Annotated in this window: 104 protein-coding genes, 35 pseudogenes and 2 riboswitches (1 of these 141 cut by a window edge); of the genes and pseudogenes, 104 read left to right on the top strand and 35 right to left on the bottom strand. The window is 49.3% G+C overall.

Going from position 1 to position 115343, the window contains the following annotated elements; genetic code table 11:
* The 21 genes and pseudogenes from ACYF68_RS11180 to ACYF68_RS11080 form a co-directional block, all read left to right on the top strand.
* Nucleotides 1–232, top strand: the 3' portion of a protein-coding gene (locus ACYF68_RS11180) for a LacI family DNA-binding transcriptional regulator (RefSeq protein ID WP_461046899.1). It extends 44 nt beyond the left edge of the window; 232 of the gene's 276 nt are visible here — the last part of the coding sequence; the start codon falls outside the window, past its left edge; its stop codon occupies nt 230–232.
* A complete protein-coding gene (locus ACYF68_RS11175) occupies nt 196–660 on the top strand; it encodes a type 1 periplasmic-binding domain-containing protein (RefSeq protein WP_461047604.1) in 465 nt (154 codons plus the stop codon). The genes ACYF68_RS11180 and ACYF68_RS11175 overlap by 37 nt, the downstream gene beginning before the upstream one ends.
* Complete coding sequence (locus ACYF68_RS11170; protein ID WP_461046897.1) at nt 657–902, top strand: substrate-binding domain-containing protein; 246 nt, start codon at nt 657–659, stop codon at nt 900–902. The genes ACYF68_RS11175 and ACYF68_RS11170 overlap by 4 nt, the downstream gene beginning before the upstream one ends.
* 13 nt (nt 903–915) lie before the next feature.
* Nucleotides 916–1796: pseudogene (rbsK, locus tag ACYF68_RS11165) on the top strand (ribokinase).
* On the top strand, nt 1789–2169 hold the full coding sequence (gene rbsD, locus ACYF68_RS11160; RefSeq protein WP_461046895.1) for a D-ribose pyranase: 381 nt from the start codon (nt 1789–1791) through the stop codon (nt 2167–2169). Before rbsK ends, rbsD begins: the two are co-directional and overlap by 8 nt.
* A gap of 8 nt (nt 2170–2177) precedes the next feature.
* Nucleotides 2178–3664 (top strand): annotated as a pseudogene (locus tag ACYF68_RS11155) (sugar ABC transporter ATP-binding protein).
* Nucleotides 3657–4598 (top strand): ABC transporter permease, encoded by a 942-nt coding sequence (locus tag ACYF68_RS11150; RefSeq protein ID WP_461046893.1) that lies wholly within the window; start codon nt 3657–3659, stop codon nt 4596–4598. Before ACYF68_RS11155 ends, ACYF68_RS11150 begins: the two are co-directional and overlap by 8 nt.
* A 12-nt stretch (nt 4599–4610) precedes the next feature.
* Nucleotides 4611–5513 (top strand): D-ribose ABC transporter substrate-binding protein, encoded by a 903-nt coding sequence (locus tag ACYF68_RS11145; protein ID WP_461046892.1) that lies wholly within the window; start codon nt 4611–4613, stop codon nt 5511–5513.
* A gap of 450 nt (nt 5514–5963) precedes the next feature.
* Nucleotides 5964–7118, top strand: coding sequence for a DegT/DnrJ/EryC1/StrS family aminotransferase (locus tag ACYF68_RS11140; RefSeq protein ID WP_461046890.1), 1155 nt, complete (start codon nt 5964–5966; stop codon nt 7116–7118).
* A 54-nt stretch (nt 7119–7172) separates the two neighbouring features.
* Nucleotides 7173–7844: a YveK family protein gene (locus ACYF68_RS11135; RefSeq protein WP_461046888.1), complete on the top strand. Its 672-nt coding sequence runs from the start codon at nt 7173–7175 to the stop codon at nt 7842–7844.
* 11 nt (nt 7845–7855) lie between these two features.
* A pseudogene (locus ACYF68_RS11130) lies at nt 7856–8565 on the top strand (CpsD/CapB family tyrosine-protein kinase).
* Between the two features lie 191 nt (nt 8566–8756).
* Nucleotides 8757–10602: pseudogene (locus tag ACYF68_RS11125) on the top strand (polysaccharide biosynthesis protein).
* Nucleotides 10592–11815, top strand: coding sequence for a lipopolysaccharide biosynthesis protein (locus ACYF68_RS11120; RefSeq protein WP_461046886.1), 1224 nt, complete (start codon nt 10592–10594; stop codon nt 11813–11815). Before ACYF68_RS11125 ends, ACYF68_RS11120 begins: the two are co-directional and overlap by 11 nt.
* On the top strand, nt 11806–12639 hold the full coding sequence (locus ACYF68_RS11115; protein WP_461046884.1) for a hypothetical protein: 834 nt from the start codon (nt 11806–11808) through the stop codon (nt 12637–12639). The genes ACYF68_RS11120 and ACYF68_RS11115 overlap by 10 nt, the downstream gene beginning before the upstream one ends.
* A 69-nt stretch (nt 12640–12708) precedes the next feature.
* Nucleotides 12709–13113, top strand: coding sequence for a hypothetical protein (locus tag ACYF68_RS11110; RefSeq protein WP_461046882.1), 405 nt, complete (start codon nt 12709–12711; stop codon nt 13111–13113).
* An 18-nt stretch (nt 13114–13131) separates the two neighbouring features.
* Nucleotides 13132–14313: a glycosyltransferase family 4 protein gene (locus tag ACYF68_RS11105; RefSeq protein ID WP_461046880.1), complete on the top strand. Its 1182-nt coding sequence runs from the start codon at nt 13132–13134 to the stop codon at nt 14311–14313.
* Between the two features lie 45 nt (nt 14314–14358).
* Nucleotides 14359–15714 (top strand): phenylacetate--CoA ligase family protein, encoded by a 1356-nt coding sequence (locus ACYF68_RS11100; RefSeq protein ID WP_461046878.1) that lies wholly within the window; start codon nt 14359–14361, stop codon nt 15712–15714.
* 44 nt (nt 15715–15758) lie between these two features.
* Nucleotides 15759–16350 (top strand): annotated as a pseudogene (locus ACYF68_RS11095) (sugar transferase).
* 197 nt (nt 16351–16547) lie between these two features.
* On the top strand, nt 16548–16826 hold the full coding sequence (locus ACYF68_RS11090; RefSeq protein WP_461046876.1) for a hypothetical protein: 279 nt from the start codon (nt 16548–16550) through the stop codon (nt 16824–16826).
* Entirely contained in the window at nt 16775–17557 is a 783-nt protein-coding gene (locus tag ACYF68_RS11085; RefSeq protein WP_461046875.1) for a GNAT family N-acetyltransferase, read from the top strand. Before ACYF68_RS11090 ends, ACYF68_RS11085 begins: the two co-directional genes overlap by 52 nt.
* Nucleotides 17558–17609: 52 nt before the next feature.
* Nucleotides 17610–18179: a YdcF family protein gene (locus ACYF68_RS11080; RefSeq protein ID WP_461046873.1), complete on the top strand. Its 570-nt coding sequence runs from the start codon at nt 17610–17612 to the stop codon at nt 18177–18179.
* A gap of 130 nt (nt 18180–18309) precedes the next feature.
* Here the strand turns inward: ACYF68_RS11080 and nhaC (ACYF68_RS11075) are convergent.
* A pseudogene (gene nhaC / locus ACYF68_RS11075) lies at nt 18310–19670 on the bottom strand (Na+/H+ antiporter NhaC).
* 71 nt (nt 19671–19741) lie between these two features.
* Nucleotides 19742–20887: a beta-aspartyl-peptidase gene (gene iadA / locus ACYF68_RS11070; protein WP_461046872.1), complete on the bottom strand. Its 1146-nt coding sequence runs from the start codon at nt 20885–20887 to the stop codon at nt 19742–19744.
* 218 nt (nt 20888–21105) lie between these two features.
* Here iadA and ACYF68_RS11065 point away from each other — a divergent pair, with 218 nt between their 5' ends.
* From ACYF68_RS11065 to ACYF68_RS11025, 9 genes and pseudogenes are all read left to right on the top strand, one after another.
* The gene (locus ACYF68_RS11065; RefSeq protein ID WP_461046870.1) at nt 21106–21534 is read left to right on the top strand and encodes a hypothetical protein; all 429 of its coding nucleotides are present in this window, start codon (nt 21106–21108) and stop codon (nt 21532–21534) included.
* Nucleotides 21535–21644: 110 nt separating this feature from the next.
* On the top strand, nt 21645–22196 hold the full coding sequence (locus ACYF68_RS11060; RefSeq protein ID WP_461046868.1) for a sigma 54-interacting transcriptional regulator: 552 nt from the start codon (nt 21645–21647) through the stop codon (nt 22194–22196).
* A gap of 35 nt (nt 22197–22231) precedes the next feature.
* Entirely contained in the window at nt 22232–22723 is a 492-nt protein-coding gene (locus ACYF68_RS11055) for an AAA-type ATPase lid domain-containing protein (RefSeq protein WP_461046866.1), read from the top strand.
* Between the two features lie 198 nt (nt 22724–22921).
* Nucleotides 22922–24855: pseudogene (locus ACYF68_RS11050) on the top strand (aconitate hydratase).
* A gap of 422 nt (nt 24856–25277) precedes the next feature.
* Nucleotides 25278–25387, top strand: a riboswitch (TPP riboswitch).
* 51 nt (nt 25388–25438) lie between these two features.
* On the top strand, nt 25439–26032 hold the full coding sequence (locus tag ACYF68_RS11045) for a thiamine phosphate synthase (RefSeq protein WP_461047602.1): 594 nt from the start codon (nt 25439–25441) through the stop codon (nt 26030–26032).
* Nucleotides 26025–27161 (top strand): annotated as a pseudogene (locus tag ACYF68_RS11040) (NAD(P)/FAD-dependent oxidoreductase). The gene ACYF68_RS11045 and the pseudogene ACYF68_RS11040 overlap by 8 nt, the downstream one beginning before the upstream one ends.
* Nucleotides 27124–27324: a sulfur carrier protein ThiS gene (gene thiS, locus ACYF68_RS11035; RefSeq protein ID WP_461046865.1), complete on the top strand. Its 201-nt coding sequence runs from the start codon at nt 27124–27126 to the stop codon at nt 27322–27324. Before ACYF68_RS11040 ends, thiS begins: the two are co-directional and overlap by 38 nt.
* Nucleotide 27325: 1 nt before the next feature.
* Nucleotides 27326–28091 (top strand): annotated as a pseudogene (locus tag ACYF68_RS11030) (thiazole synthase).
* A pseudogene (locus ACYF68_RS11025) lies at nt 28091–29088 on the top strand (ThiF family adenylyltransferase). Before ACYF68_RS11030 ends, ACYF68_RS11025 begins: the two co-directional pseudogenes overlap by 1 nt.
* A 148-nt stretch (nt 29089–29236) precedes the next feature.
* Here the strand turns inward: ACYF68_RS11025 and ACYF68_RS11020 are convergent.
* Nucleotides 29237–30553 carry a S8 family peptidase gene (locus tag ACYF68_RS11020; RefSeq protein ID WP_461046863.1) on the bottom strand — a complete coding sequence of 439 codons (1317 nt, stop codon included), beginning with the start codon at nt 30551–30553 and terminating at the stop codon, nt 29237–29239.
* A 209-nt stretch (nt 30554–30762) separates the two neighbouring features.
* Between ACYF68_RS11020 and ACYF68_RS11015 the strand changes: the two genes are divergently transcribed.
* Entirely contained in the window at nt 30763–31188 is a 426-nt protein-coding gene (locus tag ACYF68_RS11015; protein ID WP_461046861.1) for a CBS domain-containing protein, read from the top strand.
* Nucleotides 31189–31238: 50 nt separating this feature from the next.
* Here ACYF68_RS11015 and ACYF68_RS11010 read toward each other — a convergent pair whose 3' ends face one another.
* Nucleotides 31239–31691, bottom strand: a complete 453-nt coding sequence (locus tag ACYF68_RS11010) for a hypothetical protein (RefSeq protein ID WP_461046860.1) — start codon at nt 31689–31691, stop codon at nt 31239–31241.
* Between the two features lie 168 nt (nt 31692–31859).
* Here ACYF68_RS11010 and ACYF68_RS11005 point away from each other — a divergent pair, with 168 nt between their 5' ends.
* From ACYF68_RS11005 to ACYF68_RS10985, 5 genes are all read left to right on the top strand, one after another.
* On the top strand, nt 31860–32405 hold the full coding sequence (locus ACYF68_RS11005; protein WP_461046858.1) for a nucleoside hydrolase: 546 nt from the start codon (nt 31860–31862) through the stop codon (nt 32403–32405).
* On the top strand, nt 32312–32749 hold the full coding sequence (locus tag ACYF68_RS11000) for a nucleoside hydrolase (RefSeq protein ID WP_461047600.1): 438 nt from the start codon (nt 32312–32314) through the stop codon (nt 32747–32749). The genes ACYF68_RS11005 and ACYF68_RS11000 overlap by 94 nt, the downstream gene beginning before the upstream one ends.
* Nucleotides 32750–32788: 39 nt before the next feature.
* Nucleotides 32789–33052, top strand: a complete 264-nt coding sequence (locus tag ACYF68_RS10995; protein WP_380572083.1) for a hypothetical protein — start codon at nt 32789–32791, stop codon at nt 33050–33052.
* Nucleotides 33053–33241: 189 nt separating this feature from the next.
* Nucleotides 33242–33436 carry a hypothetical protein gene (locus ACYF68_RS10990; protein ID WP_461046856.1) on the top strand — a complete coding sequence of 65 codons (195 nt, stop codon included), beginning with the start codon at nt 33242–33244 and terminating at the stop codon, nt 33434–33436.
* Nucleotides 33437–33438: 2 nt separating this feature from the next.
* Nucleotides 33439–33729, top strand: a complete 291-nt coding sequence (locus ACYF68_RS10985; protein WP_461046854.1) for a hypothetical protein — start codon at nt 33439–33441, stop codon at nt 33727–33729.
* Nucleotides 33730–33757: 28 nt separating this feature from the next.
* Here the strand turns inward: ACYF68_RS10985 and ACYF68_RS10980 are convergent, their stop codons facing one another.
* Both ACYF68_RS10980 and ACYF68_RS10975 read right to left on the bottom strand, forming a co-directional pair.
* Nucleotides 33758–34066 carry a monooxygenase gene (locus tag ACYF68_RS10980; RefSeq protein ID WP_461046852.1) on the bottom strand — a complete coding sequence of 103 codons (309 nt, stop codon included), beginning with the start codon at nt 34064–34066 and terminating at the stop codon, nt 33758–33760.
* Nucleotides 34067–34128: 62 nt separating this feature from the next.
* Nucleotides 34129–34380, bottom strand: a complete 252-nt coding sequence (locus ACYF68_RS10975) for a hypothetical protein (protein WP_461046850.1) — start codon at nt 34378–34380, stop codon at nt 34129–34131.
* A gap of 242 nt (nt 34381–34622) precedes the next feature.
* Here ACYF68_RS10975 and ACYF68_RS10970 point away from each other — a divergent pair, with 242 nt between their 5' ends.
* From ACYF68_RS10970 to ACYF68_RS10940, 7 genes are all read left to right on the top strand, one after another.
* The gene (locus tag ACYF68_RS10970) at nt 34623–35033 is read left to right on the top strand and encodes an RDD family protein (RefSeq protein WP_461046848.1); all 411 of its coding nucleotides are present in this window, start codon (nt 34623–34625) and stop codon (nt 35031–35033) included.
* A 123-nt stretch (nt 35034–35156) separates the two neighbouring features.
* Nucleotides 35157–36035, top strand: coding sequence for a LysR family transcriptional regulator (locus ACYF68_RS10965; RefSeq protein WP_461046846.1), 879 nt, complete (start codon nt 35157–35159; stop codon nt 36033–36035).
* Nucleotides 36036–36154: 119 nt separating this feature from the next.
* A complete protein-coding gene (locus ACYF68_RS10960) occupies nt 36155–36688 on the top strand; it encodes an acyl-CoA thioesterase (protein WP_380572071.1) in 534 nt (177 codons plus the stop codon).
* Nucleotides 36688–37050 (top strand): hypothetical protein, encoded by a 363-nt coding sequence (locus ACYF68_RS10955; RefSeq protein WP_380572069.1) that lies wholly within the window; start codon nt 36688–36690, stop codon nt 37048–37050. The genes ACYF68_RS10960 and ACYF68_RS10955 overlap by 1 nt, the downstream gene beginning before the upstream one ends.
* Before the next feature lie 189 nt (nt 37051–37239).
* On the top strand, nt 37240–37752 hold the full coding sequence (locus ACYF68_RS10950; RefSeq protein ID WP_461046844.1) for a hypothetical protein: 513 nt from the start codon (nt 37240–37242) through the stop codon (nt 37750–37752).
* Between the two features lie 86 nt (nt 37753–37838).
* Nucleotides 37839–38078: a hypothetical protein gene (locus ACYF68_RS10945; RefSeq protein WP_461046842.1), complete on the top strand. Its 240-nt coding sequence runs from the start codon at nt 37839–37841 to the stop codon at nt 38076–38078.
* The gene (locus ACYF68_RS10940) at nt 38011–38355 is read left to right on the top strand and encodes a hypothetical protein (RefSeq protein WP_461046840.1); all 345 of its coding nucleotides are present in this window, start codon (nt 38011–38013) and stop codon (nt 38353–38355) included. The genes ACYF68_RS10945 and ACYF68_RS10940 overlap by 68 nt, the downstream gene beginning before the upstream one ends.
* A gap of 35 nt (nt 38356–38390) precedes the next feature.
* Here ACYF68_RS10940 and ACYF68_RS10935 read toward each other — a convergent pair whose 3' ends face one another.
* The gene (locus tag ACYF68_RS10935) at nt 38391–39260 is read right to left on the bottom strand and encodes a YsnF/AvaK domain-containing protein (RefSeq protein WP_461046838.1); all 870 of its coding nucleotides are present in this window, start codon (nt 39258–39260) and stop codon (nt 38391–38393) included.
* 164 nt (nt 39261–39424) lie between these two features.
* Between ACYF68_RS10935 and ACYF68_RS10930 the strand changes: the two genes are divergently transcribed.
* The 7 genes and pseudogenes from ACYF68_RS10930 to ACYF68_RS10900 all read left to right on the top strand — a co-directional run bounded on the left by ACYF68_RS10930 (nt 39425) and on the right by ACYF68_RS10900 (nt 46717).
* Complete coding sequence (locus ACYF68_RS10930) at nt 39425–40480, top strand: alpha-glucosyltransferase N-terminal domain-containing protein (RefSeq protein ID WP_461046836.1); 1056 nt, start codon at nt 39425–39427, stop codon at nt 40478–40480.
* Nucleotides 40477–41016 carry a glycosyltransferase gene (locus tag ACYF68_RS10925; protein WP_461046834.1) on the top strand — a complete coding sequence of 180 codons (540 nt, stop codon included), beginning with the start codon at nt 40477–40479 and terminating at the stop codon, nt 41014–41016. The genes ACYF68_RS10930 and ACYF68_RS10925 overlap by 4 nt, the downstream gene beginning before the upstream one ends.
* A gap of 27 nt (nt 41017–41043) precedes the next feature.
* Nucleotides 41044–43160, top strand: a pseudogene (locus tag ACYF68_RS10920) (bifunctional glycosyltransferase/CDP-glycerol:glycerophosphate glycerophosphotransferase).
* Nucleotides 43161–43415: 255 nt separating this feature from the next.
* Nucleotides 43416–44906: pseudogene (locus ACYF68_RS10915) on the top strand (glycosyltransferase); the annotation flags it as partial.
* 30 nt (nt 44907–44936) lie between these two features.
* Nucleotides 44937–45356: a DUF5776 domain-containing protein gene (locus tag ACYF68_RS10910; protein WP_461047598.1), complete on the top strand. Its 420-nt coding sequence runs from the start codon at nt 44937–44939 to the stop codon at nt 45354–45356.
* Between the two features lie 297 nt (nt 45357–45653).
* On the top strand, nt 45654–45905 hold the full coding sequence (locus tag ACYF68_RS10905) for a GlsB/YeaQ/YmgE family stress response membrane protein (RefSeq protein ID WP_461046832.1): 252 nt from the start codon (nt 45654–45656) through the stop codon (nt 45903–45905).
* A 129-nt stretch (nt 45906–46034) separates the two neighbouring features.
* Nucleotides 46035–46717 (top strand): annotated as a pseudogene (locus ACYF68_RS10900) (copper homeostasis protein CutC).
* A gap of 60 nt (nt 46718–46777) precedes the next feature.
* Here the strand turns inward: ACYF68_RS10900 and ACYF68_RS10895 are convergent.
* From ACYF68_RS10895 to ACYF68_RS10870, 6 genes are all read right to left on the bottom strand, one after another.
* Nucleotides 46778–47260 carry an FAD-dependent oxidoreductase gene (locus tag ACYF68_RS10895; protein ID WP_461046831.1) on the bottom strand — a complete coding sequence of 161 codons (483 nt, stop codon included), beginning with the start codon at nt 47258–47260 and terminating at the stop codon, nt 46778–46780.
* Nucleotides 47261–47361: 101 nt separating this feature from the next.
* On the bottom strand, nt 47362–47505 hold the full coding sequence (locus tag ACYF68_RS10890; protein WP_461046830.1) for a hypothetical protein: 144 nt from the start codon (nt 47503–47505) through the stop codon (nt 47362–47364).
* 71 nt (nt 47506–47576) lie between these two features.
* Nucleotides 47577–47942 (bottom strand): FAD-dependent oxidoreductase, encoded by a 366-nt coding sequence (locus ACYF68_RS10885; protein WP_461046829.1) that lies wholly within the window; start codon nt 47940–47942, stop codon nt 47577–47579.
* Nucleotides 47935–48186, bottom strand: coding sequence for a (2Fe-2S)-binding protein (locus ACYF68_RS10880; protein WP_461046827.1), 252 nt, complete (start codon nt 48184–48186; stop codon nt 47935–47937). Before ACYF68_RS10880 ends, ACYF68_RS10885 begins: the two co-directional genes overlap by 8 nt.
* Nucleotides 48187–48262: 76 nt before the next feature.
* Nucleotides 48263–48529: a (2Fe-2S)-binding protein gene (locus ACYF68_RS10875; RefSeq protein WP_380572050.1), complete on the bottom strand. Its 267-nt coding sequence runs from the start codon at nt 48527–48529 to the stop codon at nt 48263–48265.
* Nucleotides 48530–48622: 93 nt separating this feature from the next.
* Entirely contained in the window at nt 48623–49987 is a 1365-nt protein-coding gene (locus ACYF68_RS10870; RefSeq protein WP_461046825.1) for a sigma-54 interaction domain-containing protein, read from the bottom strand.
* Between the two features lie 134 nt (nt 49988–50121).
* Here ACYF68_RS10870 and ACYF68_RS10865 point away from each other — a divergent pair.
* From ACYF68_RS10865 to ACYF68_RS10835, 7 genes and pseudogenes are all read left to right on the top strand, one after another.
* Nucleotides 50122–51167, top strand: a pseudogene (locus ACYF68_RS10865) (NAD(P)/FAD-dependent oxidoreductase); the annotation flags it as partial.
* Nucleotides 51159–51299 (top strand): hypothetical protein, encoded by a 141-nt coding sequence (locus ACYF68_RS10860; RefSeq protein ID WP_461047654.1) that lies wholly within the window; start codon nt 51159–51161, stop codon nt 51297–51299. The pseudogene ACYF68_RS10865 and the gene ACYF68_RS10860, both read left to right, overlap by 9 nt.
* Nucleotides 51296–52296 (top strand): annotated as a pseudogene (locus tag ACYF68_RS10855) (proline racemase family protein). Before ACYF68_RS10860 ends, ACYF68_RS10855 begins: the two are co-directional and overlap by 4 nt.
* Before the next feature lie 13 nt (nt 52297–52309).
* Nucleotides 52310–52876: a hypothetical protein gene (locus ACYF68_RS10850; protein WP_461046823.1), complete on the top strand. Its 567-nt coding sequence runs from the start codon at nt 52310–52312 to the stop codon at nt 52874–52876.
* Entirely contained in the window at nt 52852–53034 is a 183-nt protein-coding gene (locus ACYF68_RS10845; RefSeq protein ID WP_461046821.1) for a hypothetical protein, read from the top strand. Before ACYF68_RS10850 ends, ACYF68_RS10845 begins: the two co-directional genes overlap by 25 nt.
* A gap of 17 nt (nt 53035–53051) precedes the next feature.
* Nucleotides 53052–54487: pseudogene (gene nhaC / locus ACYF68_RS10840) on the top strand (Na+/H+ antiporter NhaC).
* On the top strand, nt 54465–55352 hold the full coding sequence (locus ACYF68_RS10835; protein WP_461046819.1) for a dihydrodipicolinate synthase family protein: 888 nt from the start codon (nt 54465–54467) through the stop codon (nt 55350–55352). Before nhaC (ACYF68_RS10840) ends, ACYF68_RS10835 begins: the two are co-directional and overlap by 23 nt.
* Nucleotides 55353–55364: 12 nt before the next feature.
* On the opposite strand, the gene ACYF68_RS10830 is transcribed toward ACYF68_RS10835, so the two are convergent.
* Nucleotides 55365–56570 carry an RNA polymerase factor sigma-54 gene (locus ACYF68_RS10830; protein WP_461046817.1) on the bottom strand — a complete coding sequence of 402 codons (1206 nt, stop codon included), beginning with the start codon at nt 56568–56570 and terminating at the stop codon, nt 55365–55367.
* A gap of 113 nt (nt 56571–56683) precedes the next feature.
* Between ACYF68_RS10830 and ACYF68_RS10825 the strand changes: the two genes are divergently transcribed.
* A complete protein-coding gene (locus tag ACYF68_RS10825) occupies nt 56684–58162 on the top strand; it encodes an aldehyde dehydrogenase family protein (protein ID WP_461046815.1) in 1479 nt (492 codons plus the stop codon).
* A 33-nt stretch (nt 58163–58195) separates the two neighbouring features.
* On the opposite strand, the gene ACYF68_RS10820 is transcribed toward ACYF68_RS10825, so the two are convergent.
* Entirely contained in the window at nt 58196–58384 is a 189-nt protein-coding gene (locus tag ACYF68_RS10820; protein ID WP_380572032.1) for a hypothetical protein, read from the bottom strand.
* 174 nt (nt 58385–58558) lie between these two features.
* On the opposite strand from ACYF68_RS10820, the gene ACYF68_RS10815 reads away from it, so the two are divergent.
* Nucleotides 58559–58762 (top strand): hypothetical protein, encoded by a 204-nt coding sequence (locus tag ACYF68_RS10815; RefSeq protein WP_344703890.1) that lies wholly within the window; start codon nt 58559–58561, stop codon nt 58760–58762.
* 43 nt (nt 58763–58805) lie between these two features.
* Here ACYF68_RS10815 and ACYF68_RS10810 read toward each other — a convergent pair whose 3' ends face one another.
* Entirely contained in the window at nt 58806–59879 is a 1074-nt protein-coding gene (locus ACYF68_RS10810) for a YkvI family membrane protein (RefSeq protein ID WP_380571984.1), read from the bottom strand.
* 369 nt (nt 59880–60248) lie between these two features.
* Here ACYF68_RS10810 and ACYF68_RS10805 point away from each other — a divergent pair.
* Nucleotides 60249–60395 (top strand): annotated as a pseudogene (locus ACYF68_RS10805) (iron-sulfur cluster repair di-iron protein ScdA); the annotation flags it as partial.
* A gap of 62 nt (nt 60396–60457) precedes the next feature.
* Here the strand turns inward: ACYF68_RS10805 and ACYF68_RS10800 are convergent.
* A pseudogene (locus tag ACYF68_RS10800) lies at nt 60458–61958 on the bottom strand (glycosyltransferase).
* Between the two features lie 86 nt (nt 61959–62044).
* A pseudogene (locus ACYF68_RS10795) lies at nt 62045–62961 on the bottom strand (DUF7916 family protein).
* Between the two features lie 315 nt (nt 62962–63276).
* Between ACYF68_RS10795 and ACYF68_RS10790 the strand changes: the two are divergent.
* Complete coding sequence (locus ACYF68_RS10790; protein WP_461046812.1) at nt 63277–63579, top strand: VOC family protein; 303 nt, start codon at nt 63277–63279, stop codon at nt 63577–63579.
* A gap of 37 nt (nt 63580–63616) precedes the next feature.
* Here the strand turns inward: ACYF68_RS10790 and ACYF68_RS10785 are convergent, their stop codons facing one another.
* Together ACYF68_RS10785 and ACYF68_RS10780 are read right to left on the bottom strand one after the other, a co-directional pair.
* The gene (locus tag ACYF68_RS10785; RefSeq protein WP_380709662.1) at nt 63617–63817 is read right to left on the bottom strand and encodes a YkoF family thiamine/hydroxymethylpyrimidine-binding protein; all 201 of its coding nucleotides are present in this window, start codon (nt 63815–63817) and stop codon (nt 63617–63619) included.
* The gene (locus ACYF68_RS10780) at nt 63769–64194 is read right to left on the bottom strand and encodes a YkoF family thiamine/hydroxymethylpyrimidine-binding protein (protein ID WP_461046811.1); all 426 of its coding nucleotides are present in this window, start codon (nt 64192–64194) and stop codon (nt 63769–63771) included. The genes ACYF68_RS10785 and ACYF68_RS10780 overlap by 49 nt, the downstream gene beginning before the upstream one ends.
* Before the next feature lie 62 nt (nt 64195–64256).
* A riboswitch (TPP riboswitch) is annotated at nt 64257–64355 on the bottom strand.
* Nucleotides 64356–64558: 203 nt separating this feature from the next.
* Here ACYF68_RS10780 and ACYF68_RS10775 point away from each other — a divergent pair.
* From ACYF68_RS10775 to ACYF68_RS10760, 4 genes and pseudogenes are all read left to right on the top strand, one after another.
* A pseudogene (locus ACYF68_RS10775) lies at nt 64559–65203 on the top strand (SDR family NAD(P)-dependent oxidoreductase); the annotation flags it as partial.
* A 169-nt stretch (nt 65204–65372) separates the two neighbouring features.
* Nucleotides 65373–66916 (top strand): annotated as a pseudogene (locus ACYF68_RS10770) (BCCT family transporter).
* Nucleotides 66917–67743, top strand: a pseudogene (locus ACYF68_RS10765) (CocE/NonD family hydrolase). It abuts the pseudogene before it with no gap.
* A gap of 29 nt (nt 67744–67772) precedes the next feature.
* Nucleotides 67773–68915 carry a CocE/NonD family hydrolase C-terminal non-catalytic domain-containing protein gene (locus tag ACYF68_RS10760; RefSeq protein WP_461046809.1) on the top strand — a complete coding sequence of 381 codons (1143 nt, stop codon included), beginning with the start codon at nt 67773–67775 and terminating at the stop codon, nt 68913–68915.
* An 81-nt stretch (nt 68916–68996) separates the two neighbouring features.
* Here the strand turns inward: ACYF68_RS10760 and ACYF68_RS10755 are convergent.
* Nucleotides 68997–70407: pseudogene (locus ACYF68_RS10755) on the bottom strand (IS3 family transposase).
* Between the two features lie 184 nt (nt 70408–70591).
* Here ACYF68_RS10755 and ACYF68_RS10750 point away from each other — a divergent pair.
* A complete protein-coding gene (locus ACYF68_RS10750; RefSeq protein WP_461046807.1) occupies nt 70592–71941 on the top strand; it encodes a protein adenylyltransferase SelO in 1350 nt (449 codons plus the stop codon).
* 141 nt (nt 71942–72082) lie between these two features.
* Here the strand turns inward: ACYF68_RS10750 and ACYF68_RS10745 are convergent, their stop codons facing one another.
* The 3 genes from ACYF68_RS10745 to ACYF68_RS10735 all read right to left on the bottom strand — a co-directional run bounded on the left by ACYF68_RS10745 (nt 72083) and on the right by ACYF68_RS10735 (nt 73498).
* Nucleotides 72083–72661, bottom strand: coding sequence for a pyridoxamine 5'-phosphate oxidase family protein (locus tag ACYF68_RS10745; protein WP_380571949.1), 579 nt, complete (start codon nt 72659–72661; stop codon nt 72083–72085).
* 61 nt (nt 72662–72722) lie between these two features.
* The gene (locus tag ACYF68_RS10740) at nt 72723–73196 is read right to left on the bottom strand and encodes a glutathione peroxidase (protein ID WP_380571947.1); all 474 of its coding nucleotides are present in this window, start codon (nt 73194–73196) and stop codon (nt 72723–72725) included.
* Between the two features lie 86 nt (nt 73197–73282).
* Entirely contained in the window at nt 73283–73498 is a 216-nt protein-coding gene (locus tag ACYF68_RS10735; protein ID WP_461046805.1) for a hypothetical protein, read from the bottom strand.
* A gap of 256 nt (nt 73499–73754) precedes the next feature.
* Here ACYF68_RS10735 and ACYF68_RS10730 point away from each other — a divergent pair, with 256 nt between their 5' ends.
* The 5 genes from ACYF68_RS10730 to ACYF68_RS10710 all read left to right on the top strand — a co-directional run bounded on the left by ACYF68_RS10730 (nt 73755) and on the right by ACYF68_RS10710 (nt 78474).
* Entirely contained in the window at nt 73755–75533 is a 1779-nt protein-coding gene (locus ACYF68_RS10730) for an SLC13 family permease (RefSeq protein ID WP_461046803.1), read from the top strand.
* Between the two features lie 26 nt (nt 75534–75559).
* Nucleotides 75560–76021, top strand: coding sequence for an MsnO8 family LLM class oxidoreductase (locus ACYF68_RS10725; RefSeq protein WP_461046801.1), 462 nt, complete (start codon nt 75560–75562; stop codon nt 76019–76021).
* Nucleotides 75979–76533, top strand: coding sequence for an LLM class oxidoreductase (locus ACYF68_RS10720; protein WP_461046799.1), 555 nt, complete (start codon nt 75979–75981; stop codon nt 76531–76533). Before ACYF68_RS10725 ends, ACYF68_RS10720 begins: the two co-directional genes overlap by 43 nt.
* Before the next feature lie 101 nt (nt 76534–76634).
* Nucleotides 76635–77972, top strand: a complete 1338-nt coding sequence (locus tag ACYF68_RS10715) for a sodium/glutamate symporter (RefSeq protein ID WP_380571939.1) — start codon at nt 76635–76637, stop codon at nt 77970–77972.
* A gap of 130 nt (nt 77973–78102) precedes the next feature.
* Entirely contained in the window at nt 78103–78474 is a 372-nt protein-coding gene (locus ACYF68_RS10710) for a PH domain-containing protein (RefSeq protein WP_461046797.1), read from the top strand.
* A 27-nt stretch (nt 78475–78501) separates the two neighbouring features.
* On the opposite strand, the pseudogene ACYF68_RS10705 reads toward ACYF68_RS10710, so the two are convergent.
* A pseudogene (locus tag ACYF68_RS10705) lies at nt 78502–79801 on the bottom strand (acetamidase/formamidase family protein).
* Between the two features lie 179 nt (nt 79802–79980).
* On the opposite strand from ACYF68_RS10705, the gene ACYF68_RS10700 reads away from it, so the two are divergent.
* On the top strand, nt 79981–81282 hold the full coding sequence (locus ACYF68_RS10700; RefSeq protein ID WP_461046795.1) for a M20 metallopeptidase family protein: 1302 nt from the start codon (nt 79981–79983) through the stop codon (nt 81280–81282).
* A 13-nt stretch (nt 81283–81295) separates the two neighbouring features.
* Entirely contained in the window at nt 81296–82909 is a 1614-nt protein-coding gene (locus tag ACYF68_RS10695) for an SLC13 family permease (protein WP_461046793.1), read from the top strand.
* A 67-nt stretch (nt 82910–82976) separates the two neighbouring features.
* On the opposite strand, the gene ACYF68_RS10690 is transcribed toward ACYF68_RS10695, so the two are convergent.
* From ACYF68_RS10690 to ACYF68_RS10680, 3 genes are all read right to left on the bottom strand, one after another.
* A complete protein-coding gene (locus tag ACYF68_RS10690; RefSeq protein ID WP_461046791.1) occupies nt 82977–83141 on the bottom strand; it encodes a hypothetical protein in 165 nt (54 codons plus the stop codon).
* A gap of 128 nt (nt 83142–83269) precedes the next feature.
* Nucleotides 83270–83806, bottom strand: coding sequence for an outer membrane protein assembly factor BamB family protein (locus ACYF68_RS10685; RefSeq protein WP_461046789.1), 537 nt, complete (start codon nt 83804–83806; stop codon nt 83270–83272).
* Nucleotides 83806–84282, bottom strand: coding sequence for an outer membrane protein assembly factor BamB family protein (locus ACYF68_RS10680; protein ID WP_461046787.1), 477 nt, complete (start codon nt 84280–84282; stop codon nt 83806–83808). Before ACYF68_RS10680 ends, ACYF68_RS10685 begins: the two co-directional genes overlap by 1 nt.
* Nucleotides 84283–84391: 109 nt before the next feature.
* Between ACYF68_RS10680 and ACYF68_RS10675 the strand changes: the two are divergent.
* Both ACYF68_RS10675 and ACYF68_RS10670 read left to right on the top strand, forming a co-directional pair.
* A pseudogene (locus ACYF68_RS10675) lies at nt 84392–85813 on the top strand (APC family permease).
* Between the two features lie 137 nt (nt 85814–85950).
* Entirely contained in the window at nt 85951–86658 is a 708-nt protein-coding gene (locus ACYF68_RS10670) for a hypothetical protein (protein WP_461046785.1), read from the top strand.
* 52 nt (nt 86659–86710) lie between these two features.
* On the opposite strand, the gene ACYF68_RS10665 is transcribed toward ACYF68_RS10670, so the two are convergent.
* Both ACYF68_RS10665 and ACYF68_RS10660 read right to left on the bottom strand, forming a co-directional pair.
* Entirely contained in the window at nt 86711–86953 is a 243-nt protein-coding gene (locus ACYF68_RS10665; protein ID WP_461046783.1) for a hypothetical protein, read from the bottom strand.
* Nucleotides 86954–87097: 144 nt separating this feature from the next.
* Entirely contained in the window at nt 87098–87280 is a 183-nt protein-coding gene (locus ACYF68_RS10660) for a CsbD family protein (protein WP_461046782.1), read from the bottom strand.
* 147 nt (nt 87281–87427) lie between these two features.
* Between ACYF68_RS10660 and ACYF68_RS10655 the strand changes: the two genes are divergently transcribed.
* Nucleotides 87428–87868, top strand: a complete 441-nt coding sequence (locus tag ACYF68_RS10655; protein WP_461046780.1) for a hypothetical protein — start codon at nt 87428–87430, stop codon at nt 87866–87868.
* A 30-nt stretch (nt 87869–87898) separates the two neighbouring features.
* On the opposite strand, the gene ACYF68_RS10650 is transcribed toward ACYF68_RS10655, so the two are convergent.
* Nucleotides 87899–88138 carry a hypothetical protein gene (locus ACYF68_RS10650; RefSeq protein WP_461046778.1) on the bottom strand — a complete coding sequence of 80 codons (240 nt, stop codon included), beginning with the start codon at nt 88136–88138 and terminating at the stop codon, nt 87899–87901.
* Between the two features lie 154 nt (nt 88139–88292).
* Here ACYF68_RS10650 and ACYF68_RS10645 point away from each other — a divergent pair, with 154 nt between their 5' ends.
* Nucleotides 88293–88808 (top strand): type 1 glutamine amidotransferase domain-containing protein, encoded by a 516-nt coding sequence (locus tag ACYF68_RS10645; RefSeq protein ID WP_461046776.1) that lies wholly within the window; start codon nt 88293–88295, stop codon nt 88806–88808.
* 104 nt (nt 88809–88912) lie between these two features.
* Here ACYF68_RS10645 and ACYF68_RS10640 read toward each other — a convergent pair whose 3' ends face one another.
* The gene (locus ACYF68_RS10640; RefSeq protein WP_461046773.1) at nt 88913–89668 is read right to left on the bottom strand and encodes an immunoglobulin-like domain-containing protein; all 756 of its coding nucleotides are present in this window, start codon (nt 89666–89668) and stop codon (nt 88913–88915) included.
* Nucleotides 89669–89673: 5 nt separating this feature from the next.
* Entirely contained in the window at nt 89674–90084 is a 411-nt protein-coding gene (locus ACYF68_RS10635) for an RrF2 family transcriptional regulator (RefSeq protein WP_461046771.1), read from the bottom strand.
* 183 nt (nt 90085–90267) lie between these two features.
* Between ACYF68_RS10635 and ACYF68_RS10630 the strand changes: the two genes are divergently transcribed.
* The 6 genes and pseudogenes from ACYF68_RS10630 to ACYF68_RS10605 all read left to right on the top strand — a co-directional run bounded on the left by ACYF68_RS10630 (nt 90268) and on the right by ACYF68_RS10605 (nt 95109).
* The gene (locus ACYF68_RS10630) at nt 90268–91404 is read left to right on the top strand and encodes a globin domain-containing protein (RefSeq protein ID WP_461046769.1); all 1137 of its coding nucleotides are present in this window, start codon (nt 90268–90270) and stop codon (nt 91402–91404) included.
* Between the two features lie 146 nt (nt 91405–91550).
* Complete coding sequence (locus ACYF68_RS10625; RefSeq protein ID WP_461046767.1) at nt 91551–92222, top strand: response regulator transcription factor; 672 nt, start codon at nt 91551–91553, stop codon at nt 92220–92222.
* Entirely contained in the window at nt 92219–92638 is a 420-nt protein-coding gene (locus ACYF68_RS10620) for a hypothetical protein (protein WP_461046765.1), read from the top strand. The genes ACYF68_RS10625 and ACYF68_RS10620 overlap by 4 nt, the downstream gene beginning before the upstream one ends.
* A complete protein-coding gene (locus ACYF68_RS10615) occupies nt 92563–93642 on the top strand; it encodes a sensor histidine kinase (protein ID WP_461046763.1) in 1080 nt (359 codons plus the stop codon). Before ACYF68_RS10620 ends, ACYF68_RS10615 begins: the two co-directional genes overlap by 76 nt.
* Nucleotides 93643–93656: 14 nt before the next feature.
* A complete protein-coding gene (locus tag ACYF68_RS10610) occupies nt 93657–94055 on the top strand; it encodes a hypothetical protein (RefSeq protein WP_461046761.1) in 399 nt (132 codons plus the stop codon).
* 98 nt (nt 94056–94153) lie between these two features.
* A pseudogene (locus ACYF68_RS10605) lies at nt 94154–95109 on the top strand (calcium/sodium antiporter).
* Nucleotides 95110–95177: 68 nt separating this feature from the next.
* Here ACYF68_RS10605 and ACYF68_RS10600 read toward each other — a convergent pair.
* Entirely contained in the window at nt 95178–96029 is an 852-nt protein-coding gene (locus tag ACYF68_RS10600; RefSeq protein WP_461046759.1) for a bifunctional 5,10-methylenetetrahydrofolate dehydrogenase/5,10-methenyltetrahydrofolate cyclohydrolase, read from the bottom strand.
* A 274-nt stretch (nt 96030–96303) separates the two neighbouring features.
* Between ACYF68_RS10600 and purE the strand changes: the two are divergent.
* The 12 genes and pseudogenes from purE to ACYF68_RS10540 all read left to right on the top strand — a co-directional run bounded on the left by purE (nt 96304) and on the right by ACYF68_RS10540 (nt 107432).
* Nucleotides 96304–96784 (top strand): annotated as a pseudogene (purE, locus tag ACYF68_RS10595) (5-(carboxyamino)imidazole ribonucleotide mutase).
* Nucleotides 96771–97894, top strand: a pseudogene (purK, locus tag ACYF68_RS10590) (5-(carboxyamino)imidazole ribonucleotide synthase). The pseudogenes purE and purK overlap by 14 nt, the downstream one beginning before the upstream one ends.
* Nucleotides 97891–98592 (top strand): phosphoribosylaminoimidazolesuccinocarboxamide synthase, encoded by a 702-nt coding sequence (gene purC, locus ACYF68_RS10585; protein ID WP_461046757.1) that lies wholly within the window; start codon nt 97891–97893, stop codon nt 98590–98592. The pseudogene purK and the gene purC overlap by 4 nt, the downstream one beginning before the upstream one ends.
* On the top strand, nt 98592–98849 hold the full coding sequence (gene purS, locus ACYF68_RS10580) for a phosphoribosylformylglycinamidine synthase subunit PurS (RefSeq protein ID WP_461046755.1): 258 nt from the start codon (nt 98592–98594) through the stop codon (nt 98847–98849). The genes purC and purS overlap by 1 nt, the downstream gene beginning before the upstream one ends.
* On the top strand, nt 98849–99526 hold the full coding sequence (gene purQ / locus ACYF68_RS10575) for a phosphoribosylformylglycinamidine synthase subunit PurQ (protein WP_461047596.1): 678 nt from the start codon (nt 98849–98851) through the stop codon (nt 99524–99526). Before purS ends, purQ begins: the two co-directional genes overlap by 1 nt.
* A pseudogene (gene purL, locus ACYF68_RS10570) lies at nt 99510–101685 on the top strand (phosphoribosylformylglycinamidine synthase subunit PurL). Before purQ ends, purL begins: the two are co-directional and overlap by 17 nt.
* A pseudogene (purF, locus tag ACYF68_RS10565) lies at nt 101664–103080 on the top strand (amidophosphoribosyltransferase). Before purL ends, purF begins: the two co-directional pseudogenes overlap by 22 nt.
* A gap of 2 nt (nt 103081–103082) precedes the next feature.
* Nucleotides 103083–104036 (top strand): annotated as a pseudogene (purM, locus tag ACYF68_RS10560) (phosphoribosylformylglycinamidine cyclo-ligase); the annotation flags it as partial.
* Nucleotides 104037–104090: 54 nt separating this feature from the next.
* A pseudogene (locus ACYF68_RS10555) lies at nt 104091–104465 on the top strand (formyltransferase family protein); the annotation flags it as partial.
* 192 nt (nt 104466–104657) lie between these two features.
* Nucleotides 104658–106136 (top strand): bifunctional phosphoribosylaminoimidazolecarboxamide formyltransferase/IMP cyclohydrolase, encoded by a 1479-nt coding sequence (gene purH / locus ACYF68_RS10550; RefSeq protein WP_461047594.1) that lies wholly within the window; start codon nt 104658–104660, stop codon nt 106134–106136.
* A 50-nt stretch (nt 106137–106186) separates the two neighbouring features.
* Nucleotides 106187–106994 (top strand): annotated as a pseudogene (locus ACYF68_RS10545) (phosphoribosylamine--glycine ligase); the annotation flags it as partial.
* Between the two features lie 78 nt (nt 106995–107072).
* Entirely contained in the window at nt 107073–107432 is a 360-nt protein-coding gene (locus ACYF68_RS10540) for a phosphoribosylglycinamide synthetase C domain-containing protein (protein WP_461047592.1), read from the top strand.
* 64 nt (nt 107433–107496) lie between these two features.
* Here ACYF68_RS10540 and ACYF68_RS10535 read toward each other — a convergent pair whose 3' ends face one another.
* Nucleotides 107497–107682 (bottom strand): hypothetical protein, encoded by a 186-nt coding sequence (locus tag ACYF68_RS10535; protein ID WP_461046753.1) that lies wholly within the window; start codon nt 107680–107682, stop codon nt 107497–107499.
* Nucleotides 107683–107885: 203 nt separating this feature from the next.
* Here ACYF68_RS10535 and auxA point away from each other — a divergent pair, with 203 nt between their 5' ends.
* From auxA to ACYF68_RS10490, 9 genes and pseudogenes are all read left to right on the top strand, one after another.
* The gene (auxA, locus tag ACYF68_RS10530; RefSeq protein ID WP_461046751.1) at nt 107886–109100 is read left to right on the top strand and encodes a lipoteichoic acid stability factor AuxA; all 1215 of its coding nucleotides are present in this window, start codon (nt 107886–107888) and stop codon (nt 109098–109100) included.
* A gap of 1 nt (nt 109101) precedes the next feature.
* Complete coding sequence (locus tag ACYF68_RS10525) at nt 109102–109437, top strand: hypothetical protein (protein WP_461047652.1); 336 nt, start codon at nt 109102–109104, stop codon at nt 109435–109437.
* Nucleotides 109332–109900, top strand: a pseudogene (locus ACYF68_RS10520) (arginase family protein). Before ACYF68_RS10525 ends, ACYF68_RS10520 begins: the two are co-directional and overlap by 106 nt.
* A gap of 1 nt (nt 109901) precedes the next feature.
* The gene (locus ACYF68_RS10515) at nt 109902–110003 is read left to right on the top strand and encodes a hypothetical protein (RefSeq protein WP_461047590.1); all 102 of its coding nucleotides are present in this window, start codon (nt 109902–109904) and stop codon (nt 110001–110003) included.
* Nucleotides 110000–111175: a class I SAM-dependent rRNA methyltransferase gene (locus ACYF68_RS10510; protein WP_461046749.1), complete on the top strand. Its 1176-nt coding sequence runs from the start codon at nt 110000–110002 to the stop codon at nt 111173–111175. The genes ACYF68_RS10515 and ACYF68_RS10510 overlap by 4 nt, the downstream gene beginning before the upstream one ends.
* Before the next feature lie 71 nt (nt 111176–111246).
* Nucleotides 111247–111627, top strand: a complete 381-nt coding sequence (locus ACYF68_RS10505) for a hypothetical protein (protein WP_461046747.1) — start codon at nt 111247–111249, stop codon at nt 111625–111627.
* Nucleotides 111628–111907: 280 nt separating this feature from the next.
* Nucleotides 111908–112174: a phosphocarrier protein HPr gene (locus ACYF68_RS10500; RefSeq protein WP_344701147.1), complete on the top strand. Its 267-nt coding sequence runs from the start codon at nt 111908–111910 to the stop codon at nt 112172–112174.
* A pseudogene (ptsP, locus tag ACYF68_RS10495) lies at nt 112174–113902 on the top strand (phosphoenolpyruvate--protein phosphotransferase). The gene ACYF68_RS10500 and the pseudogene ptsP overlap by 1 nt, the downstream one beginning before the upstream one ends.
* 76 nt (nt 113903–113978) lie before the next feature.
* Nucleotides 113979–115274, top strand: coding sequence for an MFS transporter (locus ACYF68_RS10490; protein ID WP_461046745.1), 1296 nt, complete (start codon nt 113979–113981; stop codon nt 115272–115274).
* Nucleotides 115275–115343: the final 69 nt, after the last annotated feature.

Raw genomic sequence — 115343 nt, 5'->3', positions numbered from 1 at the left:
GGCGACGATATCACGTGCGTTGAACGGATCGGGATATGCGAGTCCGGATGTGCGGCAGCGGGTGTTTGAGGCGGCAAAGCGGTTGAATTATAAACCGAACGAGGTGGCGCGAGCATTAAACACGAGCCGCTCGAATGTTGTTGGTGTGCTGGTGCCTGATATTACGAACCCTTACTTCCCGAAAGTGATTCGGGGATTGAAGATGAGGCGATTAAAAATGATCATCGTGTAATCATCGGTAATACGGATCATGATGTGGATAAGGAATCGAAGTACTTGGAGATTTTCCGCCAGAACAACTGTGCCGGCATCATTTCTGCCACGTGGTCGGTTGGACGTAAAACATATTCGGATAGTCGGCCTCTCATCCTGTTGGACCGGGTGGCTGAAGAGCTCCCCTCCATTGAAGCGGACAACTTGAAAGGCGGTCGGCTTCAAGCCATGCATCTAATCGAGCAGGGCGCGGATAAAGTGCTCATCATAAAAGGACATGAGGAGTACAGTTCCTTTAATGACCGTTCTGTTGGAGCGGTTGAAATGCTGGAAACGCATGGAATTGAGTATGAGGCAGTGGGTTACATGCATTTGGGAAGGTTGCTTGATGGCGGCGATTCAGATGTTTTCACCAAATTCAACGGGATCATCTGCCCAATGATGTGACTGCATACAAGGTACTGAATAAATTGCAGTCGCTTGATATAATGGTTCCTGATTCAGTAAAAGTCATCGGGTATGACAACTTGGATTTTTCGGAATACGTATATCCAAGCCTGACGACGATTAGGCAGCCCATCTACGAACTCGGTAGAAATGCCTTCAGGATGCTTATGGACATTAATAAAGGTAAACCAGTCCCAAGCCAGGTGCTGGATGTAGAACTAATCAAAAGGCAAAGTACATAAAGGAGTGGAAAGAATGGATATCGTAGTAGTTGGCAGTCTATCGACGGATTTCATTGTCCAGGCTGAGCGGATGCCCTATAAAGGGGAGACGATTTTAGGCACGGACTTCAGTACCGCATTCGGCGGTAAGGGTGCGAATCAAGCAGTTGCCGCAGCGCGGCTTGAAGCTGAAACGGCATTTGTCGGCGCCATCGGTGATGATGGTTTCGGGAGAAATTGAAGGCGAATCTGGAGCAGAATTCTATTTTTTGTGGAAATGTGGAAACGTTTACAGAAAAGTCCAGTGGTACGGCACACATCAACATCTATGACAACGACAACTCAATCATCGTAGTACCGGGTACGAACGGGCTGTTGACACCAGAAGTGCTGGTGCAGTCGCATCCTCTTCTGGAACAGGCTGAATACGTCATGCTGCAGAATGAAATTCCTGTCGAGACAATTAAGCATGTCATCGACTTCTGCCATGAGAAGGGTATCAAGGTCATCTACAACCCGGCGCCTTTCATCCCAATTGAGATTGGGTACCTTGAGAAATGTACACTCATCACACCAAACGAACTGGAATGCAATGCCCTTTTCGGAGATGATATCTCCAGTGCGGTCATGAAGCACCCGAATCAGCTGATCGTCACAAGGGGCGCGCAAGGGTGTCTGTACCATGACGGTGAAAGAGAAGTGCATGTATCTTCATTTAAGACGACACCTGTGGATACGACCGGTGCAGGTGATACATTCAATGGCGCGTTGGCTGCATTTCTGGTCAAGGGCCTGAATCTTAGCGCAGCCATACGCAGTGCGAACATGGCGGCATCATTATCGATTCGTGCAATGGGTGCCCAAGGCGGCATCCCGACTTTGAAAGAATGGCAGGAGGCGATGGATCATGTATAAGTCGGTCGTCTTAAACAGCGAAATTTCGAAAGTGCTCAGTACACTGGGGCATGGGGATTACATCGTCATCGCGGACTGTGGACTGCCGATCCCTGACGGAGTAAAGCGAATCGATATCGCCCTTAAAGCCGGCACACCATCGTTCGAAGAGACATATAAGCTGTTGACCGACAGCATGTATGTGGAGCGTCAAGTGTTTGCAAATGAGGTGACGGATGCGGGAGTAAAGCAAGTGCTAGATAGCGGCATTCCATCAGAACAGGTTTCGCATGAAGCGTTGAAACAATTGTGCACAGGCGCCAAAGCAGTGATCAGGACAGGGGAAACGACGCCGTTCGCCAATGTCATACTCTACAGCAATGTTTTCTTCTAGGAGGTTTGATGATGATAGAGATGAAAAATATACACAAGGCCTTTGGTGCCAACAAGGTACTCCTCGGGGTGGACTTTGAGCTGAAGGACGCGACCGTCCATGCACTTATGGGGGAGAATGGCGCCGGTAAATCGACGTTGATGAAGATCCTATCAGGAGTGCACACTTACGACCAGGGTAGAATCATCCGTGACGGTACGGAAGTAAGATACAACAGCCTGAAGGACGCGGAGAAGGCGGGCATCGTCTTCATCCACCAGGAACTGAACATCTGGCCTGAACTGACGGTGTTGGAAAATCTGTTCATTGGCAATGAACATACGAAGTTCGGCTTGCTTGATAATAAGCTGATGCGGCGCAAGGCGGAGGCGGTCTTCGGACGCCTGAAATTCAACATCAACCTTAACAGACGGGCGGGCGATTGCTCCGTCGGTCAGCAGCAGATGATCGAAATCGCCAAAGCGTTGATGATGGACACGAAGGTGCTGATCATGGATGAGCCGACAGCGGCTTTGACGGACAGGGAAATTGAAGTGCTTTTTGACATCATCGATGACCTTAGGGAAAGTGGCGTGTCCATCGTCTACATATCCCACCGGATGGAGGAGATAGCGAAGATCTCTGATGAAATCACTGTGCTGCGCGATGGTCAGAGCGTTCTGTACAGCCGGACGGAAGAAACGAACTACAACCAGATCGTCCGAGCGATGGTCGGCAGGGATCTGGATGACCAGTTTCCGGACCGATCGCATGATATTTCTGATGAAGTGGTGCTCGACGTCAAACATCTTGAAAACAAGATGCATCGTGTCCAGGATGTCAGCTTCCAGCTGCATAAAGGCGAAATACTCGGGTTTGCAGGTCTGATGGGCGCCGGACGGACTGAAGTCATGCGGACGCTGTTCGGCGTGGACCCGGGGACCAAGGAAGTTGAAGTTGAAGGCAGGCGGGTGAAGATCGATAGGCCAACTGATGCCATCGGACATGGCTTCGGATTCATTACGGAAAACCGTAAAAGCGAAGGGTTGATATTGGACTTCAGCCTGGTCGACAATATGACGATGCCATCGATGCAGAGCTTTTCAAAGGGCGGCTTCATGAAGCGTAAGGACGAGGATAATTTTTCGGACTTGATGATCAAACGGATGAACATCAAATCGGAGAAGAAATCGATTGTCGGCGACCTCTCGGGCGGGAACCAGCAGAAGGTCGTCATCGGCAAGTGGATCGGCAGCCAGCCGAAAATACTGATACTCGATGAGCCGACGCGGGGCATCGATGTGGGGCGAAACGCGAAATTTATCACCTGATCAACGAGCTGACGGAGCGCGGCATGTCGATCATCCTCATTTCATCAGAGATGCCTGAAGTCATCGGCCTATCCGACAGGGTGGCCGTGATGCAGGAAGGACGGCTCCGCGGCATTTTGGATAAAAGTAGAATCAATCAGGAAAATATCATGACACTGGCTACAGGGGGACAATTGGATGAATAGCAAACTCACATTGAACACTATGATAGATCGGTTCCTGCCGATAGTGGGGTTGACGCTGCTTGTCGTCGTCATCACCATCATGAACCAGCAGTTCCTATCTCCGGACAACTTGTTGAACTTGCTGCGCCAAGTATCGATTAATGGTTTGATTGCCTTCGGCATGACGTTCGTCATCCTGACAGGTGGCATCGACTTGAGTGTCGGTTCAATACTGGCATTCTCAAGTGCGATGACGGCGTTGATCATCACGTCAGGCGTCGATCCGATGTTTGCGATGCTGCTCGGCTGCGTCGTTGGTCTGATTGCGGGTGCAGTCAACGGCCTTCTTGTCACAGCAGGGGGCATGGCGCCGTTCATCGCCACACTGGCGACGATGACGATATACCGTGGCGCGACGCTTGTAGTGACGGATGGCAATCCGATTACTGGACTCGGCGACAGCCTGATGTTCCAGCTGTTCGGCAAAGGCTACTTCTTCGGCATTCCGGTGCCGGCAGTGACGATGCTTATCACATTCGTCATACTTTACATCATCTTGAATCGCACAGTATTCGGCAGGGAGACATATGCCATCGGCGGCAATGAAACTGCTGCTGCACTCTCCGGTATCAAAGTGAACCGCAGGAAAATCATGATCTACGCATTATCCGGATTGATGTCAGCACTTGCAGGCATCATCCTCGCTTCTAGACTTGATTCAGCCCAACCGACTGCCGGTGAGACATATGAACTCGATGCCATCGCTGCAGTCGTACTCGGTGGGACATCACTGATGGGTGGTAAGGGGCGCATCGTCGGTACACTGATTGGGGTACTGATCATCGGGGTGCTCAATAACGGACTCAATCTGGTTGGCGTTTCGTCGTTCTACCAGCAGATCATCAAAGGTCTGGTCATCGTCATTGCGGTACTGATCGATAGGAAAAATAAATAGGGGTGTTTATAGATGAAAAGAGTACTGTTGTTCCTGAGCCTGTTAATATTCACCGCAGGCTGTTCCATGGAGCCACCGGCGTGGAGTCAGAGCGGCGGTGGTTCAGGAGATGATGGCGTCGTCATTGGTGTCAGCGTCTCAACCTTGAACAATCCGTTCTTTGTGACATTGAAGGACGGCATCGAAGCAGCGGCAGAAGAAAAGGGCTATGAAGTGAAAGTGGTGGACGCACAGGATGATTCCGCCAAGCAGGTCAATGATATTGCCGACTTGATGCAGCAAAGCATCGATTATCTGGTGGTCAACCCGACCGATTCTGCAGCCATCTCCAGTTCGGTGGAGTCAGCCAATGGTTCAGATATTCCTGTGATAACGCTTGACCGTTCGGTGGAAAGCGGCGAAGTAGCAGCTTTCATCGCGTCCGATAATGTGACGGGCGGCGAAATGGGTGCCGAGTTCATCGTCGACCAGCTTGGTGAAGGTGCCAAGGTTGCAGAGCTTGAAGGGGTGCCGGGCGCTAGTGCCACACGTGAACGCGGCGAAGGCTTTACGAACGTTGCAGAAGATTCCCTCGATGTGGTGACGAGCCAGACCGCGAACTTCAACAGATCGGAAGGGTTGAACGTCACACAGAACATCCTCCAGGCGAACCCGGATATAGAAGCGATCTTCTCGCATAACGATGAAATGGCGCTCGGTGCCGTCGAAGCGGCACCGGATGATGTCTTGGTCGTTGGATTTGACGGATCTGAGGATGCGCTGAATTCCGTGAAGAACGGGGGTCTCGATGCGACAGTCGCCCAGCAGCCCGATCTGATGGGGGAGACGGCTGTTGAAACCGTTGAAAAACTGATTGCGGGAGAAGCAGTAGAAGAGGAGATTAAAGTGGAATTGACGCTGGAAAAGCAGGAATAGGTTTGATGAAGGGAGCTGTCAGTGCAGCTCCTGTTTTTTTATGCATTTTTTAAAAGGGAAAGCCAATGATGCAAAGGGATGGAAGGCACAAGAGGCGTGTTTTAAAAATAAAAATTGAAAGTAATATTACATATTTTAAGAATATGTGATATAATTGGGAAAATTAAACAATTTAAATAACAGAATATTAAGAATATTACTGGGTTTATCCTACTGTAATGATCCTCTTGGCGCATGCAGAGACGAAGGAGATGGATTGTAAGAGGTCTTCATATCCTGGATCTTTAGCGCCGGTGAAGTAGTGGTTTAAGGATCATTGCCATAATGCCGGGTTTACATTTTCAATCTAATAGATGACATCTTGGTAAACACCATATAGAAGAATTGTTTCATTACTGTCTGGGTGGACAGAGAGGAAAGGGTTTCAATTAAGGGAGAGGTGGCTAAGCGATGTCTCAACGCAGAATTCTTCTGGCGTCACCGCATATGGGTGGCACGGAACAGCATTACGTTCGCGAAGCATTCAGACTGAACTGGGTTGCACCGGCAGGAGAGAACATCATACTTTTTGAGGAGGCCGTCAGGAATTTTACAGGGGCACGGGCAACGTGTGCCCTGGCGAGTGGCACAGGTGCGGTTCACCTAGCACTGGATGTGCTCGGTGTGGGACAGGGCGATATAGTTCTGTGTTCTTCGCTCACATTTGTGGCAAGCGCAAACCCCATCTTGTATCTGGGGGCGAAACCAGCATTCATCGATTCTGAGATGGACAGCTGGAACATGTGTCCGAAAGCATTGGAGAAGGCGTTAAGGTACTACAAAATGCAGGGTAAGACGCCTAAGGCAGTCGTGGTGGTCAATTTGTATGGTCAATCAGCGCGTATGGACGAAATCTGTGATATTTGTGAACGGTTTAATGTGTCTGTAATCGAAGATGCGGCTGAATCTTTGGGTGCCTTGTACAAGGGGAAGATGAGCGGCACTTTCGGTGTTTTTGGCGTGCTTTCTTTTAACGGGAATAAGATCATTACCACTTCAGGTGGTGGCATGTTGCTGTCAGACAACAAAGCATTGATTGGTGATGCACTTAAGAAGGCCACTCAGAGTAAAGAAAAAGCGGCCCATTACCAGCATGAAACGGTAGGCTACAACTACCGGATGAGCAATGTATGTGCCGGTATTGGTCGCGGTCAGATGGAAGTGTTGGAAAAACGGATTGAGCAAAAAAGGGCAATTTTCGACAAGTATGTGGAAGAGTTGGGTGACATCAATGGCATCGAGTTCATGCCTGAGATGGAAGACGCCTATCATACAAGATGGTTGTCTACACTCGTGATGGATCCGAAAAAAATCGAAGTGACGCCAGGCGAGGTGATCGAATACCTTGAAGATCACAACATTGAAGCACGGGCAGTATGGAAGCCGCTTCATATGCAGCCGCTCTACAAAGATGCGATGTACTTCAGTGCTGAAGGCGACAACGCGAAATATTTGTTTGAAAATGGAATATGTCTACCATCCGACACGAAGATGACAGAGGAGGAGATGGACCGGGTCACGACCCTGTTGAGGGAACATCTCCATGCGTGTAGAATTCGTGCCTGATGCATCATCAATTACGGTTGCTTCATAAATAAATGATTTCCAAGGTGGGATAACATGGAAGAGTCTGTCAATCTTGAAAAGGTGTTAGAAATCATTAAACAGAATCGGACATCGATCATATTGTGGACGCTGTCCCTTGGCATCATTGCGGCTCTTGTCACTTTTTTTCTGATTCCACCACAGTATGAAGCAAAGACGCAAGTGTTGGTCAGCCAGCCGGAAGACACGGTGATCGACAATGAAAACATCCAGACAAGCCTGCAGCTCGTCCACACGTACCGGGATATCATTTTGGACCGCGGTACTTTGGAGGAAGTGATCGGCAACCTGGAACTCGAACAGGAAGTACCGGAACTCGCAGGGCAGATTGATGTAAGCAACCAGGACCAGTCGCAGGTACTGGCAGTGACGGCCACGGATGGGTCGCCTGAAGGTGCGGAAAGGATTGCGAATGAAGTGGCTACGGTCTTCCAGGATCGGGCAGTGGAAGTGATGAACGTGGATAATGTATCAATCCTTTCGCCGGCAGTTATGGAAGCGGATACACCACCCTTCTCTCCGCAGCCTGTCATCAACATCACGATCGGCATCGTAATCGGACTGCTGATCGGGTTGTCGCTTGCCTTTGCCAAATCATTCCTCGATAAATCGGTCAGGGATGAAGAGGACGTTGAACGGGCTTTGAACCTTCCTGTTATAGGGTCCATCGAAAAATTTGAAGATTAGGGGAGGCATGTATGAGTAAAAGGAAACGTCTTAAAGAAAGCCGGGCGCCCCGCAACATCATCATTGCCACTAAACCATACGCCGCGGCCAGCGAACAGTTCCGGACGATACGCACGAACATCATGTATTCGAGCATCGATGTTCCCATCAAATCTGTACTATGCACCTCGGCGACACCAGAATCCGGGAAATCGACGGTTGCGGTGAACATTGCGGTGGCCTATGCCCAGACCGGGATCAAGACTTTGCTGCTGGACGCGGATCTAAGGCGGCCGACCAGCCATTACACATTCGAGGTGACGAATCAGACTGGTTTGTCGACTGCCGTAGTCAACGATGTGCCGCTTGAAGAGGTCGTCAAGCAGACACAGTTCGAGCAGTTGGATTTGATTACGTCGGCCCAATTCCGCCGAATCCGTCCGAACTTCTGGCATCACAGCGCATGAATCATTTCATGAATGAGATTTCCATGCATTACGGGATGATCATCATCGATTCGCCACCGCTTCTCGCTGTGACCGACGGCCAGATGCTAAGCCAGAAGGCAGACGGTGTGCTGCTCGTGACAAATGTCGAAAACAACAACCGCAACGAACTTAAGGAAGCGAAGAACCTTCTGAACAAGGCTGACGCCAATATCATCGGCGTCGTCCTTAACAACCGAGATATAAAATCAACTAAAGATGGCCAATACTATTACTATGGGACATCTGAAGAATGAAATGTGATACTACAGTTTGTACACTGCTGCCCAATCGCTTACGTCGACGTATGATTGGGCTTTTTTTCATATGAGGGTGACAGTATCTGTCTATAGGGGAGTGGCAGATGCCTGTTTAAAGGGAAATTGAACATTGGATAATGGGAATTGCGTCTAAAGGAGTATCTACAATCAGAAAGAAGAGGATATTTATGGGTGCAAGGAAACGCTACTTTTTCTTCCTTTTCATCGATTCGCTGATCGTCACCTTTTCGGTGTTCATCGGCTACTACATCCTCATGCCCTTCTTTTCCGAATATTCATTGATGGTGTTGGGTGTGACCGCAGCCATATTGCTGGTCAGCCATCATCTATTCGCCTACATCTTCAATCTTTACCATAGGGCATGGGCACACGCGAGTGTCAGGGAGTTGATATCAATCACCGAGGCTGTTACAGCGTCTCTCGCGGTAACGAGTCTGATGATCTGGCTGCTGTTCGATATGCGGTTCATGCGGCTCATGCTCATCACTTGGATGATGCATCTCATACTGATCGGGGATCGAGGTTGTTTTCGAGGATTGTCTACCATCAACTCAACGGCCGGAAGTCGCACAGTCCGGAAATGGCCCGTACGCTCATATTCGGAGCCGGGCAGGGCGGTGCAATCCTGATCAGGCAGATGCTAGATACACCAGCCATGGGATTGAATCCGGTCGTCATTGTGGATGATGACCCACTCAAGAAAATATCGAACTTGTTGGCGGCGTGCGCGTGGAAGGAGCTCGGGAAGATATGGAGCGGCTCATCCGGAAATACGATATCCGGAAAGTGGTCATCGCCGTCCCTTCCTTGAAGAAAGAGGAGCTTAAAAAAATTCATGATTTGGCGAAAGTGGACGATATCGACATCCTGACCATGCCAAATATCGAGGATGTGTTATCCGGGCGGCTCGAAGTCAGTGCACTGCGAGAAGTTCAGGTGGAAGATCTGCTCGGCCGGGAACCGGTCGAACTCGATATTGAGGGCATCAGCGAACAGGTCACCGACAGGACGGTGCTGGTTACCGGTGCCGGCGGCAGCATCGGGTCTGAGATCGTCAGGCAGATTTCCCGCTTCCAGCCACGGCAGATACTATTGCTCGGACACGGGGAGAACAGCATCTATACCATACTCGAGGAGATGCTCGAGAACAAGGATGACGATATCGGTTACGTGCCGATCATCGCCGATATCCAGAATAAAAAACGCATCTTTGAAGTCTTCAGCAAATACCAGCCGGACATTGTCTACCATGCCGCCGCACATAAGCATGTCCCCATGATGGAGTACAATGCGCAGGAAGCCGTGCGGAATAATGTGGTCGGGACGAAGAACACCGCTGAGGCGGCCTGCCATTTCAAGACGAAGAAATTCGTCATGATCTCGACGGACAAAGCCGTCAACCCGCCGAATGTCATGGGGGCGACCAAGCGGATGGCGGAGATGATCGTGCAGGCATTGGACAAGGGCTGCGAGGAGACGACACTGGTCGCCGTGCGGTTCGGCAACGTCCTCGGCAGCCGGGGGTCGGTCGTTCCGAAATTCAAGAAGCAGATCCAGGCAGGTGGGCCGGTTACGGTGACGGATCCCCGCATGACGCGCTACTTCATGACCATTCCGGAAGCGTCCCGTCTCGTCATCCAGGCGAGTATGATAGCCGGGGGCGGCGAAGTGTTCGTCCTCGATATGGGGGATCCCGTCAAAATTGTCGATCTTGCCAGGAACATGATCCGGTTGTGCGGGTTTACAGAAGAAGAGATCGGGATCGAATTTGTCGGCATCAGACCTGGCGAAAAGCTGTACGAGGAATTGCTGAAGAAGGAGGAAATCCATCCCGAACAAGTCTATGAGAAGATCTACCGCGGCAGGGTGTCGGAATCGTCATTGCGTGTCATCGAAGAACACATCAAAACCTTCTTAAGCATTGATGAGGATGATGTACGGGACAGCATACTCTCCTTCATCAGACAGGAAAATGCCGCTCCGGAAGAAATAGGGGCGGAACATGCACGCTAGAATATTGAACATCGCGGGAACCCTGCTGCTCGCACTCAACCAATGGATGCAGATTATCCTGATCACCCGGCTGCTCGGCGTCTATGAAGTGGGCGTCTTCTCGTACTACCTCGCGCTCCTCGGGCCGCTGGTATTGTTCAGCCGCTTCATGCTTGCTGTACTGGTGCCGACGCAGCGCAGACTGGCATATGACTATGATGTCTTCCGGCAGTTCCGCAGGTTGACGAACTTGGCATTCCTGGCAACCGCCGTCGTTCTGACCATCCTCATCGATCTGGACACGTATGAGAGTGCCGCACTGTTCATTTTCGTGCTGTTCAAATTCTATGAAAACAAGGAAGAGTTCATCCATACAGAAAACATCGCAGAAGCGCGTATCATATTTTTAGCCTATTCCAAAATCTATAAGAGCATAGTGACCATCGTGCTGTTCGCAATTGCGACTTTCCTGTTCGAATCGTTGCTCGCTTCGATCGCAAGCCTGCTTGTGTCGCAGATGCTGATCTACTACTTCTATGATCGGCGATTTACATTTTCAAGGGGCAGGCATGCGATCACGTGGCAGGAAGTGAGGAACATACTGCTGCTCGGTTTTGGACTGTCGATCGTCGAAGTCCTCAATTCACTCGTTGCGAACATACCGAGATATGTAATCGAACATTACCACAGCGTCGAGACGCTCGGCATATTCGCGACAATCATGTACTTTGCGACGATTACGAATAATGTGGTGGTCGCAATAAAGGAAAGTGTCGTGGCGGACCTGGTCAGGCAGGCCGAACGCGGATTGCGGACGTTCTACCGAGCCTTCTTCAAACTGTGTTTGATGTTTCTGGTGCTGATTGTGATAGGTGAGTTCATCCTCCTGTCATACGGCGAGGAGATACTGGTGTTCGTCTACGGCGATCAGTTCCTCGGCTATCAGCATGAAATGATGCTACTCGGCATACTGCTTATGTTCACGGTCTACTCGAAACTCTTTGAAATGGCGCTCAGCATCTTCAACCTGTACAACATCCAGGTTGTGCTGCAGGGAGCAGCACTGGTCATTACAGTGATATTGTCCATCGCAGTGATCATCCCTTACGGGTTGAGCGGGGCGTTCATCGTCGCCATCGCCACGAACGCTATTTTAATCATCAGCCAGATCGTCGTATTGCTTTGGCACCAGAAAATAAAGTCGGGATATAGGAGGACGGGCGCATGCTGTTGATATGGGGGATCGCATTCATCTATCTGGTATTGGGTCATCTGTTCCAGAACCACTTTGCAGACACCCATATCCTGACCTTCTCTTTCATCATCCTGACGATGCTCATATTTTATTTTGTGCTCTTCATGCAATATACAAAGTTCATCATCCCACTCTTTCTGGGGTTCCTGGTGCGGGTTGGTATGCTGCTGGTCGACTTGGCCGACGGCGGGCCTGAGATTCCGCATAGCGGTGACGATACGGAGAATTTCTATAAGATGGGCGTGCTCATCAGTGAAAAGATGGATCTGCTCGGCGAGTCGGTATATGGCGGGACCTATTCGAAGCTGATCGGCGTCATCCTGAACATATATGGAGATGACCGCCTGTTCCTCCAATACTTGAATGTCCTGTTCGCCATGACGGCGATTCTGGTGGCCATCCAGATCTTCAGGATGCTGGATGTTCCCGCTCGCACCCAATTCATACTGGTTGCGGTAATGGCGTTCTTTCCCCATTCGCTCATCTTTTCGAGCATACTGCTCAGGGAATCCATCATTTCGCTGATGGTGGTCCTCTCGCTCTACTGGTTCGTCAGGTGGTTCATAAAAAGAGCGGACCGGTGCAGTGCTCAGCATCGTTTTTGTCCTGGTTGGAGCGGCATTCCACTCGGCGGTCATCGGCATACTGATCGGCTACCTGTTCGGTTTTGTATTCTATCAGCATTCCGGGCGCGCGTTCAAGTTCACCGTCACTTCTGTGGTCCCATTTACTTTATTTGCGGTGCTGACGGCCTATGTCCTGATTTTCCCGGGCGTCGTGTCGGGACTGCCGATATTCAATAAATTCGAACAGATATTGAACAATGATGATGTCTATGATGCCTTTACATCGACGCGGGGGATACGGCCTATTTGACCGGGCTTGAGATCAACAACATTTTCCAGCTGATCGTTTTTTCCCCGATTAAGATCATCTATTTCATCGCGTCCCCAATGCCTTGGAGCGTACGCAACTTCAGCGATCTGATCAGCTTCTTCCTGGACGCGCTCTTCTACGTCTTTGCGCTGATCGTCTTCATCCGTAATATCGATGTCGTGAAACGGCGGCCGATACTTGCCATCGTGCTGCTTGGCATCGCAGCCGGATGGCTGATATTCGGTCTGGGCATCTCGAACGCCGGGACTGCCTTAAGGCACAGGTTCAAATTATTTTATCTCATCATCATTGCATTCGCGCTGATCGGTTCGAAAAAGAAGCCGGGCCCTCACACCATAGTGGACGATGGTGCCCGCCCGAACCACAGAGACAAAATCTAAGGTCTGGAGATGTGGAATATGCAGAAGAAGATTGTGCAGGGCGTGACGTCGTCAATGAGCGTATTGCTGATAGAAGATCAGGTGCATTTCATCGAGCGGAACGGGTATTCGGTAAAAATCGTCTGCAACAATGATTTCGATAGGTTGTATAGGGATTTGACGATGGATTTCATACCATTTGAACGGGAAATCCATGTGGCCAAAGATATCCGGGCGCTTTATGAACTGACGCGGTATCTGAGGCGGGAGCAGCCAGACATTGTCAATTTCAGCACACCAAAGGCCGGGCTCCTCGGAATGGTTGCAGGGTTCCTCAGCGGCGTCAAGTCTCGCATCTATATGCAGCGGGGGCTCAGGCTGGAGACGGTCACAGGTGTCAAAAAGATAATATTGTATACGACGGAGTGGCTCACTTGTTTTTTCAGTACGCATGTCATCGTCATTTCAGACAGCCTGGAAGAGGAACTGATTGCGCGTAAACTCCTTAAAAAGGGCAAGGTAGTCAGAATCGGCGGGGGTAGCAGCAATGGCACCGACATGGAAACGTTTGATCCCCTGGCGCTTGACAGCGAAAAATATGGCAGGTTGCGGCATGAGGTGGGAATTGAGGAGGGTGATTTCATCATCGGCTACGCCGGCCGGATGACGCGGGATAAGGGAGTGGACGAGCTGGTGCAGGCATTCGAGTCGCTGTCGTCGGGATGCGCAGGCATCAAACTGCTGCTGGTCGGCGATTTTGAGGCGGGGGACCCGATAACAAAAAGCAGCAGAGAGCGGATAGTTGAAGATGAGGATATCATCCATCTGCCCTTCACCGATGATATCGCCTATTACTACCGCATGATGGATATATTCGCCTTTCCGACATTCCGCGAAGGATTCGGCAACGTCAGCGTGGAAGCGCAGGCCATGGGTGTGCCGGTCGTTTCGTTCAACTCGACCGGGGCCCGGGATACGCTCGCGCATGGTGCTACGGGATTGCTTACAGAAGAAAGGACCAGCGCTTCATTGGCCGAAGCGATCCAGTATCTGTTCCGCCATCCTGAAGAGCGCCTGCGGATGAGTGCTGCGTGCCGCGCTTTCGTAGCACAGCGCTTCGACCGGAAAGCCATGCAGTCTGAACTACTCGACTTCTACGATTCACTGGGGGAACAGAGCACCATCAATGCGGAAAAGGAAGCACGCATCCCCGGCTCATGAGGCATAAGGGACATACAATCAATTTGAGGAACGGGGTGGATAAGAATGCTGAAGGCACTGATGCGCATCTCTCCGCGCAGCATCTACTACAAGTCGCCGGTTTTCATGCAGCACGCCATGACCAGCGCATATGGCTATAAGCTGAGGAAACAGCGCTACAACACATCTTATCGTGAGGCGCTGGCGCAATACATGCGTCAGGACGTCAGCCAGGCGGAATTGCTGACGCAGTTCCTGAGGCATCTGAAGGACAATGTGCCGGCGTACCGCGACATCGAGATCGATCCAGATGCCATATATGACAGTTTTGCCGCCTTGCCGTTCACCACGAAGCAGGACATGCGGTATGAGATGACGGAACGGTCTCAGGTCGCGGGCAACAGTGGCTTTTCAGGGACGGGTGGCACTACAGGTGAAAGCCTGATGGTCCATGACTCGGCCCATGACCGCGGCAGAAGGATCGCCTACTTGGATTATATAAAGATACAAAACGGCGTACTGCCGTTCTCCAGACGGGCATCGTTTACGGGACAGGATCTCACACCGGTTGACCATAAGAACATCATCTGGCGCTACAATATGCCGATGAACCAGATGCTCTACGCCGCTTCGCAGCTGTCTCCTGAGACCATCGCAGAAGTCTACAGGAGCCTGAAGCGATTTAAGCCAGAGACGATGGACGGCTTCCCTTCCGGCATACATGCAGTGGCGAAATATATATTGGCAAATGGCATCGACATCGACTGGGAGGTCACGGCAATTTTCCCAAATGCCGAAACGCTGCTGCCGCATATAAAGGCTGATATAGAAAAAGCTTTCCACACTACGGTGATCGATCAGTATGCAAGCGGCGAAGGCGCCCCTTTCATCTATGAGGAGCAAGATGGCGGGTACGTCATCGGGCGGGAGACGGGTCTATTCGAATTCTTCAAGATTGAAGGAAATCTGTATGAGATGGTCGTGACCAGCTACATCAACCATGCCACGCCGCTCGTCAGGTACAGGATCAATGACAACGTCGAAATCGATTCGGAACGGGATTATCTCGATTCCTATAACGATAAGATCAACATCAGAAAAATACACGGACGGAAAGCGGATTATCTGATCGGCAGCCACGGCAACAGAGTATCAAATGTCGGCATCGCACGTGCTGTCGAAGGGTTGGAAGATAAGGTGATCTCGTATCAGTTCATCCAGGAGGACTTGAAGAATTTCATCATCAATATGGTTATCGAACCGGACTTCACCAAGCAGGATGAAACGGTATTCAAAAACCGGATCATCCGACGGCTTGGTAAAGACAGCCGCTATAGAATCAATTATGTGGACTTCATCCCGAGGGAAAAGAGCGGAAAATTACGCTTCCTCATCAACGAAGTGACGGCGCGCCAGCAGTAGCGGCGCCGGCATATCATTCAAAGGGGTTGGGTGTGATGTATAAGATGAAAAGGGTGTTTGATCTTACTGGGGCGGCTGCTGGGCTCATGATTGCTGCACCGTTGATGGTTGCGGCCGCGGCGGTTCTAAGGACGGCGATTGGGCCGCCTGTAATCTTCAAACAGGTGCGTCCAGGGCTCGGCGGCCGGCCATTCACATTGTACAAGTTCCGGACGATGACCAACGAGCGGGATGAGGCGGGTCAGCTGCTGCCTGACGCTGAACGTATGACACCTGTAGGGGAATGGCTGCGCCGGAGCAGCCTGGACGAGCTGCCCAGTTGTTGAATGTAGTGAAGGGGACTTGAGCATCGTCGGGCCAAGGCCGCTGCTGACGGCATATCTGCCCCTCTATAGTGAGAGGCAGCAGAAGCGCCATGATGTCCGACCGGGCATCACCGGATGGGCCCAAGTGAACGGACGTAATACAATTCCTTGGCAGGATAGACTTGAGATGGATGTGTGGTATGTCGAAAACCAATCGCTGTGTCTGGATATCAAAATTGTACTGATGACGGTGATGAAAGTGCTGAAGCGGGACGGCATCAGCCAGGAAGGAGAAAGTACGGTCCAGCCGTTTTTGGGCAATAACCAATAAAATTCACTCGCTGCACCGGGTCGGGTGGCAGCTTGAGGATCATATTCAAGTTGTGACTGGGAAAAACGAAGGTGGCCATAAAAGAAATAAAGAGAAAAAACATCATTGTTCATGAACATAACGCTGCGATGGCTGCCTGAACTTATGCATATAAGGAAAGTGCGCAGTACGGATAAAATCCAATTAGGGGGCTCACTATGAACAATGATATTTATTTTACGCGGGAGTACGGTCGGGTGAATGAACTGATTGAGAACGGTGAAGCGGTTTTCTTTGAACTTAAAAGCAAGGACGGGCACATTACACACAGCACCATAAAGCGGGAAATCCCGGATACTGTAGGGGCGAAAAATATTATGACCTCATCACACCTTATGGATACGGTGGTCCAGTCATCCACCATTCAACAGATCAAGATAAACTGGTGGTCCATTTCAATAAGGTATTCTCGGAGTTCTGCAGAAGAAATAATGTAGTCTCTGAATTTGTGCGGTTCAATCCCCTCTATCAGAATCAGGAACCGTTTCAGGACATCTATGATATACAATTCGTAAGAAAGACTGTGGGTACGGACCTTAAACGGTTTGAAGATCCTTTCAAAAAAGAATTTTGTTCAACGGCGCGCCGGAAAACCAGAAAACTGTTGAAGGACGAACGCTTCTCATGTGTCTTGGAGAAGGGGTTCGGCAAGGTGGATGCATTCATCGACATCTACGAGGAAACCATGGCACGCACCAATGCTTCCGGATTCTATTACTTCGAAGAGGACTATTTCAATAGACTGAAGGAGAACTTTCCGGAAGACATACTGACGACAAGTGTATTTTTTGAAGATGAGATAGTGGCGATGGGGCTCTACTTCAGCTCCGGTGAAGCGATCCATGATCATCTGAACGGCACCAAGGATGACTTTCTGACATACTCTCCAGCCTATCTACTGAAATATACCATGATGAACTGGGCCCATGAGAATGACTATTCAGTCATCCATTACGGCGGCGGCATCTCCAATGATCCGGAGGACTCTGTATTGAAATTCAAGAAAAGGTTCTCCAAAAACACAGAGTTTGAATTCCATATCGGCAGAAAAGTATGGAACCCATCCGTCTATAGGGAGTTATGCCTGAACAAGGGTGTCCCAGGAGATAATGAATTCTTCCCTGCATACAGAGCAATGGACGCTCAGATACAACAGAAACAAGCATAGAATGAGGTTTCAAGATCATAATCATGATTACTCTGTCAGGCAGGTGGAAGATATGAAAATAAGATTGGCCGTCATCGCGTTCTGCCTGCTTCTGCTGTTTGCCGCCGTTGCCCTGATCGACAGTTTCAGCCACGGTTACTCGGATGAACCGGTTCCAAGCGACCTTATCGTGATGGTTGGAGGAGGGGAGGCGAGCCGTATGGAAAAAGCAGCTGCATTATTTAAGGAAGGGTATGCTGAAAAAGTGCTTATCACCCCAGTGGTGGAAAGTGAACGATTCGCACAGAGCAGCGCTTTAGCAGTCGAAAACGGTATACCACCGAGCGCATTGCTGCTCGACCATGAAGCCACGAGCACTTATCAGAACGCGCTCTATACAATGGAAATAATGGAGGAAGAAGGTATGTCTTCGGCACTTGTCGTCACGAGCGATTATCATGTTAAGCGAACGAAATATATCTATGACAAGCTTAATGACGGCAGCTTTGAGTTCCGGTACATCTCTTCCCTGTCAGAAGCTGATCACCGGTGGAATGAGGGGCCAGGGGCTTTCTATATATGGTACAGTGAAGCCATTAAACTATGGGCGTACCGCTTCGGGGTGTATCGCTGGAGTGAGTAGGGGAGCGCATGGCTCAGGATAACGGGGGTAGAATTCAAAAAAGCTTCATTGGATGTTAAATGATCCAGTGAAGCTTTTTATTCGGATAATGGAATTTTTATAGAACTTTCCTCGTTTTAAATAAGCAATATTACTCAGCATTTTTCGAAATCTTGGTAATGCCGATTCCTGTGTAGCCCAATATTATCGCAAAAACGAATCCGAGGTAACAGAATATGGCCCACGGTGCATAACTTAAAGTTGAGACGCCGAGCACTCCGGCCATATAGACACCGGCAGATGACCATGGGATGAGGGGAACTACTACGGTGCCCGAGTCCTCTAATGTACGGGAAAGGTTTTTGGCATGCAGATTCTTCTTTTATAGGTTTCCTTGAATAGATCCCCAGGTACAATAATGGAAAGATATGAGTTACCGGTCACCAGAGCCATTGTAATACATGAAACGACGGTGCTTAAAATGAGGTCGCCCGTCCTTTTGACGAATTTCAGTAAGGCAGTCATGATCACTTCCAAAGCTCCGGCTTTTGTAATGATGCCTGCAAAGGCAAAGGCACTGAAGGCGATGAGGATGACACTGGTCATTGACTGCATGCCGCCTTGGGTCACCAATGACGTCACTTCTTCGGGTATCGAGTTGACATCCATTCCTGTAATCATCGACACATCAAATCCGGTGACTGTCGAAGCAAACACCTTTTCTGCTGAAAACCCTTGGTAAAAAATGGCGATTGCACCAGCCACGAATGATGAAAATATAATGGTGGGCAATGTCGGTTTCTGTGTGATGGAACCATAGAGTATCAACACTACCGGCAGTAGCAGCAGTATATTCCATTTGAACATTTCATCGAGAGTCGTCAACATATTGGTCATTTCTTCAGGTGCAGTTATATTATTTGCTGGTAGGTTAAAGCCAATGAATAGGTAGACAGCCATTGCGACTATCGCAGCTGGAATGGTGGTATAAAGCATGTGTTTTATATGTTCATATAGTTCACTGCCAGCAGCAATCGGTGCAAGGTTGGTAGTGTCAGAGAGTGGTGATAGTTTATCTCCAAAATAAGCACCCGCCACTACAGCACCAGCCGTAGCAGGCAGTGAAGCCCCGAGTCCAGTCGAGATGCCCATCAAGGCGACCCCTACTGTACCAGCCGACCCCCATGATGTACCGGTTACGATGGAGATGATGGCAGAGACTACAAATGCAATTACAACTATAAATTGTGGATTGATGAGTTCAAGACCATAGTAGATCATCATTGGAATGGTGCCTGCAATCATCCAAGTACCAATCAGTATCCCGATGGATATCAGAACCAGGATTGCTGGCATGGCCATATTCAACTTTTCTTTTATGCCTTCCAACATATCCGCCCATTTCACTCCGACCCGCATCGCGATGAATCCAGCAAAAATTGCCGACAATATAAGTAAAGGTTCAGGACTTAAGCCGTAAACACCATATCCGATTGCCAGAAGCAGCAACATGACGACAATCGGCAAAGCCGCTTCCAGTAGTGTTGGTTTTCTAGTCATTTCTTTTCCCCTTGGATTTTTTATTATTCGAACATGCCTTTTACAAGTACTTCACCGTCTTCAAGCATATGCTGGCCTTTGGCGAAGACATGCTTGATGTCGAGTGTTTTCTTATCCAGTACGAGCACATCTGCGTCGAAGTCTTTTTTAATGGCCCCTTTGTGATTGAGACGCAGTGCTCTCGCGGTATTTGACGTTACTAAAGACAGTGCTTCAGATAGATTGACCCCATGTTCCTTGACGGATTCAGCGACTTGTTTGAAGAGCTTCTCCTGTGTAGCCACTCCAAACCCAGTCATCTCTCCATTTTCATCAAAAACGGGAAGGCTCCCATTGCCGTCAGATGACACTGTAAGATTCTTGAAGTTGCCCCCGTTTGCTTTGAAGTAGCTGATCCAATAGGCAGTATCATCGTCTGCCGTAATATCCACATAGGCGCCTCTGTTCGACAATTCAATCGCTTCATCAACGAGTTGTTCACTTCTTGTGATATGCGTAGCATAAATGTTTGCGGGTGGAATCTCATAGTCTTCCAACAGTGCTCTAAGAAAAGCGAGGCGCTCTTTACCGATGCCAACATGGAAGTGGGTGACACCTGCTTTTTTACTGAGGAGTCCTCCGACTCTCGATTCTGCAGCCAACTTGGCGACTTCATGTGCTGATGGTTGTGCAGATCTTGAATCCGAGATGGCGATTTCCCCAGCCCCGATCACTTTATCGATCAAAATGACATCATCTTTGACGGAACCGGTGATGGTTGGGGTAGGGATGCTGTAGTTTCCTGTATATATGTAAGCAGTGATGCCTTCCTCTTCGAGCCCTCTGGCCTTGGCGAGCAGGGAGGTCATATGCCGGGTCGTCCCGTCCGTCCCGAGACAACCGACGACAGTAGTAACCCCCGCTTTAATGATATTACTGAGCTGCAGTTCTGGTGTGCGACTGGCAAAGCCGCTTTCACCCCCTCCACCAATCAAGTGAACATGCGGATCAATAATGCCTGGAGCGACAATCATATTTTCTGCATCTATTACCTTGACTTCAAATAGTCTCTTTAGATTGTCTTCATCAATGTCTCCGACTTGGATAATCCGGCCCGCGTTCATCAAGATTGATTGTTTCCCAATCGAGTTCGGTGCAAACACTTCGCCATTCTTAATTAAAGTGAACATAAAGAGTCTCCTTTTAAAAATCATAATTATTAGAATAGTTGAATTATACAACTCATTAAATACTATTACAACCTAATTAAACTTATTAATAACTTTATTTAGGATGATTTTATCGATGAAAAGTGTAAAATGAGGTTATAGAGAACTTACCGATGAGGGGATAAGCAGGTATGAGATTATTTATAATAGGCATTCAAGAGGAGAATTTGAATTTCTTAATGCAACAGATGAAGGATATATTCAATCAGAACGTCACAATTGTGGGGACAACCTTGAAAGACCTGACACAGGGTACAATCAGAAATTCGGATGTGGTACTGCTATCATCTTTAGAGATCAAGAAGATCGTGAAGCCCTTTCTGCCTGAAACTTGCCAAGTCATAGTAGCCAAGAGAACGGTAAATATAGTGCGGCTCAAAGAGTTGATGACGATTGACGATTATTCAACATTTGTAGTCGTCAATGACAACCCTGATTCCACCCGGGAGACTGTGGAGGAATTGAAGAACATACTGCCAAACCACAACTTCATACCATATTCTGGAGAAGAATACGTGACTGGAAGTTTTGACTACATGGTCACTCCGGGGAGTCGAACCTTGTTCCACAGACTCCAAATAAAGTATTGGATATCGGACCGAGGGTGATTTCCATTGAAACGGTCGTGGACTTACAGAATATTTTCCAATTGGATATTGCATACACCTTATTGATGCAACATTATATTAAGGCGATGGTGAGTGCGACGAGCAATCAAATGAAAGTACCTCGTGAAGAGGTCTACGATGAGAATAAGAACAGAAATTTCGACTCTGTGTCTTACAATTCGTCAGTCATGGCTTCTACCTTGAAAATTGCAGGAGAAATGGCTAAAACATCGAACACTATCCACATCACAGGAGAACCAGGCGCCGGCAAGCAGATGATGGCAGAAATGATACATAACGAATCGGATAATCAGAGATACCCATTCTATATTTATAACTGTTTAGATAAGGATGAATCGATGATCGATGAAGCTTTATTTGGTAAGAAGGAGAAGGGAGGAAGTGTGCTAAATGCGAAGAAACATGGAACAATTTATATTAAAAATATAGAGGGTTTGCCCTATTTGATGCAAAATAAGCTGGCAAACTTTCTAGATTCAGATAATCATAAACGTAAAATTCGAGTAATCACTTCCTCATTCGAGGATTCATTCACTTTATATTCTGGCGGGACCCTCAGCCAGAGGCTCTACTCCCATCTTTCTTCATATACTTTAAACATCCCATCAATAGCGGAGAGAAAGAGGATATTCCTATTCTGATAGATGCTTTCAAGCACCATCTGAATAAGGAGGGCATGCGTTTCTCAGAAGAAGCACTAGATTCGTTCTATCATTATGATTGGCCAGGAAATGTCAGAGAACTATATAATCTAATCTCGTACTGCGCATGCTTGAACCAGGATTTCATTGGGATTCACGATTTGCCTATTTTCTTTAAGGGCAAACAGAGCAATAGTGATAACGGAGATGTAAATAAACTAACTGAAGATACCAAAGAAATCGTTAAAAAAATCGAGCAGCATGGTTTCCTCGCTGAAAGCATTGAGATGTTAAAAATATACCAACAGGGCAAGGCTGAAAATATTTCGTATGGTAGAGGAAAGATAAGGCAACTCCTTGAAGCAGGCGGCATTAGAATGTCAGACCAGCAACTCAGGTTGAGGATTGATGTTCTGAATGAATTGGGGTTGCTGAACGTTCGTGTCGGGAGAGCGGGCACGACAATTTCAACAAAGGGCGAGAAATTTCTACAAGATGAAGATGAAAGTTTGCGAAATGAGATTTAAAGCGCGCCCATCAAACTATAACAAGCAATATTTCTCAGCTATATACATCCTGTCACCAAGAAACCATTGGTCGCAGGATGTTTTTTATCGTAAAAGAATATAATCGTTCAATTATCCAGTTTAAATGTAAGTTTTTAGTGAATAATACTATTATAGAGTGTTTTATATTAAATAAAATCGGTTGAGGGGGAAACATGCATGAAGATGAATGTTGCAGAGAAGCTGATTAAAGAACATTTGGTGTCGGGGATATGACACCTGGGGAACAAATCGGCTTGAAGATCGACCAGACGCTGACACAGGATGCGACAGGTACGATGGTGATGCTTGAGCTGGAAGCGATGGATATTGACGAAGTGAAGACTGAAGTATCTGCTCAGTACGTCGACCACAACTTGATACAGGATGACCACCGTAACCCGGATGATCACCTGTTCCTGCGCAGTGCGGCGCAGAAGTTCGGCGTGCACTACAGCCGACCGGGTAATGGGGTCAGCCACCCGGTGCATATGCAGGAGTTATCAATTCCGGGTAAAACATTGCTCGGTTCCGACAGTCATACATGTGCCAACGGTTGTATGGGCATGCTTGCGATGGGAGCGGGCGGCATCGACGTGACGATGGCTATGGCCGGTGAACCATATTATGTGGAAATGCCGCGCATCATGGGCGTGAAGCTCACAGGCAAACTGCCGGACTGGGTCAGCGCCAAAGATGTCATATTGGAAATGCTTCGTAGACATACCGTCAAAGGCGGCGTCGGCAAGATTATCGAATATTACGGACTGGGGCTTGATGACCTGTCCGCCATGGACCGTCACGTCATTGCCAACATGGGCGCAGAACTCGGTGCGACGACTTCCGTCTTCCCATCGGATGAGGAAGTGAAGCGCTTCATGCAGACGCAAGGGCGTGAAGATGAGTGGCGGGAACTGAAGGCGGACGAAGGTGCAGAATATGACGACTACGAAGAGATCAACTTGTCCGAGTTGGTTCCGCTGATCGCAAAACCGACGAGTCCGGACAATGTCGTACCAGTAGAAGAGATTGCCGGTCAGGAGATCTACCAGTCTTACATTGGTTCTTCGGCGAACCCTGGCTACCGTGACTTTGCGATAGCGGCGGAGATCGTCAAAGATAAAACGATTGCCAACGGCATCTCGTTCGACATCAACCCAACGTCCAGATTGTTGCTGCAGCAGCTGGTCGAAAATGGCCATATCGCGAGCCTACTGTCTTCCGGTGCACGGATGCACCAGGCGGGCTGTAACGGCTGTATCGGCATGGGACAGGCACCAGCTACCGGCCAAAACAGTTTGCGGACGACACCGCGTAACTTCCCAGGAAGGTCCGGCACGAAAGAGGACAGTGTCTTCCTATGTAGTCCTGAAACAGCAGCCGCTTCTGCCTTGTTCGGTGTCATCACCGACCCACGGACACTGGAAATGGACTATCCGGAAATTCCGGAGGCGGCTGCCGTCAAGAAGGGTGAGATGCTGGAGGCGCCGCCTAAGGACAAAGAGAACATCGAGCTGGAAAAAGGACCGAACGTATCATCCATCCCGAATTTCGATCCAATAGAGGATAATTTCGACTTGCCGGTCATACTTAAGATGGCAGACAATATCTCTACAGACGAAATTCTGGCAGGTGGCTCGAGGGTGTTGCCGTTCCGCAGTAACATCCCGAAAATCAGTTCCTTCGTCTTCGAAGGAGTGGATGAAACCTACACCGAACGGGCAGCAGAAAAACGTGAAGAAGGCGGTCATATGATCGTCGCCGGGAACAACTACGGACAAGGGTCCAGTCGGGAACATGCGGCACTCGCCCCACGTTACCTCGGCCTGAAAGTTGTCCTGGTCAAAGATTTTGCGCGGATCCATCTGCAGAACCTCATCAACTTCGGCATCCTGCCGTTGACATTTGATGACCCGGCCGATCACCAGAAGATTGGCGAAGGGGATGTACTGGAATTCCGCAATATCCACCAGACCATCCGGGATACGGACACATTCACCATCCGACTGAAAGACGCGGATGAAGAAATCACTGTCCACCACAGTCTGACAGGGCGTGACCTCGACATCCTGCTCGCCGGCGGCATCATCAACTGGGCGAAGCAGCGTCAATAAGATACGGTCAGAAAAATAGTGGGCGTGCAAAAGCACGTCCACTATTTTAATATTGATACAATACTGGCCTAATCCATAGTTGACCGGCCGCTGATGGGCCAGTCATGAAACAAATCCCATCTGGATTGGATAAAACATGAAGTCCTTCTTTTTTGAGGCACAGAAAGCTTTGGATGGGCCGATCCCTCATTACAGCCAGAGTAGGTAAGGTGGATAATGGCACAGGCTGTGCCAATTCCCGATTGGGTGAGTGCCACAGAGAAAGCCCTCGAAAGTGTGATTTCAAATGGTCTTCCGGCTTTCTTCATACAAAGTGGCCGCATCCCAATGATTGTATTATGTAATGATATGGGTTAGAATATTTATTAGAAAGCGATACTCTAGTAAAGTTCGCCTGAAAGATCCATCAATTGAATAAGAAACGAAATCACTGGAAGTGCCTTTGTTAAAGGCTGAGACCAAAGTAGTGACTTTGGGATTCCTTGAACCTGATCCAGTTCATACTGGCGTAGGAAAGTGACGTTAATTGAAGAAACTTGACGCGTTATTTTTCTACAAGAAAAATAACGCTTTTTTATTTGGGGTGGGAACCATATTTATCGCGATTACACATTACAAAACTTTGAATGCTGAAGATTTGGGGCACTTTATCGACATAGCACCTGTCATCGACCGTCTGTTGCTGAGGACGCCCATGGATTCAGGAGAACTGAAGCAGTTCATCAATGGACTGTTGGATAAGGGTTTTCCAAAACAGAAGTTGATTATCCATAGTGATGTGAGTGTGCTGGAAGCCTTCCACCTCACTGCAATCCATTTCAAGGAAGACGACCCGTTGGCATATGCATATAAAGCCAAGTACCCAGAGGTTACTGTAAGCATGTCAACACATTCCGTGGAAAGTATCAGAAAGGCCCGGTCCCATGGACTGGATTACGTGCATTTCGGACATGTTTTTGAAAGCGCTTCTAAAAAGGGCGTGCCGCCGAGGTCCCGGGAAGAAACGGAACGGGCGACGGAAATGGATATGCCGGTAATGGCCATCGGCGGCATCAACCACTATACGATAGACAGTCTGCCGGACGGATTCAGCGGTATCTGTGCCATTTCATTATTCATGGACCAGAGCATTGAAGAGATTAAGGCGGTGAGAAGGATGTGGTGTAAGGATGTATGATGTCGCAATTGTCGGTTCTGGTGTCATCGGTATGTCGATAGCAAAAACACTCCATCGGTCAGGCATGAAGATTGCAGTAATAGACCGTGATGTGCCGGGGAAGCACGCTTCCTACAAAGCAGGTGGCATGCTCGGGCGCAGAATGAATTTAAAGCGGACAGCGCGCTATACAGATTGGCAGTCGCATCGAGGGATAAGTTCGAAGCCTTGAGCCGGGAATTCATGGATGAAAATGGGATTGATATCGAGTATAGACGGAGCGGGCTGATCAAGATGGCCTCTCATGCGGAGGATATTCCGGGTCTCGACGCCCAATATGATTTTCTGCATTATCGGGATCCCAAGGTCCGCCTATTGTCCAAATCGGAACTCGAGACTTTGACGCTGGGGGCAGTGGCATACCGTAACCGGGCCATCCATATACCAGATGACGGACAGATCAACGCCTGGAAATATACAAACGCACTGCTTGTCTCACTCACCGCATCGGGCATCGACCGCTTTGGCCGTACTGAAGTCCACCATGTGGCCAAAAAATCTGATGGCTATACCTTGATCACTTCATCCGGCGAGATACATGCAGATAAAGTAATCATCGCCGGCGGGGCATGGAGCGGGAAATTATTGGGTGAATATAGGGCGGACATGCCAGTTACGGGGGTTAAAGGGGAAGTTCTTCTCGTCGAACATGATGGCCTGGCGCTCGAACAGACGGTTTTTACAACGAGTGGGTGCTACATCGTACCGAAGAATAAGAATCGGTTCCTGATCGGTGCAACCAGCTATTTCGACGATCTTACGGTCGGTGTCTCGGATGCGGGCGTGGAATGGCTGAAGCGGCAGGCAGAGGAGCATATACCTTGCCTCGCCGCGTGCCGGATGTTGAAGAAATGGTCGGGGTCCGACCATATACCGCAGACGAAAGGCCGATCATGGATGAGCTGGAGCCGGGCCTTTTTGTCATCACTGGCCACTACCGGAATGGTATCCTGCTGTCCCCCTCATCGGAGAACTCGTGGCGGAGTGGGTCATCAAAAATCAGAGGCCCGAAGTGCTCAAGGAATTCCAATTAACAAAAGGAGGCGTAAACAGTGAAGTGTACAATCAATGGGGATCCATTCACATTTGACTGTGAGATGACTATCGAAGAAGTATTGGCATCTCTTGAGTTGGACGTGGAGCGCATCGTCGTCGAATACAATGATGTGCTCGTAAAGAAGAAGGATTTCAATGAATATATCGTAAGAGAATCAGACAGGCTGGAACTGTTGGAATTTGTAGGAGGCGGATAACATGTTTAGAATAGGACGGTTTGAATTAAAAGCAAGACTGCTGCTTGGAACAGGAAAGTTTGAAGACGAAGCGATACAGGCCCGGGCCATTGAGGCATCGGGTACGGAAGTGCTCACTTTCGCGGTCAGACGCATGAGCCTCTACGACAGGGATCTGCCGAGTCCTCTGGCGGATGTGGATCTGAAAAATTTTGTCACTTTCCCCAATACAGCCGGGGCGAAGACAGCTGAAGAGGCCGTCAGAATCGCTGAGATTGCAGATCATGCGGGTGTGTGCGACATGATCAAGGTCGAGGTGATAGGGGATGACAAGACCCTACTTCCCGATCCCCTCGAAACCTATGAAGCATGCAGGACACTTCTCAAAAAGGCTATACAGTATGTCCGTATACTTCAGACGATGTCGTGCTGGCAAGAAAACTGGAGGAACTGGGCGTCCATGCCATCATGCCGCTCGCCTCACCGATAGGTACAGGGCGGGGATCAGCAACCCCCTCAATCTGAGGTACATTATTGAACAGGCTGAAATCCCTGTCATTGTGGATGCGGGCATCGGCTCCCCGAGGGATGCATGCCATGCGATGGAGCTTGGTGCGGATGCAGTGCTACTCAACACGGCGGTCTCTGCTGCAAAAGATCCGGTGAAGATGGCCGAGGCGATGAAGTTGGGGATAGAAGCGGGCAGATTAAGCTATGAAGCGGGAAGGATCCCGGTGAAGTATACTGCCGAGGCATCGAGTCCCGCTGATGGACTGGGTTTTCTCTGATGGAACGCTACAATCGGCAGGTCCGGTTCACGCCCTTCGGAGAGGCCGGCCAGCAGCAACTGATGGACTACCGGATCATGATTATGGGCGCTGGCGCATTGGGCAGCCATTTGGCGGAACAGCTCGCCCGTATGGGGCGGGTCATCTGACCATCATCGATATGGATATTGTGGAATGCTCGAACCTGCACAGGCAAGCGTTGTATGATGAATATGATGCCGAATCCATGTCCCCGAAAGTGCATGTGCTGAAAGAGAAGATCAGCCGGATCAACCGGCATGTCGAGGTGGATGCGGTGTATACAGAAATCACACCCCTCAATATAGAAGCACTTCTGGCCACGCATCAGCCGGATATCGTCCTCGATGGCATGGATAACTTCGAAATGCGGTTCCTGATCAACGAAGCATGCTATAAGGCCAATGTTCCATGGGTCTATGGCGCAGCTGTCGGCAGCAGGGGGACAATCTATGCAATGGATTATACCGGTCCCTGTTTGAAATGCATGCTCAACGCCATACCTGAAACCGGGGAAAGTTGTGCGGTCAACGGTGTGGTTCCGCCGGCCATCCATCAGGTGATAAGCTATGAGATTGGAGAATTGATGCGGTATGTTTCCGGCGCAGGATTCTCCAAAAAACTCATTTCGCTGGATATCTTCACGATGCAGAACCGGTCGGTCGACATCGACAGTCTGAAGGATGAGGACTGTCCGGTCTGCGTTAAAAATGAGTATGGATCATTGAGCAGAAGAAAAGCTGACCCCGTTGAGAGTTTGTGCGGTGGGGCCTACCTATTCAGGTTTAAAAGGTCTCTATTCGACAGCGCCGCGTACTTACCCGGTGACATCAAGAAGGAGAATGCCTATGTGAAGTTTCTCGAGTATGAAGGCATAAAAATGACCATGTTCTGTGATGGTCGGATGAATGTATATGGACTTGAATCAGAAGGTGCCGCTTCTGACTTCTATAAGACGCTTATGAAAGCAATCAGATGATCATGCAGACCAGCACATTAAGAATGGAAATATTATGTCCGGACCAGATTGACCTAATACAATGTTATATGAAGAAAACTTGCCAGCAGCCGTGAGGAAATCGGGCTGCTGGCAGGTTTTTCGTCCATCATTCATCTGCACGTTCATTCTATAAGGGTGGCCCATCCATTGAAACCGAAGGTTTTTTATTTTCTTTGTAGCGTATGGCCGCATCGACTGCACTTTGGGCGTTGATGTAGCCCCACTGGTGATTGAAGACGGGCTCACCGATAACCTGCAGGATGCTTTTGATGTCATTCGGGCTCAAGTTCGGATTCGCCTCCAGCATCAGGGCGATGACACCCGCACAGATTGGCGTCGCCATGGAGGTGCCAGACATCTGGACATAATGTTCACCGATGATCTGATCGGCGAGTTCCGTCTCGGTGGTCGATCGGGGTGCAAGCAGCGAAATGATGTTGGTGCCGGGTGCGTAGATATCCGGTTTGACGAATTGATCGATTGTCGGTCCACGGCTCGAATACTCCGCAATTTCATCATCAGACCGTTCGATGGTATCCCGGTCATCCGCTGCCCCCACGGTGATGACAAAGGGGTTGATGGCCGGCGTGCCGATGGTCGACGGGGTCGGCCCGCTGTTGCCGGCGGCGGCACAGACGATGAGGCCTGAATGCCACGCTTCCTCTACAGCGAGCGATAGCGGATCGAGCCGGAAGGAGTCCTGGGCTGGTGCACCCAACGACAGTGACAGGATATCGATGCCATGGATGTCCTTGTAGTCGACACACCACTCGATGCCCTGGATGATGCTTGAGAGGCTGCCTGCTCCGGCGGCGTCAAGCACTTTGACACCAACCAGGGACGCTTCTGGCGCTGGGCCGATATACTTGCCGTTCGACATCGCGCCGTTGCCTGCGGCATCACCGGCACAATGGGTGCCATGCCCATTGTCGTCATACGGTGCGCTTTCCCCGTTGATGACGTCATGGAACCCAACGATGCGGTTACCCGGCGTCGTCAGATCTTCATGGGGATGGATGCCTGTATCGAGCACGGCGATGGTCACCCCGGCACCGCTGATCTGAAGCCGTTCCCGGATGGCGGCGCTGCCAATCTGTTCATTGGTGATGTCCAGGTAGGCGGAAACGGGCCGGTCATAATAGATGCGCTCAACGGCTGTGTGGTCTTTGATTTCCTTTATCTTATTCGGAGTAAGTTGGCCTTTTACACTGTTGATGAGGCGCATTTCCTGATCGAGATGGCTGTGGGCATCTTCGGCGCATTGCTTGAGCAGCTGATCCATCTCTTCGTTGTCCGTGCCCTTCTTGCAGCGGATGATGATCGGAATCTTTTCGGTGCGTGCCGTGCGGTAGGTCTTCCTTTCGCTTTGGCGCAGCTGTTCAATGAGCGCGGGGTCCAGTCGGCTGTTGTTTTCTTCGAACCAGACTCGTTTACGTTCACTCATATCATTGCCTCCTTTAATCGTATTGATGGGGCGTTGCTGTCACTCTTCGGCGTTTGATGATGCCCTTACTATACTCAATTTCCCCTGGAGTTTTATTTAAATATTTTGAAAGTTCTGGATATATGTATGATGATTAATACTCAACTTGTGCGGGTAACAGATATATGTAAGATGAATGCAACATTAATATTGAATAGGAGGCATTATTGGTGAAAGTCAAAGAAATCATGACGACTGAAGTCGAAACATGCGGACCTGAAACGACAGTGCAGCAAGTGGCATCCAAGATGATGGAACTCGATGTCGGAAGCATCCCTGTCACTGAAGACGGCAATCTGCGCGGCATCATCACAGACCGTGACTTGGTCATCCGCGGCATTGCGTCCCAATTCTCATTGGAGACGCCGATCAACCGTATCCTGTCTTCAAGCTACGTTACCGGTACACCGGATATGGACGTTGAAGAAGCGGCCAACATCATGGCCCAGGAACAGGTACGCCGCCTACCGATCATAGAGGACAACAAAGTAGTCGGCATCGTGGCCCTCGGCGACGTTGCGGTGGATGAAGAAGATTCGGAGGATTCCGAAGAAGCACTTGAGGAAATCTCCAGACCGGCAGAGCCGGACAAATAAAGAAATAAAAAGTTCCGGAGCACTGCTCCGGAACTTTTTTATGGGTACTTTTAGAAATCGAATGATTCGAAATGAATATCAGCACCCCTGTTGCGGTTGTCATATTCGCCGATCAGTTCATCGTCCTTGGTCATGAACTTGACCATCGGCAAGTTCTTGCCGGAACTGTCGAAGAGGATGCCGTCAGCGCCCTCACGCACCGCTTCCCCGAAGCCTTGGAGTTTTCCTTTGGCATCAGACTCTTCGAGCTCATCGAATTTTTCGCTGACTACGATATGGATGAGCGTATAATCCTCGTCCTGTGGCTCGATTGCATCGATATATGGGTCTTCGGCCATGCCATCGAATTTCCGTTCGAGTGCTTCGCGCTGCTCATCGGTCACTGCCACCCTCGGCTCCTCGGCCGACGCCTCCTCTCCAGTGGCGTCTTGTGTGCCGTCACTGCATGCGGCAAGGATCGCCATGGAGAAAATCAATGCCGCAACAAAATAGCGTTTCATCACTTTCTGATGCTCCTTCTATATTAGATATATGATCTATTTTATCATATCCAGGATAAAGTGGGGTCGTCGGGCTTTGCCGCTTCTGATATAATGGCGTAAAAAGGAGGGGCTTTCATGAAGAAGGTGATTATGGATGTCGATACGGGGATTGATGATGCGCTGGCCATCATGTACGGCTTGGAAAGCGGTGCGCTTGAATTTTTAGGTCTCACGACGGTGGACGGGAACGTACCGCTCGAGATGGTCAACCGCAACACTCTGAAGGTGCTCAGCATGTTGGGTCGGGACGATATACCGGTCTTCCCCGGTGCCGCGGGCCCTTTGATGAAACCGTCCCGGCATGTCCATCATATACACGGCGCGGATGGCCTTGGCGGCGCGCTCGCCGACTATCCATATGAGAATATGTGCGAGGCGCAATTTGCGCCCGACTTCATCGTGGAGGCCGCCAGGCGCCATCCGGGGGAAGTGACGCTGATTGCGGTGGGGCCACTGACGAACGTTGCGTTGGCATTCAAGCAAGAGCCCTTGCTTGGTGAACTGTTGAAGGAAATCGTCATCATGGGTGGCATCGTCTCGAAGGCGGGCCGGGCAACAGCGGGCCGAACTCGGAGTTCAATATATTTACGGATGCCGAAGCGGCGCGCATCGTCTTCCATGGCGGTGCCGATATTACACTCGTGGGTCTGGACGTCACAAAACAAGCCGTGCTGACGGCCCGTGACATCGAAACATTGAAGGGCAGCAAGTATTATGATTTCATCAAGCAGTCGACAGAAATCTACCGTACCTTCAGCATGGATAAATTCGGACTGGATGGTTGCGCACTGCACGATCCATTGGCGGTCGGCTACGCCTTGAACCGTGAATTTCTCCAGACCGAGCATCACTATGTCGATGTCGATACCGTCAGCCCATTGAACTACGGGCAGACCGTCTGCGACTTCGGGGATTTGTGGGGCGAAGCACCGAATGTCAACGTCAGCCTTGAGGTTGATGGGCAAGCATTCGTCGAGCATTTTTTGGCAGTGATGAAAAATGCGGAAGGCAAAGTATAACGTAAGCGTATATATGAGAAATGGAAGAGGGGATGCATTATGATGTCTATCATCGTCCTGTTGCTCGGGATCATTGTTTATCTGTTGTATACGAATTCAAAATTGAATGGCGAAGTCAGGCGACTTAGGAATGGACAGGAAAAATTCATTACGCCAGACGGTGAAGGCCACCCGGTCAATCATGAACTGCGCCAGATGGTCAGGGAAGGCGAGGAAATCAAAGCCATCAAGAAAGCCCGGCAGACATTTGGCTTATCCTTGGTTGAAGGCAAACAATATGTCGATCGGCTGAAGCAGGATTAACAGGACTATACACTTCTGATAATGTCTTATGGGCCGGATGAAAAGCATGTCTGCGATGGCGAGCGGGATTATGCATCAGACCAAACCGACGCTAGAGTCCAAGTGATTTTTTTCGAATAGGATTAGACATACAAAATATGGGTAATATGATGTATATTACATATGTTGTATGATTTTTTCTTTTTATATATGAGTACGGAAGCAAAGGGGTGCATCCATGAAGATGAACTGGGGAAGGTACGGTCGAATGCACAGCGGGTGGCAGTCAGGATGGATAAAGTCAGAAAGTATAATGCCGGGCAGATGAAGTGGCTGGCAGGCGGCACTTTCTCGGCCATTAAAAAAACGGCCTCCCGGATCTATAGAGGGGGCAGCATAAGATAGCGGTGGCGCGGGCACGCGAGGAAGCCCGCTGTGTATATTACCGCCAGTTCCCAAGCGACAGGCTGGTGAAGATGTATCTGCTGAGTGAAAACATGCTTCATATGGGGACGATCAAACGTGTGATGGAGGAGCGTGGATACAAATATGACTCGCGGCGTGATCGGTTTGTCCCGCATGAGCCTGTGAAGGTGCGGGAACAGATGGCGCTTGATATGAAAAGGCGGGGTGAAATGGATACATACGAAGCCGTCGAAGCGGAAGTGTTTAAACAGCGCGGGCTTAAAAATCCATAAAAAAGAAGACCGGTATGGTCTTCTTTTTTTATGGCGCAAGCGGTCCGCCGTTGATGGTAGTGAGCGGTTCATTGACATTGAAGATCTTGCCGTTGACCGAGTCGATGCCGAATGAGCGGAGCCGTTCCGTATGTTTTTTCAGATAGACTTCTGCCGCTTCTTTCGTGTCGAAGAGGTAGATGCCGCCAGCTTCCTTCTCTTCTGCGTTCTCCGTCCAGATCTTCCAGAGGAACCCGGACTCTTCATTGATGCTTTCGGCAAGCTCTCTGAACCCTTCGGCCATATCTTCGCCGAAAGGGCCGTCCATGTCGAAATCGACCTGCAGTATGACTGCCATTTCATCACGCCTCCCTTTACATTATCTGCTTCTACTATAATGAATATATGGGGGCTGTCCGCTTACATGCCTATAGTCGTGCGGACGGTTGCGAATTTTTCGCTGAGGGACGGGCGTACCGTCTCCATCATGAAGCTGACTTCATCTTTTATCTCATCGACATCTTTCGGTTCAGGGGGTTCACCGAGTATCAGTGTGGCGATCAGATAGGCGATGCCTGAGAGGACGACTGCCACTCCAATAAGTCCGAGACAGCCAAAGAGTAGGGCGGACCTGCTGCCTTCATGATTTTGTCGATTGTTTTCTTCAGCCATACGTTTCCTCCATTCTTATAGGGGCAGTTGCTGCCCGGCGGCTCCATATACATATAGAGTATTTTAACACAATCGACGGCGGCACGTTAACCCGTTCCCCGTTTTGCTCCCGGTATACTGCCTGGGGAATGGCTGCTCAGTGAAGGGAATATGTAATCAGACATGCATTCTGTCACCGTGCAGTGCTACAATAGGGAGAGAAAAAAATTTTGAGGTGAAAAAATGTCCAATCCAGCAGGATTTTGGGTGCGGCTGGGGCACGTGTGCTTGATGCACTGCTTGTCGGCATGGTGGTCGCGACAGTCCTATTTATTTTCCAGGTCGATACAACAAGCGGGAGCACCCAGACGGGCGAAAGCATCGCAGGGTTAGCATATTTCATTCTGCTGCCTGCCTATTTCTACGGGTACACGATCGCCAAGCGCGTGCTGAATATACGGGTCGTCAAAGTGGATGGTTCAAAAGCGGGAGTGTTGCCGATGATCATACGCGAAGTACTCGGGTTCTTCATCTACAGCGTGACGTTCGGTCTCGCAGCCATTGCGTCGGCCATTATGGTCAGTGTGCGGGAGGACAAGCGGTCGCTCCATGATCTGCTTGCCGGCACTTATGTCACGTTTGACGAGCCGGAAGCATTCAAACAGATGTCATAGCATACGTTGAAGTCTGCCGCTGTTGCGGTGGACTTTTTCTGTTTATGGCTATCTGTCTTTCACATTTGAACAAAACCGCTGTATAATTAGGCCAATGAAACCCTAGGGGAGGAAATGACATCCATGGACATCAAGCATATGCGCTATTTCACGGCCATCGTCAAGCATGGCAGCATGACCGAGGCAGCAAACCAGCTCTACATATCCCAGCCGACGATCAGCAAGGCGATCAATGATGTCGAAGCGGAACTTGGCGTGCGGCTGTTCAACAGGAACCGTAAGCAATTTGAACTGACCGATGCCGGCCAGATGTTCTATGACCAGTCTGAGGAGATACTCAGAATGCATGAAGCGTTGGCATATGACCTGAAAAATATGGTCGGTGTACAGCACGGACATATCCGCATCGGCCTGCCGCCGATTATGGACGTCAGCCCGCTGATGGCGATCATGAAGACATTCCACGACAAGTATCCGAAGATCACCTATCAGCTGATCGAAAGTGGCAGCGGCACCATCGAACAGCGCCTGAGGCAATACGACATCGACATCGGCATCACCGTGCTGCCGACTGAAGGTGCTGACTTTGATGCCTTCACCTTCCTGTCTGAAACATTGTGCCTGGTCGTCCATCCGAACCACCCGCTCGCCGAGTCCCGCACCATCGGCCTCGATGCACTTAGGGATGCGGACTTCATCATGTTCAATGAAGACTTCTATCTGAATGAAATCATAAATTCCGCATGCAAAAATGCAGGTTTCACCCCGAAAGTGATCGCAAAGACATCACAATGGCATTTTATAGAAGAAATGATCCAGTCGGAGCTTGGGGTGTGCATATTGCCAAAAAGTGTAGCACAGCTGCTCGGCGCGCCGTCGGTGGCGGTCGAGATAACGGAACCTGTCATGCGCTGGCGCCTCGGCATCGTCTGGAACCGGGACCGCTACATGAATTTCATCACCAAAGAGTGGCTGAAGCACTTCCAGGAGACGTTTGCCTGATTGCGAGGGACCGCTTTCATCGTTTTAGGCTATATGCGACATTTAATAAAACTATTGTTCAGAAAGGGTTTTCAGGTTCTACAATGGAATCATCAGTAAGACGAAAGGTGATTTCTTGAATGGTTGAATATAAAAATCCAAAAGACAGTAAAGTCATCAGCATCGATCAGGTGTTTGCGAATGACTTGAACAACTACGACACATTGTTCGGAGGCGTGCTGATGAAGCGCATCGACAACGTCGCCTCACTTGCCGCAAGGCGCCACGCGCGGGTCAGGGAATGCGTGACGGCATCCATCGACTCGATTGACTTCCTGCGCCCGATCACGCAATCCGAATCGGTATGCATAGAAGCATTCGTGTCATCGACCGGCAACCGCAGCATGGAAATCTTCTGCAAAGTGATTACGGAGGACTTGGTGACTGAGGAACGTAATGTCGCAGCAACCGCTTTTCTGACATTCGTGGCACTCGATGAGGAGACGAAACGGCCAATCGCTGTGCCGGGCATCATACCGGAGACGGATGAGGAGAAGTATCTGTATGAGTCTAACAAGAAGCGGACGGCCATGCGAAAGGACCGCCGCATACACAGCAAGGAACTGACGACGAAGATCAGTGTCGACAAACCATGGGATGAGGTGAACCGATAATGTACGCGAGCACCAAAACAATACGTGAGATCGAAAGGGACCTGGCGCACTTAAGCGAAAACCATCCAATCCTGTACCATAGGCTCGAACACGTCACGAGCTTTGCCCGTCAGCTGCAGGTCAAATACAAGTATTTGGCCGACATGATGACAGGGGAGGCACACGAACCGACACCAAAATTCATCAAGTCCTCTGTGCTTGAGATATTGGCGGACGAAGTGGAGAAGCTCCGGCGCGTCGAAGGGTTTGAACTGTTCCTCGATATATTGAAGCAGAACCGCCATATCGATTCCCCGGAAATATTCCTGATGATACTCGGTGCGAAACCTGAAAAAGTGGTCAACAACGCCATCATAAGCTGAATAATCGAAAGTAGCGGTCCTGACCGAGGGCCGCTATTTTTTTGTAGGCCTATGTCTTTACTATAAATTTACATGAGGATGATATATAATTCCTTTAATATGTTGTATAATCAAAGTCAAATGCTTATTCATCATGCGCAGTGCACTGAACTGCATCTGATTCATTATATATCCGAGGGGGGAATTGATATGATCCAGTACCATGTTGTAAATGCTTTTTTGGAAGAACAGACCGACTGCAGAAGCATCAACGAATTGAAGGCTCTCGAAAACACGCTCCCTGGGGAGGAAGGCTGCTTCATCGACAGCGCACTCTCCTTCCTTATGACCCGTACAGACCAACACCCCGAATGGAACCTTAGAGCCCATTGTTTTGGGACTTGCGTCATCAACATGTCCAAAATAGGCATCTATGCGTTACTGGATGACGGGATAACCGCCATACATACGCCCCTCTTGAAACAGTTCGGCAGCATCGCCCAGTGGCAGATGGTACGCTACTCATTCGATGATATGCAGACGCTCGATATGGAAAAGCTCGACCGTGATGATCTGGCGGACAAGGAGTCAGGCGTGCTGTTCATGAAAGTGAACAATAACAAGCGCCAGATCCGCAACTATACATTGCGTAACCTGAACCCTGCCCACCTCGAGCAATTCCAGCGCCTGCAGATGATACGTCAAGCCAGCCGCATGCACTAGTTGACATCGGGGTTATGAATGCATTTTAAAATATGCCTAAACATGGTATATTTCTGATACGACATAAGAGAGGTAGGAAACGCAACATGATCCATTACAATCTGGTCAATGAATATTTTGATGATATAGAATTACCGAAGCCGTTAGAGGAATTGATTGGGGCTTCGTACGACCTAGAAGGGAAAGAACTGGACTTCATCAATGGCGCCAACCATTTTTTCAGCCATGACCAAGTCTTCGGTGCATATCGGGAGAAGGATGCCCATTGTTGGGACATGCCTGATCAACTTGACCCGTACCGGGCTCTACTTCCTGCTCGAGGATGAAATTATGGTGGTCCACCGTTCCATCCTAAAGGAAGGAGAAGGGGAGGCCGATTGGGAAATCAGCCATTTCCGTTTTACTGAAATCCAAAATCTGGACCACGAAGTGATAAATGGTCTGACCGAACCAAAGTATGAATCCGGGGCATTGTTCCTAAAGGTCCTGAACGAGAAGGGTGCAGTACGCAATCATACGCTGCGCAATATGAATCCTGGCCATTTCCAATGCTTTGAAGATTTCCACGTGGCCATCAAAAACAACAGGACGATATCAAAATGATACCTAAAAACCCAGGCTTTTAAGCCTGGGTTTTTCTATCTTCTGTAGTCCGCATCGGTATGTGGAAGGTTTTCAGTAACATCAGCCTCTTCGTAGCGCACAGGTTCCCTGATGTGCGCCACATCTTCGACGGTCTGCTTGCGGATGACGACCTCTTCAGTGACGACGCGCTCCTTGATGACCCGAACGCGTTCTTCGGTGATGGGAATGCGCTCGACGCCAGCTTCTTTCGCCACTTCATAGGTCTCGGCCAATGGACTGCCCTCTACTGGAATGCGTTCGACCGTGACCTCCTCGCGGGTGACGGGCACATCAAATTCTTCCACCCGTATGTTCGTGGACTTATTGACCTCGACTTCTCCTGTCTGGACCGTTTCCTTATTAACATCCACACGTTCCTCACGCAACTCAATGGTCTCCTCATCGTGATCTGGAGAAGCGGTGCGCGCTTCTGCCTGATGGTCTCTGGAAAAACGGGCTTCCCTTTTACGGCCATCATTTCCATTGTCTGTCCAATAGCTGTATTCACTGTCCGATGGATCGATGTAATCGGCCTTGTCCGCATCGTGGAAGAAACCGCCCTTGACGGGATCCGGCTCGTCTATATGGAGGAGCAGCTTGCCGTCCATCAGCGCCTGGCGGTATTCAGCCTGCTGGGCTTCACTCAGGCGGAGACTGTTCATCGCCTGGGTCTCCGGATCTTCATCCGCAAACCATGACACGATGCGATCCCACGTGTCCACCTCCGTACTCCGCTGCTTGACGCCGAGGTGGCTGAAGGCCCGCTCACCAGGATCATCCTTGGTGATGACCGTCATGCGCGCCTCATCGACCCCTTTTAGCTTCAGATGCTCGATGCGTCCGAGCAAATCCCGCTCATTCGAAAAAGATTCTATAATCGCCATCTATAATTCCCCCGTTCCTAATCGTTTAGGCAGTGATGCCCCAGTCAATAAACTAATACCCATGGCACACGCCGTTAAACGGTGGAAGGCATGGGCACGAATAATGTATAATAGATTGAGCATCGTAGATACATTTATCATAGACTAGAATAGGAATGATAAAGATGAAACCTAAAATTATTTTTTTACTTAACTCTGTAGATCTCAATCGGGGAGGATTGACCCATGCTTCCTTAAGGCAGGCGAGCACTTTTGTGGATGCGGGATACGACACAGATATATTGACTTTCAGGTACGAACCTCGTTTTCCAGAGATAGTCCGTAAATTAAAAGAGAAAAATAAAGTGAGCAAGAACGTGCGTATTCGCAGTTTATTTGATGAACGGGCTGGCTATCAAGATGAAAGAATACAGACAGATAGTATAAAGGTGGATATATCCGACTATAAGAAAGAATATGAAATTTCTAAACGGGGCTCTCATAACGCGTATCGTCTATATAAAGAGGGCAAGTATGAGAAATACATTTCCTTAAGAGCCGATGACACACTAGATTTTATAGATTACTTCAATAATGAGGGTGAACGTACACACAGGGCACACTATAATTATTATGGTGATATGACCAGAGTAAAGTACTACAGCTCGGAAGAGAACAAGATGAGAAAAGATGTGTTTTTCGACAAGGATGGTGACAGTTTTCTGATTATGTGGTGGAATCCAGCCACGGAGGAGAGGGTACGTGTCACGAACCTTGCGAAAAACCACATGATTTTATCTGAGACTGATGGTGACACTAATCAGCATAAGGCAGAGTGGCTGAAAAAAGTGGTGGGGGAGACGAATACCCCGCCTGTTCTGATTTCAGATACACGTTCCACCGATGAGCTATTGATACTATTGGGTGATACTGAAGCAAAACGTGCCATCCGCCCTCACTCGAACCATCTTAAAGATCCGGATGACCCAAAATCGGAATTGAATATCCGAAACAGATCTGCCATAAAAAATATAGATAAGGTTGATGCCCTTATAGTGTTGACTGAAAAGCAGAAGATGGATATTGCCAAGCGTTTTGGTCATGAGGAAAAGATTTACGTCATTCCAAATTACTATGAAGCACACCAAAGTGAGAAGACAATAAAATCTTTTATCAAGACGACCTTTAGAGAAACTAAAAATCTCCTTCGAGGCAAGCCCCCTCCTTTAAACGGGACATGAAGAAAGTAGTGATTATTTCACGATTTTCAAGCATCAAAAATATTGACCATATAATCAAGGCATTCAAACATGTTGTGGAAGCCATACCAGAAGCCCAACTTGAAATTTGGGGCGGAGGCAATAAGAAAAAGGATTATCTTCAGCTTATCGATGACCTCGAACTCAAAAAAAATGTTTCCATCAAAGGATATACTCAAAATCCAGGAAAAATCTACCGATCTGGTGCACTTTCTGCTGTGACATCTAAAGCGGAAGGGTTCTCCTTATCGGTAATGGAAAGCATGGTCAACGCAACACCTGTCATCAGCTACGATATCCGCTACGGACCTTCAGACATGATTGATGATGGAAAGAACGGTTATCTCATTAAAAAAGGGGATATTGATACATTGTCGGAAAAGATGGTATCGATGCTGAAAGATCCTGAAAAAACAAGAGAGATGGGCAAAGAAGCACGATACAAAATGGATGAAAAGTTCAATATTGATAGCTACCGAGAGAAATGGTTTACTTTAGTGGATGAGTTAATGAAGTAAAAGAAAGTTGAGGTGCCAAAAAATAAAATGATTTCAATTATTACACCAGCAGAAAACAACGAAAACTATATTAATGGAACGCTCGAATCCATTCATAGACAGACATATACAGATTATGAAGTGCTGATTCTTCATTCTGATATTGATGCTCTTAAGAGAGCAATCGGAAAAAAATATAAAGAAGACGGTCGTTTCAGGTTCATAAAGACCAGTCGTGATGCCAAAGTAGGGGAAGCACGTAATATAGGCATGGATAGGGCTCAGGGTGATTATATTTACTTTTTGGATAGCGACGACTATATTTCAGAAAATATGTTGCAGTTGCTATCAGAAAGTGTAGGCGAACAGCCCATCATCAGGGCGAAGATGAAAAGAACAGATTTCGGTTCGAGTTTCGCCATCATTATGCCTGGGACCAACAAGTTGAAGATGTTCAGTCTTAGGAAATATAATCTAATCCGTAACCATTCAGCCTTGAACTTCCTAATTTCAAAAGGACACGTCGAGCAGTTAGGGTTCCGTTTTGACGAATCGGTCGAGAGCTTCTCAGACCTTACATTTATCATACCTCTACTAGAGTCGGTGGAAGTGGTGCCCTATGTCAGTGAAGCAATCTACTTCAGAAGAAGGCGAAACGATCCGATCAACCATCCATCCTTGAGGCAATTACCGGTGGAACAACGTATGCGCGATTTGTTCACAGTTTATAATGAACTTAAAAAGTTAGAATTGAGTTCTCAAGCGGAAAGATTTTTAGATAATACCTTGCTTAACTTCTATCGAAAACATCTTGTAGTGAAATTCAAAGATGATTCATTCATCGATGAATATTTCGATGACCTTGCTGCTAGCATTAACAAGGTCAGTCCTAAATCACTAAAGAATAAAGATAGAGTTCTGATGAATGATATTCGTGCGATACGTACCAATAAAGTTGACATATTCAAAAAGCTGAGTAATTTTCATCATTTATTGAGGGACATTAAAAAAGGAATTAAATCGAAAAAGGGCCGCAAAGAGCTAATTTATAAACGTATTTTCAATAAGTTGGAGTTGATGGATGACCTTGTGGTGTTTGAAAGCTTCCAGGGTAAAGCTTATTCAGACAGCCCGAAATATATATATGAATATATGTTGAAGAAACGCCAAGGCCATAAACTCGTTTGGGTACTGAACAAAAATCAGAAGATACCTGGCAACCCTAAGATAGTAAGGCGTTTTTCCTTAAAATACTATTACTATATTGCTCGAGCTAAATATATCGTAAGTAATGTACGCATGCCAAACAGCTACATCAAACGTGACAGGCAAAAATACTTGCAGACTTGGCATGGGACGCCATTGAAACGTCTGGCAGGCGACATGGAGGCTGTGCATATGCCAGGGACCAATGCTGTGCGTTATAAGAGGAACTTCAACAACGAAACGGATAAATGGGATTATCTCATTGCCCGAACCCTTATTCATCGGAAATCTTCAAAAGGGCCTTCTGGTTCAACAATACGATGCTTGAGACGGGCTACCCAAGGAATGATATATTGACTAATGACAACAACCCGGTCATCATCCGGAGTATCAAGGAAAAACTCAATCTCCCGAGGGACAAGAAAGTCATACTCTATGCTCCGACATGGCGCGACGATGAATATTATAAGGTGGGGAAATACAGGTTTTCCCTCCAGCTCGATCTTGAAAGATTGAGGGCGCGATTCGGCGAGGAGTACATCATCCTGCTCAGGATGCACTATGTGGTTGCTTCTAAGATGGATTTGACTGGCTTAGAAGGATTCGCGTACGATGTTTCAGGTTATGATGATGTCAGTGAGCTGTATCTCATTTCCGATATGCTTATCACCGACTACTCCTCTGTATTCTTCGATTATGCAAACTTGAAGCGACCTATTCTCTTCTTCACTTATGATTTGGAGAAGTACAAGGATCAACTGCGTGGTTTCTATATCGATATGGAGACGGAATTGCCTGGTCCTCTTCTCAGAAATAATGATGAACTTTTTGAAGCGGTGGAGAATATCGATCAGGTAGTTACAAACTATGAAGAACGATACGAAACTTTCTATGATAGATTCTGCCTTTGGGATGACGGCAGGGCAGCGGAGAAAGCTGTTGAAGAGGTTTTCAACTAAGAGCTATATTGAACTTTCTGATAGTAATTAATAAAGTTTTTCAGTAAATATGTTTTCAAATTTAAAGCTCAGGATTAGAGATTCTAATTCTGAGCTTTAAAAATTAAATATTTGTATTTTATATAAGTGTTAATAGAATCATTTGGTTTCAAAAATGTCAAAATTGATTTATTATTAATATCTCTTTGTGTAATTAGTAAAGTTTAATTATAATATAAGGATTCAAAGAGTAATAATTCCGAAAGGAGATTTCAAATGATTTATACTGTAGCTTCAACATTACCTGAACAACATGGAGGAAGAACTAAGTCTTTGCTAAGCAGGATTAAATTATTGCAAACTGAGTTAGGTATAGAGAGTACTATATTAACAACCAACTATAATATTGACTACCCTGATATCTATAAAAACTTTAAAAGTATTGGTACTTTACATGAAAATACAAAAATTGAAAATATATATGAATGGCTTTCTGATTATAAATTATATTATATTAACAAAACGCGGTTTAAAAAGCAAGAGGTTTCTATTCAAACTAATTTTGAGATAGAAGGCTATAGATCTGAATTCATTGATGATAATATTATTAGATATTTTAAGGGTAAAGAGTATGTTCTATATCGTGAGTTTTTAGAAAACTCTAACATTTTAAAGTTTGAAGATTTTATGAGTCCAATTTCCAAAAAAAGATTAGAAAGAAGAAAATATAATAAATATGGCTATTTACACCAAATAATTAGATATCATCCTAAAGATTATCACAAAATTTCTGAAGAGTATTATGATGCATTAGGTGATGTCTACTGTATAAAATATTTCGATAATAGAAATAACGAAACCCGACTGGAATTAATTGAGTTGCTAAAGGATAAAAGACCTTATAAATTTTTTAGTAATGAAAAAGATTTATTCCAATATTATTTTGAAAAAAAATTTAAGAAAGGCGACATTGTTTTTAATGATGCTCGATTACTAGATCGTCCATTACTACTAAATAAAAAAGAAACTAAAAATATTATTGTATTTCATAACCCACACCATTCTGGTGTTGATAAGAAAATTCGTAATTCATATAAGTTTTCTTTAAAGAACAGTGATAAAGTCTCAAGCTATTTGCTTCTTACTGAACATCAAAAAGAGGATATTCAAAAGGAATATAATATTCCAAAAGAAAAGTTTAATATAATTCCACATTTTATTGAATCGACTGATTATATTCATAGAACTCCTAAAGACCAATTTTTATTTGTTGGCAGATTTGGTAAACAAAAACAATTAGACCATTTGATAAAAGCCTATAAAATTTTTAGAGATGCAGGTTATAAAGATAATCTGGTACTGTATGGAATGGACGAAGAGAATCAACTCTCAATGATAGAGAATTTGATAGATGATTTAGGATTAAAAGATTTTGTAGAGATACATGGTTTTACTAATGATCTTAATAAAATTTTCGCTGAATCTAAAGCCTCACTTTTAACTAGTGCATACGAAGGATTCGGATTAACGGTCATGGAAAGTATAAATGCTGGATGTCCAGTAGTTTCATACGACGTGACATACGGTCCTCGCGAGATTATTGATGTGGGTATAAATGGTTATTTAGTCGAGCCTCAAAATATCAATGCTTTCGCAGAAGCAATGATGAAGATGTCAGAGAGCCCCTTACAAGATGTATCTATAAATCCTAAACTATATAAAACAAGTGCTATAGAAAATTACAAGAGTTTATTCGAAAATTTAAATTCTTATAGAAATCTATCATCTGATTATGTTGTGGCATTGCAGGATATAAGTGTTTATGTAGATAAGGATTCAACAAATGAATTACCTCAAAAAATAAAAGCAGGGACCAAAATAAAAATTGCTGGTATTACAGAAACGAGTCGAGGAATATATAAATTGATTACTGATTCGGGTCATATATTAACAGCTAATAAAAATTTGGTGAGAGAATTTAAAAATCAACGTTTTGATGGCTATATTTCTAAAGTGCCTAGGAAAGTTAGAGTAAAGAGAAAGTGCAAAATATATAGTTCTCCTACGTTTGAAAATCCAGCTCTAACAACAATAGAACCTGGGGAAGAGTTTTATATTGAAGATATTGCTTATAGTCCTAATTTAACTCCGCGTTTGAAAATTGATGATAATAGATATATGACAGCCAATCTCAATTTTGTAGAAATTGCAGAATAATAACTTTTGATATAATACGAAAAGAGGAATAGAAGATAATCTCTCAATTTTAAAAAACGATACACTAAATACTAAATTCTATTGAAATTATTAATCAACCTTATTTTATAATGAAATAATATAAGAAGTTCATAAAAGCTTAAACTTCGCGATTATGTATTTAAAGGTAAAATTAGACAGGACTGTTATTGTTACGAGCAAAATTAGAATTTAGAATATTTGAGTTTGAAATGATCTTTATGTGGTATCTAATATCTGTAACCAGTTATAATTTAAAAATATTCGGAGGTTTTGATAATGGGTTGGATTATTACATTGATCGTAGGTGGCATCATCGGTTGGCTCGCTGGAGTCATTATTGGTAAAGATGTGCCATTCGGCATTATAGGAAATATTATCGCAGGACTTGTAGGTGCCGCGATTGCGAATTCAATCGGACTCAGCTTCGGCCCAACACTTGGCGGGGTCAGCATTATCGGTGGATTGCTTGGTGCAATCATCCTTATCCTGATTGTGTCATTCGTCATGAAGGCACTAAGAAAAGCGTAAAAGCTGATAACAAGTCATTCCTAAAAAGGGATGGCTTTTTTTACATATTGTATTGAAGACATTATTTAAGGAGCCAAAAAGCGGTCTTATTGGTATGATGATATCAATAACGATAAAGAGGTGGAAAAAATGATTATAGAAGGCATTGCGGTAACAGTGCAGGATGTACAGGACTTGAATGATTTCGGGGCGGATCGTATAGAACTCTGTGCAGATATGGATAAGGACGGTTTGACGCCAGGTACGGAGCTGATTCGAGAAGCGGTAAGGCACTCTGATATTCCAGTCAACGTGATGGTCAGGCCCCATGGTGAATCTTTTTGCTACACCAGCGAAGATGTAGAGAAGATGCGTTCATCCATTAGGACAGTCCGAGAGTGTGGCGAGCCGGTATCGTCCTCGGGTGTCTCACTGAATCAGATACAATCGATGAAGATACATTGAAAACCCTCTTAGCTGAAAGTGGTGACTTGGATGTGACTTTCCATAAGGCATTCGACGCGGTGGATGATCAGTCGGCGGCTCTTGAAGTCATTAAACGTTACCCTGAAATCACAACCATCCTGACTTCAGGTGGAAAAGGCGCCTCCGTAGATAACAAGGCAACATTGAAGGCATTGATAGAGAAGACGGAAGGCACTCCGCTTACAATCATGCCGGGCGGTGGTTTGAACACAGAAAATGTACCTCAGTTAATGGCAGCACTCACCCCAGACGCCCTTCATTTCGGCACCGGCATCAGAGCAGGGGGCACCTATGGGGGACGCATATCAGAAGCATTGGTTCAAGCAGTGAGGAATGCTGTGGAATGAGGATTTACTAGAAAGTAGAAGATCGGATGGGCATAAAATAGCCTATCCGATCTTTTTATTTCATGTATTCAAGCCACAGGCTTTCCAATTGTTCTTTGCCGCGGGTGAGTTCGGATGGAACTTCACTTTAGCGTAATAGCGTTCATGATTAATCTTTTCAAGGGTTGTGCGGCTGTTTGCCTCGTCCCCAATTATTTGGGAAGCGGCCAGTTCCCCCTGCAGCATGGCGACTTTCGCATTTTCTATACCTGTGATGTTGCCTGCGACATAAAGGTTTTCTATTTCGGTACGCATCCTGTTGTCGTGGAGCGGAACGTAGCCGCCGAGTGATTCAATGTAGACATGCTTCATATTCAATAGGGAACATATTTCACTGAGCGGCGCGAGACCGTCGGAAATGCACACGAAATCGCATGGTATCGTCCGGCTTTTTTTCGGTAAGATATGGCCCTTCGAATCAATCTCATGGACGGTGACGGATTCGACCTGTTCTTGGCCATTGATGCGCGTGACTTTCTCGCGTATGGAAATGGGGAGCCCCATGGCGTTCACACCACTTTTGGGGAATAATTTGACTGCAGCCTTATGGGACAGAGGCAGTTTGGCACCGAGCCGGCTGGCTGATGCGATAAACTTTGAAGGGGCTAATCCCCGAGCGCCAACAACGTTTCAAACGCGTCCATCGGGGACTGTTCGTTTAAAGGATTGTCCGGCGGCAGGCAGATCTTGGCCACCTCTATATCCGCATAGCCGAGTTCGAGTGCGATTACCAGAGATAGCGGGTTCATGCCGATGATCACACCTCTGTCGCCCGGGGCGACCCTCTGGAAGTTGGTCAGGACCTGTGCCGCCCCGACCGTCATGACCCGGGCAGGTCCCAGCCCGGCAGGGGGAACGATTTCTCACGGGCGCCTGTGGCGACGATGACGTTATATGATTCGAATGTGCCTCTGGTCGTATGGATCGTGAAATGGGCATCCTTTTCTATATTGATGACGGAAGTGGATGGCCTGAAGGCCACCGCTTCTTTGACATCGCCAAAGAGGGAGTCGGCGATCTCCTGACCGTTCCACCACACATCCTTCTCTTCTTCGTAGAGCTGGCCGAGCAGCCTGCCGCCGGGATGGTAGTATTCGTCGATGATGAGGACGTTCTGCCCATCCTTCAATATGCCTGCTGCACTCAGGCCGGCCGGGCCGCTGCCGATGATTATCGTATCAAACATCGCGCTTCCCTCCTTCTGTGAGGTAGGGAAGCATGTCTTGTGACTCTACAGTCATATTTTCTTCAAGTGGTGTCATGCATGCCCGCTGATTCCGACGACCGTCCACCGTCACCCGGCATTCCGAACAGTGGCCGATGTTGCAGTACAGGCCGCGCGGCTTTCCATCCTTTTCATGGCGTCTGAGTATGCGGACATCATTTGCGAGCAGGGCGGATGTCAGGCTGTCGCGGCTGCTGCCATACAAGGTCCGGCCCTCCCAGCTGAACGGGATTTTGTCATCCTCAACCGGCCGAGGATGGCGTGATGGGTGATCCGTCTCGTCATTCCGATCCCCCCTCTATCAGTTCTGAAAATGAAACCGTCCGTATCGGGGGCTGCGATTTGAGATTGATGAAGGTCGGTTCGGCACTGTGGTCCCCGGTCAATTTTTCGATGAACGGGCCGCATGTCCGGGAGGTGCAGAAGCCCATTCCGGCACGGGATTTCAACTTCAGTTCCCGCGCGTTGGTCGCCCCTTCCTCGATGATGTTCTGTAATTCCGACATGTAGATGTTTTCACACCTGCAGACGATGAAATCTTCAGTCATTTGTGATCCTCCTATCGTTTCTGTGCGTCTATACCATTGATAAGAAATAATTGTGCCAGCCCAAAATGACTTGGCACTTAACCTGAGCGACGTCTACAGGTCATACTTCCTGATCTTCGAGTAGAGTGTCGGCCGGCTGACGGACAAGGCGTTTGCGGTCTGTTCGATATTGGAGTTGAACTTGTCGAGCATGTGCCTTAAATATTCCGACTCAGCCTGCTCGATGAACCCCTTCAATGCGGTATCGCCGTCTAGAGCAGGGTAGGTGTGCGGACGCGCTTCGTCCACCTCATCCAAATACTTGAGGAAAATGTCTGGATCGAGGTGGGAACCACCGGAGAAGATGACGAGGCGTTCGACGATATTGATGAGTTCCCTGACATTACCGGGCCAATGGTATTCCTTCAGCAAGTTGACGAGCTGGCGGTCCGCGTAGCGCATCTCAATGTCATATTTCTGCGAAATCTGAAGCAGATAATAGAAGAACAAGGATTCCACATCGTCAGGCCGTTCCCTAAGTGGTGGAATATGTATATTGATGACATTGATGCGGTACAAGAGGTCTGACCTGAAATCGTCGCCTGCAAGCAGATCGGCAATCTTTCTGTTTGTTGCGGACACCAATCTGAAGTCCGCCGCTTCTTCGGTATTGCTGCCGAGTTTGAAGTAATGCTTCTCCTGCAGGACTCGCAAAAATTTGACCTGCATATCAATGGGCATTTCACCGATTTCATCAAGCAGCAGCGTGCCGCCTTTGGCCGCTTCTATCTTGCCTTTATTGCCTTGCCGGTTCGCGCCGGTGAAGGCCCCTTTTGCGTACCCGAACAGTTCGGATTCGAACAGGTGCGAAGGGATCGCCCCACAGTTGATCGGGATGAACGGCTTGTCCTTGAATGTAAGATCATGTACCGCCCGGGCGAACAGCTCCTTGCCAACCCCGGTTTCGCCGGTGATCAATATGTTCGCTTTTGTGTTCGCCGCTTGGCGTATTTGATTTTTGACGCCTTCGATCTGTGCACTCTTATAGACGATGCTTTTAAACGGATCTTCGGAATGGATCTTTTTGACGCTGCTCGACAGCGTCTCCACCTGGCTCTGCAACTTACGGATCTCTTCCTTCTGCCGCACCTCTTCCGTCACATCGACCTCGGATACTACCGCCCCCTGCACCGTTCCATCGATGATGAGCGGCACCGATTTGATGTCGACGAATATTTCCGGGGTGGCCTGATGCCCCTTCCTTTCTATGGTGCGCTTGTTGCGCAGCGATTGGAGGATGACCAGTTTGTCCTTGTGGAATACATCGGAGATTTTACGCCCTGTGATGTCTTCTGCCCGCATATTGAATATCTCTTCTGCACGCCGGCTGAAATAGATGATTTCCTCATTTTTGTTGATGATGGTAAACGAATGATGATGGAAGTTGATCAGTTCATCAATCAAGTGTGTTTCGAACATTGCACCCATCCTTTTATCAGAAATTTTAATAAATTATATGTTTCTTTACAGTTTATATTAAATGACAAAAGAAATACAGCCATTTAAATGTGGCATGCTTTTTTCTTTATAGACAGTAGAGGGGAGGCAAGACAATGAATCGACCACATTATGATGTCCTGATAATAGGCGGCGGCATCATCGGCGCAAGTATCGCCTACCATACCGCCGAAAAGGGATTCAAGGTGGCACTCCTGGAAAGCCGGGGGCTTGCATCCGGTACATCATCCAAATGTGACGGCAACGTGCTGCTGATCGACAAGGAGCCAGGCTTCGACAGCCGCATGGCGATAAAAAGCCAGGCGCTCATCCATGCGCTTCCCGATGAACTGGATATGCCTTTTGAGTACAGGCAGCCAGGCAGCATATTCCTGTGTGAGAATGAAGCGGAGCTTGAGCAGGCGTACAGTTGGGTGGACCAGCACAATGCAGTGAACGATAAGGCAGTATTTTTCAGGAAGCTCGACCGTGAGGACCTTAAGAATGATTCCAAACATTTTTCGGATCACCTTGTGGGTGGGATCGAATGCACAAATGATGCGACACTCAATCCCTATATGCTGACATATGCCTTCGCCCATCAGGCGGAAAAGAAGGATTGTGATATCCATGAATATACGCCGGTGACGGCTGTCGAGAAGGAGGGGGATGCCTTTACCGTCCGTTCGCATGAGAAGGCATTCACAGCCAAACGCGTCATCAATGCAGCCGGCATATACGCCCCGCATGTCGGGCGCCAACTCGGAATCGACATTCCGATCACGCCGAGGAAAGGCCATATACTCGTATCAAGCCGCGCCGAGCTGATGGGCACGCGCAAAATCCAGGAATTCGGCTATCTGATGACCAAATTCGGCAAGGAGCGGACAGCGGATGCGGAGATGAATGACTACGGCATCGCGCTGGTCCATGAGGCCACAGACAGCCAGAATTTCCTGCTCGGCAGCAGCCGTGAATTCATCGGGTACGACCATACAGTGGATCACAGTATCATCAAGCTGATCGCCAAGCGCGCAATACACTTCTTCCCCGGCATGAAGGACATGTCCATGATCCGCAGCTATTCGGGGCTGCGCCCTGGACACCGGACCATCTCCCGATCGTATCGGAAACTGATGTAGATGGCTTCTATGTGGCAGCAGGTCATGAAGGGGACGGCATTGGATTATGTGCCGTGACGGGGCACTGGATGGCCGAGATGCTCGCCGGCACCCTAGAGGAAGACTTGTCGCCGCTTGACATCAACCGTTTCAAAGGAGGGATACATACATGAATGGCAGCAAACAATTCATCACCATCGATACGCATACAGGCGGCAACCCGACGCGGACAGTCGTGGCGGGGATGCCTGAATTAAAGGGTGAGACGATCCAGGAAAAGATGCTCGATATGAAGGAAAACCACGATCATATCCGTAAATTCCTGGTCAACCCACCGAGGGGGCATGACGTCATGAGCGGCACGATTCTGCTGCCGCCGCTGGATGATGCAGCAGATTTCAGCGTCATCTTCATCGAGACGGGCGGCTACCTGCCAATGTGCGGCCATGACACGATCGGCACATGCACGGCGTTGGTCGAGCTCGGATATGTAGAACGCCAGGAACCACTCACCACCATCGTCCTCGATACACCAGCCGGCATGGTGGAGGCGACATGCACCGTCAGTGATGGCAAAGTCGAATCGGTCAGTTTCGTCAGTACCGATTCCTTCCACCTCAAAACCGTGCATGTCGATGCCGGTGACTACACGGATATCCGCTGCGATGTGGCGTATGGCGGCAACTTCTACGGCATCATCAAGGCATCCGACATTGGGGTGGCACTTGACGTGGACCGTTCCGAGGAGATTGTGATGAAGGCCATGGCGATCCGGGACATCATCAATGACACGAATGAAGTCAGGCACCCGTCATTCTCCTTCATCAACAAATTGACCCATATGGAACTCTACGAAGAAGGCGACCCGGTCAGGAATGCCGTCGTCGTGCCACCTGGGGGCATCGACCGTTCGCCGTGCGGCACCGGCACCTGCGCCAAGGCAGCGACATTGCATCAGGCAGGGCGCATGCAGGTCGGGGAGTCCTTCATCCATGAAAGCATAACAGGGTCGAAATTTTCAGCGCAGATCCTGTCTGAGGCGGCGCAGGATGGGTGGATTATCTGAAGGTCAGGATAACGGGTTCAGCCTGGCTGATGGCGAGACACGACTTCTACATGGATCCCAATGATCCGCTCAGCCAAGGCTATCTGCTCATTCCGGAAATATAAGGGGGTAGGATTGATGATTAAAGTGATAGACAGTTACGACGTACATGTCCATGGCCAGCTGATGCGCATTGTGCAGAGCGACCAGCTTGACTACGGCCCGGACGGGTTCGATACGAGGCAGCTGATGGCCCGGGAGCCCCGCGGCAGCAAATATGTCAACGTGATGGGCTACCATCTGTCTGGGGACACGATCCACACCTACATCGACAGTTTCTCAGGCGTCCACAACCAGGCAATCATGCTGAAGACGCTGGTCAGCACTCTGGTTGACCGCGGCCGACTGCCGGAGCGGACGTCGTACAGCGTCATCTGCGACGGCCGCACATTCGATTTGAAGCATTCACAACTTGCCTATACCCCTCTTGCCGAGGTGGCTGAAGCGGGCAATTCCTTCCGGTCGGGTGATAAAACGATTACGCTGCTTGAAACGGATATCACATTGGAGATAGACCGCCTCGCTGAAATCAAGGAGACACTTGGCAGTGACGGCCAGCATGACTATACCGTGTACATCAATCGGGGCCGTCATCTGTGTTTGATGCAGAGGGTGATATCGTGGCCCATCCGGTCCATGAAGTGATCTCGCTGCTCCACTGCAGCCACGAAACCACCGCCTTCAACGGCGCAGCAGTCGAAGTGGCTGGAGGCATGTATCACCATCCATATTTCTTCATATCGAATTCACAATTCTATATTGATGAAACGGATATATATACGCGCGGCTTCGTCATCAAATAAATTAAAGGGGTTTTTATATGACAAAGGGGACAAGGAAAAGGAAACTTCCAAGCGGCAAAATATTGGCTTTTATACTGGTGATGTTCGTCATCATCATGTTTTCGTTCATCCTCGTACTGGAACTGCCGATACAGCTCGCCCTGCTCACCATCTGGTTCATGATCATGGGCGTCGGCATCTATCTCGGAAACTCCTACCTGCATATGGAGCGCGGCCTGCTCCAGGGCATACATGAAGGGATGGGGGCCATACTGATCCTTATCGCAGTCGGCGCACTGATCGGCTCATGGATCGCCGGGGGTGTCGTGCCGACCTTGATCTACTACGGCTTGAACATCATCAGCCCGAGCATCTTCCTGATGGCGGCGATGATCATCTGTACGATTACGGCCTTATCGACTGGCACATCTTTTGGTGCCGCCGGGACGGCTGGCATCGCGATGATGGGCATCGGCGAGAGCTTCGGATTGCCCCTCTACCTGGTGGCAGGCGCTGTCATCTCAGGGTGTTATGTCGGCGACAAGATGTCACCGCTATCCGATACTACGGTCATGACCGCATCCTTATCGAAGGTCGATCTGTTCCGGCATATCAAGTCGATGTTGTACGTATCGGTGCCGGCATTCATCATTTCAGCCCTTTTGTACTGGGTGGTTGGGCGATACTGTCCCGGGGCAGTGGGGACCTGACGGTTGCCAAAGAGACGATGGCAGGGCTCTCACAGACCTTCAACATCTCATGGGTGATGCTCATTCCTGCAGGTGTCGTCATCGCGCTGTTGATACTGAAGATGCCTTCAGTGCCAGTCATCATGTTCGGCGCACTGCTCGGCAGCCTGTGGGCGACATGGTTCCAAGGGTATGAATTCATTGAAGCCATACAGACGCTCTACAGCGGCAGTTCCCTGGAGACAGGCATCCCGTTCATCGACAATCTGCTTAACCGGGGCGGCGTCACCTTCATGCTGGAAGTGATTCTGTTGATCATACTGGCACTCGGGGTTGGTGGACTGCTGCAGTCGATCGGTGCCCTTGAAGTGATCGGCAACATTCTGGCCAACTGGGCGACCAATACGGGCAATGTCACTTTGACGACGATGATGGCGTCATTCTTCGGTGTCTTCTTCGGTGGTGCGGCCTATGTGTCGCTACTGACGGGTACCAAAATAACGGAGGAGAACTACGACAGGCTTAATCTTGACCGGTCGCTGCTGTCGAGGAATACAGAAGCCGGGGGCACCATAACGACACCGATGGTCCCATGGTCTGACGGTGGGGTGTTCATGGCGACCACGCTCGGCGTCTCGACGCTCGTATACTTGCCGTTCTTCTGGTACGGCTTCCTGGTCATGATCATTACACTCATTTACGGCTATACAGGCAAGTTCATATTGAAAAAGGAAGACAACAAACAATTGGAGGAGATTGAAAATGGTCAAGAACAAACAACTTAAAGGGGTTTTCCCAGTACTTATCACACCGATGCATGAAGATTATTCAGTGAACTATGAAGGGTTGAAGGAGAACGTTTCCTATTATCTGGATCAGAAAGTATCCGGTTCTGGTCATTGTCGGCAGCACCGGGAGTTCGTCTCACTGGACGATGATGAAAAGGCGCAGATTGTGGAACTGGTCAGCGAAATGGTTAAAGGCACCGATACCCAGCTGCTCGTCGGCGTCTCCGATGAACGCACGGATAAGATGTTGAAATACGCAGAACATGCAGAGCAGCATGGTGCAGACGGACTGCTTGTGATCAACTCATACTACGGGGGTCCGACACCAAACGAAATCTACCACCAGTTCAAGGATGTCAACGACCACGTATCCACTCCGGTCATGCTCTACAACAATCCGTTCACTTCAGGCATCGACATCGATCTTGAAACAATCTATAAGATCGATCAGACACTCGACAACGTGACGCACATCAAAGAATCGAGCGGAGATATAAGGAAGCTTAGAGACATCGCAAGAAATACGAATTTCAATATCTTCTGCGGCTCCGATGACCTGGCATTGGAATCATTCCTGCATGGCGCTACAGGATGGGTGTCGGTAGCCGGAAACATTGCACCAAACAGCGCGGCGAAAATGCTTGAACATGTCGAGGCTGGGGACTACGAAGCGGCGAAGGAAATAAACAAGGATCTATTGCCGCTATGCGAGTTCCTCGAGAACTCCGGGAAATTCGTCCAGATCGTCAAGAAAGCGATGGACCTAAAGGGGTTGAACGGTGGCCCTTCCAGGAAGCCGAGACTTGGGCTGACTGATGAGGAAACGACACAGTTGAAGGCATATATGGAAAAGTTGAATTAAAAAAGAGGCGTTCTACGCCTCTTTCAAACCAGACAGTATCTCATTTTTATATTTATTGACGGTGCGCCGGGAAATGTGGATGTCGCGCTGTTCGAGAATTTTGGATATGCGGGCGTCCGGCATTCCTAGGAACCCTTCAATCTGGCGGATCATATTGATCACTTTGCTCCGGGAGACGCCCGACACGGCTTCTTTTGACAGCAGGGCCTTAAGTGGCATCGTGCCGAGCGGGGTGGAGATGTACTTATTGACGAGAAGCCGGCTTACTGTAGCCGGGCTCAGGCTGGTATTATCCGAAATGATGGTCTGATCGAGCGTCTCAAGGTAACTGCTCCTGCCCGACAGATAGTCTTTCTGTACGGTGGCGATGACGCTCAGGACTTCATGCATATACCGGCTTCTGGCATTCATTATGGAGACGAGCTCTTCGTACTCTCTCTGGAACCCATCCATCAGCTTGTCGAATTCGGGGTCATCTGCAGACAATGCCAGCGGCTCGAATGTGATGCTGCCCATCAGATGGTCGGGGATTTCGATTTGGATGTCACCGTCCGCACCGAGGGTGATGAAGGCGTCGGGCTCGATTGACGCGTTGTCACGAGAAGATAACGGCGATAACCCGAGTGATCTGATATGGTCGAGATAGTCAAGGAACGCATCGGTCGAGATAGAGGCGTCGGCCAGGAAGCTGAAATCATCATGGGCGATCGATGACAGATGGCTCGCAAACAATTGGAACAGTGCTTCATCATAGTGGTCGTCATTTATAAGCTGGAAGCGCAAGTAATCCATCGCATCACTGCAGCCGACACCAAGCATGTCGTAGGCCTTCAATCGTTCGAGGTTTGAATGCACCCGCTCAAGCGGGACGCCCTCCATCTCTGCGATATGGCATGGATCCGCTTCCAAAAACCCATTTGAATCCAAAGAGTATATCAGTGTGCGGATGATTTTGAAGTCATCTTGGGGAAGGGTGCATCTGAAATCGAGAAGCATCTCACTGAGGGTGTCCGGGCCACATGCGTCGTGATGGTACGCCAAGACATCGAGCGGCATCTTCTCCTCGTCGATCAGGAGGAGGGGGTTGGCAGCGCATTTATCTTTTATGTAACGGTTCAATTCCTGCTGGTTGAATTTAAACAGTTGGATGCCATGAAAAAGGTAATGGTTCAAAGCCAGCGTCTGATCGTTTGAAATATGAGTGTCGAGAGTCAGCATATTCATGCCTCCTAGTATGATATGTCTGGTTCAATTATACATCCTTTAAAAAGATATGTATAATAAATAATGTGAGTATTAAGAAATTTCTAATATGATAAGGAGTGTCATAGATGATGGAATTGAAAGACAGTGTCAAACAGTTTATAGACAATGCAAGCGGACAATACATCAACGGCGAATACAGGCAGTCGAACAGCGGCAATACATTCGATGTGACCAATCCAGCGACAGAGGAGAAGATAGTGTCGCTTGATGCCGGCACAAAAGAGGATGTCAATCAGGCAGTCAAGGCAGCGCGTGATGCATTCGACAATGGCGAGTGGACGCGTATGGAACCGGCCGACAGGGAGCGCCTGATCCATAAATTCGCCGATCTGCTGGAAGAGAACCGTGAAGAACTTGCCCAATTGGAAGCGTTGGATAACGGCAAACCCTACAAGGTTGCCCTTGAAGATGATGTAGACGGCACCATCCAGCACTTCAGATATTACGCGGGATGGGCGACGAAAATATCCGGCAAGACGACGAATGTCTCTACAGAACATATCACCTACACGCTCCATGAACCGGTAGGGGTGGCCGGCCAGATCATCCCATGGAACTTCCCGCTCGCCATGGCAGGATGGAAGCTCGGTTCAGCTCTTGCGGCAGGCTGTACCGTAGTCATCAAACCCGCTTCCGAGACGCCGCTGTCACTGCTCTATACAGGCAGATTATTCAAAGAGGCCGGCTTCCCGGACGGCGTGGTCAATATCATCACCGGTTCCGGCCGTGAAGTGGGCGGCGCCTTGAATACACATCCTGGCGTCGATAAACTCGCCTTTACAGGCAGTACGGCAACGGGCCGGACGATAATGGAGAAGGCGGCTGAGAATATCACCGGCGTCACGCTTGAACTCGGTGGGAAATCGCCGAGCATCGTCCTTGCCGATGCGGACCTCGAAGCGTCACTGGACGGCATATTCGACGGTACGATGTACAATCATGGGCAGAACTGCAGCGCAACGACGCGCGTCTTCGTCCAAAGGCCGATCTATGAAAAGGTCATTGAAGAGATGAAGAAGCGGGCTGAATCATTGAAGCTCGGCGCGGGACTCGACGCCGACACCGATATGGGGCCGCTTGTGTCCAAAAAGCAGCTCGAGACGGTAATGGGCTATATCGAAAAAGGAAAAGAAGAGGGTGCACGCCTGGTCACCGGCGGCAACAGTCCGGAAGGTAAGGGCTACTTCGTGGAACCAACGGTGTTCGCCGATGTGGAGGATGACATGACGATAGCGCGCGAAGAAATATTCGGACCGGTCATGTCCATACTGCCTTTTGATACAGTGGATGAAGTGATAGAACGTGCAAACGACAGCGAATACGGTCTGGCTGCGAGTGTCTGGACGGAGAACATAAAAGCGGGCCATTATATCTCAAGCAAGCTGGAATCTGGAACCGTGTGGATCAACGACTTCGGTCTGGAACTTGAAACGATGCCTTTCGGGGGCTATAAAAACTCAGGTATCGGACGTGAAATGGGCGGAGATTACGGCATTTCAAACTATATAGAAGTCAAAAGCGTCTTCGTCAACATGAAGCAGTAGCAATATAAGCATGAAACCCCACTCAAAATGAGGCTATTTTGAGTGGGGTTTCTTCTGTTCATCTGTACTACGCTTTGGCCTGTCGTCCAAAAACTGCGGCCTGCCTTCGGCATCGCGGTATTGGCCTAAAGTGTGCTCGTACGTTGAGACGGGTGGGTTATGGCGCTCGGCATACAGGTAGGGGATGGTCGGAAACTCCTGCAGTCTGGTCGAGTTCTTCATGCTACCACTCCTTTTGGTACATAGTCGCGCCCTTTGATGTAATTATACACCAAAACCGCAAATTGTGCTGTCCTGAAGTATCCATTCTGGCGACATATATATGAATGAAGAACTATATCTGAAACCTCGAATCTGATAGAGTAATGGATATCCCAATCAGAAAGTGAGATTTCCATGACAGATCTACTCATCATCCTTTCGTTCATGCTGTTCGGCATCGGCGGCATCGCTTTTTCCGCAGCAACGATCACTACGGTACTAAGAAAGCTTGGCGTGACGGAGTATCCAAGCCGTGAATATTGGCGCTTCACCATAATATTCGTCTCAAGCGCGATAGTGGTCTACATCATTTCCGTACTGATCCGCAGCATAGGATAAAAATATCCCCATCGGTGGACAAAAGCCACCGATGGGGATATTGCTATTGTGCAGGTTGTTTGCTCGATACTTTGCTTGCGACCCATCTTACGGTCAAGGCCGCTCCGAGCAGCAGTCCGACATAACCTAAGATCGGATAGAAGAAATTGACGAGGCCGACGAAGCCGACCAGGCTCAGGAAATATCCTAAGATCAGTCCGCCGCCGAGCAGCAGACGGTAACGTTTCGTATAAGGCTCGGAAAACCTGGAAAGGAACGGATAGAACATGCCGACTGCGGTATTATAGATGACCAGCAGCATGACGATCGACAGTCCGATTCCAAGTATAGGATGGATTTCGCGTGCCAGGACGAGCGATGGTATCTCAGAAGGATTGGTGATGTCAATCCTTGCGAGCAGTCCACCGTTCATCAGCACGAGCAATAGGATCAGCATGATGCCGCCGAACAACCCGCCTTTACGGGCTGCTTTAATGCCCGATGCCTGGGCGCCCATGATGGACAGCAAACTGAATGCCATCGCAAGGACGATGCCGCTGTAGGTCAGGGCGTCCCACCACCAGGCGGCTGAAGGCGTCTTCGTCACGTCAGTATATTCTTCCACTTGTGTAAATGGGACGCTTGGATTGAAGAAGCTGTAGGCTGCGATGATCATGACGAAAGCGATCAGGAAAGGTGTCACTGCACCAAGCGCCACAAGAATCTTATTGAAGCTCATGTTCAATGTAATGAATACTCCGATGGCCAAGATGAGCGAGCCGAGCCATGACGGCACGCCGAAACTTTCATTGAAGGCCGAACCGGCACCTGCAAGCATGATGACCATGACGCCGTACAGGAAGAAGACGAGTATGTAGTCGATGACCTTGCCAAGTTTTTTCCCAAACAGTTCGTTGATCGGTTCAAGATGCGAATCTGCATCCAGACGATTACCGAGCTTCGATGCCTGGCGCCCGATGAACATCGTGACCAGCCCTGAGAGCAGGACCGCCCAATAACTCATCATGCCGTAGTTGGTGAAGAACTGCAGGATCTCCTGACCTGTAGAAAAGCCTGCTCCGAGCACCACCCCTACATAGGCGAACCCGATTTTCAGCGGTTCTTGTTGATTACTCAAACAAATCTCTCCTTCTTGAAGTTGCAGGTCATTCTGGAAATGCACACCAGAATGACAGAATTTAAAATATTATTCTGAAATATATTTCAACAATACTATACTAAACATAGAGCACACCACAGTGTCAAACGGTCATAGAGTATATTACTATGAAATTTATTTTAATGATAAATGAAATAATATTTCTGTAAAACTAATGAAAACGCTATCACAATATACTTGTAATACTAGACCGTACAAGGGATAGAGCATGATTTTTTCATCAATGAAACTATGTGGATGAATATGTTGCGAGACCAGTATAATGCAAGTGTAAAAATATACTATTTATTTCGTAAATTTATGCAGGAGTGAAGAAAAATGCGCCGGATCACTTCAGATTTCACACCACACAGTGAAGCGTGTGGCACATACCGTCTCGTCTACACGCGACTTGAAAAGATTGAGAAGGATTCATTCGATCATGTCCATCTTGAAAATCATGTCTTGTTTGAGTGCGTCAGAAAAGCAATATAGCCGAACAGAAATAACCCCGGGACGCATATACACGTCCCGGGGGTTATTTCTGTTTTGATCGATCATATGAAATTTTCCAGCTGTTCGAGCAATCTTCTGTAATTCTCCACAGCAGTCTCCTTATGCAGTCTATTGCTTATTGCGACTGATTCGAGTCCTCGATCGGATATCTTCATCATCGATTCAGCGAATGCTTCGATGTTTTGGGGCTCGACCAGATAGCCTGTTTTGCCTTCATCGATGATTTCACGTGGGCCGTATCGGACGTCGTAGGATATGACGGGACATCCGGCATCTATACTTTCCATGACTGTCAACCCGAATCCCTCAAACTTGCTTGTGAGCAGAGAGGCTTTGGATTCTGCGAATACTTTTTTAGGGTCGTCGGTGAAGCCGTGGACGTCTATATGGTCTGCCAGCTCGAGTTCTGCGATGAGCTTCTTGAGTGACGCGAGTTGATTTGCTTCGTCCATGCCATAAAGGGCGAGTCTTTCTTCATATCCTGCATCCTTGAATATCTTAAAGGCACGGATCAGGTGGTCGAGTTGTTTCTGAGGGCCGAAACGACCTATATAGACGAACTGTTCTTTAACTTTCCCCTTCCCGTTTTACTCGGAGTGAGGAAATGGGGATGACGCTGAATTTCTCGTCCGGTATGTCCATCACTTTCTGGATGTCTTCCTTCTGATGATGTGTCAATACGAGGTAGCTCGCAACCTTGTCGCTGTTTTCCAAAGCATAGCCATAGGAGCCGCGTATCCCTGAATCAGTGTCGGCCAGATGGGAACTGTGGAATACCAGAACATTTTTTGTCCCACTATCATTGGAGAGGAGCGGGCGGTCGAGCAGACGGGCGTCATTGAATACAATATCTCCCTCGCTGAACCTTGTTTCGAAATAGTACTGGAATAGTCGTTTCTCATCCGCAAAAAATTTATAGGGTCTGCCATCTTTCAGCAGTTCTATCAGGGATAGATACGGTTTGTCGTCTTTGATGGTGTAATGCTTGATGCAGTAGACATCTCCGTGGATATCATAAAATTCTTCTGAAATTCTGTGGAAGGTTTTGGGATCGTACCGCGTAATCTGGTGGAGATCGCCATATTTGTTGTAGCTTCTTCTTTCCACCTTTTTCTTGGATACGGGGCTCATGAAATCCTCGAATTTAAGCACGTGGGATCCTTCATGAAACTTGCGGTAAAGGTTATATTCGTCGCCTTTGTAGTAGCGCACAGTATCGTCATCGACACGTTCTGCAGTCAATCCTTCAATGTCAACTTCACTTTCCGTTATCTTGGGTTTGTTTATGATCAGCGTTTTCTTTACGTCGAATAATTTATAGCCTGAGAGCCAATCGTATATGTTTTCAAATTGTGTGTTCTCATGCACGGTGTTCCTTTTTCTGAACACCTCATATATATCAGGATAGTTGATATTGTAATTGGTCGTAAGGATTGTCGATTGGACACCGAGTTCATCCTGAAGCAGTTTGATTCTGCTCAACAATGCTTTCGTTCTCCCGCCGTGCTGTTCGGGCAGCGTTGAAGTCACTGTATAGATCATCAGATTTATCCTCCTTGGGGTTTACCTGGTGGTATGCCATTCATGCCTGCAACATATCACCAGGGTACATCAGCTGCGTGCACCTCTTACCGGTTTATGGAGCGGGCCATGCGCACATAAGTATGGCGGCGGCCGCGGATGGCGATCGAGTAGGCCATAATATTTTCCGGCACCGCGATGCCATAGAAGCCCGCGTCTCCGATGTGATGGATGTCGGCCCCGGCCATCTTGGCGTTTAAGGCAATCTGGCGGATGGTCGCGGCATCGGCACCTTCCTGGCTGGTCCCGATCGTGGACATCACAAGTGCACCTTGTGAATGGATATGGGTGATATATTGCTGGGCGTCTTCCACGGTGATGCCGGGGACCGTGCCGGGTGCCGGCATCAGAATGACATCGGCGCCTGCACGGATGAAGGTGTTGAGGGCTTCATTGGTGATGATGGTACTGCCTGTTTCATTGGCGACACCAGCGCCATGCATTTGCCGGCGATGATCAGTGTATCTTCGCCGAATATCTTCCGGGCACGCGCTATGGCGAGGGCGATTTCATCATTTGAGACGCCTGTTTTTGGATTGCCGGTAAGGCAGATGAAGTCGAAACCGAGCGTCTGGGCAGCCGTTAGTGCTTCTTTGGAGGCGACACGCCCGCGGTTGATGGTGTCGAGCGCTTCAATCTCTTCGGCATCGAGGTCGACCGGTTCAAGGTTGAGTCCGATCGGCCGCCCTGTAAGCTGTTTGATTTCCTGCATGAGCTCTGTGCGGACAGATGGGACCAGTCCTTCTACTTTCGGTTCGAAGACATCCAGCAGGTTGAACAGCAGCATATCCGCTCCGAATGAAGCGGCCAGTTCTGCATTGGTGATGTCCGGGTAGAGTGGGGGCACGGTGGCCATCGTCTCTGCGAGCATCACCTGGCCTTCACTTGCCTGGATGGATTGTTTCAGATCCCGGCCGGATATGCCTTTGAAATCAGATGCATTACAGTCCAGTAATCGTTTCATAATGGATCGTCTTCCTTCTTTGCCCTCATTCTATATAAAAATGGCCCCGCTGACCAGTTTGAAGCGGATGCGGGGGTGTACTGAAAATATATTTCGGCCCATACTCTGCCACCGTCAAATATATATGGTATATTTACAATGTAAAAATACATTTTCTATACTACCTTATCTGAAAAGGGGAATGGCCATGGACAGAATCAATCTGATTACACTTGGCGTCAAGGATATTTCAGTTTCCGTCGACTTCTATAGGAAACTTGGATTGGAGTCGATCATAATGGGGATGAGGAAGAAATAGAAATCATCTTTTTCAGGATGAAGGGATCGAAACTGGCATTGTATCCGCTCGACACACTTGCCACAGAGACCGGAGCGGATGCGATGGACATGACACATGGCTTCAACGGCATCACCTTGGCATTTAATGCGAAGTCTGAAGCGGAGGTCGATCACATACTGGAGCGGGCCAAAAAATCAGGGGGCATTGTCACCAGGGAAGCGAGCCCAACCTCATGGGGCGGCTACAGCGGATACTTCAAAGATCCGGACGGCTACTACTGGGAAGTCGCCTATGGTGCTGACTGGGAGTTTGATGATGACGATATGCTGATCATATAGAAATACGGCCCGCCTCTTTGAGGTGGGCCGTAGTCAATCAGCGGTTGGAAGGGCTGTTTGATGAGAGGGTGAAGGTCATGGCGGTATGTCCTGCCGCTTCCTGTACTTTCAAAAACGCGGATTCCAAGGCATTGAAGATGTCACGGACGTCCCCATCCAGTCGTGTGGCACCATGACCGGCGCTCACCTTTACACCTTCATCCGCTGCTGTATTGATGCGGGATTGGATAATCTCCATGTAGTCCCCAGTACCCAGCGGATAGAGCGCGAATTTGCATCCGGCCTGTTGCGCCACATCTCTACGCGGCGCTGTCGAACCGGCCGGTGTTTTGGAATCGTCCTCCTCTTGAGCCCGGGGCACCCGGCTGAAAATGTGCCGCTCATCGCCACGTGCTTGCCGGTCTGTGCGGCGTTTAAGTAGATCGACTCCACGACAGCAAAAACGTCGGATATCGAGCCGTGCACCCAGGATGATACGTCATCCGTCTCCATCATGACTTCAGCAGTTTCGGTCTTCTCCAAAGCCGATAGGATGACATCCACGAAGTCATCGCTCATCACACTCAAGTTGAATTGACAGCCTACAGGCTGTTTTGAACTGTATTCATTTCCCATAATGCCATACCTCCTGAATATTGATATAAAAAGACTGCAATCCGATAGGAATGCAGCATGAAGGTATATCAGCTGCACTTCCCCACGCTGGTGTTATCCAGATCGGGTCGTAGGGGTCCGGTGATCCGTCTCAGCTTCATATAGCGCCCCCAGTGCATCGGTATGCAGTTTCACCCCCATCATACATGTGATCGGCCATCGACTACAAGTGACAGCTTCAGATGATTAAAAATAAATGGCGCTTAAAAGTTTGAAAATTGAAACAAATGGGTATCTGTATCGTGAACGGATACGGTCATTAAAAGAGATGCGCTTTGGGACTTAAGGACAAAGTAGCACAAACGTTCCTGGAAAAGGAGTCAAAGTCGCAATTGCAGATGATGATGGAAACGCAAGTAGGAAAGCAGAAGGAAATTTGGCAGGCCATGGTGACGTCGCATTTCAATGGATCGACGTATCAGTGGAAGAGGATTTTAAAAAAGGCGTTGCTCCCGCCGTGGAAAAGTTTGGACATCTGAATATCATGTTCAACAACGCCGGAATCGGTGTCCAGGGTGAGACGCACAAGCTTTCCTACGAAGATTACCATAAAGTGATCAGAGTCAACCAGGACAGCGTATTCTACGGTTCGAAGCATGCCATTCCTGAAATGCAGAAGGCTGGAGGCGGGGCGATCATCAATACCGCATCCATTCTCGGCAGTGTAGGCGAACCGACGGCATTTGCTTATAATGCTTCCAAGGGCGCAATAAACTTAATGACGAAATCCGTTGCATTACAGTATGCCAAGGATAACATCCGCGTCAGTGCAGTAGCTCAGGGCTATGTCGATGCCAGTATGGTGAATAAGGACGCATTAGGAGAGTTTTATGATGCTCTCGTCGACAAGCACCCGATCGGCAAGTTCGGCAAGCCTGAAGAGATTGCACACGCAGTGGTATTCCTGGCGGAGAAAGGGTTTACGACTGGCACGACCCTCCTTGTAGATGGCGGCTATACCGCCCAGTAGTTTTGCAGGGGCAAGGCATCAGACAGATGGTCTGGTGCCTTTTTTGTTGAACCCCATTCAATATCATATCCGGAAAGATGCGGATGGTAGTGTTGTGGAAGGCTGTTTGATTATTTCAGCGAGGATTGTTATCTTAAGTGGGTGCTCTTAGCAGCTAGTGCTAAAATTTATGGAATATATAACAGGAGGAATGCACATGAGAGAAAAAGCGAAATTGGATTCATTGGTTTTTTGGCCAGCGATAGTCGTCCTGGCTGCGTTGACATTATTGCTGATCGTCTTCCAATCATCGGCGGAATCATTTCTTAATGCTACTTTGACAGCTATAAACACTAGAATGGACTGGATATTCGAGTTTTTGACGTTCGGTCTGTTCCTGATGCTATTATGGATTGCGTTCGGTAAATACGGCAAAGTCAAACTGGGTGAAGGCGCACCTGAATTCAGCAATTTCAGCTATGGTGCAATGCTTTTTTGCGCAGGCATGGGGACGAGCATCATGTTCTGGTCGATAATAGAACCCATGTATTATCTCCAGGGGCCGCCTTTTGGATTTGAGCCCGGGAGTGAATCGGCGACCGAATGGTCAGTAGCGTATGGGATGTTCCACTGGGGATATCTGCATGGTCCATCTATGCATTCCCGACATTGGTCATTGCGTATTCATTTTTCAATAAAAACAATAAATCCCTAAAAATCAGCCAATCCGTCAAAGGCGCTTTAGGGAAACACTCAGATGGTGTACTCGGTAAAATAATTGATATACTCGTCATCTGGAGTCTGGTTGGTGGCCTGGGTACTTCTTTAGGTCTCGGTGTACCGATGGTGTCAGCAGGAATCGGTCATCTTCTTGGGATCGAACAATCCGTCATGTTGAGTATAGTGATTATGGTGATCTGGGCAATCATATATATAACAAGTGCCTCCCTTGGACTTTATAAGGGCATCAAGAAATTGAGCAACCTCAATGTCTATCTGGCTTTGGCGCTCGCATTATTCGTCATCGTAGCTGGACCGACAGGATTTATACTTACCTACTTTACAGATAGCTTCGGCATCATGACACAGAACTTCATGCGGATGAGCTTCTACACGGATCCAATAAGAGACAGTGGCTTCCCACAAGCTTGGACGATCTTCTACTTTGCATGGTTCGCAGCCACGGCACCATTCATGGGTCTGTTCATCGCACGTATTTCACAAGGACGTACGCTGAAGAGCCTGGTGTTACATATCCTTGGATGGGGATCTTTGGGCAGCTGGCTATATTTCGGCGTGTTCGGCGGCTACACCATGAATCTTCAGTTGACCGGCAAATTGGATGTGCTCGGCAGCATGGCGGATGTCGGGGATGCTTCGACGATCATCAAAGTGCTGGAGACGCTTCCGTTCAGTTATATTGCGATACTATTTTTCGTAATACTCGGGTTTATATTCTTGGCCACTTCACTGGATTCCGCTTCCTATATACTGGCCTCCACGGCATCAGTGAAGGTCGGGGACGGTCTGGAACCACCGATGTGGCACACGGTCATATGGGGGCTGATCATGGCACTTCTATCGATTTCCCTGCTTTTGATCGGTGGATTGAATGTTGTACAGACCTCTGCAGTGGTCGTGGCAGTGCCGGTCGTCATCATTTATGTGCTGCTTATAATTTCACTATTCAAATGGTTGAAGAACGATAAACATGTTTTCGAGGAGGAAAAATAAATGGGTGTCTTTGATGTAGACTATACTAAAATACAGGAAAAAACTGATTTCCCTTATGAAGTGGAAACGACTAACCACACATGGATTGAAATGTCGGATGGTACTAAGCTATCGGCAAAACTATGGCAACCTGTGGGCAGAAATGTGACTAAAGGGACGGTGCTAGAATTTCTGCCCTATAGGAAAGATGAGTTTACAGCATTAAGGGATGAAATCCGTCATAAGTATTTCGCGGGCTTCGGCTATACTTCAATACGGGTCGACATCCGTGGCACGGGGACTCAGAAGGCATAATCGAAGATGAGTATCCACAGCAGGAGCAGGATGATGCGCTAGAGATCATCAGTTGGATTGAAGCGCAGGAATGGTCCAACGGTTCAGTTGCGATGATCGGCAAATCATGGGGTGGCTTCAACGGCCTCCAAGTCGCCTCGCTTCAGCCTAAAGCACTGAAAACAATCATAACCCTATGTTCTACAGACGACCGTTACGCGGATGATGTGCACTACAGGGGCGGCACACTCATGGCTTCGGATATGCTGTGGTGGGCGTCGACGATGTTCGCCTATAACGCCCGCCCGCCGTTCCCACGGTTTGTCGGGGACAAGTGGTATGATATGTGGCTTGAGCGGATGGAACACACACCACCGTTCGTCGAAGAGTGGGTCGCCCACCAGACGCGCGATGAATATTGGAAGCACGGCTCTGTCTGTGAAGATTATGATGCCATTAAGATTCCAGTATTGACGATGAGTGGATGGGCTGATGGGTATACGGATCCGCTCTTCCGCCTGATGGAAAAGCTTAAGGTGCCAAAAAAGGTATAGTTGGACCGTGGGCGCATGAATTCCCCGATATGGCCATACCGGGACCTCAATTCGGTTACCTCCAGGAAGTGGTCGAATGGCTCGATAAGTGGATGCAGGACGATGAAGCGGTGGACCATAAGGATGAATTCCTGGTATATATCCAGGATAGCGTCAAGCCTGCCACTTCCTATGAATACAGGGAGGGCAAATGGATTGATCTGCTGAATGAAAAGCAGGACGAAAAAAACTTGTTCGATCAATTATCAGGTGAACGCCGATTGAAGAGCAGCCAGCATCATGGATTATATTCAGGGGTATTCTGTCCTTTCGGACAAGATGGGGACCTTCCGGATGATCAGACCATCGATAACGCACTGGCCACATCATTCCTCCTGGATCCGCTTGATGAAGATTTGAATATAGTGGGCCAACCTGTAGCGCGATTAAAGATCAAATCCGATATCGAGGATGCGAACATCCATGTACGGATTTCCGATGTTCATCCTAACGGTGAAAAAACACTTGTGACGATGGGACAATTGAACCTCAACCATTATAAGAGCCATGAGTTCCCTGAGAATCTGCCGATAGACCAGTATATAGATGCTGAGGTGACGCTCGATGTGATCGGATATAAGATTCCAAAGGGGCATTCAATCGAACTTTCCTTATCGCCGGACTACTGGCCGCAAATATGGCCTAAAGCGAAGGCGCCTGTACTGACTGTCGACTTCGATGCTTCGGTGCTCGCAACACCCGTCATAAATGACTATTCAGAAGTGACCTTGAAGCATGCACAGGCAGAAACAGCAGCCCCTATCGATAAAAAAGTCCTTCGGGAAGGCTCAAGGACACGTGATATCGTAAAGAAATTGACTGAAGACACATGGGTGCTCGAAGATTATTCAGATGAAGGTCTCCGGACCCTCACAGACCTGAATATCACTTACGGTACCGAAAATAGGAACGTCTATACGATAAAAGAGGGCGATCCGCTTTCTGCCAAGGTGGAATGTGATTGGAAGGTCATCGTCAAGGATGATGATATCGACACTGAATTGACTACAAGGAGTGTCATGACTGCCGACCAGGAATATTACTATCTCGTGAATGAATTGACGGCTTGGAACGGTGGCACCGAAGTGTTCTCAAAAACATGGAATAAAAAAATAAAGAGGAATTACACGTAAGATGCCAAAAAAGCCATGATCATAAAAGTGTAGTGACCCAGAAAGTTAGACTTTTAGAGCAGAGAAATCTGCTCTATTTTTTTATGCACTTTTCAACTGGTGCTCCTGCTGCTCCCGGTACTGTATCGGGCTCAGCCAGCCCAGCTTCTCTTTGATCCGTTTTGTATTGTAGTATGTGATGAAGTGGATGATTGCCCGTTTCAATGACTCAAAACTATGGTAGGTGTTGCCATGGTAGATTTCCTGCTTGATGATACTGAAGAAGTTTTCCATCGGTGCATTATCCAGGCAGTTTCCCTTCCGGGACATGCTCTGAAATATGCCCTGGGCTTCAAGTGTCCCCCGATACGCCTGCATCTGGTAGGCCCATCCCTGGTCGGAGTGGAAGGTCTGCCGGTAGGGACAGTCTGTGGATGCTTCGATGGCAGTCGCCAATGCAGACAGGATACCTGCAGCACTCGGCCGCCTTGAGATGTTGAAACTGATGGTTTCACGATTATACAGATCCATGAAGGGATCCAGATACAATTTCTGCTCCACCAGCCTGTCGGAAGCATCCCGTTCATAGTATTTGAATTCAGAGGTGTCGGTGGTGATTTTCTGATGTGCAATTGGTGTGTCAAATCGGCGGTTGATCCGATTCGGAGCGGTCTTTCCGACAGTGCCCCTGTATGAATTGTACTTGCGTGTCCGCCGGGTGTAGCTCTCGACCTGCAGGTGCATGTCGGCCATCAGCCGCTGCACCTTCTTCTTATTGATGCCATGGCCTGCTTTCCTGAGTGCCGCTGTCATCCGGCGGTAGCCATAATCCTTGTGCGTCTCCCGCAGTGTGGTGAGTGCTGGCTTGAGTTCGGCATCCGGATCCGGACGGTCGAAACGCTTCTGCCAGTACATGTAGGTCGCCTTGGGAAAGCCGGTGGCTGAAAGAATATCCTTCAGTCTGTATGTTTCCCGGAGGTCGTGGATGAGTCGTGAGATCTCTTCGTTTGTCGCCGGCTTTTCTGTTCCCGCAACCTCCGCAGTTCCTTTAAAAAATCGTTCTCTATCTCCAGTCGTTTCACCTTGTCCTCGAGTGCCCGGATCCGGTCATCCTCCGGCTGTCCCTCCCGTGGCTGCTTTTGTTCATCAGACATTTGCGATCGCCGCCCCCTCCGTATGGAGAGTCCCGATACACCCGCCTCCCGGTACCGCCCGACCCATCCGGCAATCAATGCCGGATTGTTCATCTCCAGTCGGGCGGCAACATCGGCGTAGGACATCTCCGTATTCAGGTACAACTCTACCGCATTCATTTTAAATTGAACAGGGTAATGCGTGCGCTTGCGGGATCTGTATAGTCCAGCCTCCCCTGGTGGGTGTAGGCATTGACCCATTTCAGGACTGTTTTAGGATCCGGGATATTGTATTTTCTGCTCATATCCGCCAGGCTGTATCTGCCCGTCAGGTAATCATTCACCACTTTCATTTTCAACTCGAAATTGTATTTGGCCATAAAAGTAACCCCGAAAGTTAGATTTTAGGTCTAACTTTCGGGGGTCGGCTCAAAGTCATGGCTTTTTGCTTGCGTGCATCGAAAGTTGACTATCAGCAGAAAACAAGTACCCCCATTGTTATTAATGTTGTATGAACTCTGATAAAATGGATAGACAGAATACCACGTAAAAGGGGCGGATATTATGACTGAGAGCGGATGGCAATTGGAGCACACTTATACAGAACTCCCGGGAGTCTTTTATAGAGAAACAAAGCCAGAGAGCGCGGAATTTCCGGAAATGGTCCTCTTCAACTGGAAATTGGCGGGGGAGTTGGGCCTGGATGCGGCAAACCTTCAGATGGAAGCACCTGATGTCTTCTCCGGAAATGCACTGCCAAAAGGCAGCAAACCGATTGCCCAGGCTTACGCGGGGCATCAGTTCGGCAGTTTTACGATGCTCGGGGACGGCCGTGCGGTACTGCTCGGTGAGCAGTTGACGCCGTCAGACAAACGGATGGACATCCAGCTGAAAGGCTCCGGGCGTACACCATTCTCCCGCATGGGGGACGGGCGTGCGCCACTTGGCCCGATGCTTCGGGAATATATGATCAGCGAAGCGATGCATGGGCTTGGCATACCGTCGACCCGTGCCATGGCGCTTATTACGACGGGAGAAGCGGTGACTCGCGGCAAGATGCTTCCGGGTGCGGTACTGACCCGTGTGGCATCAAGCCACATCCGTATCGGGACATTCGAATATGCAGCCCGCGCCGAGGGGGACGATAATGTACGGATACTTGCGGATTACGCGATCAACCGCCATTATCCGGAACTTGCGACGAAGCCGGATAAGTACCGAGAATTCCTGGATGCCGTTATAGAGCACCAAGCTGACTTGATCAGCAAATGGCAGCATGTGGGCTTCATCCACGGCGTGATGAATACCGACAACATGACGATCAGCGGGGAGACCATCGATTACGGCCCGTGTGCCTTCATGGATGTCTACCACCCGGAAACATGCTTCAGTTCGATAGATGCACAAAAGCGCTACAGCTACCAGAACCAGCCGGGAATCGGGCAGTGGAACATCGCACGGTTTGCAGAGACGCTGCTGCCACTGCTCCATGAGGATAAGGAAGAGGCGGTGAAGATCGCCCAGCAATCGCTCAGCCATTTCGGCCAGCTGTATAATGAAAAATGGCAGAAGGGCATGCGCGATAAACTCGGCCTCGATGGCAGCGGAAGCCAGGATGACGCGCTTGGCATGGAACTGCTCGATCTCATGAGCCATCACCAGGCTGATTTTACGAAAACGTTCCGCACGCTGTCACTTGATGGGTGGAATGATGATGCGCTTATGGCCAGTGAACGCTTCAAAGATTGGCGCAGGAGATGGCAGGAGAGGCTTGAGGCACAAGGCTTGGTGGTCGAATCGGCATATGAACAGATGCGGCAAGTCAACCCGGCAGTCATCCCGCGCAATCATCTTGTGGAGGAGGCGTTGAACCTTGCGGTCGAGCAGGGGACTACAGCAAAGCCACAAAACTGATAGAGGTGTTTGCGACGCCGTTCGATGACGGGCATGACAAGGAATATAAAGAGCCACCGGAAGATGATGAAAAAATCACGATGACATTCTGCGGTACGTGAATTCAAAAGGCATCCCTTCTGTGAGGATGCCTTTTTTCTTCTACTTATCATTTTTTCTTCTGGCGTTGAAGAAGTCGCCGCTTTTCTTTTGGTCCAAGGGGCCTGAACGCTTCTCCAAGTGTGGTATATGCTTGGAACAGTGGATATAGGCTTCGTCGACCCGGATGACTACAAAGCGTTCGGCACGCCCGTCCGCTTCTTCCATGATGTTGGAGAGTGTTTTCGCATCACAGTAACCGTGGATCTGATCACTCTCGATTATGTCGGCTCGGCCATTGACGTGCAGACCGATATGATGGGTGAAGAAGTCGATGAACAGTAAGCTGATATGGGGATTCTCATAAATGTTCCCAAGACTTGCCATAACACCATTCCCGCGGTACTCCGGGTACATTAAAGTCGTCTCATCGAGTACACGGACGAATCCTCTGTCGCCGGCGCGGAATGAATTGTCGCAGTTGCCGCCTGCATCGGCAGTGGCGATGAACATCATCTCCTGGGCGGCTATGAAATGCTGCATTTCTTCATTCACATGGTCGAGCATCTGGTTGTCATAAAAAGCGAGGGCACGCCTGGTGGTGCCGTACATATCCTGAAGGATGTGTTCGCCGTGAGACATCTGTATCTTCCTTTCATGCATATAAATAGCGGGCGCGGTTCCAACCTGAGCCCACTATATGTTATAGCACATTTTCGATATCTTTTTTCATTTTAAGGGGTGAGGTCGTGGGTGCAACCCGTGAGACGACATTGCCTTCCCGGTCTACCAGGAATTTTGTGAAATTCCATTTGATCTTATCGCCCATCATACCTTTTGACTCTTCTTTAAGATGTTTGAAGAGGGGATGGGCCGCATCGCCATTGACATCGATGATTTCATGGATGTCGAATGTGACACCATGGTTGATGCGGCAAGCCTCTTCCGCATCTTCATCAGAGCCTGGCTCCTGGTTGTTGAACTGGTTGGAAGGGAATCCGAGGACGACCAGGCCCTGATCCTTATATTCGTTGTGCAGAGTCTCCAATTCGTCGTACTGGCCACGAAGTCCACATTTACTTGCGGTATTTGCGATAAGCATTGGCTTTCCTTTGTAGTCCTCAAGTGAATAACTTTCGCCATTCGCCTTCTTTACTTCTATATCATATATATTCATATGGATGCTCCTTTTCCGGAAGATATCTATCATTATATGTAATACGAATTATGAGCGCATCCTTTTGGCTCATAACCGTATTTACGTTATCCCATTTGCTGATCTGTGTTGATCTGTGCGAAAAAAGCGGCACGATTCTTGTCGGCATAGCCGCACTCCATGCATACATAGCGATGAGCTTCTCCGTCTTCGTAGCATTTGACGATATCTGCATGCATGCATTGGGACGGCTCCTGCAAATCGCCGCTTGCTTTTTTCTTTTCAAGCAGAGATCTGATCTGTTGGCCTGAGAATTTATCCATATCCGGTTATCCTCCATTCATATGAACATACTGTTTCTGAATGACCATCATATTTTGACTGTAGCCATTCGGCTGATACTTGTACATAACCGCATTTGGGGTGTTTTATTCATGATAAATTGAATTATTACAATTAAACCGTTTTCGGTGTACAATAATTAGACACATTTGTTTTTGGACGGAGCTTATTCCGTTTAACATTTTATGGCTGTGAAATATGCTATCATATTGCTAATACCATATGGGGGGTGACCTGATGACTGCTGAAATGATCTTTGTTGCTGTGATGCTCATCATCATGCTGCTTGCACTGGTGTTCGAGTTGGCACGGGCGGACCTCATAGTGTTCTTCTTCCTCGTCGTCTTCCTGCTTACCGGCGTCATTTCGACCGACCAGGCTTTGGACGGCTTTTCGAATGAAGGTCTCCTGACTGTACTGCTGCTCTTCATAGTGGCAGGTGCGATCCAAAAGCATGGCATCATCGAAGGGTATGTCGACCGCCTGCTTGCCGGCAATAAAACGCCGAAGCGCTCGATGCTGAAGCTGCTGGCTCCGGTGTCCATCATTTCCGGGTTTTTGAATAACACACCGATTGTCGTGACATTGACGCCGGTATTGAAGGAATGGTGCCAGAAGAATGGCATCGCCCCATCCAAATTCCTGATACCCTTATCCTACGTCACGATACTCGGCGGCACGATTACACTCATCGGCACCTCGACCAACCTGGTGATCCATGGCCTCCTGATCGAAGCGGGCTATGGCGGCTTCTCCTTCTTTCAGATGACGATTGTCGGGCTGCCGATTGCTGCAGCAGGATTCTTCTATATCGTGACCATCGGCTATCGGCTGCTGCCGGATACGCTCGGCGCCGGGGAACAGATCCGTGAGGAAGTGAAGGAATTTTTGGCGGAAGCCGAGATAGGGAGGACTTTCGAATATGTAGACCGCTCCATCATGGATGCGACAGAAGCTGTCCTGAAGGGGGTCTACATCATTGAAATCATCCGCGGGGACGACCGCATATTTCCAGTGGATGCCAAGACGGTCATCAGGGAAGGCGATCATCTCGTGTTTTCCGGTACTTTGAATACGATCGCCGCCATCCAAAAGCAGAAAGGCGTCACTTTGAAGACAGGATCGGATAAGACGCTCGACAGCCTGAAAGATGAGCAATTCCACCTAGTCGAGGGTGTCATATCCCATGAGTCATCACTGCTCGGCAAAACGATAAAATCAGCGCGTTTCCGTTCCAGATATAACGCGGGCGTCATTGCGGTCCATCGGAATAATGAGCGCATCAAAAGCCGGGTCGGCGACATCATCCTCAAACCGGGTGATACCATCCTGATCCTAGCGGACAAGACATTTTTACAGCGTCATGCGCACGCAAGGGATTTCTACGTTATGACCACCCTTACCCCGCCGGAAGTGCTCAAGCAGAGCAAGGCCAAAGGATTCGGCGGGCTCGTGCTGCTGCTTGGCATGATCGCTGCAGTGACACTCGGCTTCCTGTCGATGTTCGAAGCGATGCTGATTACGGTCGTATTGCTGATGATCTTCAAGCTGATCGATCCGGATGAGATGTTATCCTACATCCAGTTCAACGTCATACTGCTGATTGCGAGCGCGTTTGGAGTCGGTGCTGCAATGACGGAGTCAGGGTTGGCACAGATGATTGCAGGAAACATGCTGGAGACTGCGCGCCCGTTCGGGGTGCTCGGCATCATCGTCATCCTCTATCTCATGACAAACATATTCACTGAACTGATCACCAACACCGGGGCTGCCGTATTGATGTTCCCGATCGCGATGGAGATGGCTGAACAGATGGCCCTTGAGCCCATCGGACTCATGGTGACCATCGCAATTGCGGCTTCGGCGAGCTTCATCACACCGATCGGTTACCAGACGAACCTGATCGTCTATGGCCCCGGCGGCTATAAATTCACAGACTACATCAAAGTCGGGACACCGTTGTCGGCGATGACGATGGTGATTTCGACGCTTATAATCTACACGGTATGGTTTTAGATTACTGAAAGAGAGGATACAGAGTAATGCAACTAGGAATATTGGAACAGATGGCAAAACCAGTCGGCGTCAGTGCAGAAGAGATGGCCCAGCACACCATTGGCATGGTACAGCGGGCTGAAGCACTGGGGTATACCAGATACTGGTTTGCAGAACATCACGGCACACGTGGCATGGTATCAAGCGCGCCCGAAATCATGATGGCGGCGGCCGCTTCACAGACTTCACATATAAAAGTGGGGAGCGGCGGCATCCTGCTGCCCCAATACAGTCCATTCAAGGTCGCCTCCCAACTTGCCCAGCTCGAGGCGCTCTATCCAGGGCGGATCGAGGGTGGGATGGGGCGCTCGCCAGGTGGGGCTGAGTTCATCCGCACACGGCTCGCGGACGATAAACCCAACCAACTCGCGGATTATCCCGATAAGTTGGACGCGCTCATCCATTATTGGACGGCAGCGCCAGGGTCAAAGCGGCACCGCGGACCATAAGCCGGCCGTCGCTCTATTCCCTAGGCCTCGGCACAAACAGCGGGGTGCTTGCGGGTGTTCTCGGCATCGGCTACGTGTTCGGCCATTTCCTGAAGCCGGCAGGAGGTACTGCAGCAATCCGGGCCTATCGGGATGCGTTCCAGCCGGGTTTCATGGAACAGGATGATGTGAAGGCATGCGTGTTCGTCATCTGCGGGGAGGATGATGCCCATGCAGAACATCTGGCCAAGACGCAGGACATATGGCTTTTGAATACGGAAAAGGGTTTGGACAGCCAAGTGCCGACTCCAACACAGGCGGCTGAGAAATATAGTGCGCTCAATAAGAAGGAACAACACAAGATCGAACAGAACAGGCAACGCATGATCATCGGCGGCCCGCGCACGGTGAAGCATAAGCTTGATCAGCTGCGGACAGACTACGAGTGTGAAGATTGGCTTATTTTATGCAATATACATGACTTGGACGAAAAACGGCGTTCATACGAGCGTGTAGCGGCCCTCTATCTATAGCTTATATTCATAAATCATGAAATTTATGATGAACCGCTTCCAATTTCAATTGGATTCATGATATATTACAGAAGCTGATTTTAGAAAGAGGTGTTGAAAAAATGGAATTTTCAGTATGGAATCTTGTGACCGATGTCGGTCTCATCGCCATGCTGCTATTGGTGGGCATGTTCCTCCGCGCACGCATCGGTCTGCTGCAGCGGTCCTTCATGCCGGCAAGCATCATAGCAGGTATTTTGGGATTGATACTCGGTCCCAATATGCTCGGATGGCTACCGTTTTCCGATTTCATCGGAGATTATCCGGGTGTACTGATTACAATCGTCTTTGCTTCAATCCCGTTGACGACGGGCCGCTTCAATATAAAAAAGACCATCAATAAAGTGGGCGGGCTATGGTCATATTCCCAGATTGCGATGCTCCTCATGTGGGGCCTCGGGCTGGTATTCGCACTTGTGCTCCTTGGTCCGGTGTTCGATCTACATAATGGATTCGGCCTGATACTCGCTGCCGGCTTCGTCGGTGGGCACGGTACTGCCGCAGCCATCGGCGGGGCATTCGAACAGCAGGGATGGGAAGAGGCAACATCACTTGCGATGACTTCTGCAACACTTGGGGCGATACTCGCAATCAGCGTTGGTCTATTGCTTATAAAGAGGAGTGCCGACGCCGGCTATGCCAACTACATTTCGAAATTCGATGACCTGCCCGAAGAGTTGAGGACAGGCCTCGTTCCTGAAGATAAGCGCGAGTGGATGGGCAAGGATACGGTGTCGGCCATTTCGATCGATCCGCTCCTGTTCCATATCGCACTCGTAATGTTCGTGAGCATGATCGGCTACTACTTGAGCAAGTTTGGCGAGTCGCTATATGCTGGCCTGTCGATTCCTGCCTTTTCAATCGCCTTTCTGATCGGTCTGATATTGAGCCTGCTGATGCAGTCGGCTGATATGGACAAGTACATCGATAAGAGCGTCGTGTCCAAGATAAGCGGCAGTGCAACTGATGTCCTGGTGGCGTTCGGTATTGCTTCCATCAACTTGACTGTGGTGGCCCAAAACATCGTGCCGTTCAGTATATTGATGGCGTTTGGCATATTGTTCACGTACGTCTTCTACCGCTTCGTCTCCCAGTACTATTTCCAGGAAAACTGGTTCGAGAAGGGCATATTCACATTCGGCTGGATAACGGGCGCGGTTGCGATGGGCATCGCATTGCTGCGCATCGTTGACCCACGCCTCGAAAGCAATACGCTCGAGGACTATGGGCTCGCCTATATTCCAATTGCGCCGGTTGAGATCGCTTTGATCACTTTTGCGCCATTGTTCATTGCGAGCGGCCAGCATTGGCTGTTTGCCCTGATTACAATCGGAGCGAGTGCCGCCATCCTGATCTTCTCCTATACGAGAGGCTGGCTGCACGTGAAACGCCAAGGCTAAGACAGAGAATATCCCCGCTTCCTTGAAGTGGGGATATTTTTTTATGCCATTAAAAATTGGAGCATATGGGTTAAAAGGCATAAAACGATGGTATAGATAGGGTGAAACACCATTAAAATGGAGGGATAGGATGGAAGCGGCACATATATTTGCCTGGACATTACAGTTTGAGACTGAAATTCCCGAGGATGCTGAAGACATACTCGTTGACGGGGAACGTGCGATAACTGCTTTTAAGACGTTGCGTGACTCGGCCATATTCACGGACCGAAGGATCATCATGAGGGATGCGCAAGGATTGACGGGGAAGAAGGTTGAAATGTATTCCCTCCCGTACAATGCAATCCATATGTGGTCGACGGAGAATGCCGGTGGCATGTTCGATGCGAACGCCGAGGTGGAACTTTGGACGAAAGTCGGCAACATCAAAATCAATTCTGGGCCGCAAAGTCGACATCAGACGGTTCGATCGCCTGATTGCCCAAGCTGTTCTATAAAATGATACGCACCCTAGTAGGGTGCGTATTTGTCATTTATACATGTATTCTGTTTGCTTGAGCAACTTCGCGTGTTCAAGATATCTCTTTGGCGCCAAGAAGGTGACGGTCACCACCCCGGGATTACGCCGATATCAATGCTGCCCGTGATGGTGGCACGGTTCATGATCTCGGGACATCCGTCCGGAACAGCTTCGCTGCGCGTTCCATGCCGTTCAATGTAGCGGCATTGAGATCGGCGCCTGTGCCGATGAATGACACGGGGTAACTCACTTCAAGCTCCGGCACGTGCCAAGCTTCGGCCATCCGCCGCACTTCTTCCCTCTCTTTCTCAGTAAACGGTCTGGCCAATGCCGGCAGATCCTCTGTAAGCGGCAGTAGAATCGGTCCTTCAAGGACGAGGTTCTTGATGACGTCGACTTGAAGGTCGACGATACCGGCTACATCGGTCGTATGGCCTGCGATTTCCCCATTGCCCTGCATGGCGTGCATATCCCCGAGATAGACTCCGCCTCCTGCCACTTTGACTGGACAGATGACAATAGTGCCTTCGCGGACCCGGTTGACGTCCATATGGCCGTCGGTCCGGTCGACAAGCTGCGCTTCAGTCAATCCATAGTCGTGCGGGGCATCGATCAGGAACTGTCCGAAATCCCCTGCATTATGGGAGTCAGGCATCGGGCGGGCCGGAGTGGTGCCGAGCTGGCCGAGGAACGGGATCACCCGTGCCATGACGCCTGGTATATCATGCGGGGCGAATGTTACGACCGGATGCTGGATGGAATCTTCAGGGGTGGCCATGTAATGCCTGCCTGCATGGGCCACCTTTTCAGCACCCGACTTATCCAATGTCAGGCCGACAGAACGTTTTTCGTCGAATACCATCGTGTAGGCGTTGGTGAAGGTGAATGGGGTGACATCTTCACCGCATTCTGCACATCGGACGGCGCCCTGGCCGATGCCTTCTGTAACGGACTTGGGGTTTTTGGCACCGCAGTTCGGGCATACGCCTGCAATGAACGGATCGCCGTTGAACCGGCCTTCCATGGGCTTATCGTTGCCTGAAGCGGTCGCTGTGGACGTGACCCGTATCGAATTGATGCGGATGGCGACCGCATCCCCGACCTCGGCCCCTTCCACGAACACCGGCTTCGTCACCTCATGGCCACCCTTCAGTTCAGGGGTGATCATCGGGCCCCAGCACCCTGGTGCCGTATTGGCGATGATATGGCCGCCGTTTTTGACTTTGTAGTACATATCTTCCGTCGGATCCAGGATGCCATCTGTAAATTTGTCTACATAGACCGTCTGCTTAGCTGATTGCTTCGTCATCTTAGACACACCCTTTCATATTGTCACCTCCATGATACCATCAAAATGGCATGTACACGAACGATTAGTGTGTCAATTCAGAAAACTTAAGATAATCATGATCTGCCGCTAAAAGCCATTCCTTCCAGGTGTGCTTTATGGAATAATATGAGTATCAACAAGGTGAAAGAGGGGAACCGATGAAAGACATTCTATTTGCACAGCTCGAATCACTGTATCCTGAGATGGTCGAAGTGCGGCGTCATCTCCATATGCATCCGGAATTATCCTATCAGGAAAAGGATACACCGGAATATATCATTGCACACCTTGAAACACTCGGCATCGAATATAGGCGTGATGTGGGGCTGAATGGTGTCGTCGGCTATCTGAAGGGGGCGTATCCGGGGCCGACCGTGGCACTGCGGGCTGATTTCGATGCCCTGCCGATCCATGATGAAAAAGATGTCCCGTACCGCTCGAAATATGATGGCATCAACCATGCATGCGGCCATGATGCCCATACTGCCACACTCATGGCCATTGAAAAGGTCATGGCCGGGCAGCGGAGCCAGATGCATGGGAACGTCGTCTTCATCCATCAGTTTGGAGAAGAACTGCTGCCGGGCGGGGCGTCATCGATGATCGACGATGGTTGCCTGGAGGGAGTCGATTACATATACGGGGCACATGTATGGACGGACGATCCGATTGGCACGCTCGGCTTCAGGTCAGGGGGGACGATGGCTGGCGATGATAACTTCACCATCACCGTCCAGGGTAAGGGCGGACACGGTGCATTGCCCCATCTTGCGATTGATCCATTGGCTACAGCGAGCCAGCTCGTCATGAACCTGCAGCAGATCACCCGCCGCCGGACTGGGCCGAACGATCCGGGCGTCATTTCAATAGGGAGTTTCCATAGCGGCGATGCCCCGAACGTCATCCCGGATACTGCACAAATCACGGGGACACTGCGTGCCTTTGATATCCAATCCAAATATGAACTTGCCGAAGAAGTGAAGCATGTTGCAGACCTTACCGCCAGGATGAGCGGTGCCTCTGTCAATGTCGACTTTACCTACGGCTGCATCCCGCTGATCAATCCGGCTGAGGAGACGGAAATGCTCAAGTCGCTCTCCGTCAGGCATATGGAAGATGTGACGATCATCGAAAAGGGGCGCATGATGACTGCAGAAGACTTCGCCTATTACCTCCAGCATGTCCCTGGACGTTCTTCTTTGCAGGTGCACAAAATCCGGCAGTGGGTGCAGTCTATCCGCATCATCATCCGAAATTCGACATTGATGAGCGTGCGATGCTCGAAGTCGGCAAGGTCTTCATCTTGGCACTTTTGCATCATATCGGGCCTGAATCGGCGCTGTAATTGGACCGGAATTTCTGATTCCGGTTTTTTTAGTTACAAAGTTCCCATCGCTATAGCGAGTATTCAGAGAATGTGTTATTTTCAATCAATACGGTTGAAACCGTTTTCCACTTAAAGGGGGAAGTAACATGTCAAAATTAAAGCGTACGTACCGCAATATGTGGCGGGAATCGAAGCGGACAAAGTCCTTGCTGAAGTTCTTCAGTGTCGATGAGGCGAAGAAGAACGCGGATGGGGGTGGATCCTCGCATGGCTCGGAAGGACCGGAGAAATCCTACGGACGCATGCAGCTCGTCGGACTCATATTGGGGCCTCTGCTGTTTATCCTGACACTTCTGCTGCTCGATACGAAGGGGCTTGAAGCGGGCGGCGTCTTTGTCGTCGCTTCAACATTATGGATTGCCACATGGTGGATTACGGAAGCGATTCCGATTCCTGCAACATCACTCATGCCACTGTTTCTGTTTCCGATGGGTGGGGTCATGGATAGTGGGGCCGTCACGAGTTCCTACGGCAACGACATCATCTTTCTGTTCCTTGGCGGTTTCCTGATCGCACTCGCGATGGAACGCTGGAATCTACATACCCGCATCGCATTGACGATCATCAATGCGATCGGCACACGCACATCGATGATACTGCTTGGCTTCATGATAGCAACCGCGGCCCTGTCGATGTTCGTCAGCAACACTGCTGCCGTCATGATCATGATACCGATCGGGATGGCCATCATAAACGAAGCCCAGTCTCTCTCTTCATCTGCGCTTGAAGATGATCTGATGCGCTTTGAAAAATCGCTCGTGCTGGGCATTGGATATGCTGGTACGATCGGCGGTCTCGGTACATTGATCGGCACGCCGCCGCTTATCATAATGGCGGGTCAGCTGAAGGAAATCTTCGGCTATGACATGAGTTTCGCCCAATGGATGATGTTCGGTGTGCCGATCGTCATCATCTTCCTGGCACTCGCCTGGGCATTCATGAACTTTTTCGCCTTCCGGCACAATATGACCGAACTGCCGGGTGGACGCAAGATTATTACGGATGAACTGAACAAACTCGGCAAGATCTCCCGGGAAGAAGTACTTGTACTCATCGTCTTCCTGTTTGCCGCATTCATGTGGATCACGCGCGGATTCATATGGAGCAAGATCGAATTCACAAGCATGCTGACCGACGGCGCCATCGCTATGCTCGCATCGGTCATACTGTTTCTGCTGCCGACTGCCAAAAAGTCGAAGCGCATATTGGACTGGTCGGTTTCACGCGAGTTGCCGTGGGGCGTCCTGCTGCTGTTCGGCGGGGGCCTGGCACTTGCCGCCGCAATTGTCGAGACAGGCGTAGACCAGTGGCTCGGTGAGATGCTGAAAGGCGTCGAAGGCATCCACATCATCCTGGTGCTGGTCGTCGTTTCCGTGACGATACTGTTCCTCACGGAAATCACCTCCAACACGGCGACGGCGACGATGATATTGCCTGTACTGGCTGGACTGTCGATTGCACTTGAAGTCCACCCATTGACGCTCATGGTGCCCGCTGCCATGGCAGCGAACTGCGCATTCATGCTGCCTGTAGGGACACCACCGAATGCGATTGTGTTCGGGACCAATAAAATCAGCATCCAGGAGATGGCGAAGACTGGGTTTGGCCTGAACATCATCGGGGTCATCCTGATAGTGGCGTTCGTCTATGTGATGATGCCGCTCATATTCGGCATCAATCTGCTCGACTATAAAGGATGAGTTATGGAAATGGAAGCAGCTCATCAGAAAAGGCACAGACCATTGGTCTGTGCCTTTTTCATGTTCCCTAGTTGCCGATGACTTCAAAATCGTCCAGCGGCACGACATAGATGTTGCCGTCCTGGCTGCCGATGAATAGCGTATCATCTGCAATGACCGGTCCCGCGGGCGCAAGCACACCTTCAAGCGCCATTCTTCTGACGGGTGCGCCGCGTGTGATGTCCAGGCCCACGACCTCGCCTTCAACATTTGAGAAATAGACGATGCCATCTTTGGCGACCGGCGGTGCTTTCGCAGCCTTGTCTTCATACGCCCAGAGCTGTTCGCCGCTATTTAGATCGTAGGCGTAATAGGTTTTGGTTATGGGGCTTGCGACGAAGACTGTGCCTTCATGGATGATCGGAGCGCCTGATTTATTGTTTTTGACGAACTGGCCAGCCCCCAGTTATCTTGCCAGGCCATTTCACCGGTTGAGATGTCCAATGCATAAATCTCATGCTCAAGCTCCCCGTCCTTGTTGGAGATCAACCCCGTGGTGATGACAAGACCGTCGCTCACTGCAGCCGGCACATCATCGAGCCCCATGACGACATCCGGAAATTCAGTCTGCCACGCCATTTCATCTTTCTTCAGATCATATGCCGAGAAAGTGTAGGGGAGGGGGCCGCTGCCGCCGACATAGAGCTTATCCTCATGGATGTTCGGGGAGGACATGCTGACAGTGGACCCGATGTCTTCCTTATGGATGAGCGCCCCTTCATCGAGTGTCAGCTTATACAAAGTGCGGTCACCGGTCGTAATGTAGAGGTGATCTTTGTATATGGCAGGGGTGGGCATCACCTCGCCCTTTGTCCCATAGCGCCACACCAGCTTGCCGGTATCTGCATCAAGTGCCATTACGCCGCTCTCCCGGTGCCACGGATGGCCCTGTGCCGAAACATATCCTGGAGCCCGAAATTTTTGAAGAAGCTGTAGGCCCGATTTTTTTGGAAAAACCTGTTACCGTACCCGACGTACACCAAACCTTCGTGGTAGATGGCCTCAGAGTGTATCCAGTTTGGTGCCGTATTGTGCCACACCCGCTCGCCATTGTCGAGATCGAATGCCATGATGTCCCCTGAGTTATGGTTGCCGATGAATACTTTGCCATCTGCCACCACCGGTGTCGCCCGCACTTCGTCATCTGTCTCCAATGTCATATATTCAAGCGGTTCATGGCCGGAATCGATGACGGCATTATTGTCCGGTGAGAGCCGGTACTGCGTCCACTCCTGTGCCCCGAAGGCAGCCGTAGCAGAAGCGTTTTCTGCACCGGTGTGAGAAATCACAAACAGCGTGCCGACTGTGATCAAATACTTCAACAATAGTTTCATTTTCATCATACCCTTCAATTTGTGTGCCAATTGTAAATTTTACGTTTAGCATGTATTCTGTTAGGATATAAAACATAAAAGGGAAAAGGGAGCTAAAATACATATGGAAATTGAAAATAAAATAACAGATATGGAAAGGACGGAACTTGACAGTACGATGTCAAAACGTTTCGTCTGGGCAGTGGCCTATGGTTCAAGCATCGGTTGGGTGCATTCATCCTGCCTGGGGATTGGCTGTTGTCATCCGGCACACTCGGTTCAACACTCGGCATCACCATCGGTGGTATCCTGATGCTCATCATCGCTGTGGCATACGGGGACTGACGACACGCTTTCCGGTATCAGGCGGTGAATTTGCCTTCAGCTACGTTGGTTTCGGCAAATATGTGAGCTTCATCGCGTCATGGTTTCTGGCACTTGGCTACATATCGGTCGTCGCCTTGAATGCAAGTGCCTTCAGCCTACTGTTTAAATTTATTTTACCCGATTTCCTGGAGATAGGCTATCTCTACACAATCGCCGGCTGGGACGTCTATATCATGGAGGTCTTACTGTCATCGCTCGTGTTGATCCTGTTTGCGTTCATCTCGATCAAGAGCAGTGGATTATCCGGCAATCTCCAATTCATCTTTGCGCTATTCATGGCGATCGTCGTCACAATTCTGTTCGCCTGGTCGTTCTTTACCGGCGAATTTCAGTTGGCGAACGCAAAGCCGCTGTTTAATAGTGATAATGGCATCTGGACTTCAATCATTCTGATTGTCGCCGTCGCCCCTTGGATGTATGTCGGATTCGACAATATCCCCAAGCTGCTGAAGAGTTCAATTTCAGCCCGGATAAGACATTCAGGCTGATCGTCTTTGGTATCGTGGCTTCAATCGTCACGTACGTATTGATGATACTGGTGACCTCATGGGTCTACCCTGATGAGCAGACGATGGGTGGTGCACTTTGGGTGACCGGATCTGTCGTCCAGAGCTCTATGGGTGCCATCGGCATGACGTTGCTCGCACTCGCCATCTCATTCGGTGTGTTCACTGGCCTTAACGGCTTCTATATGTCATCATCGCGCCTATTGTTCGCGTTGGGGCGTGCGAAGTTCATCCCTTCTGCCTTCATGAAGGTCGGAAAGAACAAGACGCCGTATGTGGCCATCCTTTTTGTAATGGCGGTCTGTCTGTTGGCGCCTTGGCTTGGACGTACTGCCTTAAGCTGGATTGTCGATATGTCGTCGACGGGTGTATCGATCGCCTTTCTCATCACCAGCCTGGTCGCGGTCAAGTTCTTTAGGGTGAAGGAGAACTATAACCTCCTCTATGTCATATTCGGCGCACTCGGTGCCATCATATCACTGGCCTTCCTCGTACTTCTATTGTATCCGGGATCGCCTGCATCGCTCTCTGCCCCTTCCTACTGGGCTCTGGCGGCCTGGACGGTGCTTGGACTGTTGTTCTTCCTGTTCCAGTACAAGAGGCTGAACGCGTTGACTAAAGAAGAGCTTGACTATCTGATTTTAAATGAAGAAGAATGATTCAAGAAGCCCCCTGATGTAATCAGGGGGCCTCTTCTATCTTTGGGGCGATGAAAATGCTTTTTGAGATGTTACAGTTGTGTTACAATGGGTGGGATATGAAGATAAGTGACTCTTAAGCAGAGGAGACGACCCAAGTGAAACCGATATTAACCATTTTCGCCATACTGCTGTTAAGTGCATGTACACCGAGGGCGGAGCAGAATATTGGTTTTGAAGAATTCAAAGCCGAACGGCCGATACCCGGCACACTCAATCATGAAAACCTGCAGTTGGCCCAATCCTCCATCAACGATGTGGAGGCAGCGGAACTGAATGCAGAAGCCGTGGTTCATCAAACGGATGGAAAGAGTATCGATGATTTCTATACGCAGGAAGAGCGAAATAACTTGAGTGCAATGATTGATCATCTGGAACAGATCCATCAGGATGTGGTGGGAATCTGGAACGAGGATTTCAGCCCACTGAAGAGAAAATATCAATGGGCGGCTCTTACCTCCAGTGAATTGGCTCCTGCGCTCGAGTCGCTGCATGAATCCTACAATACGCTCGAGATGGAGTTGGATGGCATGCAGATTCCTGAATATCTGAAGCCGGTCCATGCTGAATATTTTGAACAGCTGAAGTCGGATCTCGGGCTCGCGATTTCAAACCGCACCCTTGCCCTGATCGAGTTCAAGCTAATGAATCAGGAAGAAGAATATGATATGAACGAAACGATGTTCGAAGTCCATATGGGCAATAGCAGGAAGTACATGTCCAACGCTGCGGATACGATCAATCATCTGGAAAACCTGGAATCCGCCTTCCATGACGAAGACCGGTATATTGTGACGGAGAAATAGAAAAAAGGGTGGTTCCGCTAGCGGAACCACCCTTTTTAGCTATGCATGATAATTATTTCTCTTCATCGTCCTTGTTTTCTTCGTCACCGTCAACGCCATATTTGTCGACGATGCTGTCGCCTTTTTCGCTGACAGTATCCCATTTGTCACCAGCGCCTACCTTATCAGCGTGCTGATCGCCGAATTCTTTGGCGTCGTCCCATTTATTGGAGACGTTCTCACGTGTATCTTTGTCTTTCGCTTTGTCGACCAAGTCTTTTGCCTTGTCGAATAGTCCTTTTTTCTCTTCTGCCATGAATAATCCACTCCTTCTATAAGAATCTAAGCTGTCTTTCAAGCTACATTCAAGCTACATTGAACAATACCTATATATATAGGCTGTTAAACATGAAAAATGAAAACAGGGAGAATCACTGCAATAAGCAGTGATTTTCTATAATTATTTTTTATCGTTATTGAAAGCGTCTGTTGCTTTATCTTTCACATCATTGGCTGCGTCTTTCACTTTGCCTTCTGTTTCTTGGCGTTTACCTTCTTCTTTAGTCTTTTCATCGTTCATTAAATCTCCGGCAGCCTTTTTGGCTTTGCCCATCAATTGATCTTTTTTGCTTTCTTCAGCCATATTAACACCTCTTGGAAATTTTTCGTTACACAACTACAATGCCCGAATCCATAAGAAAATAAACATTTCCTTGTTATATCCGCTGAAATTGTCTTTGCTATCATGTAGTATATGGTTTTGGAAGGTATAAATGACAGGGGTGGAGAAATGTTTGCGATAAATGGAAGATTCAATCAGACATTTAGGGAATTTGATACGTATAAGAGGCTGGGGATCGTCAGCTTGACGACTTCACGGCATAAAGAAAGTGTAAAACAGCTGAAACGAGGCGATGAATTCGCATTATATAGCACCAGGCAAGGTTTCCTTGGCATTGGGCGGGTAGTGGAGCCGGCCGTACCCTTTGAAGCATTTAAAATGCATTCAGGTGGAAAGCTCATCGAGTACGATGAATATCCCTTCAAGGAAATCCAGCGCATCAATCCGCATTTTGGAAAAGAGGAATATGTATTGCGCGTCGAATGGGTGACGGTCGTCGAGTCGGATGACGATGGTCTGATGATCGGCGAGTATGAAGCGGCTGACCCGGTCACGCAATTGGATGCCGACATGACCCAACGGGTACGTAATGCATTCGACCTCAAATGATAAAGAAACCCTCCAAATTGGAGGGTTTTTTCATGAAGCTCTTTTGGAGAGCAGTCTGTCTCCTGCTTCCGTCAATTCTATATGGCTGTAGTAGAAGTCATAGTCGAACGGTGTCAGTATAAGCAAGCCCTTTTGGGCCATAAGCCGCATATGGAAATCGACCGTCCTTATATCGTATTCGGCCATGCTTGTATTCGGATAGTCAAACAGATCATGTTTGACATTATATAATATTTTATATTCCAGCTCGGTATCATAAGAGATATTCATATCATCACTCCTGACATAATATTATAGGAACGTATGTTCTTAATGTCAAACAAATCATTGTTATATATGTAAAAGCCATATTTTATGTTTAAGGTATGACATCATGTGGAACACTATATAGTGTAACGAAAAACATTTAAGGAGTGATTCAGTTTTGACTAAAAAAGTCGCTATACTGATGACGGATATGGTAGAAGATATCGAATATACGAATCCAGTAGAAGCCATCAAAGCGGATGGCCACACAGTTGAGGTCATCGCACCGGAAGCTGGCGAACTGGAAGGTAAACAAGGCGGTAAATTCAAAGCCGATAAAGGCATAAATGATGTACAGCCAAATGATTACGATGCAGTATTCATTCCAGGCGGATTCTCGCCGGATCTGTTGCGCTCAGATGAAGAAGGCCGTTTCGGCAAGTTTGCCAAACACTTCCTTGAAGAGGATAAACCGACTTTCGCCATCTGTCACGGTCCACAAGTGCTGATCGATACAGATATGCTGAAAGACCGCAACATCACATCCTTCATTTCTGTACGGAAGGACCTGGAGAACGCAGGGGCGAAAGTGCACGACAAATCAGTCGTAGTATGTGGCAACCTCGTATCCAGCCGTCAACCGGATGATCTTGAAGACTTCAACCGTGAAGTAAAAGCACAGTTGGATAAATAAAACATCCCATTGAAAAAGGTGGATCCATTTAAGGATCCACCTTTTTTTATGTTGCATGACGCTGTTGGAACCTGAACCGCTATCAAGCAGTGTGCGAAAGAGGATTACTCCACAGTGATTGTCCGCGCCTTCGCATGTGGGTCGCCGAAATGGTCGAATGTGGCATAGGCGATTGTATATTCGCCGGGAGTTTCCGTATCGACCTCACCCGAAATATGGAGGCGGTAAGTGATGTCGCTGCCGTCGACGTCTATTACCTGGACATCTTCTTTCGGGTCGAAATCGCTCCCTTGTTCAATCGTCTGGTCTTCGAGTCCAAGGAAAGTGATCGCAGAACCGGCTTCCGACTCCTCCGCATCATCATTCTCTTCCTTGCCTGCGAGTTGCGCCTCTGTCGGTGGGATCATCGGGACACGGTCGCCCTGGCCATTCACCACTTCTATCACCCTCGTATATGTGGACCAGTAGTTGCGGCTATTCTCCACACGATAGGTGACCGTATAGCTGCCGGGGCGGCTGGTGTCGACGTTATTGCTGGTGACCTCTATATTGCCGGTGATGTTGCCGTCATAGCTATCGACGGCATAGACGCCTGCCCTGGGATTGAACCGGCTGCCGACCTGGACCTTGAAGTCACCTTTCTTTTGGACCCCTTTGATGGCAGGTTGGTTGCCGCCATGGGCGGCAATTTCCTCTTCCATTGTCGGTCCTTTATAATCGGCATACTTGGAGTCGGCTTCGTTGCTTTCTTCATTGGAGTCCGCCTGCTGCACCTGGAGTTCCTCGTCGAGGAGTTCTCCGGTGATGGGGGCGACGGGGAGAAGTCCCGCCAAAAATTTTATGATTGTACTTGAATCCATCGTAGTCACCTCAATATCGGTTTAGGGATGATATCCCGCAAAGTATGTTTATCAAGTTCTGCAAGATATGCCTTCAAGGCATCGTTTAAGACAAAGCGCAGTCCGCAGACAGGTGTCAGGATGCATTCATTGTTCTCGGAAAAACATTCTGCCATGTGGAAGTTATCTTCTGTCTGCCGGACGACTTCGCCGACATTTATCTCTTCTGGTCTACAGTTTAGCATAATCCCGCCACCGCGACCACGTACAGTCTTGATGTATTCAAGCTTTGCCAGATGATGGACCACTTTCGTCAAATGGTTTCTCGAGATGTTATAGAATCCCGCTATATCGTCAATCTGCACCTTTTTATCTTCATTCATGCCGAGGTACATGAGCGCCCTCAAGGAATAGTCCGTATATAATGTCAGTTTCACTGCAATCAACTCCTTTCAATGATTATACACCGGTTGGCAGTATCAATAAATAGAAGGAACTTGATGCAACAGTTTCTGTGAACAATTTGTGAAAACTTCTACATATACTTGAAAAGCAGCTGGATACGCTTTATTATAAAGATGCATAAGAAATATATCTTTAAAAATAAAGGGGTTCTGTAAATGATTACCGAAACTAAAAAAGATATCATCAAAGCGACGATCCCAGTATTGGAAGAGCATGGTACCACAATCACATCCGTATTCTATGGAAGAATGTTCGAGGCACACCCTGAACTTTTGAATATCTTCAACCAGACGAACCAGAAAATAGGGGATCAGCCTAAGGCGCTCGCCATGACGGTCCTTGCTGCAGCCAAGCATATTGATAATCTGGATGCGATCGTGCCACATGTAGTCGGTATCGCACACAAACACCGCGCACTCGAGATTCTGCCGGAACACTATCCGATCGTAGGGAAATATCTGCTCGAAGGCATCAAGGAAGTGCTCGGCGACCAGGCGACTCCAGAAATCATCGATGCATGGGGTGACTACTACAATCAGATTGCCCAAGTATTCATAGACGTCGAGAAAGATATGTATAAAGATGCTGCGTGGGATGGCTTCAAGCCTTTCATGGTTAAAAAGAAAGAAGTCATGACACCTGAAATCGTCAGGTTTACAGTAGATGCTGAGGATGTTGATAAAACATTCACAGCGGGCCAGTACATCACGGTCAAAGTGCACCCATCCGGCTACCCGTATGATGCGCTCCGCCACTACTCGATCTGCTCCAATTCAACTGAGGACGGCATCACCTTTGCTGTCAAACGTGAAATGGCGGGCGGAGAGAAAGGCGTTGTTTCCAACTACCTGCATGATGGCATTGAAGAGGGGGACGTCCTCCATCTTTCTGCCCCTGCCGGAGACTTCAAAGTTGAGGAAGACCATGATAAGCTGCTCTTCATCGCAGGCGGCGTCGGTGCGACACCGGTGATGGCGATGGCTGAAGATGCGATTGAAAAAGGCAAAGATGTAAAATTCGTCTACAGCGCCATCAACAAGGATTTCCAGCCATTCAAAGACCAGTTTGCTTCGCTGGAAGAGAATGGTGCCGACATCACGGTGAAATACAGCGAACCGGACGGCTATCTGAACCGCTCCGACTTCGGAGAACTCGACGGCCGTGAAGTCTACATCTGCGGTTCCATGCGCTTCATGGATACGATGATCGAAGAACTGGCTGCTTTGGATATCGACGATTCCCGCATCCACTTCGAACCATTCGGTCCGAAAATGAGTCTCCAGACCGTCTAGAATTTCAATCTGGATCATCCAACACATTCCATATAGACCTGTACACCCATCCGCCCCTAATCGGATGGGTGTATTTTTGTACGTGTTTTTGTTTATATTATGTTTATATCGGTGTGATAAGATATTTACGGAAGGAGTGGGGAGACGTGCAGAAAGTGATGGTAGTGGAAGACGATCCGCATATCAGGCAACTTGTATCCATATATCTTAAGCAGGATGGCTACAAAGCCATATTGGCAGAATCGGCGGACGACGCGCTCGGCCAACTCGAGGATGATGAAGTGGATCTCGCTGTCGTGGATGTCATGATGCCGGGTATGGATGGCTTCAAGCTTACTGAGATACTGAGTGGTGATCTGGATATTCCGGTCATTCTGCTCACGGCCAAGGGTCAGCTGGAAGATAAAGGACGCGGGTTTACAGCGGGAGCGGAGGACTACATCGTCAAACCATTTGAACCGGAAGAGCTTATCTACAGGGTACGTGCCGTGCTCAAGCGCACACAGCCGGACAGCCATTCAGTGTTGACCTACAACGGCGTCGTCCTTGACCGCATCCACTATGAGGTCAGGGCCCATGATAAGACGTTCATGCTGCCGGTCAAGGAACTCGAGCTGTTTGCCTGTCTGATGGAGACCCCGGAGCGGGTGGTGACCCGTGATTATCTTGCAGAAGCGGTGTGGGGAGACATTGAATCGGGTGCCTACACAATCAATACACACATCAACCGGCTCAGGCAGAAGCTTGAGAAGCACCGCGTGCCTTTGGAAATCGTCACCATCCGTGGCATCGGCTATAAGCTGGAGGGGGAGGCATGAAACAGTCCCTGAACAGAAAATTCATAATCGGGCTGGTCATCGTCATCGCTTTAAGCGCATTGACTGCATTGCTTGCAGCAAATATCCTCTACATGCTCCATTCGAAACCGAAGATGGACCAGGCACTTGTCGACACTGCTGAAACGTTCGTCGCAGGTCTGGAAAAGGCCGATATGACTGAAGCGGCAATCGATGAGCATCTGGAACTTTTTACAGCCCTCGGTTACCAGGGGGCCATGATCAAACGGGAAGATGTAATGGGGAAGGGTCAGAAACGATCGATTTCAACAGTACTGCCGTCACATCGGCAGGTGAGCCATTCGACCGGACGGAACTCTCTTTGGCAATCGTCCGGGATGTCATGGATGGTGGTGTGTACCAGGGTGAAGCGGCAACACTCGCCAATTGGTTCATGATGGGCCACTTCATGAACGATGTGAGGAATACGGTCGGGGTATCATTCGAAACTGGGGGCACACAGTATGCCCTCTTCATCAAGCAGGACAGTGCCTTGATGTTCAGTGAATTCCATATCATTGGACTGGTCTTCTTCCTGACCGTCTTCATAGTCGGTCTCATATCGATCATCCTCATGTCCCGGCGCATGGCGACGGTGCTCGGCAGGTTGTCTACGGCGGCGGATGAGATCAGAAGAGAAAATTTCGACTACGCCATTGAGCCGGAAAACTATGCACCGGATGAAATCGGGCAACTGGCCGTCAGTCTCGATGCCATGCAGGGACAGCTGAGTGAGAATCGCTACATGCGCCAGAAGTTCATCAGCGATGTCACCCACGATCTGCAATCACCGTTGCTTAATATCCAAGGCTATTCCAAGCTGATGATGGACCAGGACTTGCCTGAAGGCCTCCGCCAGCCGGCAGAAGTGGTCCATCAGGAAGCGAGGCGCCTGTCTGCACTGGCCAGGCAATTGACGGTGCTCAACCGTTTTGACGATCAGACATATCAGGTGAAGCATGAAGCCATCAGGCTTGATCGCCAAGTGCAGGAAGTCATCCGTGCATTTTCATGGCGTCTCGATCAGGAAGGGATAGACTTGTCCTATACTCTTGATGAGGTAACGGTCAAATCCGATCCGCATCTGCTCTATAACGTCTGGGATAACCTTGTGTCGAACGCCATCAAGTATTCGGGGCCGGGTGATGAAATATTCATCAGGCTCACTGACGCAGGCGACCGGGTGAAAGTGATCTTCAGCGATACCGGCACCGGTATCAGGGCAGAAGATATGGATCAGCTGTTCGAGCGCTTCTACCGCGTGGACCAGTCGCGTTCGACGAATGGTTCAGGCCTTGGACTTGCGATCGTCAAAGAGACGCTTGATATGCTCGGCGGCGAAGTGGAAGTCGAAAGTGAATTTGGTGTAGGCACGACATTTACAATTACATTGAAGAAATAACAGGAGGATTCATAATGGAAAGAAAATGGGGCATTAATTTTATCAGGGTGGCAGCGGCATTCGGGCTGCTCGGTGTATTCATCGGTTCACAGATGGCGGGGGAGATGGATTACGCAATCCGGCCGATTCACACGCACGTGCTTCTGGTGGGCTGGCTCTCCATGTTTGCATGGGGCATCTTCTACAGCATCTACACGGTACGGCATAAAGTGCTTGTGCACATCCACGGTGTAACGGGAATTTTAGGGGCGGTGCTGCTGACTGTCGGCATGTATTTCTATATGCTTGATCCATTCAATATGAATGAAACGTTCACAACAGTCCTGTTCATCGTCGGCGGCAGTGTATTGCTGCTTGCCTTCCTGATGTTCCTTGTCATCACCTTCTTCGTTGAACCACGTACAGAAAAATAAAATAATCGCTCCCCTTTTTAAGGCAAAGGGGAGCTTTTTATGTTTTAATGCATATTAAGAATGTATCGGATTCACGATACGGAAATGAGGTGGCACGCTTGGCCTACATATTGCTTATCATTGGTTTTGTCCTTCTGATCAAGGGCGCGGATTACTTTGTGCAGGGGGCTTCAAATATTGCAGTCAAACTCAATGTTTCGCCGCTTCTTGTCGGTTTGACGATCGTCGCGCTTGGGACGAGTTCCCCGGAGGCGACTGTTGCCATCCTCGCGGCATTGGATGGCAGTGCAGGCGTTGTCCTCGGCAACGTCATCGGCAGCAACATCGTAAATATAACTGTTGTGGTCGGCTTGACGGCAGTAATCGCCCCGCTTACGGTACAGAGTGAAACAGTGCGCAAAGAGATTCCCTTCGCCCTGCTCGGGGCGGTTGTGATGATGGTCCTTATGATGGACACATTCCTCCAAGATAGCCCAAGCAATGCGATTACACGTGGGGACGGCATCATCATCCTGCTGTTTTTCCTGATATTTCTGTACTATGTATTTGAAATGGCACGCAAAAATCGGTCCGGTACAGTGGCTGAAGCACCAACCGACTACGGTGAACCCTGGTGGAAGAATATCCTATCCACTTTAGGTGGCCTGGCCGCCATCATCATCGGGGAGAGATGGTCGTGTCGAGCGCGACTGAAATCGCCTTGGCACTCGGCATGAGCGAGGCGCTGGTCGGTTTGACGATTGTGGCAGTCGGCACTTCTCTGCCGGAAATCATGACTTCTGTAACCGCCGCATTGAAGGGTAAGGGGGATATGGCAATCGGCAACGTAGTCGGCAGCAATATCTTCAATATATTCTTCGTCACCGGCACTGCCGCGACCGTCAGCCCGATAGCTGCGGAATCCAAGCTGTTCCTGGACGGTTTCGTCATGGTTGGTTTGACTGTGCTGCTTCTGATATTTTCGCGGACACACTTCTCCATCGGCAGAAGGGAAGGGGCATTTATGCTGGTGGCATATACGGCCTATCTGATCTATATCATCATCCGGAATTGAATAATGGACAGTGATGGACTAAACCCCGGCTGAATCTGATTGTCATCAGGTTCAGCCGGGTTTTTAAATCAATTGGATTGATTCTGCCTTTTGGCGGCGATCAGTGTGTTGTTGAGCACCATGGTGATGGTGAGCGGGCCGACGCCGCCCGGTACAGGGGTGATGTAGCTTGCCTTCTCACTGGCCGAATCGAAGTCGACGTCTCCGACGAGCTTGCCATCTACGACGCTGTTGCCGACATCTATGACGACGGCACCTTCCTTCAGATGCTCGCCTTTAATGAGGCCCGGCTGTCCGACGGCGCTGACTATGACATCGTAACCCTTCAGCTTATCGGTCATATTACGGGTGCGGGAGTGCATGAGTGTGACCGTGGCGTTCTGGTCGGTCAGCAGTTTTGCGACCGGCTGCCCGACGATGTGGGAGCGTCCGATGACGGCGACATCCTTGCCTTCTAGTGGACCGGTATGCTTCAGGAGCTCCATTATGCCGAGCGGTGTGCATGGCACGAATGCCTCTTGTCCGGTGTAGAGACGTCCGATGTTGACCGGATGGAAGCCGTCGACATCTTTATCCGGTGCGATCGCCTCCAACACCTTCTCTTCGCTGACCTGGCCAGGAAGCGGCACCTGGACAAGGATGCCGTTGACGGTATCATCGTCATTCAGCCGTGCGATGATGTCCAGTACTTCCTGCTCAGTGACCGTCCCGTCGAGCTGTACGATTTCTGAAGTCATGCCGATCTTTTCGGCTGCCTTATTCTTTGACCGTACATAGCTGAGTGACGCGCCATCGTCGCCTGCAATGACGACGGTCAAGTTTGGCGTCGTACCTGCTTCCTTCAACTTTTCGACTTCAGCGGCAAGGTCAGCGCGGTAGTCCTTCGCTATCTCCCTGCCGTTCAATAGTTCTGCTGTCATGTGAAAGCCCTCCTGGATTCTATCTATTTCTCCTTCATTATCCAACAACTGAGCATAAATTTCCAGATTGAAGACCATAAAATTCTGAAATCAGAAGAGATTGAACGAGTTAATTACCGTATAATAAATTATAAAAATAAAAATTATTTAGTTCATATACAAACTATAACAATTAAAATTAATTTATTGTTCGTTTTTAAGTTGATTATATAGGACTCTATTGTTAAACTGAATCTGAGAAATAAACATCCGCATAAAAGAGAGGGTTACGTTCATGACAGTAGGAGTGATTATGGGAAGTTCTTCAGACTGGTCGACGATGAAACATGCGTGCGACATGCTGGATCAGCTATCCGTCCCTTATGAAAAGAAAGTGGTCAGCGCCCACAGGACGCCTGAAATGATGATGGACTATGCCAAGGCCGCCAAGGGCCGGGGCATCAAAGTGATCATCGCAGGTGCGGGGGTGCTGCCCATCTGCCGGCATGGTGGCGTCGATGACCCACATACCGGTCATAGGTGTGCCGATCGAGTCGAAGGCGTTGAATGGCCTCGACTCGCTGTTGTCCATCGTCCAGATGCCAGGCGGCATCCCTGTCGCGACGACGGCGATAGGTAAGGCGGGGAGCACGAATGCAGGCATACTCGCGGCAAAGATGTTGGCGATTGGCGATGCTGCCCTCTATAGCCGACTGGAAGCCTATACGGAGACTTTGGAAGAGAAAGTGGAGGGAATGCAGAATGAGCTCGATTGAACTGGGCGGTACGATAGGCATAATAGGTGGCGGACAACTCGGGAAGATGCTCGCACAGAGCGCTTTGAGGATGGGGTATAAAGTCGCGGTGCTCGACCCTTCTGAAGATGCGCCGGCAAGAAGTACGTGCCATACATTCATCCATGCGGAATTCAGCGATTTTGCGTCACTTAAGGAACTATGCGGATTGTCGGACATCGTCACATATGAATTCGAGAATATCGATGCCCACATACTGCGCACATTAGTGGATGACTACCATATCCCCAGGGCGCCGAGACGGTTCTGACGCTGCAGAACAGGGATTACGAGAAGACGGCGATCGAAGAGGCGGGTGCGGCCATCGTCCCTTATGCGAAAGTAGCGACACGGGACGCGCTCGCGTCATTCGCCGCCACCAATGGCTATCCTGTCATCGTCAAGACCGCAACGGGCGGCTATGACGGCAAGGGTCAGATGGTGATCGAATCACAGGCGCAAATGGAACACCTCGACATTCCATTTGACCAGGCGGAATGGGTCGCCGAAAAATACCTGCAGTTGGAACGCGAAGTATCATTGACTGTCGCCAGAAGTACGACAGGCCAGGTCGAATATTTCCCGCTTCAGGAAAATCTGCACAAGGACCAGGTCCTCTACCGCACGATCGCGCCAGCGGGTGTCGATGCGCAGTATACCGCCAAAGCGCAGGAAGCGGCACGTAAAATTATGGATAAGCTCCATTTCACCGGCGTGTTCACGATAGAATTCTTCATCGATCAGGACGGTTCGCTGTATGTGAACGAAATCGCCCCAAGGCCCCACAATTCGGCCCACCATACGATCGAATCATGCAACATCAGCCAGTTTGATGCACATATACTGGCGATCCTCGGCCATCCGATGCCTGCTGTCCATCAGCACCAGCATGCAGTCATGATGAATCTGCTCGGTGCCGATCTGGACCGCCTTGAACAGACGCTTTTCACAAATCCGGAGTGGCACGTCCACGTCTACGGCAAGACAGCGCGCAAACCGGCAAGGAAGATGGGGCACGTGACGGTGCTTACTGACGATGTCGCAGAAACACTCGACCGGTTGGAAGAGAATTTCATCAAGGAGGAGTCATGATGCTCGTTTACGAAGGAAAGGCAAAACGTGTCTACAGGACAGAAGATGCGGCATACCGCATTGAATATAAGGATGAAGTGACGGCCGGTAATGGGGAGAAGCACGACTACATGACAGGTAAAGGACGGCTCAATAACCTGATCTCCTCAGGCATATTCGAATATATGAAAAAGCACGGCATCGACTCCCATTATATAGAACGCATCAGTGAGACCGAACAGCTGGTCAGGCCCCTTGACATCATTCCGCTTGAAGTGGTCGTACGGAACTATGCCGCCGGCAGCATCGTCAAACGCCTCGGACTCGAGACGCATCAGGCGATGACCCCACCGTTGGTCGAGTTCTTCTATAAAGAAGACGCACTCGGCGATCCGCTCCTCACGGATGACCATATCGCCATGCTCAACCTGGCAAGTGTGGCGGAAGTCGCCCACCTTAAAGAGCAGGCCCTTAAGATCAATGACGTGTTGAAGAAAATGATGGAAGAGATGGGGCTGTCGCTGATCGATTTCAAGATCGAGTTCGGCAAAGACCAGCACGGTGCCATCATGCTTGCAGATGAAATCTCGCCGGATACATGCCGCATCGTGGATATGGAGAGTAAAGAGAATTTCGACAAAGACGTCTACCGCAACAGTACAGGATCACTGATTGATACCTACAGCGCATTTTATAAAAAGATGGAGGCACTCATATAATGAAGAAGATTGAACTGATCGTCACACTGCAGCCGCAAGTATTGGATACACAAGGTGAGGCCCTGAATCGGGCGGTCCACGAACTGGGCCATGAGGAAATCAACGACATCCGTGTCGGCAAGGTGCTCTACTTCGACATCGATGAAACAGACGAGGCGAAAATCGATGAGAGCGTCCGTCGGTTGTCCGAGAAACTATTTGCCAATACGGTCATCGAAACATACTCCTACACTATCCTCGACGAGGTGGCTGAATGATGAAATTCGCTGTGATACGCTTTCCAGGGTCGAACTGTGATAGGGATATGCTGAACGCCATCCTGAAGTCCGGCGGGGAAGCGGACTATGTCGATTACCGGGAGACGTCGCTTGAAGGTTATGATGGCGTCCTGATTCCAGGCGGCTTCAGTTTTGGGGACTACTTGAGGAGTGGCGCGATGGCTGCTGTAGCGCCGGTGACGAAAGCAATCGTCGAAGCAGCAGAAGCAGGGAAGCCGGTAGCCGGCATATGCAACGGCTTCCAGATACTGACTGAAATCGGCCTGTTGCCGGGTGCGCTCATATTCAATGACACCCACACCTTCATCTCAAGGGATGAAACGCTGAAGGTGACCAACAGCCGCACTGCATTCACAACGGGGTATCAGCCTGATGAAACGGTCACTTTCCCAATCGCGCATGGAGAAGGGCACTACTACTGTGATGATGAGACTTATGATGCGCTCAAACAGAACAATCAGATTGTCTTGAAATACACGGACAACCCGAACGGCTCGCGTGGCGACATTGCGGGCATCATCAATGAAGCGGGCAATGTCCTCGGCATGATGCCGCATCCGGAACGCGCACTCGAAGCGTTGCTCGGCAGTGATGACGGCAAAAAAATCTTTGAAAATATGGCAAACTGGGAGGCCGCTCATAATGAAATTCAATGAACCGACAGAACAGATGATCAAAGACGACAAGCTCTATACAGAGATGGGCTTGACGGATGCAGAATACAAGCATGTAGTGGAGATACTCGGCAGGGAACCGAACTATACGGAAACCGGCATATTCTCGGTCATGTGGAGTGAACATTGCTCGTATAAGCATTCGAAGCCGTTCCTAGGCCAATTCCCGACATCAGGGGAACGCGTATTGATGGGACCGGGTGAAGGCGCAGGCGTCGTCGACATCGGCGACAACCAGGCCATCGTCTTCAAAGTCGAATCCCATAACCACCCTTCTGCAGTCGAACCTTACCAAGGGGCAGCAACGGGTGTCGGCGGGATCATCCGTGATATCGTCTCAATGGGCGCGCGTCCTATCGGATTATTGAATTCCCTCCGCTTCGGCGAGCTATCTGAAGCGAATAACCGCTGGCTGCTCAGAGGCGTTGTATCCGGCATCGGCGGCTACGGCAACTGCATCGGCATCCCGACCGTCTCCGGAGAAGTCGAATTCGATTCTTCATATGACGGCAACCCGCTCGTCAACGCCATGTGTGTCGGGGTCATCGACCACGACCAGATACAAAAGGGACGGCCAAAGGTGTCGGCAACAAAGTCATCTATGTCGGCCTGAAGACAGGACGGGACGGCATCCACGGCGCAACTTTCGCGTCTGAAGAGTTATCTGAGGAATCAGAGTCGAAGCGTCCATCGGTGCAGATCGGAGACCCATTCACCGGCAAAAAACTGATGGAAGCGACTCTTGACGCCATCAACCAGCCTGAACTCGTCGGCATCCAGGATATGGGGGCGGCAGGTTTGACATCATCAAGTGCCGAAATGGCGGCCAAAGGTGAATCGGGCATGGCGCTCTACCTCGACCAGGTGCCTGTCAGGGAAGACGGCATTTCCCCATACGAAATGATGTTGTCGGAAACACAGGAACGCATGCTGCTTGTCGTAAAGGACGGCACAGAGGATAAATTCCTCAAGATGTTCGACGGATATGAACTCGATTCCGCGGTCATCGGTGAAGTGACGGATTCCGACCGTCTCGAACTCTTCTATGAAGGCGAGAAGTACGCGGATATTCCCGTACAGCCACTGTCCGATGAGGCACCTGTCTATGTGCTGGAAGGCAAAGACCCAGGGGTTGACGACAAAACATATGACTACAGTAAAGAAGATCTGAACGCGGCATTCGATGCACTGCTCGGCCATCCGAATCATGGTTCAAAGCGCTATATATATGAACAATACGATAATCAGGTCGGTTCGAACACCGTCCAGAAGTTGGGATTCGGCTCAGGCATCGTCAGAGTGGAAGGTACGGATAAGGCCATCGCGATGACGGTTGACGGCAAGAGCCGCTATGTCTATGCCGATCCGTTCAATGGCGGTAAAGAAGTCGTCGCGCAGGCGTTCAGGGACATCATATCGACTGGTGCACTCCCGCTTGCCATGACTGACTGCCTGAATTACGGCAGTCCTGAAAACCCTGAAATCTACCATCAGCTTGATGCTTCGACGCGCGGTATGGCAGAAGCGTGCCGGACGCTGTCGACACCGGTCGTATCCGGCAACGTCAGCCTATACAACGAATCCAAAGGCACAATATTGCCAACGCCGGTCATCGGCATGGTTGGTCTGATAGAAGATGTGCGCTTCATGGAAAATCTCCATGTACAGGCGGGGGATTCAATCTATCTGGTGGGCGAGACATATAAGAGCTTTGCCGGCAGTCAGCTTGAAAAACTGGTTGATGGAGACATTTCGAAGCAGGAACGCCACATCGACCTGGAGCTCGAATACAACCGCGGCATGGATCTCAGGGAGCGTCTGAAGAACGGTGGCATCAAAAAGATCGCACCAATCGGCCGTGGCGGCATCGCCATCAAACTGGCGCAGCTTGCAGCCTTCCACCATCTCGGAGTGGACGCGTCACTCGATATGGACGGGAAGATCTCTTTGCAGAAAATGCTTCCCGCTACATCGTCATCGGAGCAGGTGGACAAGATATTGAAGACGCTGTCGAAATCGGGGTCCTGACAGAAGATGCATTCAAAGTAGCAACGCGTGATATGACGATAGAACGTAGCCTGGACGCCATCTCAAACACATGGGAAGGGGCAATCCCGAAATGTATGACATCCGTGGACTAAATGAAGAGTGCGGCATATTCGGTGTGTACGGCCATCCGGATGCCGCCGAATTGACTTATATCGCACTGCACAGCCTCCAGCATCGGGGCAGGAAGGGGCCGGCATCGTCTGTTCGAACGAAGAGTACCTTTTCGGCGCACGCGGCATGGGCCTTTTGACCGAAGCGCTCTCCAGGGAACAGCTGGCATCGCTGCATGGCTTTCCGCACGCCATCGGCCATGTAAGGTACGCAACAAGCGGTGGCAGCGAGCTGTCGAACGTCCAGCCATTCCTGTTCAAAAGCCATAGAGGGGACCTCGGGCTTGCGCATAACGGCAATCTTGTCAATGCCATGAGCGTCCGTGAGGCTTTAGAAGACGACGGGGCGATTTTCCAGACTTCATCGGACACTGAAACATTGGCACATCTGATCCGTAAAAATAAAAGCCCGGACAGGAAAACGCGCATCAAGACGGCGCTCAGGCAGATCAAGGGCGCTTTCGCCTTCGTCATCCTGGACGAAGAGGCATTGACCATCGCCCTGGATGATCATGGTGTGCGTCCGCTCATGCTCGGCATGATAGACGGTGCCTATTGCGTCGCCAGCGAAACGTGTGCCTTCACCGCAATCGGTGCAGAGTACATACGTGATATTGAACCCGGCGAACTGATTACATTGAGTGAAGCAGGCATCGACTTCGACCGTTATACGGACGCGTCGCATCCGAATATGTGCTCGATGGAGTACATCTACTTTGCGCGGGCCGACTCGGAATTCCGCAATACATCCACATACACGATCAGAAAATCGCTCGGTCAGCAGTTGGCCAGGGAAATGGATGTGGATGCGGATATAGTGATCGGCGTGCCGGACTCGAGCCTTGCCGCTGCAAAAGGATTTTCTGAAGAATCCGGAATCCCACAGGAGCAGGGACTGTTGAAAAACCGCTATGTGGGACGGACATTCCTCTCCAAAGGGCAGGAAGCACGCGAGCGGGCAGTGCGCATGAAGCTCTCCCGGTGCGTGATGTTGTTGAGGGCAAGCGCATCATCGTCATCGATGATTCGATCGTGCGTGGGACGACCAGCCGGTATATCGTCAAGGCATTGAAGAAGGCGGGCGCTAAAGAAGTCCATATGGGCGTCTCATCTCCGCCGCTTAAAAATCCATGCTTCTATGGCATCGATGTCTCAACCCATGCTGAAATCATCGCTTCATCGAAATCGACAGAGGAGATCCGCCGTGAGATCGGTGCTGACTCCTTGAGTTATCTGTCGGTCGACGCGATGCATGATGTGTACCATTCATATGGTTCGAAAGGCCAATGCGATGCCTGCTTTACAGGCAATTATCCAATAGAGATTATCGACCGGCTCCTGCCGCAGGAGAAGGATCAGAAGACGAAAGGGGTATGAGCATGTCAGAACAGTATAAGGATGCCGGAGTCGACATCACGGCCGGATATCAGGCAGTCGATAAGATCCAAGCACATGTAAAACGGACGATGCGTCCGGAGGTCATCGGAGGGATTGGGGGGTTCGGTGCCGCTTTCGACCTGTCACAGCTGAATATGAAAGCCCCTGTCCTTGTTTCCGGCACTGATGGTGTCGGTACGAAATTGAAGCTGGCGATCGATTCAAACCGTCACCGTACAATCGGTGTGGACGCCGTGGCGATGTGCGTCAACGACATCATCACAACCGGTGCAGAGCCACTGTACTTCCTTGATTACATCGCGGTCGATAAGGTCATTCCTGAGCACATCTCCGACATCGTCGAAGGCATTTCAAATGGCTGTACGGACGCAGAATGCGCCTGATCGGCGGTGAGACCGCGGAGATGGGGATATGTACGGTGCAGGCGAATATGATATCGCCGGTTTTGCTGTAGGCGCCGTCGAGAAGGATGCCTATATAGATGGGACAGCTGCAAAGCCTGGGGACACGATCATCGGACTGGCTTCAAGCGGCATCCATTCGAACGGCTACAGCCTGGTCAGGAAATGGCTTGCCGACTACTCGGTCGACGTCGAAGGGATGCTGGACGGCAGACCGATCATCGATCATCTGCTTGAGCCGACGCGCATCTATGTCAAGGCGATCAAAAAAGTCAGGGAAGAGATCAGCATCAAGGCGATGAGCCATATCACAGGTGGTGGCTTCATCGAAAACATACCGCGGGCGTTCCCGGATATCTGGGTGCAGATATCGATGTGGCGAATGTCGAAGTGCCGAAAATCATAGAATGGCTGATTGAACTCGGCGGCATGGATATGCGGGAGGCATACAACGTGTTCAATATGGGCATCGGTTTCATGATTGCAGTGAACGACAAAGATGAAGCGCGCACCATGGAGATACTTGAGGACGCAGGGAGCGGCCGACAGTGCTTGGCCGCGTGACTGCGGACGGCGGGTTGCGTGTCCATGGCTACTAGAGTTGCAGTATTCGCCTCCGGTGGCGGCACGAATTTCAGCAATCTGGCCCGTCACGCACAAGAGATCGGCATCGAGATCGTCCTTTTGATCAGCGACAATCGTGAAGCCTACGCCTTACGGCGTGCAGAGGCCCTCGGCATAGAAAGCCTCGTGTGCACCATCTCCGACTACGGGTCGAAGGCGGCGCAGGAAGCGGCGATGATAAGGGCGCTTAAGCGCCTCGATGTTGAATATATACTGCTTGCAGGCTACATGCGCATACTTGGTGCGGCGTTCATCAGCACCTATGAAGATAGGATCATCAATCTGCATCCTTCACTGCTGCCAGCCTTCAAAGGCCGCAATGGCATCCAGGACGCCTATGACTACGGGGTTAAAGTGACAGGAGTGACGATCCATCTTGTGGATGCCGGCATCGATACGGCCGGATCATCGCCCAGGAGCCTGTACGCATCAATCCTGAAGATTCACTTGAAGATCTGGAGAGGAAGATTCATCAGCTCGAGTATAAGCTGTACCCACAGGCACTCAAAAAATTTTTGGAAGGGAGAGAGGATGAAGAAAGCACTGATCAGCGTATCCGATAAGAGAGGGCTCGAGCCGTTTGTCCGTGGCCTCTCCCGCAATGGCTATGAAATCTATTCAACAGGCGGCACATTGAAGGCGATAGAATCCTTCGGGGTCCCTGTTGAGAATGTCAGCGTTCTGACAGGATTTGAAGAAATATTGGATGGCCGCGTCAAAACGCTGCACCCAGCAGTCCACGCCGGCATACTTGCCGATCGGGATAATGCAGCCCATATGGCGGAACTCGATGAAAAGAATATTGCCCCGATCGATCTGGTGGCGGTCAACCTCTATCCGTTCAAGGAAACGGTCGCAACTGAAGGTGTCACAGAAGCCGAGGCGGTTGAGAACATCGATATCGGCGGACCGACGATGCTGCGGGCGGCAGCCAAGAACTTCAGGCATGTGACGACCATCGTCTCCCCAGAAGACTACGGAGAGGTCATCACCCGTATCGAATCGGAGACGCTTGACGATACCTACCGGCGTGCACTCATGATAAAAGTGTTCCGCCATACGAATGATTATGACCAGGCGATCGTCAACCACTTCAGCCAGGCTGAGGAATCCCTGCGCTACGGCGAAAACCCGCATCAGACGGCCCGTCTGGTCCGGACGACTGAAGCACGCAATACGATATTGAACGCCGATGTCCTAAACGGCAAGGCGCTGTCCTACAATAACTACCGCGATGCGGATGCAGCGTTCCAACTGGCCAAAAAGTTCTTTATGCCGGCAGCAGTCGCCGTGAAGCATATGAATCCATGCGGTGTGGGCACGGGAGAAACGATTGCGGAAGCGTTCAGAAACGCCTATGAAGCAGACAGCCAGTCGATTTTCGGTGGCATCGTGGCGCTCAACAAGACGGTGGATCGGGAGACGGCCGAACAGCTGCACTCCATTTTCCTGGAAGTCGTCATCGCACCGTCCTTCGACGAGGCGGCGCTTGAGGTGTTGACCCAGAAGAAGAACCTTAGATTGCTCGAAGTGGATTTCCATGAGGACGCCCATGCTGAAGAGATGGTCAGTGTCTCGGGTGGATACCTCATCCAGAGCCAGGACACCGGCGCTCTTGATGAGAGGGATATCAAAGTCGTCACAGAGAAGCAGCCGACGAAGGAACAGTTGACGGCGATGGCGCTGGCATGGGAAGTATCGAAGCATGTCAAAAGCAACGCGATCGTCCTGTCCAATGAACGCCGGACGGTAGGTATCGGTGCCGGACAGATGAACCGGGTCGGGGCGCTTAAGATCGCCATCGACCGCGCTGTGGGACTCGGGGACGATGTGGTCATGGCGAGCGATGGGTTCTTCCCGATGCCGGACTCCGTTGAACTGGCCCATGAAAATGGTATACGTGCAGTCATCCAGCCGGGGGGCTCAAAAAGGGATCAGGAGTCCATCGACTACTGCAATGCACATGGCATGGCGATGGTATTTACAGGCATGCGACATTTCAAGCATTAGGGCCGGAGTGAGACCGGCTTTTGATTACATGAACAGAGAGGGGCGTTTCCATGAATGTAGCAGTGATCGGCGGAGGCGGACGTGAATATGCACTGGCAAAAAAATTGGCCCAATCGACACGGAGCAATATCGTCTACGCCATTCCCGGCAATGATGGCATGAAAGAATTTGCAGTTACGGTGCCGGAATTGAGCGAGACGGATTGCCGGGGCATCGGGAATTCTGTCTTGACAACGATATCCAGTGGGTGGTCATCGGACCGGAAGCATCTCTTGAAGCTGGGCTTGCGGATCATCTGGAAGAGTTGGGCGTGGATGTATTCGGCCCAAAGAAGAATGAAGCAAAAATCGAGTGCTCCAAGGCTTTCGCCAAAGACATCATGAAGCGGTACAGTATTCCGACTGCTTCCCATCGCATGTTCACGGACCAGGACTCGGCACGAAACTATATAAATGAAACAGGTGCACCGGTCGTGCTGAAGAAAGATGGACTGGCGGCAGGCAAAGGCGTAATTGTGGCCATGGACATGACAGAAGCATTGGCAGGTATAGAGATATTGAAACCGGAGCAGGACGCCCCTGTCGTTATCGAGGAATTCCTAGAAGGCGAGGAGTTCTCCTTGATGGTGTTGGTCAATGGCTCTTATACCCACTCCTTTGAAATCATGGCCCAGGACCACAAACGGGCGTATGACGGGGACACCGGACCCAACACAGGGGCATGGGGGTCTACGCGCCCGTCCACCATATTGATGAATCGCTGAGGCAGGAAGCCGTGGACAAGATTGTAGAGCCCATGGCGCAGGCGATGGTCGATGAGGGACTCGATTATTTCGGGGTACTTTATCTGGGGGCGATCGTCACCCGTGATGGCGTCAAAGTCATTGAGTTCAATGCCCGTTTTGGGGACCCTGAAGCCCAAGTCCTTCTGGATCTCATGGAAGATGATTTCATCGATGTGCTGGAGAAGGTGAAGGCCAAGGAACCGTTCAGCCTGACCTTCCGGGATGGCTACAAGGCGGGTGTCATGTTGGCCTCCGGCGGTTATCCGGCTGCCTATGAAAAGGGATGTGAAGTGGATTTCAGCGCCGTCAGGGCAGACTGCGCGGTGAGCGGCCTCAAGCAATCCGGAGATGCCTGGCGGACGGACGGTGGCCGGGTATTGCTCGTAACCGGTGAGGGGCGCACCATCGAAGAGGCGGTCGATGCTGCATATTCAAACGTTTCCCAAGTCACGTTCACTGAAGGCGACCTGTTCTACAGACAGGATATCGGTGGCCGGGCACTCAAAGGCTGAGCAGCATCTTTAAGATTTATGTACATGCAAAAGGAGATTGCCGGCATAATGCCGGCAATCTCTTTTATTCGAAAGCATCTTGAATGTCATCTTTAGTCTTTTCAGTGCTTGAATCGTCTTTGGTGCTTTTATCTTCTCCGTTTTTATCATCTTCATTTTTTTCGTGGTCTTCGTTGGAGTCTTCCCCTTTATAAGCTTCTTCAGCTTCTTTCTTTGTTTCTTCTTGTCTGTCTTTGTCGCTGAAACTCATTATTATCACTCCTGCTTTATAAGTATTGATATCATATATTATTATTTCTTATCTGCTGTTAGTTGGATTGTACCCGTGCACTTCACAGGCTAAACATCACGCTTTATAATTTATTGTGATTTATCTCATCCAGTCATGTGACATTCGATGCATTTGATGCTCTTTTCCTCTATAATGGGAAGGGATATAGAGGTGAAATTAAAATGAAATGGTTGAAGCAGCAAGGAGAAGTGATCATCAGCATCCTTCTCGGTACTTTTTTTGTTATTACAGGATTATTCATTCTTTTTAATGTCGGTAGGATAAGAGGTGAGGGCGACGCCCAGATGCCTCAGATAGATACAATCTTCGATTTGTTGAATGCATTTTTCGTTGAAGTGGTCAACGTACTAGCCATGGTGATCGGGGACTTTCCGATTATAGCCGGCATCCTGGTCATCCTGTTTGGTGGCGTGATGTTTTCGGTGGCCAAGCTCATCCGCAGGACTACGGAGTTTGATACAGAATTGTCGTTTTTCTTTCTGACACTCGCTTTTGTGCTCTTTCTGATGACGACCCTTCTGATGTTCCAGGTCTACGGCTGGCTGTCGCTCCTGTTCATGCTGGCCTTTATCGTCCATATGCTCTACAGCATATTCAACGAACACCTGGATCCGGAGCACCGCAAGGAACATTATATGGTCATCCTCTTCTTCTATGGGTTGGCCTACTTCTTCACCCAAAACGCAGTCTATTCGGATATCGACCGGACAAAGGCGCCTGAGGATGTTTTATCGATCAATATGTTTTTTGCCATCATATGGGTGTTGTCCCTGATGGCACTATGGGTTGGCGTGTTCCTCTCCAAATCCAAAAACCTGCTGAAGAAGCCGAAAAAAGGGGATGCAGCGACCCTTTCCCGCAGCACCGGGCGCAGGCTCAATCCGAATGATTATTTGAGGTTCTCACAGAAACTCTATAATTTGCGCAACGGCATGCTGAACCGGGTGAAAAATTTTATGGAATTCGACTTTCCGAAGTGGCTGCGCCCGAATTATATCGAACTGTTGCTCGGCGCACTTGTCCTGATTTTTGTGCTGATTGAATTCAACAACAGGAACGGCGTCTTTACAGAAGGCCATTTCAGAGTGTCGGATATGCAGTACATTTATGAGTGGGTCAACTTGTTCCTGGCGTTGTCGCTAGTTGTCATCTACTTGTTTACGACATTCTTCAACATGACCCAGAACAAGTATTACCATACGCAGATGATCGTCATAATCGCTTTATGGCTCAAGGTCACGGTGAGTTTGTATATTACGGTGTTCCGCGATGTGGAGTTGTCGCTGTTCATCCTGCCGTTCAATGTGCTGCTCGTCCTGCTGACTACGCCACTTGCCCTGATCAGCATATTCAAAGAATTCGACAAGGGGAGATAATATGAAGGAAATCGAAACGCACCATTACACCGGACGTGTAGATGACCCGGATATGAAAGAACGCATCCATCAGCATATAAGCGGATGGACGGAGACTGTCAGAGGTGACGCCCCGGTCTTTATCGGATTTCGTTCCGACGAAGGCGTTAGGCGTAACCAGGGGCGGCCTGGTGCGCATCTGGGCCGGTCAAAGTGCGGGAGAAGTTGGCTTCACTGCCATGGACAACACCCATCTACGACTATGGCAGCATCGTCGGGGACACGGACCTTGAAGGTTCCCAAGCCGCGTTGGGACGCGCCGTGTATAGGGTGCTCCATAATAAGCAGTTCCCACTGATAATCGGTGGCGGACACGAAACGCTCTACGGCCACTATCTGGGCGTGCGGGCAGCCTACCCGGGAAAAGAATTGGAGTGCTCAATTTCGATGCCCATTTCGACCTCAGGGATGAGCGGCCGTCTTCTGGTACAATGTTCCATCAGGTATTGTCTGCCGATCAGGCGATCGACTACTATGTGGTCGGCATCCAACCATCCGGCAATACAAAAAGCCTGTTTGATGCCGCCGATCGTTTCGGGGTGAAATATGCTGAAATGGAAACAGTCAGGAAAACCGCCATTTTTGAAGAGATGCTGGCCGAACTTTCAGAGTATGATGCTGTCTTTGCAACTTTATGCATGGACTCCGTGCAGCGGGGGTGGCGCCAGGCACAAGTGCGCCTTCCGCTAACGGATATACTGCAGCAGAAATCCATGATATGGTTGGAAAAATGGCTGAGCTTACGAATCTGGTGGTTTTGATATAAGTGAAGTATCGCCACCACTTGATGTCGATGACCGAACAAGCAGTCTTGCTGCAAGCCTCTTCCATAGCTTCATGACCAAAAAGGAGTCGTTCCAATGAATACAGTGCAATTGAAAAAAGGACATGAAAAACCGTATCTGAAAGGGCAGTTGAATCTTGACGGCGAGGATCTGAGTGATGACACTTTTCTTGGTGATGGTGAAATCGTCCGTGTCGAAGATACCTACGGCCGGCTGATCGGCATCGCCATGCTCAGCTTCGAACAAAAGACAAAGGGTTGGATACTGACGAGTGGTGAAGAGACGATCGATGATGCATTGATCGAGTCGCGCATCCTGAATGCAATCGATAGAAGGGAACCCCTCTACAACGAACCGGACACGACAGCCTTCAGGCTGTTCAATGAAATCGGTGATGGCATCGGTGGGTTGGCGATCGATAACTATGATGGCCATCTGCTTGTGACCTTCTATTCGCGCGGTATCCATAAAATAAGAGATCTGATCATCAGGACGCTGATGGTCAGGCTGAAGCCGGCCTCCATCACCGAACAGGTCCGCTTCAGCGAGCAGGGGCGCATGAACATCGTCAATCGCAGGGTGACGGGTAATGTCGAGTTCCCGGTTACAGTAAAGGAAGCAGGTTTGTCCTACAGCATTCATCTTGAAGATGGCCCGATGACCCGCCTGTTCCTCGATCAGAGGGAGACGCGCAAGGCCCTTGTCCAGAATGCGGCGGATGCGAAAACTTTCCTGAATCTGTTTGCGTACAGTGGCACATTCTCCATTGCAGCGGCAGAAGGCGGAATGGCGACCACAAGCGTCGACTTGGCGAAGCGGACCAACGAACTGATCACGGATAACTTCAATGCCAATAACCTTTCCACCGATGGGCATACGATCCATATCATGGAAACGTTCGAATACTTGAATTATGCAGCCCGCAACAACAAACGTTTCGATCAGATCCTGATAGACCCACCGAGCTTTTCCCGCTATAAGAAAAAAGTGTTCAAAGTCGAACGCGACTATCCAAAACTCATCGAACAGGCGCTCATGGTACTGAAGCCCAAAGGCCGTCTGGTGTTGAGCCAGAACCTTGAAACCTTCACATTGAACCAGTTCAAACAGCAGATAGGCCGCACCATCGAAAAGGCGGGGCGATCCTACTCATTGACTGACGTCAAAGGGTTACCGAAGGATTTCCCGACGGTCAAAGGATATAAACGGGGCAAGTACCTTAAAGTCGTCACCGTAGATCTGAACGATTAGTCTTGTTTTCATTATCTACAAACAGGGTATATTCCAATATGACTTGCAGATGAATAAAAGGAGTTTTGGATATGTCTGAGATGATGACGAACGAAGTGGAAGAAAAGCGCAGGAAAGCACGTAAAATGGTGGACAGAAAAGCGATGTACTCTTCCGTTGCAGCCATTTTGCCCATCCCATTCCTTGATATCGGTACAGATGTCAAGTTGATGCGGGACATCCGCGGCGGGGTCGAGGAAATTTTCGAGCTCGACCACAGACAAGTCAATGAGATGTCGGATGATCTCATGAACCGCGCCGCAGTAATGGCGACCAGCATGGGAAGTGAATTCCTTGGAGGTAAGGCGAGAGGGATCCTATTTAAGACGTTCGGCAAGAAATCCGGGAAAGTCCGCTTTTCATTCCTGACGATCCTGGGTAAAATCATGGGGCGGCAATCAGCTATATGCTGATGAAGAAGCTCGGCTATGAATATATAGAGCGCTGTGCCAAAGTTTCCTGAATTTGACTGGCGTACTATGATGCTCTTTTGGCAACGATGCCAAAAGGGCATTTTTCATTGCATCGCGGCCACTCTGTGACCAACTTGTGAAAAGTGGAGGATGGACAGGCAAAGTTTATTTTCCAATGCTTGTGGTATATTAGAATATCATTGCTGTACATGGTACAATAACAGCAAACATGTATGACAATCATGTAAATTCATCACGCAAATAAAAGGAGACTAACGCAATGGAACAAAAATCTTATCTCATTACAGACGAAACAGGTATACACGCAAGACCAGCAACAATACTTGTACAGACTGCATCCAAGTACGACTCTGACATCCAGCTTGAATACAACAGCAAAAAAGTGAACCTGAAGTCCATCATGGGTGTCATGTCACTTGGTGTCGGCAAAGATTCCGAAGTGACTGTCTATGCTGAAGGCAACGATGAAACTGAGGCCATTGAAGCAATTACAGAAACACTTTCAAAAGAAGGATTGACCGACTGATGTCTGAAATACTAAAAGGGATTGGTGCAAGCGACGGCGTGGCCATCGCCCCCGTCTATTCACTGGAGGAGCCTGACCTGTCATTCGATGATAAGTCGATAGAAGTGGGACAGGAAGACGCCGAAGTCGAAAAGTTCAAGGCTGCCTTCAACCAATCAAAAGTCGAGATCACGAAGATCAGGAACCATGCGGAGCAGACGGTGGGGCCGGAGCATGCTGCGATATTCGATGCGCACCTGCTCGTACTCGATGATCCGGAATTCCTGGGTCCGATCGAGTCCCATATCCGCAATGACCAGAAGAGTGCGCCTCAGGCACTTCTGGAGACTCGTGATCAATTTGTGGCGATTTTCGACAGTATGGACGACGAGTATATGAAGGAACGTGCAGCAGACATCAAGGATGTCTCAAAGCGGGCACTCGCAAACATGCTTGGCCGTGAGCTGCCGAGTCCAAGCAAGATTGATACTCCTGTAGTGATAGTGGCAGAAGACTTGACGCCTTCTGATACTGCCCAACTGGATAAGAATTTTGTCAAGGGGTTCGTCACGAATGTTGGCGGCCGCACTTCGCACTCCGCAATAATGTCCCGATCGCTCGAGATTCCTGCAGTGGTCGGTACGAAGAACATTACGGAGCTTGCCCAGGTCGGTGACGACATCATCGTAGATGGCAGTGCAGGAGAAGTCATCCTGAACCCATCCGAAGAAGAAGTACTGGTCTATAAAGATAAAGAGGCCAAGAGTAGCGGAAGAGAAGGTGGAACTCCAAAAACTTGTCGACGAACCTTCTAAGACGATGGATGATGTAACTGTCGAACTCGCAGCGAACATCGGTACGCCGGATGACCTTGAGGGTGTCAAGTCGAACGGTGCTGAAGCAATCGGACTGTACCGTACAGAATTCCTCTACATGGGCCGGAATGAACTGCCGACTGAAGAGGAACAGTATGAAGCATACAGTCAAGTGTTGAAAGAGATGGATGGCAAACCGGTCGTCGTCAGAACACTTGATATCGGTGGCGATAAGGAATTGCCTTACCTCGATCTGCCGAACGAAATGAATCCGTTCCTCGGTTTCAGGGCGATTCGCATGACCCTCGACAATCAGGAGCTCTTCAGAACACAGCTCCGTGCATTGCTGCGGGCAAGCCAACATGGCGACCTTAAGATCATGTTCCCGATGATCGCGACCATCGATGAGTTCAACCGTGCCAAGGCACTGCTCATCGAAGAGAAGGACAAGCTTGTCGAAGAGGGCGAGAAGGTCAAGGAAGATATCGAAGTGGGTATCATGATTGAAATCCCTTCTGCAGCCATCATCGCGGACCAGTTTGCAGAAGTCGTCGATTTCTTCTCGATCGGTACAAATGATCTCATCCAGTATACGATGGCGGCAGACCGCATGAATGAATCTGTGAGCTATCTGTACCAACCGTATCATCCGGCACTCCTGCGCCTCATTAAAATGGTTATCGATGCAGCCCATAAAGAAGGTAAATGGGCAGGCATGTGCGGTGAAATGGCGGGGGATGCACACGCCATACCGCTTCTTCTCGGGCTTGGGCTCGACGAATTTTCCATGAGTGCCTCCTCAGTGCTGAAAGCGCGCAAGCAGATATCGGGTCTCAAGAAGACCGATATGGAGCGCTTGGCGGCAAGGGCGGTTGAATGCAAGGATACAGACGAAGTGCTTGCCCTCGTTGAAGAATATGTAGGCAGAGTATAATGAATATGCGCATGGCCGTGGCCATGCGCATATTTTTATGGGTATAATGGCAGTAAATGATGAGAGGTGTGCTCCGATGAACGGACATACGCGCCGCCCGGTCGAACTGTATCTGTCCCTGCCCATTTTCGCTTTTGCGCTCTTCGATTTTGCCAACACGATATTCAGCGCCAATATAGTCACTCTATTCTTTCCCCAATACATCACGGAAATGGTTGGAACCAATCCAAGACTCGAACAGATAGCATCGACTGTCATCGCCTACGCCAATGCGGTGGCGGCTTTTATGCTGATTGTCTTCGCCCCGCTCTATGGTGTGGTGATGGATCGGACCGGCAGGCGGAAGCGGTATGTCGTGGCTTTCACATTGACATGTGTCGCCGCTTCGATTGGTATGGGAGTCTTCGGTGGGGAAGCGGATGAGCGATGGTTTGGCTTGCCGAATGGCTTCGTTTTGGCAGTAGTGCTCTTTGTCATCGCCAAATTCGCCTTCAATTCAGGGAATGTATTCTACGATGGCATGTTATCGAGTCTTGGCAATAAAAAGGAAATACCGCTCATTTCGGGGTACGGCGTGGCACTTGGATATTTAGGTACATTATTCGGTATATTTTCAGTCCTGCTACTGATTGGCGACTGTCCAGTCCATCATACATTCTGGCTATCCGGGGTGCTGTTCCTGATATTCAGTCTGCCGCTCTTTTTCATCCATAAGGATAAACCACAGGAAAAGAAGCCGAAACAGCATTTCCTGGCAGGCTATAAAGATATATATGCCACTTTCAGGGAAGCACGTTCATCTCCTTCCATATTTTATTTTATGATCGCTTATTTCTTCATCAATGACGCGTTGGCTACTGCAATCGCCATGATGCAGCCCTATGCGGTGACAGTCGTCGGATTTTCGCCGGGGGCTTTCCTGATCATCTTCATGACAGCCACAGTGTTCAGCATCATCGGCGCGATCGTCTTCAGCTTTTTAAGCCGGGGGCTTGGTTCAAAACGGACATTTACAATCATCGCATGCCTACTTCTCTTCGCAGTGGCAGTAGCGGCGATACCTTTACCGATGTGGACATTCTGGATTGCAGCGGCTTTATTCGGCATCGCCATGGGATCGACTTGGGTGGTTTCAAGGACACTGATCATTGAACTGTCACCGGAGGGGAAGGAAGGGCAGTTCTTCGGCCTATTCGCCTTCAGCGCCAAAATGAGTGCGGTTCTCGGCCCATTGGTGTATGGCTCAATCACCTGGCTGATGGCGGACTATGGTGTAATTGCATCGCGCGTCGCCATCTCAAGCCTGATGCTCATGATCATCATCGGCCTGCTGTTCCACAGCCGTATAAAACGTGCGGGTTCCTCGAACTAAATCTTTGAAATCAACGATGTAAAAGCGTACAATTATATCATGAGAATGATAGTTTATTCACAAATTTGT

The organism is Salinicoccus sp. CNSTN-B1 (genome assembly GCF_054792835.1).
The sequence above is the reverse complement of the archived record's forward strand: the minus strand, read 5'-3'. Positions and strand labels throughout refer to the sequence as shown.

Bases quoted from the DNA above. Each gene is read 5' to 3' on its own strand.
- ACYF68_RS10785 (WP_380709662.1), bottom strand. From the start codon at position 63,817: ATGGAGATTATCCAATCCCGCATCAATACAGCAGCGGATGAAGGTGTA.
- ACYF68_RS10665 (WP_461046783.1), bottom strand. From the start codon at position 86,953: ATGGCAGAAGAGAAAAAAGGACTATTCGACAAGGCAAAAGACTTGGTC.
- iadA (WP_461046872.1), bottom strand. From the start codon at position 20,887: ATGTTCACTTTAATTAAGAATGGCGAAGTGTTTGCACCGAACTCGATT.
- ACYF68_RS10995 (WP_380572083.1), top strand. From the start codon at position 32,789: ATGATGTCTATCATCGTCCTGTTGCTCGGGATCATTGTTTATCTGTTG.
- ACYF68_RS10710 (WP_461046797.1), top strand. From the start codon at position 78,103: ATGGAAGCGGCACATATATTTGCCTGGACATTACAGTTTGAGACTGAA.
- ACYF68_RS11140 (WP_461046890.1), top strand. From the start codon at position 5,964: ATGTCTCAACGCAGAATTCTTCTGGCGTCACCGCATATGGGTGGCACG.
- ACYF68_RS11080 (WP_461046873.1), top strand. From the start codon at position 17,610: ATGAAAATAAGATTGGCCGTCATCGCGTTCTGCCTGCTTCTGCTGTTT.
- ACYF68_RS10535 (WP_461046753.1), bottom strand. From the start codon at position 107,682: ATGAGTTTCAGCGACAAAGACAGACAAGAAGAAACAAAGAAAGAAGCT.
- ACYF68_RS10955 (WP_380572069.1), top strand. From the start codon at position 36,688: ATGTACGCGAGCACCAAAACAATACGTGAGATCGAAAGGGACCTGGCG.
- ACYF68_RS10620 (WP_461046765.1), top strand. From the start codon at position 92,219: ATGAAACAGTCCCTGAACAGAAAATTCATAATCGGGCTGGTCATCGTC.
- ACYF68_RS10735 (WP_461046805.1), bottom strand. From the start codon at position 73,498: ATGGATAAATTCTCAGGCCAACAGATCAGATCTCTGCTTGAAAAGAAA.
- ACYF68_RS10745 (WP_380571949.1), bottom strand. From the start codon at position 72,661: ATGTCTCACGGCGAACACATCCTTCAGGATATGTACGGCACCACCAGG.
- ACYF68_RS11150 (WP_461046893.1), top strand. From the start codon at position 3,657: ATGAATAGCAAACTCACATTGAACACTATGATAGATCGGTTCCTGCCG.
- ACYF68_RS10950 (WP_461046844.1), top strand. From the start codon at position 37,240: ATGATCCAGTACCATGTTGTAAATGCTTTTTTGGAAGAACAGACCGAC.
- ACYF68_RS10760 (WP_461046809.1), top strand. From the start codon at position 67,773: ATGGCCATACCGGGACCTCAATTCGGTTACCTCCAGGAAGTGGTCGAA.
- ACYF68_RS11135 (WP_461046888.1), top strand. From the start codon at position 7,173: ATGGAAGAGTCTGTCAATCTTGAAAAGGTGTTAGAAATCATTAAACAG.
- ACYF68_RS11060 (WP_461046868.1), top strand. From the start codon at position 21,645: ATGAAAGTACCTCGTGAAGAGGTCTACGATGAGAATAAGAACAGAAAT.
- purQ (WP_461047596.1), top strand. From the start codon at position 98,849: ATGAAATTCGCTGTGATACGCTTTCCAGGGTCGAACTGTGATAGGGAT.
- ACYF68_RS10790 (WP_461046812.1), top strand. From the start codon at position 63,277: ATGAAGGGATCGAAACTGGCATTGTATCCGCTCGACACACTTGCCACA.
- ACYF68_RS10660 (WP_461046782.1), bottom strand. From the start codon at position 87,280: ATGGCTGAAGAAAGCAAAAAAGATCAATTGATGGGCAAAGCCAAAAAG.
- ACYF68_RS10960 (WP_380572071.1), top strand. From the start codon at position 36,155: ATGGTTGAATATAAAAATCCAAAAGACAGTAAAGTCATCAGCATCGAT.
- ACYF68_RS10980 (WP_461046852.1), bottom strand. From the start codon at position 34,066: ATGGCAGTCATACTGCAGGTCGATTTCGACATGGACGGCCCTTTCGGC.
- purH (WP_461047594.1), top strand. From the start codon at position 104,658: ATGAAGAAAGCACTGATCAGCGTATCCGATAAGAGAGGGCTCGAGCCG.
- ACYF68_RS10875 (WP_380572050.1), bottom strand. From the start codon at position 48,529: ATGACTGAAGATTTCATCGTCTGCAGGTGTGAAAACATCTACATGTCG.
- ACYF68_RS11115 (WP_461046884.1), top strand. From the start codon at position 11,806: ATGCTGTTGATATGGGGGATCGCATTCATCTATCTGGTATTGGGTCAT.
- ACYF68_RS10870 (WP_461046825.1), bottom strand. From the start codon at position 49,987: ATGTTCGAAACACACTTGATTGATGAACTGATCAACTTCCATCATCAT.
- ACYF68_RS11020 (WP_461046863.1), bottom strand. From the start codon at position 30,553: ATGAGTGAACGTAAACGAGTCTGGTTCGAAGAAAACAACAGCCGACTG.
- ACYF68_RS11105 (WP_461046880.1), top strand. From the start codon at position 13,132: ATGCAGAAGAAGATTGTGCAGGGCGTGACGTCGTCAATGAGCGTATTG.
- ACYF68_RS10750 (WP_461046807.1), top strand. From the start codon at position 70,592: ATGACTGAGAGCGGATGGCAATTGGAGCACACTTATACAGAACTCCCG.
- ACYF68_RS10630 (WP_461046769.1), top strand. From the start codon at position 90,268: ATGATTACCGAAACTAAAAAAGATATCATCAAAGCGACGATCCCAGTA.
- ACYF68_RS10655 (WP_461046780.1), top strand. From the start codon at position 87,428: ATGTTTGCGATAAATGGAAGATTCAATCAGACATTTAGGGAATTTGAT.
- ACYF68_RS10715 (WP_380571939.1), top strand. From the start codon at position 76,635: ATGGAATTTTCAGTATGGAATCTTGTGACCGATGTCGGTCTCATCGCC.
- ACYF68_RS10680 (WP_461046787.1), bottom strand. From the start codon at position 84,282: ATGAAACTATTGTTGAAGTATTTGATCACAGTCGGCACGCTGTTTGTG.
- ACYF68_RS10640 (WP_461046773.1), bottom strand. From the start codon at position 89,668: ATGGATTCAAGTACAATCATAAAATTTTTGGCGGGACTTCTCCCCGTC.
- ACYF68_RS11055 (WP_461046866.1), top strand. From the start codon at position 22,232: ATGCGTTTCTCAGAAGAAGCACTAGATTCGTTCTATCATTATGATTGG.
- ACYF68_RS10935 (WP_461046838.1), bottom strand. From the start codon at position 39,260: ATGGCGATTATAGAATCTTTTTCGAATGAGCGGGATTTGCTCGGACGC.
- purC (WP_461046757.1), top strand. From the start codon at position 97,891: ATGATGCTCGTTTACGAAGGAAAGGCAAAACGTGTCTACAGGACAGAA.
- ACYF68_RS11120 (WP_461046886.1), top strand. From the start codon at position 10,592: ATGCACGCTAGAATATTGAACATCGCGGGAACCCTGCTGCTCGCACTC.
- ACYF68_RS10965 (WP_461046846.1), top strand. From the start codon at position 35,157: ATGGACATCAAGCATATGCGCTATTTCACGGCCATCGTCAAGCATGGC.
- ACYF68_RS10820 (WP_380572032.1), bottom strand. From the start codon at position 58,384: ATGAAGAACTCGACCAGACTGCAGGAGTTTCCGACCATCCCCTACCTG.
- ACYF68_RS10540 (WP_461047592.1), top strand. From the start codon at position 107,073: ATGGAAGATGATTTCATCGATGTGCTGGAGAAGGTGAAGGCCAAGGAA.
- ACYF68_RS10730 (WP_461046803.1), top strand. From the start codon at position 73,755: ATGACTGCTGAAATGATCTTTGTTGCTGTGATGCTCATCATCATGCTG.
- ACYF68_RS10695 (WP_461046793.1), top strand. From the start codon at position 81,296: ATGTCAAAATTAAAGCGTACGTACCGCAATATGTGGCGGGAATCGAAG.
- ACYF68_RS10835 (WP_461046819.1), top strand. From the start codon at position 54,465: ATGGTCAAGAACAAACAACTTAAAGGGGTTTTCCCAGTACTTATCACA.
- ACYF68_RS10990 (WP_461046856.1), top strand. From the start codon at position 33,242: ATGAGTACGGAAGCAAAGGGGTGCATCCATGAAGATGAACTGGGGAAG.
- ACYF68_RS10930 (WP_461046836.1), top strand. From the start codon at position 39,425: ATGAAACCTAAAATTATTTTTTTACTTAACTCTGTAGATCTCAATCGG.
- ACYF68_RS10610 (WP_461046761.1), top strand. From the start codon at position 93,657: ATGGAAAGAAAATGGGGCATTAATTTTATCAGGGTGGCAGCGGCATTC.
- ACYF68_RS10685 (WP_461046789.1), bottom strand. From the start codon at position 83,806: ATGGCACTTGATGCAGATACCGGCAAGCTGGTGTGGCGCTATGGGACA.
- ACYF68_RS10890 (WP_461046830.1), bottom strand. From the start codon at position 47,505: ATGAACCCGCTATCTCTGGTAATCGCACTCGAACTCGGCTATGCGGAT.
- ACYF68_RS10815 (WP_344703890.1), top strand. From the start codon at position 58,559: ATGACAGATCTACTCATCATCCTTTCGTTCATGCTGTTCGGCATCGGC.
- auxA (WP_461046751.1), top strand. From the start codon at position 107,886: ATGAAATGGTTGAAGCAGCAAGGAGAAGTGATCATCAGCATCCTTCTC.
- ACYF68_RS10505 (WP_461046747.1), top strand. From the start codon at position 111,247: ATGTCTGAGATGATGACGAACGAAGTGGAAGAAAAGCGCAGGAAAGCA.
- ACYF68_RS11005 (WP_461046858.1), top strand. From the start codon at position 31,860: ATGTACGGCTTGGAAAGCGGTGCGCTTGAATTTTTAGGTCTCACGACG.
- ACYF68_RS10945 (WP_461046842.1), top strand. From the start codon at position 37,839: ATGATCCATTACAATCTGGTCAATGAATATTTTGATGATATAGAATTA.
- ACYF68_RS10510 (WP_461046749.1), top strand. From the start codon at position 110,000: ATGAATACAGTGCAATTGAAAAAAGGACATGAAAAACCGTATCTGAAA.
- ACYF68_RS10700 (WP_461046795.1), top strand. From the start codon at position 79,981: ATGAAAGACATTCTATTTGCACAGCTCGAATCACTGTATCCTGAGATG.
- ACYF68_RS10895 (WP_461046831.1), bottom strand. From the start codon at position 47,260: ATGGGGCTCCCCATTTCCATACGCGAGAAAGTCACGCGCATCAATGGC.
- ACYF68_RS10500 (WP_344701147.1), top strand. From the start codon at position 111,908: ATGGAACAAAAATCTTATCTCATTACAGACGAAACAGGTATACACGCA.
- ACYF68_RS10905 (WP_461046832.1), top strand. From the start codon at position 45,654: ATGGGTTGGATTATTACATTGATCGTAGGTGGCATCATCGGTTGGCTC.
- ACYF68_RS10490 (WP_461046745.1), top strand. From the start codon at position 113,979: ATGAACGGACATACGCGCCGCCCGGTCGAACTGTATCTGTCCCTGCCC.
- ACYF68_RS11100 (WP_461046878.1), top strand. From the start codon at position 14,359: ATGCTGAAGGCACTGATGCGCATCTCTCCGCGCAGCATCTACTACAAG.
- ACYF68_RS11090 (WP_461046876.1), top strand. From the start codon at position 16,548: ATGAACAATGATATTTATTTTACGCGGGAGTACGGTCGGGTGAATGAA.
- ACYF68_RS10825 (WP_461046815.1), top strand. From the start codon at position 56,684: ATGATGGAATTGAAAGACAGTGTCAAACAGTTTATAGACAATGCAAGC.
- ACYF68_RS10740 (WP_380571947.1), bottom strand. From the start codon at position 73,196: ATGAATATATATGATATAGAAGTAAAGAAGGCGAATGGCGAAAGTTAT.
- ACYF68_RS10650 (WP_461046778.1), bottom strand. From the start codon at position 88,138: ATGAATATCTCTTATGATACCGAGCTGGAATATAAAATATTATATAAT.
- ACYF68_RS10850 (WP_461046823.1), top strand. From the start codon at position 52,310: ATGATTAAAGTGATAGACAGTTACGACGTACATGTCCATGGCCAGCTG.
- ACYF68_RS10725 (WP_461046801.1), top strand. From the start codon at position 75,560: ATGCAACTAGGAATATTGGAACAGATGGCAAAACCAGTCGGCGTCAGT.
- ACYF68_RS10780 (WP_461046811.1), bottom strand. From the start codon at position 64,194: ATGGGAAATGAATACAGTTCAAAACAGCCTGTAGGCTGTCAATTCAAC.
- ACYF68_RS10885 (WP_461046829.1), bottom strand. From the start codon at position 47,942: ATGTTTGATACGATAATCATCGGCAGCGGCCCGGCCGGCCTGAGTGCA.
- ACYF68_RS10830 (WP_461046817.1), bottom strand. From the start codon at position 56,570: ATGCTGACTCTCGACACTCATATTTCAAACGATCAGACGCTGGCTTTG.
- purS (WP_461046755.1), top strand. From the start codon at position 98,592: ATGAAGAAGATTGAACTGATCGTCACACTGCAGCCGCAAGTATTGGAT.
- ACYF68_RS11065 (WP_461046870.1), top strand. From the start codon at position 21,106: ATGCAACAGATGAAGGATATATTCAATCAGAACGTCACAATTGTGGGG.
- ACYF68_RS10940 (WP_461046840.1), top strand. From the start codon at position 38,011: ATGCCCATTGTTGGGACATGCCTGATCAACTTGACCCGTACCGGGCTC.
- ACYF68_RS10525 (WP_461047652.1), top strand. From the start codon at position 109,102: ATGAAGGAAATCGAAACGCACCATTACACCGGACGTGTAGATGACCCG.
- ACYF68_RS10600 (WP_461046759.1), bottom strand. From the start codon at position 96,029: ATGACAGCAGAACTATTGAACGGCAGGGAGATAGCGAAGGACTACCGC.
- ACYF68_RS10925 (WP_461046834.1), top strand. From the start codon at position 40,477: ATGAAGAAAGTAGTGATTATTTCACGATTTTCAAGCATCAAAAATATT.
- ACYF68_RS11145 (WP_461046892.1), top strand. From the start codon at position 4,611: ATGAAAAGAGTACTGTTGTTCCTGAGCCTGTTAATATTCACCGCAGGC.
- ACYF68_RS10975 (WP_461046850.1), bottom strand. From the start codon at position 34,380: ATGGCTGAAGAAAACAATCGACAAAATCATGAAGGCAGCAGGTCCGCC.
- rbsD (WP_461046895.1), top strand. From the start codon at position 1,789: ATGTATAAGTCGGTCGTCTTAAACAGCGAAATTTCGAAAGTGCTCAGT.